This window comes from Bradyrhizobium lupini (assembly GCF_040939785.1).
GTDB lineage: Bacteria > Pseudomonadota > Alphaproteobacteria > Rhizobiales > Xanthobacteraceae > Bradyrhizobium > Bradyrhizobium canariense_D.
In genome coordinates this window covers 3,352,768-3,468,110 of the sequence record NZ_CP162553.1, presented here as the reverse complement: position 1 = coordinate 3,468,110, position 115,343 = coordinate 3,352,768, and the positions used below count along the sequence as shown (strand labels likewise).

Sequence of the window (115,343 nt, the reverse complement as noted above, 5' to 3'; positions counted from 1 at the left end):
CGATGATGGCGCAGGCCGAGGTCGAGGACGGCGCGAAACTGTTCTATCGCAAGGCCGACGCCAACACTTGGGGCATCCTCAATGTGCGCGAGCAGTTTTTGAAAGACTATCCGGACGCCGCCCGCCGCGTGCTCGCGGTGTACGAAGAAGCGCGCAAATATTCGCTCGCGAATTACGACGAGCTCAAGAAGACCTTCATCGCCGTGACCAAGCTGCCGGAGCCTGTCGTCGATAAGCAACTCAAGGAGCGCACCGAGCTGACCCACAGCCGCATCGGCGCGCCCCAGCGCGAATCGATCCTCGCCGCGGGCCTCGCCCTGCAACAGGCCGGCGTCGTCGACGCCAAGGTCGACGTGAAGGCGACGCTGGATGGGCTGATCGACGATCAGGTGCCGCTGCCGACGAATTAAAGGCAGGCGGGCGGCAAACTCGGTCGTCGTCCCGGGGCGCGAAGCGAGCCCGGGACCCATAACCACAGGAAGTGGTTTGGCGCCAAAGGGGCAACTCCAAGCCCCCGTAGCCACGCCTTCCCGTGGTTATGGGTCCCGGATCTGCGCTCGGCTTCGCTGCGCTTGTCCGGGACGACGCCGAGAATGCCGCGCGCCCTTGCAATCCCGCACAAGACGCGCTTCCTACCGGCCATGATCTCTGACGCGCCAGTGCTGCAACAGACTACGGAACCGGCCGAGAGCGCCGCGCCCTCGCGGCTGTCGCGCTATGCGGGGCCGACGCTGGGATTGCTGTTGCCACTGACCCTCGCGCTTGGCTGGGAACTCGTGGTCTGGTCCGGCTGGTCCAACGGCCGGCTGGTGCCGCCGCCCTCGCGCGTGTTCGCCACCGTCGTTGATCTTGCACGCTCCGGCGAACTGTTCCGTCACATCGCCGCAACGCTGTGGCGTGTCGGCCTCGGCTTCGCGTTCGGGGTGGTCGCGGGCACCTTGCTCGGCGCCATATCCGGCTATTGGTCGCTGGCGCGGCGGCTGCTCGACCCGACCGTGCAAGCGCTGCGCGCGATCCCGTCGCTGGCCTGGGTGCCGCTGTTCATCCTCTGGCTCGGCATTTTCGAGACCTCGAAGATCGCGCTGATCGCGGTCGGCGTGTTCTTTCCGGTCTATCTCGGCGTGATGGGCGCGATCCTCATCGTCGATCGCAAGATCGTCGAGGTCGGTCGCACATTCCGTCTCTCCGGGCCTGCCATGATCCGCCGTATCCTGCTGCCCGCGGTGCTGCCGGCCTATGTCGTGTCCTTGCGCGTCGGTCTTGGTCTGGGCTGGATGTTCGTGGTGGCGGCCGAGCTGATCGGCGCGTCCGAAGGCCTCGGCTATCTCCTGCTCGACGGCCAGCAGCTCGGCAAGCCCGCGCAGATCCTCGCCGCCATCGTGATCTTCGCGATCCTCGGCAAGCTCACGGATTGGCTGATCGAGATCGCGGCTGCGCCCTTCCTGCGCTGGCAGGACGCCTTCGGGCGTACGACGGGAGCATAAGGCGATGCTGGCGCTCGACCGGGTCAGCAAGACCTATCCCAACGGCGTGCAGGCGCTGGCGCGCTTTTCGGCCGAGATCAGGCAAGGCGAGATCGTCGCCATCATTGGCGGCTCGGGCTGCGGCAAGTCCACGCTGCTGCGCGCCATCGCGGGCCTCGACCGCGCAAGCTCGGGCACGGTGACGCTCGACAACGAGGCGATCGCCTCGCCGCATGCCAAGATCGGCATCATCTTCCAGGAGCCGCGGCTGCTGCCCTGGCTCAGCGTCGCCGACAATATCGGCTTTGGTCTTGCCGATGGGCCCGCCACCGAGCGGCGTGAAAAGGTGGCGCGTGCGCTCGAGCGTGTCGGGCTCGCCGAGAAAGCGCAGGCCTGGCCGCGCGAGCTCTCGGGCGGGCAGGCACAGCGCGTCGCGATTGCCCGCGCACTGGTGCCGCAGCCCGAGGTGCTCTTGCTCGACGAACCGTTCTCGGCGCTCGATGCCTTCACCCGCAGGGACCTCCAGGATCATCTGCTCGATCTCTGGGCCGACACGCGGCCGACGCTCATCCTCGTCACCCATGACGTCGACGAGGCCGTGGTGCTGGCTGACCGCGTGCTGGTGATGCGGCCGCGGCCGGGCCGGCTGTTCGACCAGATCGAGATCAACCTGGGCAGGCCACGCGACCGCAATTCGCCGCTGTTCGAGAATTTCAAGCGAAGTGTGCTGACGTCACTCGACCGTTCGCTCGACCGCAACGTGCCCGACCGTGACGCAACCCAGGGTCCCGGTCAGGCCATGTGGTGGTGACAATTTCGCTCCGAGCCGGTACATCGCAAGCCGGTACTTCGTAGAGACGATTTTCCCGGGAGAGACAAAATGGACGCCGCAGCACTGCGCCAGATGCAGGCCCCGATCAAGGAGCGCTACAAGACCGACCCCAAGACCGCGATGATCACGTTGAAGGCCAAGGGCTCGACCGACAGCGAGGGCATCGCCTGCAAGGTCGAGACCGGCCGCGCCATCGCGATGGCCGGCCTGCATCCCGCGACTGGCGGCTCCGGCCTGGAGCTCTGCTCGGGCGACATGCTGCTCGAGGCGCTGGTCGCCTGCGCCGGCGTCACGCTGAAATCGGTCGCGACCGCGATCGAGGTGCCCTTGAAGACCGGCAACGTCTACGCCGAGGGCGATCTCGATTTCCGCGGCACGCTCGGCGTCGACAAGGAGACGCCGGTCGGCTTCGCCGAGATACGTCTGCGCTTCGACGTCGATACTGATGCGCCGCAAGACAAGCTCGACCTGCTGCTCAAGCTCACCGAGCGCTACTGCGTGGTCTATCAGACCATCAAGAACGGCCCGAAGGTCTCGGTGTCGATGCAGCGGATGTAGCGAGCGAAGGCCGCTCGCCCAACAATTCGTGTCGTCTCGGCGAAGCCCGGGACGACAAAAGAAAAAAATGTCCCCCGAGCTCCACTTCATCCTCATCCTCGTTCTGCGCATGATGGTTGCGGCGGCGTTCGTCGTGACGGCGTCGATCATCACCGAGCGCTCAGGGCCGGTGATCGGCGCGCTGGTCGCGACCTTGCCGGTTTCGGCCGGGCCATCCTACGTCTTCCTCGCGCTCGACCACGATGCCGCCTTCATCGCGCAGGGCGCGCTGTCGAGCTTGCCGGTCAATGCCGCGACGATCTTCATGTGTCTCACCTATGTGGTGCTGGCGCAGCGGCGCAGCCTTCTGGTGAGTTGCGGAAGCGCGGTCGCGGTCTGGATCGTGTTCGCCTCGATCATCAAGCAGTTCGACTGGCCGCTCACCGCCGGGCTCGCCGCCAATCTGATCGCGTTCGGCATCTGTATTCCGCTGCTCGCGGGCTATCGCCACGTGAAGATGCCGCTGGTGACGCGGCGCTGGTACGACGTTCTGATGCGGGCGGCGCTGGTCGCGACCCTGGTTGCCATCGTCGTCTCGACGTCGGGCTGGGTCGGCCCCCGGATTAGCGGCATCATCGCGCTGTACCCGGTGGTGTTCTCCAGCATCATGGTGATCCTGCATCCGCGCATCGGCGGTCCGCCGACCGCCGCGGTGCTGGCCAATTCGGCCTGGGGCCTACTCGGATTCGGAATGGCGATCGCGGTGTTGCACGGGGCGGTGGCGTGGTTCGACTCCGCCGTCGGTCTTGGGCTTGCTCTCGCCACGTGCATCGTTTGGAATCTGACGCTGTGGGGGATCGGGCGGCGTACGCAGCACAAGGCGCGACAAGTACCGTGACACTACGGCCATGCGGCACGGCGTCGGATACTTCCGTAGCAAACTCGCCATGACCGGTCACGAGACGCTTTCCTTCAAACTCCTGAAGGACCAAGGCCATTTCAAGTCGCAGCGCCGACCGAGCAGCGTGTAAGGCGCGCCGTCGTGCAGCTTTAGGCTGCTTTGTCGGCCATCGCCTTTCGCAGAATTCGTTAGCACTTTATTCGAGTCTTATGGGTACTGAATTATTCTGCATACCCGCCTCGGTCTTCGCAATGCGAGTTTTACCGGCGGAAGTTTCGATTGGAATTCGGCGCGTGTGCCGCGCCGTCACGTCCCCTGATCCCGTCACGCAATTTCATGATTTCGGAGATTCACTGATGTTTGGTCGCAAGTCCCGCAACGACGCGGATGCTCAGCTCGCAGCCATCGGCCGCTCGCAGGCCATGATCGAGTTTGCCATGGACGGCACGATCCTGACCGCCAACCAAAATTTCTTGAACGCCCTCGGCTATTCCCTCGACGAAATCAAGGGAAAGAAGCACGCCATGTTCATGCCGGCCGACCAGCGCGACGGCGCCGAGTACAAGGCGTTCTGGGCTGAATTGAACCGCGGCGAGTATCAGGCAAGCGAGTTCAAGCGGATCGCGAAGGGCGGCCGTGAGATCTGGATCGAGGCATCCTACAATCCGGTGCTCGACGGCAACGGCAAGACGGTGATGGTCGCCAAGATTGCGACCGAAATCACCGAGAAGAAGATCCGGAGCATGACGGACTCTTCGAAGATCGCCGCTATCGGCCGCGCCCAGGCCGTGATCGAGTTCAAGCTCGACGGCACCATCGTCACGGCCAACGAGAATTTCTGCAACGCGCTTGGCTATTCGCTGACCGAGATCCAGGGCAAGCATCACAGCCTCTTCATGCCCCAGGCCGAGCGCGACGGCGCGGCCTATCGCGAGTTCTGGGCCAAGCTCAACCGCGGCGAATACCAGGCTGGCGACTTCAAGCGCATCGGCAAGGGCGGCCGCGAGGTCTGGATTCTCGCCTCCTACAATCCGCTACTCGATGAGAACGGCAAGCCCTCCGGCGTCGCCAAGTTCGCGACCGACGTCACGGCGGAGAAGCTGAAGAATGCCGACCTTGCGGGCCAGATCTCGGCGATCGAGAAGGCGCAGGCGGTGATCGAGTTCAACATGGACGGCACGATCATCGCCGCCAACGCCAATTTCCTCGGCGCCCTCGGCTATTCGCTGGCTGAGATCAAGGGCAAGCACCACAGCATGTTTGTCGAGCCCTCGGAGCGCGATGGCAATGGCTATCGCGAGTTCTGGGCGGCGCTCAACCGCGGCCAGTATCAGGCGGCCGAATACAAGCGCATCGGCAAGGGCGGCAGGGAGGTCTATATCCAGGCCTCCTACAATCCGATCATGGATCTCAACGGCAAGCCGTTCAAGGTCATGAAATATGCGACCGACGTCACGAAACAGGTGCTGGTCCGCATGGGCAACGAGCGCGTCCGCGGCATGATGGAATCGGTCGCCGCCGGATCGGAAGAGCTGAACGCCTCGGTGCGGGAGATTTCCGAGGCCATGACCAAATCGCGCGAGACGGCGATGAGCGCGGTGGAGCAGGTCGCGTCCGCTGATGCCCAGGCCCAGCGCCTCACTGAAGCGGCGCTGGCGATGAGCGGGATCGTCGAGCTCATCAACAACATCACCGGGCAGATCAACCTCCTGGCACTTAACGCCACCATCGAATCCGCCCGCGCCGGCGAAGCCGGTCGGGGCTTTGCGGTGGTGGCCTCGGAGGTCAAGAGCCTCGCCAACCAAGCCAAGCAGGCCACTGACAAGATCGGCGCTGAGATCGGTAGCCTCAACGGCATCTCTGGAGACGTCGTCACCGCCCTGGCTTCGATCAAGACGGCCATCAGCAACGTCAGCGAATATGTGACGTCGACGGCCGCGGCGATCGAAGAGCAGAGCACGGTGACCAACGAGATGTCGACCAGCATGCAGCGCGCCGCAGCGGAAGCGGCGGCGATCGCGGCGAGGGCGTAGCGTTCAGAAGCATAGGGTGGGTTAGCGAAGCGTAACCCGCCACTTCTCGCGCGCTGACAAAGGTGGCGGGTTACGCCTTCGGCTAACCCACCCTGCGGCACCGTCACTGCTTCGGCAGCTTGGCCTTCAACGCATACAGCGCATCGAGCGCTTCGCGTGGCGACATCTCGTCCGGATGCAGCGCCTTCACCGCGTCCATCAGCAGTTCGGCCTCGCTCGGCGGTGTGACTTCTGCGGCGGCGCGCGAGGGCACTGCGAACAGCGGCAGATCGTCAGCAAGCGCGCGCGCGGTCTGGCCGCGGTCCTGGGCTTCCAGCTTCGCCAGCACCGATTTGGCGCGCGTGATCACGGCCGGCGGCAGGCCCGCGAGCTTGGCGACCTGGATGCCGTAAGAGCGGTCGGCCGAACCCGGCAATACCTCGTGCAGGAACACGACATTGCCCTGCCATTCCTTCACCCGCACGGTCGCGTTGAACATCCGCGGCAGCTTGGCGGAGAGCGCCGTCAGCTCGTGGTAATGCGTCGCGAACAGCGTGCGGCAGCGGTTGCTCTCGTGCAGGTGCTCGATTGCGGCCCAGGCGATCGAGAGGCCGTCGAAGGTCGCAGTGCCGCGGCCGATTTCATCAAGGATCACGAGCGCACGCTCGCCGGCCTGGTTTAGGATCGCGGCGGTCTCGACCATCTCGACCATGAAGGTGGAACGGCCGCGGGCGAGATCGTCGGCGGCGCCGACACGCGAGAACAGGCGGTCGATGATGCCGATCCGCGCGCGTGTCGCCGGCACGAAACTTCCGATCTGGGCGAGCAACGCAATCAGCGCGTTCTGGCGCAGGAAGGTCGACTTACCCGCCATGTTCGGACCGGTCAGCAACCAGAGCTGGCCGGATTTTTGCGCAGGGCCCGGCGAGAGATCGCAGGCATTGGCGATGAACGGCTGGCCATTGCGCTTCAAGGCCTGCTCGACCACCGGATGGCGGCCCGCCTCGATCGCGAAGCCGAGAGACGAGTCCACCTCGGGCCGCACATAGTTCTCGTCGATCGCCAGCTTGGCAAGCGACGTCGCGACGTCGAGCAGCGCAAAGGCGTGAGCGGCGGCGCGCAGTTCCTCGCTGATGGCCAAAGCCTTGGCGCAGAGCCGCTCGAAAATCTCGAGCTCGAGCCCGAGTGCGCGGTCGCCGGCATTGGCGATCTTGGCTTCGATCTCCCCGAGCTCCGAGGTGGTGAAGCGGACCTGGCCGGCCAGCGTCTGGCGGTGGATGAAGGTTGCGTTCAGCGGCGCCGACATCAGCTTGTCGCCGTGCTGCGCGGTGACCTCGACAAAATAGCCGAGCACGTTGTTGTGCCGGATCTTGAGCCCCTTCACACCCGTGTTGTCGGCGTAGCGCGCCTGCATCGAGGCCACCACCAGGCGCGAGGCGTCGCGCAGATTTCGCGTTTCGTCCAGCGCAGGCTCATAGCCCTGGCGAACGAACCCGCCGTCGCGCTTGATCAGCGGCAGTTGATCGTCGAGCGCCCTGGCGAATTCCGCCGCGAGCTCGCGCGATGGCTTTTGCAGCGCCGCCATCACGACGGCGATCTCCTGCGGCGGCTGGTCGAGTTCGTCAAGCCGCGTCAGCACCTGGTCGGCGGCGATGATGCCATCGCGCAGGCCGGCGAGGTCACGCGGACCGCCGCGGCCGACGGATATACGGGCCAGCGCCCGCGACATGTCCGGGGCGCCGCGCAGGATGCTGCGGATGTCCTCGCGCGCGGCCGAGTCGGCAACGAAGCTGCCGACGGCATCGAGCCGCCGCGCAATCGCCGCCGCATCGGTCAGCGGCGCGGCAAGCCGCTGCGCCAGCAGGCGCGAGCCGGCCGAGGTCACCGTGCAGTCGATCGCGTCGAGCAGCGAGCCGCGGCGTTCGCCGGCGAGTGTCCGCGTCAGTTCGAGATTGGCGCGGGTGGCGGGATCGATCGCCATGGTCGCGCCCGAGGCTTCGCGCGCGGGCGGCGACAGCGGCGGATGTTTGCCGACCTGGGTGCGGTCAACATAGGTGACGGCGCCGGCGGCGGCAGTGGCTTCCAGCCGCGTGAGCTGGGACAGTCCGTCCATGGTCGCGACGGCAAAATAGTCGCACAGCCGCTTCTCGGCAGTGGCGCCGTCGAAGACGTCGCGGGTCAGCGGCGTCACCGCCGGCAGCTCGCGCAGGGTCTGTCCGAGCTCGCTGTCGTTATAGAGCGCGTCGGTGACGATCACCTCGTTCGGATTGATCCGCGCCAGCGTGGCGGCGAGTTCGCCGCCCGAACATTCCGTCACCGTGAACTCGGCGGTCGAGATGTCGATCCAGGCGAGGCCAAAGCGGTCACCGCCCGCCGATGAGCGCGCGCGCGCGAGCGCCAGCAGGTAATTGTTGGCGCGCGCGTCGAGCAGCGTGTCCTCGGTCAGCGTGCCCGGCGTGACCAGGCGCACCACGCCGCGGCGCACGACGCTCTTGTTGCCGCGTGCTTTCGCCGCCGCGGGATCCTCGGTCTGCTCGCACACCGCGACCCGGTGCCCGGCGGTGATCAGCCGGTGCAAATAGTCCTCGGAGCGCTCGACTGGCACGCCGCACATCGGGATATCGGCGCCTTGATGCTTGCCGCGCTTGGTCAGGACGATGCCGAGTGTCCTGGAGGCGATCTCGGCGTCCTCGAAGAACAGCTCGTAAAAGTCGCCCATCCGGTAGAACAGCAGAAGGCCCTGATGTGCCGCCTTGATTTCAAGGTACTGTTCCATCATCGGCGTGACGCGCGCGGCAGCTTCCGCCTGCGGCGCGGGCGTATCGTCGGGAGGCGGTGCAGGGATCGGTTGTTGCATTGTCATGGGCGGCGCAACCTACAAAATTTCGCCCCGCGCTCCTATCGCTTTGGCCGGAGAGGGGAGGTTTTCCACGTTGTCCGCACCGCGGCATGCGCAACTCGCGTGCACACCCCTCGGAACACGCGCGTATCGGTCAATTGACCTGCCGCGGGCGCCCTCCTAAAACTCCGTCGACATTGAAGAATTTAGGCCGGATCGCGGCATTCAGGGAGAACAACCATGCGTGACGTCTTTATCTGCGATGCCGTGCGGACCCCGATCGGCCGTTTTGGCGGGTCGCTCGCCAAGGTGCGTGCCGACGACCTGGCGGCGGCCCCGATCAAGGCACTGATGGCCAAGCACCCCAATCTCGATTGGGCACAGGTTGACGAGGTCTTCTTCGGCTGTGCCAACCAGGCCGGCGAGGACAACCGCAACGTGGCACGCATGGCGCTCCTGCTTGCGGGCCTGCCGGATTCCGTTCCGGGCCAGACCCTGAACCGGCTCTGTGCCTCCGGTCTCGATGCGGTCGGTGCCGCCGGCCGCGCCATCCGCTCCGGCGAGATGGAGCTTGCGATTGCGGGCGGCGTCGAATCCATGACGCGCGCGCCCTTCGTGATGGGCAAGGCGCAGGAAGCGTTCTCGCGCTCGGCTGAGATCTTCGACACCACGATCGGCTGGCGCTTCATCAATCCGCTGCTGAAGGCGCAGTATGGCGTCGACGCGATGCCCGAGACCGGCGAGAACGTCGCCGAGGAATTCCAGGTCTCGCGCGCGGATCAGGACGCCTTCGCGATCCGCTCGCAGCAGCGCGCGGGCGCCGCGATTGCGGCCGGCTATTTCGCCGAAGAAATCACCCCGATCACCATTCCCGGCGGCAAGGCCGGCCCTGTCACCGTCGACAAGGACGAGCATCCGCGTCCCGAGACCACGCTGGAAGCCCTGACGAAGCTCAGGCCGATCGTGCGCAATCCCGGCACGGTGACCGCGGGCAACGCCTCCGGCGTCAATGACGGCGCCGCCGCGATGATCCTGGCGTCCGAGGCTGCCGTGAAGAAGCACGGCCTGACGCCGCGCGCGCGCATCCTCGGCCTCGCCTCGGCCGGCGTGCCGCCGCGCATCATGGGCATTGGACCTGTGCCGGCCACCCGCAAGCTGATGGAACGTCTCGGCAAGAAAATCAGCGATTTCGACCTGATCGAGCTCAACGAAGCCTTTGCCTCGCAGGGTATCGCCTGCATACGCCAGCTCGGCGTTGCCGACGATGCCGACTTCGTCAATCCGCATGGCGGTGCGATCGCACTCGGTCATCCCCTCGGCATGAGCGGCGCGCGCCTTGCGCTCACCGCGGTGCACGGCATGGAGAAGCGCGGCGGCAAGCTCGCGCTCGCCACCATGTGCGTCGGCGTCGGTCAGGGCGTCGCGGTCGCGATCGAGAAGCTGAACTGACGGGACGCGCAGCGTGCCGTCATCCCGGAGCCGGGTGCCCCAGACTCGTCATGCCCGGGCTTGTCCCGCCTGCGAGGCCGAAGCCTCTTCGGCGAGGCGAAGGCCCGGGCATCCACGGTTCTTGGTGCCGCGAGAAGAAGGTCGTGGATGGCCGGGACAAGCCCGGCCATGACGCAAGGTGAGGGAGCATCCCATGATCATCGGGCGCGAGCAGGACGTCACGGCCGCGGCCTTGGCGGTGATGGAGCAGACATCCGATCCACGGCTACGCCAGATCATGGTCTCCCTGGTCAAGCATCTGCACGGTTTTGTTCGCGACGTTCGCCTGACCGAGAAGGAATTCCGCGACGCCACGGCTGTTATCGCCGAACTCGGCAAGCTCTCGACCGACACGCATAATGAGGTCGTGCTGATGGCAGGCTCGCTCGGCGTCTCGCCGCTGGTGTGCCTGCTGAATAATGGCGATGAGGGCAACACGGAGACCGACCAGTCGCTGCTCGGACCATTCTGGCGGCTGAACTCGCCGCGGGTGGAAAATGGCGGATCGATCGTCCGCTCCGAGACCCCAGGCGCGCCGCTGTTCGTCAACGGCCGCGTCGTGGACAAGGACGGCCGTCCCGTCGCCGGCGCCGAGGTCGACGTCTGGCACGCGTCGCCGGTTGGTCTTTATGAAAACCAGGACCCCGAGCAGGCCGACATGAACCTGCGCGGCAAGTTTACGACCGACCAGGACGGAGCCTTCTCGTTCCGCTCCGTGATGATGGTCGGCTATCCCATTCCGACCGACGGCGTGGTCGGCCGCCTCCTGGAGGCGCAGAACCGGCATCCCTATCGTCCCGCGCACCTGCACGCGTTGGTCTTCAAGCCCGGATTCAAGGTGCTGATCTCGCAGGTCTACGACCCCGCCGACCCGCATATCGATAGTGACGTGCAGTTCGGCGTGACCAAAGCGCTGATCGGCAAGTTCCTGCGCCATGACACGCCACATCCGACCGAGCGCGACGTCGCGACGCCCTGGTATTCGCTGGACCATGTCTATCGGCTCGAAGCCGGCGAGGCCGTCCTGCCGCGTCCGCCGATCAAATAGGGCTCAAAGCCGCTTCCCCCAATTAGTTATATCCTATAATGATTGGCGGAAGCGTTGACCGGTCGGAAAAGGGCCGGGGAGGAGTTCGCCAATGACATTCATCTATCCCGTCGACAGCAACACGGCGCATCCGCTGCCGCTGTCGCCCGAGTACAAAAGCTCGATCAAGCGGGCGCCGAACAAGCCCTTGATCCCGATGCGCCATACACTGTCGGAGCTGACCGGCCCGGTCTACGGCCACGAGACCGTTCGCGAGGGCGACAATGATCTCACCACCCAACACACCGGCGAGCCGCTCGGGGAACGCATTATTGTGCACGGCCATGTGTGCGACGAGGACGGCCGCGGCGTGCCGAACTCGCTGGTCGAGATCTGGCAGGCCAATTCCTGCGGCCGTTACGTTCACGTCCGCGACCAGCATCCGGCGCCGCTCGATCCGAACTTTACGGGCGCCGGCCGCACCGTGAGCGACGTCTCCGGTTACTACCGCTTTGTCACCATCAAGCCTGGCGCCTATCCCTGGGGCAACCATCATAACGCCTGGCGTCCCGCACACATCCATCTCTCTGTGTTCGGCCATTCCTTCGTCACGCGTCTCGTGACGCAGATGTACTTCCCGGCCGATCCGCTGTTCCCGTTCGATCCGATCTTCAATTCGGTGCCGGACGAGAAGGCGCGGGCGCGGATGGTGTCATCGTTTGATCTCGAGAACACCCAGCCCGAATGGGCGCTGTGTTACCGCTTTGACATCGTGCTGCGCGGCAAGAACGCCACGCCTATGGAGAACCATTAAGTGCAGGACAATGGGATCACGCCGTCGCAGACCGTCGGCCCGTTCTTCAAATACGGCCTGACGCCGACCGGTGAGTACGCCTGGAACGATGCGTTCACCAACTCGACCCTGACGCCCGACGTCACCGGCGACCGCGTCCGGATCGAGGGCCGCGTGTTCGACGGCGATGGCGTCGCCGTGCCCGATGTCATGCTGGAGATATGGCAGGCCGATGGGCAGGGGCGCTTCGCGGATCCGCAGGACAAGCGCGGGCTGTCGAATGCGAGCTTCCGTGGCTTTGCCCGTTGCGGCACCGACAAGGACGGCAATTATTCCTTTGAAACCATCAAGCCGGGCGTGGTGCCCGATCCCGACGGCAAGCCGCAGGCACCGCATGTCCTGCTTGCGGTGTTTGGTCGCGGCATGCTGCGGCATCTCTATACCCGCATCTATTTCAGTGACGAGGCCGGCAATGCCGCCGATCCCGTGCTGGCGGTGGTGCCTGCCGACCGTCGCGCCACGCTGACGGCCGTGCGCGAGGCCGGCAAGCCGGTGTACCGGCTCGACCTGCGGCTCCAGGGCGACAACGAAACGGTATTTTTCGACGTGTGACCCCAGCGCCGTCCCGGACAGGCGGAGCCCCGATCCGGGACGACAGCGGAGGACGGGCCCAAGCTTCGCTGCCCGAAACCGTTGACCTGACGCCATTTCCCGTATTTTTCCGGAGTTCGCGCGATGCAATTTCCGCGCGATGCAATCCCGTGTTTACCGTATTCCTTTAGGGTCCGTGGGATTCAGCGCGGCCCATTGGATTTTTCCATGAAAATTCGTCTTTCGCTTTCTTCCGCAATCATTGCTTTCGGCATCGTTCTGGCCATCGGCTTTACCGCCGTGGTCTCGACCAGCCTCTACGCCTTGAAAGAGCTCAAGGTCGGCGGTCCGCTCTATTCTGATATCAAGCTCGGAAACGATCTCATCGCCGACATCCTGCCGCCGCCGGAATATGTGATCGAGGCCTACCTCGAGGCCACGCTCGCCATGCGCGAGCCCGACCAGCTGGCGGCCCATGCCGAACGCCTGGCCCAGCTCCGCAAGGATTACGACGAGCGCAAGGCATTCTGGGTCACCTCCAGCCTCTCGGCCGACCTGAAGACGACCCTGGTATCGAAATCCGACGCCGAGGTGCAGAAGTTCTGGAAGCTGTTGTCCGACCAGCTCCTCCCCGCCCTCAAGGCCAAGGATACGGCCGTCTCCGAGCGGGCCTACGCGCAGCTCAGGGAGGCCTATACCGCGCATCGCGCCGTCATCGACAGCATCGTCGAGAGCGCCAACAAGCAGAATGCCGACATGGAGAAGCTGGCCGCGGACCGCGACAGCTCGATGCTTTACATCCTCCTCGGCGTCTCCGCCGCCGTCCTCGCCTTCATTGCGGCGGGCCTGCTCGGCGTCGCCTTCGGCGTGATGCGCCCGATCGTGCGCATGACCAGCGCGATGCAAAAGCTCGCGACCGGCGATCTCGCCGCCGACATTCCTTTCGCGCACCGGCAGGACGAGGTCGGCTCGATGGCGGGTGCGCTCTTGGTGTTCAAGCAGTCCGCGGTCGAGAATTTCCGCCTGCGCGAGGAGCAGTTGCAGAAGGAGCAGGAGGCGGCGCTCGCCAAGCGTGAGGCCCTGCATCAGATGGCCGAAACCGTCGAGCGCGAGACCGGCCGCTCGGTCGACACCGCGAGCGCGGCGACGCAAGGCGTGGAGCGTGCCGCCTCCAGTCTGTCCGAGATCGCAAGGTCGCTCTCGACACAATCGCAGGCGGTCGCAGCCGCCTCCACCCAGGCCCTCGGCAGCTCGCAGACCGTCTCGGCCGCAGCTGAAGAACTCAGTGCTTCGATCCGCGAGATCGCAACCCAGGTCGCGCGGACCAGCACGGTTACAAAATCGGCGGTCGCCGGTCGGGAACAGGCGCGCTCGACCATCCAGACGCTGGCTGGATCGGTGAAGAAGATCGCCGAGGTCTCCGACCTCATCGGCGGCATCGCCGGCCAGACCAATCTGCTGGCACTCAACGCCACGATCGAGGCGGCGCGCGCCGGGGAGGCCGGCCGTGGCTTCGCGGTGGTCGCCGCCGAAGTGAAATCCCTCTCCGACCAGACCGCCAAATCCACCGAGGAGATCGCGCGGCTGATCGCCGAGATCCAGGCCTCGACGCAAGCCGCCGTCGACGCCGTCGAAACCATGGGAGGCCACATCGTCGAGATCGACGGCGTCGCCACCTCGGTTGCCGCCGCGATGGAAGAGCAGGACGCCGCGACGCGCGAGATCACGCGGTCGATTTCCGAATCGACTTCCGCGGCGAAGGAGGTCTCGGCCAAGATCGGTGATGTCAGCCGCGACGCCGCCTCCGTGAACGAGCGCGCCGCGGAGGTCAGGCAGGCGATCGCCGGCATGGCGGCCAATCTCGAACAGCTCCGGTCGGTTGTCGTGCGTACGGTGCGCGACTCGACGGCGGCGGCCTGAGCCCGGCGCGATGCCTATTGCTGGTGCCGGGGGTGTGATCGTGCAGTATGGTCCGGGACGAGGACATCGTGGCGTCCATGACACCTCCACAACTGCCGGCGGTCGTTGAGCCGGCTCTACTGACCGCTGCGCTACGCAGGGGCGGCGTGCTGGATGCGGGCGCGGTGCGCGAGGTGAAGGTGCTGCACCAATACCCTGCCATGGTGTCGCACGTTATCCGACTTGGGCTGCGCTATGTCGGGGAAGCAGCCGGGTCCCCGCACTCTGTCATCCTGAAGATCCCGAATCCGGCCTACGCCAAGTCGCTGGCGAATTCTGGTCGGCAGGAAGTGGCCTTCTACACCCGCCTTGCGCCAAATATGCCGTCGCACATCGTGCCGCGCTGCTACGATGGCCATTACGACGAAGTGAGTCAGGCTTGGCATCTCCTGCTTGAGGATCTCACCGACAGCCATGACGTTGCAGCTGACTGGCCATTGCCGCCGTCACGCGATCAGGCGATGGCGATCGTAACGGCGCTCGCCCGCTGGCATGCATCTTGGTGGGACCATGCGGGTCTCGGCGACACCATCGGCACCTGGATGAGCCTTGATGATACGGCGAGTCTGATAGAGACATTCGCCGGCCATTACGACCGCTTCGCCGATTTGCTTGGTGATCGCCTCAGTGAGGAGCGGCGGACCCTGTATCGGCGCTTCATCGACAAGGCCGAGCAACTGTTGCAACGCTACCATTCGCATCGCCATGTGACCATCGCTCACGGCGATGCCCATACCTGGAATTTCCTGCTGCCACGCGCGGGCATCGCTGACGCTGTGCGCATTTTCGATTTCGATCATTGGCGCATCAACGTTCCTACCCACGACCTTGCCTATATGATGGCGACGCAATGGTATCCAGAGCGCCGGCAGGCGCTCGAACGCCCGCTGCTCAATCGCTATCACGAGATGCTGATGGCGCACGGTGTCAGCGGCTATACGCGCGGCGCGCTCGACCAGGACTATCGGCGGTCGGTGCTGTGGCACATCACCAAGCCAGTCTGGCAGTGGAGCATCAACATCCCACCGGTGATCTGGTGGAATAATCTGGAGCGGGTGATGATGGCGGTCGAGGATCTGGGCTGCGAGGAGATTTTGGGGTAGAGGCGCGCAACATCATCAGTGTCGTCCCGGCGAAGGCATCACTCCATCACCGCGTGCTCCGGCCCGGCCGCCTGCTTGCGCAGGGTGGCCTTGGTCGAGCCGATCAGCAGGGCGAGCGGGATGGTGCAGAGGATGAAGAACATCACCAGTTCGTAGTCGTGCGCGAAGGCGATGATCTGCGCCTGCACGCTGACCATGCGATCGGCCATGGCGCGGCCGGCGTCGGTGGAGAGATTGATCATGCCGCTGACGCTGGGCATCTGGAGCGCATGGTTGAACGGGTTGATGTGCTCGGACAGGATCGCGTAGGTCCGCCGCGTGCCTTGTGTCAGCTGGGCGATGACGACGGAAATGCCCACCGAGCTCGCGACGTTGCGCATCAGGGTCAACATCGCGGTGCCGTCGGTGCGCAGCTCGTTAGACAAGGTCAGGAACGCCACCGTCGATAGCGGCACGAAGACGAGGCCGAAGCCGAAGCCCTGGATGACGCTGACGGTCACGATCTCCGGCACCTGGGTCAAATCGGTCCAGCCGGTCATCTGGAACAGCGAGCCCGCGGTCAGCGTCAGGCCCGTGATGATCAGCGTGCGGGCCTCGACATAACGCATCATGCGGCCGACCAGCATCATGGCGAAGAAAGTGCCGAAGCCGCGGCTCGCCAGCAGCAGGCCCGCGGTGATGATGGGATAGCCGATCACGTTCTGCATATAGGGGGAGGCCAGCGCCATGGTCGAGAACAGCACGAGGCCCATCACGACCATGAACACGCAGCCGGTGACGAAATTGCGGTCCTTGAAGAGCCCGAAGCGGATGAACGGTGTCGAGGTCGTGAAGGAATGCGCGATGAAGAAGTAGAAGGCGACGGCCGAGACGATGAACTCCGCAAGGATCTCACCCGATTCGAGCCAGCCCAATTGCTCGCCGCGGTCGAGCGCGAGCTGAAGCGAGCCGATCGCGACCGCCAGCGCCGCGAAGCCGAACCAGTCGAACTTGAGACTGAGATCCTTCCGGGTCTCGTCCATGAAGATGATCAGCCCGATCACGGTGATGGCGCCGAACGGCAAATTGACGAAGAACACCCAGTGCCAGGAATAAGTCTCGGTCAGCCAGGCGCCGAGCGAGGGACCCATGATCGGCCCCATCATCACGCCCATGCCCCAGATCGACATCGCCTTGGCGCGTTCCTGGAGCGTGTAATAGTCGAGCATCACCGATTGCGACAACGGCACCAGGGCCGCGCCGAACACGCCCTGCAGCAGGCGGAAAATCACCATCTGGTTGATGTCCTGCGCAAGCCCGCACAGCACCGATGCCATGGTGAAGCCGGCCGAGCAGATGATGAAGATGCGCTTGCGGCCGAAGCGGTTGGCGATCCAGCCCACCGGTGCCGTCATGATCGCGGCGGCGACGATGTAGGAGGTCAGCACCCAGTTGATCTGGTCCTGCGAAGCCGACAGCGTGCCCTGCATGTAGGGCAGGGCGACGTTGGCGATGGTGGTGTCCAGCGCCTGCATGATGGTTGCCGTCATGGCGCAGATCGTCACCATGTTCCGGCGCAGGCCGGGGACCATAAGGGCGGGATTGGACTCCGCCATAGGATTAGTCCTTGTCCTGATCTTTGTCTTGGCTCGCGGTCGCCGATAGGCCGAGCAGACCGGCGAGCGAGCGCTGGTGGCCGGTGTCGATGGTGGCGTAAACGCTCATGCCGGCCTTCAGCTTGCGTACGTATTTGTCGGTCTCGTCGAAATAGATGCGGATCGGCACGCGCTGCACCACCTTGACGAAATTGCCGCTGGCGTTCTGCGGCGGCAGGATCGCGAATTGCGCGCCGGTGCCGGGCGAGAGCGAGCCGATCTTGCCCTTGAAGGTATGGTTCGGGAACGCGTCGACCTCGAGCGTGACCGGCTGTCCTTCGGTGACGTAGGTGAGGTCGCTCTCCTTCGGATTGGCGTCGACCCAGGGATGGGCCACGTCGATGATGGAGAACACCGGCGTGCCGGCGGCGACGTAGCGGCCGAGCTGGATCTGCTCGACCTGTGTTGCCACGCCATCCATCGGCGCGCGCAGCACGGTGTGGTCGAGGTTGCGCTGGGCATCGTCCAGCTTGGCTTTCGCTTGCGCATACGCGGGGAATTGCTCCAGCGGCAATTCGGGATTGCCGAGCAATTGCGTCCTGGCGTTGGAGAGTTGCTGCTTGATGTATTGCGCCTGCGCGCCGGCGGTCACCAGTGCATTCGATGCGTTGTCGAGATCGAGCTGCGAGCCGTAATTGTTCTTCACCAGCGCCTGCTTGCGCTCGACGTCGCGCTGCTTCAGGTCGACGCCCTGCTGGGCAAGATTGAGCATGTCACCGTAGATCTTGATGTTGGCAACAAGATTGTCATAGGTGATGCGGGCTTGGGCGAGTTGCGCTTTGGCTTCTTCCAACGCATGACGGAACGGAGCGGGGTCGATCTCGAACAACTCGTCGCCGTGCTTGACGACCTGACCTTCCTTGACGACGACCTTCTGGATTTTGCCGGAGATATCAGGGGTCACCAGCACTTTCTGCGCGCCGACATAGGCGTCATCAGTGCCGACGTAACGGCCGCCATTGAGATAGAAGGTGAAGCCGGCAACCGCGACGACGAGCGGCAGCACAACCAGGAGCAGCACGCGGCGATAGCGGCGCAGGCCCGCCACCAGGCGGCGGCGCGGATCGGTGCCGGCTTTCTTGGTGGGCTTGCCGCCGTCGATTTTCTGCTCGGGCTGGAACTTGAGAACCTGATCAGCCATAGCGTTGCTCCTTACGCGCTTGTTCCGCTCCGCTGCTCTGGATCGCGGACCGCACGTTTTCCTTGATTGTTTCGAGTTGGGTGAGGAGGCGATGGGCGTCCGCCGGAGTGATGCCGTCGAGCGCGTTGGCCGTGAGCTCGGACTTCAGCCCGCTCATCCGCCCGAGCAACTGCCGCCCGGCCTTCTTCAGGTACAGCCGCTTGACGCGGCGATCCGAAGGATCGTTGCGTCGCTCGATCCAGTCGCTGTCACAGAGTTTGTCGATCAGGCGCGTCAGCGTGATCGGCTGCACCTCGAGAAGCTCGGCGAGTTCCGACTGCTTCATGCCTTCGCTGCGCTCGACCTTGGCCAGCACCGCCCATTGCGCGCGGGTGATGCCGAAGCGCGAGGCTTCCTTGTCGGCATAGACCCGGAGCAGGCGATAGAGCTCGGCGAGCGTAAACAGGAAGTTCTGGTCCACGGGCCCTGCGCTCATGAGCTTGGTCTCCAATAAGCTTGCAATATAATAAGCAAGCTTATGATTATTTCATGGCGGGTTTGCGGGACGCTGTCCCGCAGGCCGAGCATGGCTGCTGGCCGCATCGCCGGTCCTGCTTTGGGTTCCCCTTTCGAAATGCTAGAACGCCGGTCGCATGACCCTCGCAAAACCGGCATTTCCCGCGCCCGATCACGATCACGGCCGCTGCACCGCGGATGCGCTGGCGCATGCCGAGGCCGTTTGCGGAGAGCGCGCGCAGAAATTCACGCCTATACGCCGCCATGTATTGGGGGCGCTGCTCTCGAGCCACCGGCCGCTCGGCGCCTATGAGGTCATCGACGAACTGGCGAAGTCGATGTCGCGGCCGGCGCCGATCACGGTCTATCGTGCTCTCGATTTCCTGATGGCCAACGGCCTCGTGCACCGGATCGAAAGCCGCAACGCCTATCTCGCCTGCGCCGCTCACGACCACGACGCGATCTCGGCGGTGACGTTCCTGATCTGCGAGCGCTGCGGCCTGGTCGGTGAGATTCCGTCGGCATCCTTCGCCAAGGACCTCAACGTCGCCGCGCGCAGCTCAGGCTTCGCTCCCAAATTGTCGGTGGTGGAAATCACGGGCGTTTGTGCGCATTGTCAGAAAGCCGCATAGAGCAACAACGGCGCAAAGCCGGTTTTTAGGAAGAAATGTCCTCACCTCAAGCCATACCGTCCGCCGGTCGTCCCCTCAGTGCCGGCGCCATCGCCCTGATGCTCATGCTGTGCCTGACCTGGGGGTTCAACCAGATCGCCGTGAAGCTGGTGCTGCCGGACATTCCGCCGATGCTTCAGGCCACGTTCCGCTCGATGGGCGCGCTGCCGGTGCTGTTCATCATCGGCAGCTTGCGCGGCGTTAAATTCTTCGAGCGCGACGGCACCTGGAAGCCCGGCGTGATCGCCGGACTGATGTTCGGCATCGAGTTCGTGCTGATCTTCCAGGGCCTGCGCTTCACGCCGGCGTCGCGGGCGGTCGTGTTCCTCTACACCGCGCCGTTCTTCGTCGCGCTCGGCTCCTACCAAGTGCTCGGCGAGCGACTTGGTGGGACGCAATGGCTGGGGCTCGCCATCAGCTTTGCTGGTGTCGCGCTCGCGATCGGCGTGCCGCAGCCCAACGTCGATCTGCATGTTCTGCTCGGCGATCTCATGATCGTCGGCGGCGCGGCGCTGTGGGCGGCGACCACGCTGGTTGCCAAGGGCACGCGGCTGCGCTTCGCGGCGCCCGAGAAGGCGCTGGGCTATCAGGTCGCGACCTCGATCCCGATCCTGGGGCTGGCCGCCTGGCTGTTCGGGGAGACCATCCCCCACACCCCGTCGCCGCTGTCGCTGGGCCTGATGGCCTTCCAGGCGATCTGGGTCGTGGGAACCACGTTCACGCTTTGGTTCGCGCTGGTGAAGACCTATTCGGCCAGCAAATTGTCGGCTTTTACCTTCATCACCCCTTTGTTTGGCGTGGTGGGTAGCTATTTCATCATGCACGACACGCTGAACCTGACATTCGGGGCTGCCGCCGTCCTTGTCATTGCTGGGCTTTTTCTGGTTAACCGTCCCAGTCAATCCGCTGCGGCGCCGCGCGATGCATTGCTGAACGTCACCAAAACCTGATATTTGGACGCCATGAACAAGCTCGAAAAAACCATCGATTCCGACGTCGCGGGCCCCGCGCCCCGGCACAAGACCACCCAGGTCAAGGTCGGCGACGTTGCCGTCGGCGGCGGCGCGCCGATCGTCGTGCAGTCGATGACCAACACCGACACCGCCGATATCGACGGCACCATTGCCCAGGTCGCAGCGCTCGCCCGCGCCGGCTCCGAAATGGTCCGCATCACCGTGGACCGTGAGGAGGCCGCCGCCGCCGTCCCGCACATCCGCGACGGCCTGCTCAAGCGCGGCATCACCACGCCGCTGATCGGCGACTTTCACTATATCGGCCACAAGCTGCTCGCGGCCTATCCGGCCTGCGCCGAGGCGCTCGCCAAATATCGCATCAATCCCGGCAATGTCGGCTTCAAGGACAAGCGCGACACCCAGTTCGCCGACATCATCGAGATTGCCAACAAGAACAACAAGCCGGTGCGCATCGGCGCCAATTGGGGCTCGCTCGACCAGGAGCTGCTGACCAAGCTGATGGACGAGAACGCCGCGTCCGCCGATCCGCGCGACGTGCGCGCGGTGACGCGCGAGGCCATGGTGCAGTCCGCACTGCTCTCGGCCGCGCGCGCCGAAGAGCTCGGCATGCCGAAGAATCGCATCATCCTCTCGGCCAAAGTCTCGGCCGTGCAGGATCTGATCGCGGTCTATCAGGATCTCGCCAGCCGTTCCGATTACGCGATCCATCTCGGCCTGACCGAGGCCGGCATGGGCACCAAGGGCATCGTGGCGTCCTCGGCCGCGCTCGGCATCCTGTTGCAGCAGGGCATCGGCGACACCATCCGCATCTCGCTGACGCCGGAGCCCGGCGGCGACCGCACCCGCGAAGTGCAGGTCGGCCAGGAGCTCTTGCAGACCATGGGCTTCCGCACCTTCGTGCCGCTGGTTGCGGCGTGCCCCGGCTGCGGCCGCACCACCTCGACCACCTTCCAGGAGCTGGCCAGCTCGATCCAGGGGTTCATCCGCGACGAGATGCCGACCTGGAAGACGAAATATCCCGGCGTGGAAGAACTCAACGTCGCGGTGATGGGCTGCATCGTCAACGGCCCCGGCGAATCCAAGCACGCCAATATCGGCATCTCGCTGCCGGGCACGGGCGAGGCGCCGGCTGCCCCGGTGTTCGTCGACGGCAAGAAGTTCCGCACCCTGCGCGGCCCGACCATCTCCGCCGACTTCAAAGCACTCGTGATCGACTACATCGAGCAGCGCTACGGCCAGGGCGCCAAGGTGCCGGTGACCGCGGCGGAATAGTTCTGCTCCAGATCAGGAATCGTAGGGCGGGTTAGCGAAAGCGTAACCCGCCTTATTTTTGCGGGCGCGAAGTGGCGGGTTACGCTTCGCTAAGCCGTCCTACATTGCTACGATGCTCCCAAGCAAGAATGCATCGGGAGACACGCCATGAGCTCACTCGCCGGCAAGCAGGGCCCGCGCTATCGCCACGCGACGGACGACGGCGCGCCTTACGAGACCATCGCGGTCGAAAAGCTGACCCCGATCATCGGCGCGGAAATCTCGGGCGTCGACATCGGCAAGCTCGTCTCCGACGATGCGCGCTCCAACCGGCAGATGGACGAGGTCCACCGCGCGCTTGCCGAAAACCTCGTCATCTTCTTCCGCGACCAGCACATCACGCCTCAACAGCATCTCGCCTTCGGCCGCAAGTTCGGTGAGCTGCATTTCCATCCCGCCGCGCCGCATGAGGATGAAGACCCGGCCCTGATGAAGATCTATGCGGATGCGAATTCGCCGCGGGCCAATGGCGAGGGCTGGCATTCCGACGTGTCCTGCGATCACGAGCCGCCGATGGGCTCGATCCTCTACATCAAGCAGTGCCCGCCGCGCGGCGGCGACACGCTGTTCGCCAACATGTATGCGGCCTACGAGGCGCTGTCGGACCGGATGAAGGCCTATCTCGACGGGCTGACTGCGTTGCATGACGGCGAGCCGATCTATCGCGGGCTCTACGCCAATTACGGCGTCGCCGACCGCCCGTCCTATCCGAGTGCCGAGCATCCCGTGGTGCGCACGCATCCGGTCACCGGCAAGAAGGCGCTCTATGTCAACCGCGGCTTCACCCGGCACATCAACGGCATCCCGCGCGACGAGAGCGAGGCGATGCTTGCCTATCTCTACCAGCACGCCGAGAATCCGCTGTTCCAGTGCCGCTTTCGCTGGACAGAGAATGCCATCGCCTTCTGGGACAACCGCTGCACCCAGCACCGCGCGATGTGGGATTACTGGCCGCACACGCGCTCCGGCACGCGCGTGACGGTGAAGGGGGAGCGGCCGGTTTAACCGGCCTGCGCGCCGCGTTCCGCGTTGACGTCTTCCCGCGTCCGCGCCAATCTTGCCGGCAACAACGACCGTCGGGAGGATTTTCCATGCTCCGCGCCGAGGACAACAAATTCCTGACCGAGTCGGGCTCTGGTACGGGCATGGGCGAATTGTTGCGCCGGTTCTGGATTCCTGTGCTGCTGTCCGAAGAACTCCCTGAACCCGACGGCGAGCCGAAGAAGATCATCGTTCTCAGCGAGGAGCTGCTCGCCTTCCGCGATACGCGCGGCGTTGTCGGAATCATCGATCAGTACTGCCCGCATCGCGGCGCCAATCTCTGGCTCGGGCGCAACGAGGAATGCGGCATCCGCTGCGTCTATCACGGCTGGAAGTTCGACACCGACGGCCGCTGCGTCGACATGCCGACGTCCTATCCCGACCTCAATGCCAAAGACCTCATCCGTATCAAATCCTATCCGGCGCGCGAATGGGGCGAGATGATCTGGGCCTATATGGGTCCCGCGGATGCGATGCCCGAGCTGCCCGATCTCGAAATGGCACTGCTGCCGGCCTCGCACCGCTATGTCAGCAAGAAATGGCAGGACTGCAACTGGGTGCAGGCGCTGGAAGGCTCGATCGACACCGCGCATTTCACCTTCGCCCATCTCTCCTTCGACAAGGAGGAGAACGAGATCCTGGACATCAAGAAGCATTTCGTGAATCCGATCGCGCGGATGTCGAGCGATCACATGCGCTGGATCGCGGAGGATCCGCGTCCCGTGATCAAGATCGCCGCGCACGCGGCGGGCCTCACCATCGCCGGCGGGCGGCTCACCGGCGGCGACAACATCTACTGGCGCATTGCGCAATTTCTGATGCCGTTCCACGCCTATGCCCCGAGCGCGATGCCGGGTGAGAACATCTTTGGCCAGACTTTCGTGCCCGTCACCGACACCAATTGCTGGATCTACACCTATGCCTGGAATCCGGAGCGGCCGCTGACGCAAGCCGAGCGCGACGTCTTTGACCGCGGCAACGGCGTGATCGCGGAGGTTGGCGACAATTACGTGCCGCTGCGCCACAAGGGCAACGACTATCTGATCGACCGCAAGCTGCAGAAGACCAGGAGCTACACCGGCATCAAGGGCGTCTCCGAACAGGATGCGGCCGTGCAGGACAGCCAGGGCCCGATCGCCGACCGCACCCGCGAGCATCTCGGTCCGACCGATCTCGGTATCATGCATTTCCGGAAAGTCGTGATGGAGCTGGCGCGGGCGCTTCAGCAGGGCGAGCCGCCGCCGCACGCCGCGCATCAGGATCGCTACGCCGTGCGCTCGGGCGCCTGCGTCACCAGTAAGGCCAAGGACCTTTCCGCGGTGATGCTGGAGCGATTCGGTGACGTCACGGGCTTTGTCGGCCGACCGCGAATCGCGGCAGCGGAGTAGCGCTTGCGGCAGCCGCGCAGCATCATCGCAAGTCTCGTCTCGACGCTGGTCGCGTCGATCTTGCTATGGTCGCTGGCGCCTGCAGGCTCTGGTCATGCTGCTATCGCGCGGAAAATCGCGAAACCCAAGCCGCAGCACGCGCCGGTCAAGTGTGAGATGTCGAAATTCCGGATCGTCGTGGATGTCGGGCACACCGCGGACTCCTACGGCGCGTTGAGCGCGCGCAACGACACGGAGTTCGGCTTCAACTTCCGGCTTGCAAGTCTGATTGCGGCGAGGCTCAGGGCCGAAGGCTTTGCCGCGACCCGGCTGCTCGTCACCGACGGCAAGGCGCGACCGAGCCTGTTCAAGCGCGTCAGCACCGCGAACGATGCCCGGGCCGATCTCTTCCTGTCGATCCATCACGATTCTGTGCCGGACAAGCTGCTCGGGAATTGGGAGTTCGACGGCGCGAACAGCTATTTCAGCGACCGCTTTTCGGGCCACTCTCTGTTCGTGTCGCAGCGGAATCCGCACTTCGCCGCCAGCCTGATGCTGGCCCGGATGATCGGCAGGCAGCTGAAGGAGCAGGACCTGCACTATGCCAGCCAATACACCCTGCCGGTGATGGGCCGCTACCGGCGCCAATTGCTCGACAAGGATGTCGGCGTCTATCGCTATGACGGGCTCGTTGTGCTCTCGCAAACCCGCAGCGCCGCAGTGCTGCTCGAAGCGGGCTCCATCATCAACCGCGACGAGGAGATGGCGATGAACTCCCCGGAGCGGCAGGAGATCATTGCGGGCGCCGTGGCGGTGGCGATGAGGGAATTTTGCGAGAGGCGGTAGTTCGCGCCCCTAGCAATGACGGGAATCTATAGCGGCCCTCCCCGGTACTCCCGGTTTGCCAAGCTTGCCTCCTCCAGGTCCAGATCGCGCTCGATCCGCCGCCGCGTCTCGTCGGTGATCTGGCCGTCGCGCAGCAGCTCGTGGATGAACTTGCGCTCGGCGGCGATCAGACCGCGGGTCAGTGCGGTGCCGGCGGCGGAGACGTCGTGGTGGGTGGGATCGAGCGAGTCCGGCAGCTGGTTGACCCGGATCTCGTGGCGGGCGCGCAGGAGCCGCATCACCTCGTCGGACACGTCCTTTTCCTCGGTCAGCGCGTCGAGCGACTTTAGCGCCGCGTCGAGGGCCTGGCGCCGTGCCGCGATCTCGGCCTCGTGCTCGGCGGCATGCTCGTTGCGACCGGCTTCCGCGACACCGAGCCAACGAACCACGGGGGCAGCGTGAGGCCGACGCCGATCAGTGTGATGAAGATGACGCCGAACGCGACGAACAGGATCAGGTCGCGAAACGGAAAGGCCTCGCCGCCCGGCAGCGTGAACGGCAGCGCCAGTGCTGCCGCCAGCGACACCGCGCCGCGCACGCCGGTGAACGCAAGCACGAACGGCCATTGCCATGGTGGTGACGGATCGCGCGCACGCAGCGACTTGCTGAGCATTCGTGGCAGATAGGTCGCGGGATAGAGCCAGGCGAAGCGCGCGATCACGACCACCGCCAGCACCACGGCAGTCGCAATCATGATGTCGTCGAGCGGGAACGCCTTCGATTTCTCGTAGAGTGCGCGCATCTGGAATCCGGTGAGCAGGAACAGCAAGCCCTCGATCAGATAAATCACGAGGTCCCAGAAGAAGATGCCTTGCAGGCGCGTCGATGCCGAGATCAGCAGCGGGCCATTCCAGCTCACATAGAGGCCACAGGCGACGGTGGCGATCACGCCGGAGCCGCCGAGATGCTCGGGCAGCCAGTAGGACACGTAGGGCGTGATCAGCGACAGTGTCAGCTCGACCTGCGGGTCTCCCGACCATTTGCGGAACCGCAGGGAGAGCCAACCGACGCCGATGCCGAAGGCGATCTCGCCGGCGACGATGAGCAAGAACTCGCCGCCTGCCAGAGGCAGCGAGAATTGCCCGACCATGATTGCGGCGAGCGCGAAGCGGTAGAGGATCAGAGCGGTGGCATCATTCGCGAGCCCTTCGCCTTCGAGGATGACCATCAGCCTGCGCGGCAGATGCAGCCGGCGCGCGATCGCGAGCGGCGCCACCACGTCGGGCGGCGCGACGATGGCGCCGAGCAGGAAGCCGATCGTCCAGGGCAGGCCGATGAAATAATGCGTGGCGGTTGCGACCAACGCCGCGGTGAAGATCACCGCACCGACCGCCAGCAGCACGATCGGGCGAAGATTCTTTTTGAACTCGCGCCAGCTCATCGCGACGCTCGCCGAGTAGATCAGCGGCGGCAGCACCATCAGCAGCACCAGTTCCGGCGGCAGTTCGACCGCTGGCATGCCCGGCACGAAGGCAAGGCCGACACCTGAGAGCATCAGCAGAATGGCGGGCGCGATGTTGAAGCGGCGCGCGACAAGCGCGGTGCCCGCCAGCACGGCGAGCAGGATGAGAAAGGTCTGAAATTTCGCTTCCATGATGGTCTGTCTTCACCCGGAAGCGGTCGCAAGGTCAATGCGTGCGGCTTTACGCCAGCCGTTCGGCCACCATGCGGCCGATGCGTGCGAACACGGTTTCGATCTGCGCCGCGCTCGGCGTGCCGCCCTGGGTATAGGCCGCGATCAGGATCGGTGCATCGGGCTTCGTATCGGGCTTGGGCCAGGCCACCGCGATGTCGCCGGATGCGTCCTTGCCGTTGTTGCCGGTCTTGTCGCCGATCTTCCAGCTTGCGGGGAGCCCGCCACGCAGCCGGTTCGCACCGGTCTTGCAGCCCACTAGCCACTCCGTGAGCTGCGCGCGCGAGGTGGCCGACAGCGCCTCGCCCGTGAGCAGCCGGCGCAGATTGCCTGCCATCGCCGCCGGCGTCGTGGTGTCGCGGGGATCGCCGGGCGGTGAGCGGTTGAGCTCGGGCTCGTTGTGGTCGAGCCGCGAGGCGGTGTCGCCGAGCGACCGCCAGAACGCGGTGAGTGCGGCGGGACCGCCGATCCGCGCCAGCAATAAATTGGCGCAGGTGTTGTCGCTGAGCTCGACGATCGCCTTGCACATCTCGGTGACCGACATTGCGCCGGCGGCAATGTTCTGCTTGGCGACCGGTGCGTACTCCAGCAGGTCGGCCTTGCCGTACGGGATCATGGCCGCAAGCTGATCCTCGCCACGATCGACCCGCGCCAGGACGCATGCCGCCAGCGAAGCCTTGAATGTCGAGCACATGACGAACCGTTCGTCGGCGCGCCAGGCGAGCCTTGCGCCGGTCGCGAGGTTCTCGGCATAGACCCCGATCCGGCCGCCACTCTCGCGCTCATAGGTTTCGAGCTCAGGCTGCGCGTCTGCGGCGAGCGCGGGGGAGGCGGCGATCCAGTACAGCGAGGCGAGCAGCGAACGGCGGTCGAGAAGCATGGGGGACCTTTTGAGCGAGACGGGGCGGGGGAGAGATGCGGCATGCACTCCATCCGCATCGTCATTGCGAGCGCAGCGAAGCAATCCAGTCTTCCTCCGCGGAAAGACTCTGGATTACTTTGCTTCGCTCGCAATGACGGAGGATGTGGGACGAGTGTGCCCGATTTCGGGCAGCGGAAGCCCTCACTCTCGCAGATCATACCGGTAAGACTTCGATACGATCTGCCAGCCGTCGGCGAGCTTCATAGCCACCAGATAGTCCGTGAAAAAACGCGGCGGCAGTTGGCATCGGACCTTGATGAAGGCGGTCTTGTCGTCCGAACGGTCAATCGTGACGATGAAATCCTCGCGCGGCTTGCCTTCGGCCTTGCCGGAGGGGCGCTTGCGCACGCGGTCGAGCCAGTCCGGCACGGTCAGCACCTGCAGCTCGCCCTTCTCGACCCAGCGCAAATCGGCGGAGGGATGGAAGATGGCGCCGAGCTTTTCGGCATCACCCTCGTAAAGTCCGTCGAAGTAAGATTGCACGACGGCTTCGACGCTCGAACGGTTCTGGCTCATGGGTCATCCCTTTGAATGATGGCTCAGGGCGAACTTAGTCGTACACGTCAAAATGCGCTATGGTGTCCGTACCATTTGCTGGGACGCTGTGATGACCGGATCAGAGAATTCGAACGCTCCCTTCCTGATCGGCGAATGCTGCTGCCGCGCCGTGCGCTACGAGGTAGCGGACGCGTTCTCCTATGCGATGAACTGCCATTGCTCGAATTGCCGCCGCACCACCGGCGCTGCCTTCAAGCCGTTCGCCGGCATCGAGCAGGGCAAGCTCCGCATCGTCAGAGGCGAGAACCAGCTCACCATCTACGGTGACGAAACCACCCACGACGCCCACTGCGCCCGCTGCGGCTCGTTGCTTTATTCCCGGGTGCGCGACGGAAAATGGGTCCACGTCGCCATGGGAACCCTGGTCGATGCCCCCTCGATCCGACCGAGCGCCCACATTTTCGTGGGGTCGAAGGCGCCCTGGCACGAGATTACGGATAATCTGCCGCAATATCGGGGCCACATCGGGGATGTCTGAGGGAACCTGCTGCGCACCTGTTTGGCGGCGAACCGCGGCCGGACTGGCGCGACGAACAAAGGGGACCTTTCGGCTTGCCGCCGGCGCCATCTTCGTGACCTCCGTTACAAGCGTCCGCGACGGACCCTGCTAAAGCCGTCCCAAAGGGCGCGAACCGCCCCGAAATCGGAAGTCGTGTCATGCGCAAATTGCTCAGACTTTGCCCAGTCCTCCTCGCCGTCGCGCTGCTATTCGGCGCCGGGCCTGCTTTCGCCGGAAAGCGCGTCGCGCTCGTGATCGCCAACTCCGCCTATCAGCATGCGCCGTCGCTGACGAACCCCGTCAATGACGGTTCGGTGATGGCCCGGACGCTGAAGGAGGCCGGGTTCGACATCGTCGATTCCCGGCACGACCTGACGGCGCAGGAAACCCGGCGTGTGCTGCGCGAATTCGCCGACCGGACCCGCGATGCCGATATCGCCGTGGTCTATTATGCCGGCCACGGCCTCGAGGTCGAAGGCTCGAACTATCTGATCCCTGTCGACGCCAAGCTGGAGCGTGACACCGACGTCTTTGACGAGGCGCTCTCCCTCGACCGCGTCCTGGTCGCGGTCGAACCGGCTAAGCAGCTTCGCCTGGTGATCCTGGATGCCTGCCGTGACAATCCGTTCGGCAAGACCATGAAGCGCACGATCGCCTCGCGCGGCGTCGGCCGCGGCCTCGCCCAGGTCGAGCCGACCAGCTCGAACACGCTGATCGCCTATTCGGCCAAGGCCGGTTTCACGGCGCAGGATGGCGACGGTGCGAACAGCCCCTTTACGGTGGCGCTGTCGAAGCATCTGACGAGGCCCGGCCTCGACGTCCGCCGTGCCTTCGGCTTCGTGCGCGACGACGTGCTCAAGTCGACAGGTAATAAGCAGGAGCCGTTCGTCTATGGCTCGCTCGGCGGCGAGGACGTGCCGCTGGTGCCGGTCAAGGTGACCGCTGCGGCTGCCGCTGCGCCCGCGCCCAACCCTCAGGCCGACATCCGCCGCGATTACGAGCTCGCGCTCCAGGTCGGCAACCGGCCGGCGTGGGAGGTCTTTCTCGCCCAACATCCCGACGGCTTCTATGCGAGCCTTGCCAAGCTGCAACTCGAGAAAATCGGCGCCGAGCAGGCTCATGCGGCGGCCACCGAGAAGGCGAAACAGGCCGAGGCCGAGCGCGATCGTCTTGCCGCACTTGGCGCGCAGAAGGATACGCAGGCCAAGGCAGCCGCCGATGCGGAGGCCGCCGAGCAGATACAGCTTGCGGCGCAAAAGGCCAAGGAGCAGGCGCAGCAGCAGGCGGCCGCTGCCGAGCAGCAGCGCGTCAATCTCGCCGCCGCGGCGCCGAGTGCAGCGCCCGCCAGCACGGCGGGCCCCGCCGGCACCAACGTCGCCTCGCTGACGCCGGCCATCGCGCCGGCCGATCTCAGCCGCTCGGTACAGACCGAGCTCGGCCGCGTCGGCTGCTTCTCCGGCGCCGCCGACGGCAACTGGACGACATCCGCGCAGCGGTCGTTATCGCAGTTCAACCGTTATGCCGGCACCAAGCTCGACGTGAAGGTGGCGAGCACCGATGCACTCGACACGGTCAAGTCGAAACAGTCGCGCGTCTGTCCGCTGGTTTGCGAGCACGGCTTCAAGACCGACGGCGACAAATGCACCAAGATCGTCTGCCGTGATGGCTATGCGCTCAACGACGACAACGAGTGCGAGAAGCAGCGCGCCGCCAAGCCTGCGACCGCCAAGCCTGCGACCGCCAAGCGGGACGACGGCGACGAGCGTCCCGCACGGCAGCGTCGTCAGGCCGGCGGTGAGGCTGCCGGAGCGGCCGGCGGCTTTGGTGGCGCTGCGGGCATCGCTGCTGCCGCTGGCGCCAGCCGCCGCTCGAGTGGGCAACAACAGTGGCTGTCGTGCGGTCAACCGCGGCTGCCATCTCGAATATCGCGGCGGCGGCGGCCCGGGCAACGATGGCAATGCCGAGGTCTGTAACTAGGATTGCGGAAATGAGTTCAGGTCGAGATCGCGCTCGCCGCGATGTTGACCGTCAGCGCCAGCAAGGCCGTGTTGTAGATGAATGAGACGATGCCGTGCGCGCTGGCGGTGCGGCGGATGGTCTTGTCGGAGATGCCGACATCGGAGACCTGCGCGGTCATGCCGATCACGAACGAGAAATAGACGAAGTCCCAGTAATCTGCGTGGTCTTCCTTGTCGCCGCTGGGAAACTGAAGGCCGCCCGGCGTGGCGTGCCGGTAATAATCATGCGCGTAATGCAGAGCGAAGATTGTGTGCACGGCGGCCCATGACAATACGATGGTGGTGATTGCGATGCTCAGCTCCAGGCCGCCGCGATGCGGCGTTCCAAGCTCGGAGACGATCGCGGCGATGCTGGCGAAGGCGCCGATCGCCGTCACCAGCAGGATCACGAAGCGACCGTCGTCCTGCATCGCTGCGGCGCGGCGGATGTGCTGGTGGTCGTTGCACAGCATCATCGCGTAGACCAGCACCAGATAAACGGCGATCAACGCATCCCAGCCGAACAGAAGCCGCGTGACCAGCCGGTGCGAACCCGGGATGAGCAGGCAGACGAGAATACCAACGGCAAGCGACATGAACGTCCGCGGACGCGCATAAATCAGCCGCATCGGCCGCGACATCTTGCGAAAGCGGGCGAGGGCGGGGTCTTCCTTGCTGCCGCCCGCCATCGCGCTATCAGCTCTTCCGTTCGGCCACGAACCGCGCAGCCGCTTGCAGCACGGCGGCCCGTTCGCCGAAGATCGACACGGCGCTGTCGGCGCGCGCGAGCAGATCGCGCACGCGCTGCTTGGCGCCTTCGATGCCGAGCTGGGTGACGAAGGTGGTCTTGCCGAGCGCTGCATCAGCGCCGGCAGGCTTGCCGAGCGCGGCGGCATCGCCTTCGACGTCGAGCAGGTCGTCGGCGATCTGGAAGGCTTCGCCGAGCGCGCGGCCGTAATCGTCGAGCGCCTGATATTCCTTTTGCGAGGCCTGGCCGAGGATCGCGCCGGCGATGCAGCCGTAGCGCAGCAGCGCGCCGGTCTTCATCTGCTGAATGCGGGCGACGTCGATCGGCTCGTTGCCGCCAAAGCGGCCTTCGCCGGCGAGGTCGAGAATCTGGCCGCCGACCATGCCGCCGATGCCGGCGCAGCGCGCGAGTGCGCGGGTCAGCAAAAGCCTCACATTGGCGTCGCGATGAATCTCGTCGCGGGTGATGATGTCGAAGGCGAGTGTCAGGAGGCCGTCGCCGGCGAGGATCGCGGTCGCGTCGTCGGTCTTCTTGTGCAGGGTCGGGCGGCCGCGGCGCAGGTCCGAATTGTCCATCGCCGGCAGATCGTCATGGATCAGCGAATAGCAGTGGATGCATTCGAGCGCCGCACCGACGAGCAGCGCGGCTTCGCGGGACACGCCGAACACGGCCGCGCTCTCGACCACCAGGAAGGGCCGGAGGCGCTTGCCACCGTTGAGGCTCGAATAGCGCATTGCGTCCATCAGTCGCTTGGGCCGGGCGATCTCATCGGGCAGGATGTCGTCCGACAGCAGGCGCCCGAGCAGGGCCTCGGTGTCATCAGCGGTCTTGTCCAGACGTTTGGCGAAATCGGACGGGGACGTGCCGGTCATCAAGAAGGGCTCCAGAACTAAAATTCGGCGGGACAATCCTTTATGCGCCCGCCTCAGTCAATCGTTTGGAAGGCCTAAAAAGTGCTGGAAAAGGCCCGAATTATCACAGACTTAATGCCGGGCCCGTGGCCGCGTTTCGTTCTGCGCCGGAAAGGTTGATTTGCGCGTCGTCAAAACCCTTCTCCTGGTGCTCGCGGTCGCGGCTCTCGCGCCCTATGTCGTCGCGCCGTTCTACCGTGCCGGCCATCCCGTTTCGACGCTGATGATCTGGCGCTCGCTGCGGGGTGCGCCGATGCAGCGGGAATGGATCGATCTGGCGGCGATGTCGCCCTCGCTGCCACGCTCGGTGGTGGCGGCCGAGGACGCCCATTTCTGCAAGCATCACGGCATTGACTGGGGTGCGCTGCGTGAGGCGATCGACGATGCGAAGGAGGACGGCACCCCGTTCCGGGGCGCTTCCACCATCACCCAGCAGGTGGCGAAAAACCTGTTCCTCTGGCAGGGGCGGGACTTCGTCCGGAAGGCGCTGGAATTCCCGTTGGCGCTGTGGATCGATCTCGTCCTGCCCAAGGCACGGATCCTGGAGATTTACCTCAACATCGCCGAGCTCGGCCCGCAGAGCCAGTTTGGGGCCGAGGCCGCCAGCGCCTATGCCTTCGGCAAGTCGGCGGCGAACCTCTCCCCCGGGAGGCCGCGCTTCTAGCCTCTATCCTGCCGAATCCGGTCAAACGCAGCGCCAGGACGCCGGGACCGGGTGTCCGGCGGCTGGCCGGGACCTATGTGGCGCGAGCGCAGGCGAGTTCACTTTCGACCTGCTGGCGGGAGAATCGCTGATTTCCGGTCCTTTTCGGGCGCATTTTCCGGCCCAGAGCCCTAGATTTAAGGCAGGCCTTCCTCTATAAGCCCGGCCTTGACCGGCATTCAGCTCGCCTCGGTTTGCGGGTGCTGAGCCGTCCCCTCGCGGACGATGCCCCAAAACACCAATCCCTAGAGGATATTGAAATGGCCGTTCCGAGAAGAAAAACCTCGCCGTCCCGTCGTGGCATGCGCCGCTCGGCAGACGCCATCAAGAAGCCGACCTATGTGGAAGACAAGGATTCCGGCGAACTGCGTCGTCCGCACCATCTCGACCTCAAGACCGGCATGTACAAGGGCCGTCAGGTCCTGAAGAAGAAAGAGTCCTGAGTTCGGGACCTTTCTGTGGGCAGGACGATCGGGCCTGCCTGATTTCGGTCCACCCATGAGATATGACAGTGACGGCGGCGGAGCGAATGCATCGCCGCCGCATTGTCCTGTCTGGATATCTTGATCGAGAAGGCATTTCGCCGATGGTCGGTTTCCCGCTGCTCCTGATCCCGCTCGCGGTCTACAACATCATCGCATTCCTGATGCCGAGCGTGTCCTTTGCGGACGTGCTGTTCAAGGTGCCGATGATCACGGGCGAGGCCTGGCCGGTCACGCTCGCCGACGTGATGCTCGCGCTAGGTATCGTGCTGCTGCTGCTCGAAGTGGTCAAGGGCGCGCGGCCCGGCTCGAAATTCCTGATGGATCATCTGCTGTCGCTGATCGTGTTCGGCGCGGCTGCGGCCGAATTCGTGATGTGGCCGAAATTCGGCAACTCCACCTATTTCCTTCTGGTGCTGCTCGCGATGGCCGATTTCCTCGGCGGCATCGCCCAGCGCACCCGCCGCCGCGTCGCTTATGTCGCTGAAACGACGGTGCCGGCGCCCCGCAAGACCAAGCGCCAGGCCGAGACGCCGGCGGATGAGTTCGAGCCCAAGTTCGAGCCAGTGTCCGCTCCGCGACCAGCTCCGGCGGAGCCGCCCGCGCCCACGGCACAATCGGTCGCCGAATCCGTGCTGATGGATCACCCGGCGCCGAAGCCTGTGAGTGCGCCCTCGCCGGAAATTCCCTCGCCGCATTTGCAGCCGGGCAACGGCACCCAGCCGTCTCCCGACGCGCCGCGCTGATTCAAGCCACCTGCCGCGTGCGCGCGCTAACGCTCGGAAGCGGGCGCTTGCTGCCATAGGCGACCTGCGCATCCTCGGAAGACGCGCGGCGGAGCCGGCTCGCCTGGGGCAGATGCTCGGCATTGGCGATGAGCTGGGCGACGAAGCTGGGATCGGGGCGTGGCAGCGGGGCCTTGTGGACCCACTGCAAAACCGGCATCAGCGGCACCAGGGCCGAGCCTGTGCCGTTGTCCGCCACGTCCAGTTGACCAGTACTCAACATCGCAATCACCGTTGACCGGCCTAGATTGTCGCGTTTCGAGACGCTGGCGCCGGTGCGTGTCATGTACTCGCAAGGCCTATGCCGGGTGAGCCGCTTCGGTTCCTGCGAGCGAGGAAACGTGGTTTCCAAATTGTTTATCAACTTTGCCTAGGGTCAATGGCGAATCTGGCTTTATCCTGTGCCGGCTCAGGACTCCCCGCTGTCCCGAAACGAGGCGATTTTGACCCCCGCATTGCCGCAAGCCTCCGACATCCTGGCTGCCCTCGGCCAGGCCGTGTTCGCCTGGGACATCGCCAGCGATGCCATCGTCTGGGGTGAGCAGGTCAGCGCCATCTTTCCCGGAATTCCCGCCGAACGGCTGGCCACCGGCGCCGAATTCGCCAGGCTGATCGAGCCCGCGCAATCAATGCGGACTGCCGCGCTGGCACAGACCTCAGCCGTGCATGGCGCCGACGGCACGCCCTACCGGGTCGAGTACGGCGTGCGCATGAGCGCCGCCGATCCCATGGTCTGGATCGAGGAGACCGGCCGCTGGTTCGCCGGCCCCGACGGCCGCCCGGTGCGTGCGATCGGCTCCGTCCGCATCAACAATGAACGCCATGCCCGCGACGAGGAACTGACGAAGCTGGCCCGGCTCGATCCGCTGACCGGCGAGCTCAATCGCTCGCATCTGATCGCCGCGCTGGCCGAGGCCATCGAGGAGACGACCCGTTTCCGCTCGACCGCGGCCTTCATGCTGGTCGGCATCGATCATCTCGCGCGTGTCAACGAGGCCTTCGGCTTCGACGTTGCCGACGCCGTGATCCTCGACGTCGCCACGCGCATTCGCGCGCGCTTGCGCGGCGGCGACGTGCTCGGCCGCTTCTCCGGCAACAAGTTCGGCCTGATCCTGAAGAACTGCACCGTCGATGACATGAACGTGGCTGCCGAACGTTTCCTCGCCGGCATTCGCGACGAGGTGGTGCCGACCAAATCCGGACCGGTGTCGGTCACCGCCTCGATCGGCGCGGTCAGCCTGCCGCGCTATGCCCGCAACGCCGATGAAGCCGTCAATCGCGCCCACGAGACCCTGGACACCGCGAAACAACGCCGCGTCGGCTCGTTCGCAGCCTGGCGCCCGGATGCCGCGCGCGACGCCCAGCGCCGCGTCAACATCCGCGTCACCGACGAGATCGTCACCGCACTGAATGAGCGCCGCATCAAGCTTGCCTATGAGCCGGTAGTTGCCGCCCTTTCGCGCGACTGCGCCTTTCACGAATGCCTGGTGCGGATGGACCAGGGCGACGGCCAGGTGCTGCTCGCGCCCGACATCGTGCCGGTTGCGGAACGCCTCGGCCTGATCCGCCTGGTCGATCACCGGGTGCTCGAGCTCGTGGTCGCCGAGCTCGCGGCCGCGCCGGACATCTGCCTCAGCCTCAACATCTCGCCCGACACCACCATGGATCCGGATTGGTGGGCGGGAATCGAATCGCTGATGCGTGCCCATCCCGGCGTCGCCGAGCGGCTGATCGTCGAGATCACCGAAACCGTCGCGATCCAGGACATCGACGATGTGCGCGGCTTCGTCACCCGGCTGAAGAATTTCGGCAGCCGCATCGCCATCGACGATTTCGGCGCCGGCTACACCTCGTTCCGCAATCTGCGCAAGCTGGGCGTGGACATCGTGAAGATCGACGGTGCCTTCGTGCAGAACATCACCCGTTCCGCCGACGACCGCGCCTTCGTGCAGACCCTGATCGACCTCGCCCGCCGCCTCGACATCAAGACGGTGGCCGAATGGGTGCAGGACGAAGAAGCTGCGAACATGCTGCGCGACTGGGGCTGCGACTACATCCAGGGCCGCCTGATCGGGCTCGCCTCAGCCGACCGCCCCTGGGGTGCGCCGCCACCGGACAGCGTGCTGCCCGCGGCAGGCTGAGACACCTGCCGATCCCTCACGCGCCCTCATCCAGCGCCACGAGCTCGCGCTTCTTGCGCAGCGCGGGTAATAGCGGCGCCATCAGCAGCACCAGCGCGAGCGCAAGACACGCTGCCGAGATCGGCCGCTGCACGAAGGTCCAGAGGTCGCCTTGCGACAGGATCAGCGACTTGCGCAGATTGTTCTCCATCATCGGTCCCAGCACGAACGCCAGCACCAGCGGCGCGGGCTCGAAGCCGAGCTTGCGCATGAAATAGCCGATGATCCCGAACGCGATCATCACGTAGACGTCGAACACATTGTTGCTCGAGCAGTAAACGCCCAGGATCGTGAACAGGATAATCAGCGGGAACAGGATGTTGTAGGGCAACTTGAGCAGCTGCACCCACATGCCGATCAGCGGCAGATTGAGGATCAGCAGCATGACGTTGCCGATATACATGCTGGCGACGATGCCCCAGAACAGGCCGGGGTTTTGCGTGATCAGTAGCGGCCCCGGTTGCAGGCCGTGGATGACGAAGGCGCCGAGCAGCAGTGCCATCACCACATTCGGCGGGATGCCCAAGGTCATCAGCGGAATGAACGCGCCGCCGGCCGCCGCGTTGTTGGCGGATTCGGGACCCGCTACGCCCTCGATTGCGCCATGGCCGAAGCGCTCCGGCGTCTTCGACAGCCGCTTCTCCAGCGCATAGGACGCGAACGAGGCCACCACCGCGCCGCCGCCCGGGAGAATGCCGAGCAGGAAGCCAAGTAACGTGCCGCGCGCCACCGGGCCGGCGCTCGCCTGCCAATCGGCCTTGTTGGGCAGCAGCTGCGTGATTTTGGCGTTGATGATGTCGCGTTTGATCACCTGCTCGGTATTGAACAGCACCTCGGCGACGCCGAACAGGCCCATCACGACGGGGACCAGTCCTATGCCGTCGATCAGCTCCATGCGGCCGAATGTCAGCCGCGGCTGCGCGGTGATGCTGTCGAGCCCGATCAGTCCGAGCACGACGCCGATACATGCCATCAGAAGCGCTTTCGGCATCGATCCCTGCGTGAGGAAGGTGAGCACGACGAGGCCGAGCACCATCAGGCTGAAATATTCGGCAGGGCCGAACGCGATGGCGATGTTGGCGAGCCGAGGCGCCACCAGCATCAGTGCAACGAGTGAAAATGTGCCGGCGATGAACGAGCCGAAGGCTGAGATGCCCAGCGCGGGGCCGGCACGACCCTGCTTCGCCATCTGGTGGCCGTCAATACAGGTCACGACGGAAGCCGCCTCGCCGGGAATGTTGACCAGGATTGAGGTCGTCGAGCCGCCATACATCGAGCCGTAATAGATTCCCGCCATCATGATGATGCCGGATTCCGGCGTTCCTGACAGTGTCACCGGAAGCAACAGAGACATCGCCGAGATCGGCCCGATGCCCGGCAGCACGCCGACCAGCGTGCCGATGAAGACGCCGATGAAGCAGTAGAGCAGGTTGATCGGCAGGAGAGCGACGCCAAACCCATGCGCGACGTTGAGAAGCGTATCCATGCGATCAGCCGATCCCGAACAGGCCGGAGGGTAACTGGATCAGCAGCAGTCGCTTGAGCATCCACCACATGCCGAGCGGTGCCAGAACGGCGATCGGCATCGCCAATGTCCACCGCAAGGGATCGATCAAGCGCAACAAAAGCAGCATGAGCGGGATCGATGACAGCAGGAATCCCAGCGGCTCAAGGGCAAAGGAAAACGCGGTAAGGCAGACGATGACGAGTAACGGCTTGCTCCAGCTCACGTTCTGCCAACGCGAAGCCAGCGTTGGTCCGCCCTCGGTGATGGCCGAGATGATAATGCTGGCCGCGAACACGCACATCAGGATGCCCGTGTAGAAAAGCACGTAGCCGGAGCCAGGGTCGTTGATGGTGCCGAGCTTGAGCTTTAAGCCTTGCCAGATCACGAAGCCGCCGAGCGCGAGCCCGATCAACCCACCCCAGAGTTCGGAGTTGTTGAGGCGGAGTTTGACGGTGGTTTGGTCGTTCATCAATACCTCTCGGCCGTGCCGGGACGCTACGCGGCGCGAAGCGGTGCGCTGCAGATCCGGGATCGATAGGTGCGTGGCAAAGGTAGGTCCCGGCTCTGTGGTGCAGCGCTGGAGAAGCGCTGCACCACGCCCGGAACACGAAAGTGGCTCAATACTACTTCTTCGCAAGCCCGAGCGTATCGATCACCTTGCGCTCCGATTCCGTGACCTCGACGACGAACTTCTTGTAGTCCTCGGTATTCTTGTAGCTCGGCACCATGTCGTATTTGGCGAGCGTGGCGATCACTGCGGGATCCTCGACTGCCTTCTTGAAGGCGTCGTGCAGCTTGGCGACGATCTTGGGATCCATGCCCTTGGGGCCGGCGATGCCGAACGGGGAATCATAGACCATGGGATAGCCGAGTTCCTTCAGCGTCGGCACGTCAGGATAGTTCGGTGATCGCGCGCCGGTCCACACCATGAGAAGCTTCAGCTTGCCGGCGTCGACCAAGGGTCGCCAACCGGTGGAGTCGGCCTGCAGCATGGTGTGCTGGCCGAGTACCGCGGCGTTGGTCTCTGCCCCGCCCTTGAACGGCACCTGCGTGAGCTTGATGCCGGACATCGCGGCGATCTGCTCCATGCCGATATGAAGCGAGGTGCCGGTGCCGGGCGTCGCGTAGGTCACCTTGCCCGGATTTGCCTTCGCGAACTCGACCACGTCTTTCCAGGACTTGAATTGCGACTCCGCGCTGGTGGTTACGCCGAAGGTGTAGCCGGTGAGATGTATGATGTAGGTAAAATCCTTTGCCGGATCCCACGACACCTCCTGCATCAGGGGCAGGCGGAAGACGGTGATCGGAAGCTGTGAGATGGTGTAGCCGTCCGGCTTCGCAGCCGCGGCCATGGTGGCCGGTCCGACCGTACCGCCGCCACCGGCTTTGTTGTCGATCACGATGGGCTGCCCCAGGACCTTGGACGCGCTGTCGGCGATCGCGCGCATCGAGATGTCGGTCGATCCGCCGGCCGGCCATGGAACGATCAGCGTCACCGGTTTGGTGGGATAATCCTGTGCACCCGCGGCGGTTGCGAGCAGCGCGCTCACGACGGCATGCATGGCGGCAATGGCAAAGGTCTTCAGCCCGTATCGCGACATCGAAACTCCTCCCTCGCGGTGGCCTCGTTCGGACCGCGGTTTCTCATTGTTATGACGGGATTGTCCCCGAAATCATGGGAGAAGAAAAGCGCATTGCGCGGCGGCCCCGCAGGGGCGATACGGTGATCCCGCCGAAAAGCGCACATGCGACAATTGGTCGTTTGGAGGCGTGCCGAGATACGGAATTTGGCTCTCGGCTGAGCCCTTACGCCACACGGCGGACTGCGCTCAGCGTCTCGATCATGCGTCCGACCTCCGCGGCCGGCGAGGGCTTGCCGAAATAATATCCCTGCACGGCGGTGCAGCCGCATTCGCGGACGAAGTCGAGTTGTTCGATCGTCTCGACGCCTTCCGCCGTGGTCTCGACGCCGAGCACCGAGCCGAGGCTGGCGATGGTGCGGACGATCGCCACGCTCTCCGGGCTTTCGCCGAGCGTGCCGACGAAGGAGCGGTCGATCTTGATGCGATCGAACGGAAACTTGCGCAAATAGCTCAGAGAAGAATAGCCGACCCCGAAATCGTCGAGGCTGACGCGCACCCCCAACGCGCGCAGCTGGTGCAGGATCTCGATCGTCGCCTCGCTGTCGTCGAGCAGCGCCGTCTCGGTGACCTCGAGCTCGAGCCGATGCGGCGGCAGGCCGGCCTCCGCAAGCGCGCTCGTCACCATCGTCACCAGCCCGCGCGATCGGAACTGCACCGGCGACAGGTTCACCGCGACCGTGAGATCGGGCCAGGTCGCGGCGGTCGCGCAGGCTGTGCGCAGCACCACTCTCCGATCGGAACGATCAGCCCGTTCTCTTCCGCAATCGGAATGAATTCGGCCGGCGGGACGAGGCCGCGCGAGGGATGTTTCCAGCGCAGCAGCGCCTCGAAGCCGGTAAGTTCGGTGGTGTCGAGCCGCACCTGCGGTTGGAACGCCAGGTGGAATTCACGGGCCTCCAGCGCGCCGCGCAGATCGTGCTCGAGCGCGTGCCGGCTGCGCGCCTCTTCCTCCATTTTGGGCTCGAACAGCTGATAGGCGCCGCGCCCCTTGGCCTTGGCCTCGTACAGCGCGAGGTCGGCGCATTTCATCAGCTCGTCGGCATCGAGCCCGTGATCGGGAGCGATTGCGATGCCGACGGAGACGCCGACATGGATCGACTGGTTCTCCAGCGGCGGCGGGTGACCGATGATCTCCACCAGGCGGCGTGCGAGCCTTTCCGCCGATTGCGGCTGCGGTCCGCGCTGGAGAACCGCGAACTCGTCGCCACCGAGCCGCGCGACGGTGTCGTGCTCGCCGACATTCTCCTGCAGCCGCGCCGCGACCCAGCGCAACAGCCGGTCGCCGGCCGCGTGTCCGAGGCGGTCGTTGACGGTCTTGAAATTGTCGAGATCGAAGCACAGCACGGCCATCGCGCCACCTGCGATTGCGACCTGGTTCAGCCCCTCGCCCATCTTCTCGCGGAACAGCGTGCGGTTGGGCAGGTCGGTGAGCGAATCGTGCCGCGCCATATGCGCAACGCGGGCCTGGGCCTTGTGGCGCTCGGTAACGTCCTCATAGGTGACGACCCAGCCGCCATGCTCCATTCGCTTGTGATTGAGCTTGATGATGCGGCCGTCGCCCAAATAGCGGTGCAGTGTGTGCTCGCCCTCGCGCAGCCTCTCGACATAGTCGGCATAGAGCCGCGCGGCGGTGGTGTTTGGATGGATGCCGAGCTCGCAGCTGTGCTCCATGATCTCGCGCATCGACACACCCGGCTTCACCAATTCGGGTGACAGTCCGTACATCTCGATGTAGCGCCGATTGCAGACAATGACGCGCAAGCTCGAATCGAGCATGCACAGGCCCTGGCTCATGTTGTTCAGGGCCGCGTCGAAGCGCCGATACTGCTCGCTCAGCTCCTCGACTGCGTGCTCGCGCTCGGTGATGTCCTCGTAGGTGGCCACAAAACCACCCTCGGCCAGGGCGCAATAGCGCACGGAGATCGTGGTGCCGTTCGACATCCGTCGGCGTATCGGCGAGGAGTTGCGGTCGGCGATCCTTGCGCTGGCGGCCTCCAGGAGGTGTCGCGGGCTATACTCGGAAGAGAACGCGCCGTTTGCCATCGAGCGTTCGATCAGTTCGCCGAGATGCGTGCCCGGCTTGGCTTCCTCCGGCGAGAGCCGATAGATCTTCCGGTAGGTGGTGTTGCAGACGCGCAGGCGCATCTCGCTGTCGTAGAAGGCGAGTCCGTGCGCCATGTTCTCCAACGCCGCATCGAGCATGAAGTTCTGCTGCCTCAGCATCTCCTCGTATTGCAGCCGCTCGGTGACGTCTTCGTGCACCGTCACCCAGCCGCCGTCGGGCAGAAAACGGGAAACCACCTGCACCATCCGTCCGTCATAGCGCATCACCAGCAGGGTTTTCTCCTTCCTGGTGCGCACGTCCTCCAGCCTGGTGTCGTGGAATTCCTCGCCCGGCATGCCCGGCAGGTTGCCGCGCGACATCCAATGCTCGATGACCGTACAATGCGAGACGCCCGGCTTCACGATTTCCGGGTCGAGGTTATAGAGATTCAGGAAACGTTCGTTGCAGACGACGACGCGGCTGTCGGCATCGTACATGATCAAGCCGTGCGCCATGTTGGCGAGCGCGTGCTGGCTGCGCTCGGTCTGCACGCGCAGCTCCGCCTCGAGCCGGGCGAGGCGGCTGACGTCGTCGCAGATCGTCATCCAGCCGCCGCCGGGAAGCGGCTTCAGCTCGAGCGCCATGACGAGGCCGCTCGCGAGTGTCTGTTGAGTCCGGAACGGCTGGCCGGCTGCGATCCGCGCCATGCGCGCGGCATAGAGTGCGTCGACTTCCCCCGCGGGGATGTTGCCGAGGGCCACACTGTGGGCGAGCACGTCGCGGTAGCTCGTGCCGACCCGCACGATTTCGGCCGACATGTTGAACAGGCTGAGATAGCGCTGATTGACCAGCACGATCCGGTTGCCGGCATCGTAGACGCAGACACCCTGTTCCATGTGGTCGAGTGCAAGCTGGCTCAGCCCGACCAGGGCCTTCGGGCCCTGCTCGCGGCGTGCATCAAGCTCGTTGTCGCGGATCGACGTCATGGGGCGGCGGGGTCTCGGCGGGCAATAGACTTAACGCAGGGCAATTCAGCCGCCGAGGCTAGCGAACAGGCGGGAAAATTCCCTTAAGCGCCGTAGTTTACGGAGGGTGACCGTGATGCAGAGATGCTGCCAATGTGGAGGGGGGTGCAAGGTAGCGTCGCGCCGGTCGGCCTGCGCAATTGCGCCTTAGGCCCGGATGGACATCGAATGTCTGGTCCAAACGGGCCTACGGCCCGTACAGCACGAGTTCCGTATCCGTGAGATCGGCGAGCTGCGGCCGGTGCGGGCCCTTGAAATATTGCGGCCGCGACGCTCGGTGTAGATGCCGACGAGGCCGGGAACGGAGCCGTTGGAATCGACGGCGACCGCGATCTTGCCGAGCCGCAGCAGCAGCCGGCCGATGCGGCCCGCGCATTCGGTGTACTCGGCCGCGTTGCGGCAGTAGATCAGCTTCATCGCGGGCGGCGCAATGATGCCACGGCGGATGCGCACCGGTTGCAGGATGAAGGGGAACGCTCCCTTCGGCGTGCGGCAGACGAGGCTGAGGCAATTGTAGCGCGCATGCCGCGTCAAGAGCTCGGTCTCGGCATCGGAAAGCCCGTCGATCGTTTTGGCGTGCTGCGAGATGACCTCGATCTTGCTCCAGCGTGGGACGCGCGCCAGCGCAGGCACGGAGAAGAATATACCCCTGCAATAGGCGCGAAAGCCCTGCGTCTCGATGATCGGCCAGGTCCACGGCGCCGGGCTGATGTTGAGATAGGTGACGTCCTTGTGCCGCTGCGCGATCTTGGTCAGGAGCGGGGCGTAGTTGCGGTAGGCCGGATCGACGTACCAGCTCGACAAATTGCACTGGATGGCGGTCTCATCGCCGTCCCTCCGCGCCGTGTAGATCAGCAGCAGCACGCCGACCGGCGTGCCGTCATTGTCGAGCATGTAGCCGAAGCGCGGGTAGCCATCCGGTACCGGTCGGAAGGCTTGCCGGCGCAGGCCTTGGATCCAATAGCCGCGCGAGCGCCCGACGAAGCCGCGCGTCAGCAAGTCCGCGACCGCATCGACGTCGGACTCGGTGATCTCGCGGCATCGGACCTTGGTGTGGATCACGCTCGTCTTTCCCGTGGAAATGACCGGCCTCGTTCCGTTAGCGCCAGCCTTCGCCGTGGGCATCGGCCGCGATCTGCGGCTGCAGGCCCATGATCTCCCGCACCTTGGCGGGCCAGGCGGAAGGGTCGGTGCCGTGGGTGTGGAACATGGCGACCGCCAGCCGGTCCATGCCGAAAGCGACGCAGCCGGTGTGGGCCGGCTCGCCATTGGCGTCCTTGATGTCCCACGTCGTGCCGAAATGCTCGCGGTGATAATTGAAGCTCATGCAGGCGGTCGGCTGCTCTTCCGAGCGCAGCGGGATCAGCAGTTCGAACTTGAGCTGCTGCTGCTTCTGGCTCACGGCCTTCATCTGACCGACGCGGCCGAAGAACGGATCGCTGGCATAGTCGACGCGGAAGGTGAGACCGAGATCGGTCGCAATCGCCTGCGCGCGCACCATCCAGCGCTCGCGGAAATCGGCCACGTCATCGGGGCTTCCGATGCAGACATATTCCCGCATCCGGAACGATTGCAGCCGGTCGAGATGTTTTGACGGTTCACGGCGGAAGCAGTCGGCGGCGACGTCGAAGCGCAGGCCACCCTTCGGCAACTGGCCGCGGCTCGCCGCGATCGGATAGACGGGATAGCAGGCCGCCGGCGACAGCACGAGGTCTGCCGGCGAGAGCGAGCTGGTCCAGTCACCGCCGGCGTCGAAGCGGCTTACCGCGGCGTTGATCTCGCGCTCGGTGCCGTGCAGGCTGCAGACGCAGCCGAGCAGGTTCGGAAAGCTCTTCAGGTAGCCGGATTTTTCCAGCTGGGACCGGCTCATCACCGGCGGGAAGCGCATCACCTCGGTGCCGGCCTCGCGATGGCTCGTGATCAGCGCGGCGAGCTTTTCGACGATGCCTTCATAAAGAGCGGTGCGGGCATAGACGCCGTCCGAGCCCATCGGATGAAAGAGCTTGTCGGCGAGATGATCCAGCGGATCCGCGATCTGCGGCACGGTCTCGGGCGAGTTGGGGAGAACAGCAATGTTCATGTCGGCTTCCTGCTATCTGAAATTGTTCTTATTGAACGAAGGCACGTCAGTCTCGAAAGCTCGTCAGTCCCGAAGGCTTGTCGGCACGCCGCTCATCAGGGTCGACGTCGCGGCATTGGCCAGAATGCGGTCGTTGTTGATCATGATCGGCGACGACAGCACGTCGCGCAGGTGGCGGCCCATCGTGAACTCGCCGTCGTTGCGGTAGCCGGAAAGGCCTGCGGTGCGCATCGCATGCATCACGGTCTCGACCGCGAGCTCCGAGGCCTGCACCTTCAGAAGCGTGATCGAAGACTGGAAGTCGAGCGAGCCGAGCGCGCGTTCATCGTGCTCGGCGCGAGCAAAGGCGTCGATATTGGCCGATATCAGCGCCCGCAGCTTGGCCAGCGACATCTTGGCGGCGGTGAAATGTGCGGCTGCCGGGGGCATCTGGCCCCCTGAGGTGCGGGCCGCCTTACGGACGAAGGCCTGCGCACGGGTGACGGCGGCTGCAGCGATACCAGCCCAGGCCGAGGACCAGCACAGATGCGCGAACGGCGTCATGGTCTGGGCGTGGATCTTGTCGTAGGATTCCGGGAAGACGCGATCGGTCGGGCAGTCGACCTTCAGCTCGAAACCGGTCGAGCAGGTGCCGCGCATGCCGAGCGTTTCCCAGCCCAGCGTCCGCTTCAGCGAATAATCGTCCCTGGCGAGCGCCAGCAGCACCTGGTCGGACGCAGAAGCGTCGGTGGCGCGGCGGGCGATGGTCACGAGGCCGTCGGCCTCGGCGCCGTAGGAGATCACGGTGGCGTCGCGCAGCAGCGAGACGGTGTCGCCTGCGACGTCGACGGCGGCGGCGCTGGCGCGGATGTTGCCGCCGTTCTGGCCTTCGGTGGTGGAGGAGGCGAGCAGCCACTGGTCGCGTGCGACCCGGCGCATCATGGTTTCCATCCAGGGGATGCCGTGGCCGTGCCTGACGACGCAGGCGACCTTCGTGGTGTGCATGGCGTAGATCATCGCCGTGGAGGCGCAGGCGCGTCCGAGCGTGTAGCAGACGTCGGTGACGTCGTGGATCGAGGCACCGAAGCCGCCGAACTCGGCCGGGATCATGACGCCGAGCAGCTTCTGCTCACGCGCAACCTCGAAAGCCTTGTGGGGGAAGCGGGCATCGCGATCGACCCCGTCTGCGTCGGCAGCCGCCACGGTGGCGGTCCGGGCGGCGCGCTCAATGAGAGAGGGACCATGCTCGAGAAAGCTCGTCTGCGTCTCGTCGACAGTGAGGACTGCTTCACGCACGTTCATACTCGTCCGCCTCCGGTTTGCCGTTCAGGATCGCCGGCATCATTCGCGATGCCGCTTGAGCGATTCCTTCGACCATCTTTGCTTATGAGATGAGGCTACGGATTTAATTCAAATTCGTCGATGAAATAGAGGGTAAACAAAGCCCAATTCCGAACGAACAGTTAAGTTCGGGTTGTTTGCCTCGTCCGGATTTCCGCGGTCGCGTTAGGGATCTGTAAGAAGCCGGAAATCCAGACAATCTGAGTCATCGTTTACTAAGAAAAGCGAAGTAATGGTGGCGTCCATTGCGGGATCGGCCCGCCGTGCCCATCGTAGCCGGCAACCGGTCCGACCTTTGTCGACAGATGGGAATTTACCGATGCAGGCTTTCGATACCGAGTTGCGCAATCGCATCATCAAGCTGGTGAAGGGCATCCTCGCCCAGAACTCGCTCTCCGCTGAGGTCACGCCGCAGGCCAAGCTCGTCGACGTCGGCCTGACCTCGATGGACATGGTCAATCTGATGCTGGGCGTCGAAGCCGAGTTCGACTTCACGATTCCCCAGGCCGAGATCACACCGGAGAACTTCCAGTCCGTCGAGACGCTGGAGCGCATGGTCGCGACCCAGCTGCAGTCGGCCGCCGCAGCATAATCAGGCGCGCTGGCGCGCATCCTCCTGACGGCACTTCTTGCCCCCATCACCCGTTCCAAAACCGACGTAAAACTGGCATAGCTTCTCCACGGAATCGCGATGGCGCGAACGGGGTGGAGCAGGCATGACGCAGGCCGTATTGGGCATCATCGGCGGCTCCGGCATTTACGATCTGCCGGGGCTGGAGGGCGCTCGCGAAGAGGTGATCAGGAGCCCCTGGGGCGAACCGTCGGCGCCCCTGCGGCGCGGCTCGATTGCCGGCCTGCAGATCGTGTTCCTGCCGCGCCACGACAAGGGCCACCGACTGTCGCCCTCCGACATCAATTATCGCGCCAATATCGACGTCCTCAAGCGCGCCGGCGTCACCGACCTGATCTCGCTGTCGGCCTGCGGCTCGTTCAGAGAGGAACTGCCACCGGGAACCTTCGTTCTCGTCGACCAGTTCGTCGATCGCACCCACAAACGCGAGAGCTCGTTCTTCGGCCGGGGATGCGTCGCGCATGTCTCAATGGCGCACCCGGTCTCGCCGCGGCTGCGCATCCATCTTGCCACGGCGGCCGAAGCCGAGGGCATCGCGTTTGCGCGCGGCGGCACCTATGTCTGCATGGAAGGACCGCAATTCTCGACCTATGCGGAAAGCATGACCTACAAGACGCTTGGCTATTCCGTCATCGGCATGACCAACATGCCCGAGGCGAAACTCGCGCGCGAGGCGGAGCTTTGCTACGCCACCGTCGCGATGGTGACGGATTTCGATTGCTGGCATCCTGATCACGACGCCGTCACCGTGCAGGACATCATCCGCGTTCTGAGCTCGAACGCCGACAAGGCAAAAGCGCTGGTGGCGCGGCTGGCGAAAGACTTCCCGCGCGAGCATGAGCCGTGCCCGATCGGCTCGGACCGCGCGCTCGATACCGCGCTGATCACCGCGCCCGAGGCGCGCGATCCCGAGCTCTTGAAGAAGCTCGACGCGGTGGCCGGGCGCATCCTGCGAACGTGATACGAAAGGCAGAATCCCATGAAGGTCGACGGCAAGCATTTCCGCAGCATCTGGCGTGAGCGCGACGGCTGGTCGGTCGGAGCGATCGACCAGCGCCGGCTGCCGCATGAGTTCATCGTTGCGAAGCTGACCTCATGCGAGGACGCGGCCCTCGCCATCCGCGACATGCTGGTGCGCGGTGCGCCACTGATCGGCGCGACCGCAGCTTACGGCATGGCGCTGGCGATGCGCGAGGACGCTTCCGACGCCGGCCTGAAGCGCGCCTACGACACGCTCGTGGTGGCGCGGCCGACCGCGATCAATCTGAAATGGGCCCTGGACGAGATGCGCGCGAGCCTCGCGCCGATCGATGCACTGGAGCGCGCGGAGGCCGCCTATGCGCGCGCCGACGAGATCGTCGAGCAGGACGTCGAGATCAACCGCGGCATCGCCGGCAACGGCCTGAAACTCATCGAGGCGATCGTCGCAAGGAAGAAGCCGGGCGAGACCGTCAATGTGCTGACCCATTGCAATGCCGGCTGGCTTGCGACCGTCGACTGGGGCACGGCGACGGCGCCGATCTATCTGGCGCACGAGCGCGGCATCAAGATCCATGTCTGGGTCGACGAGACGCGGCCGCGCAACCAGGGCGCCTCGCTCACGGCCTGGGAGCTTGGCCATCACGGCGTTGCGCATACGGTGATTCCGGACAACACCGGCGGGCATCTGATGCAGCACGGCATGGTCGATCTCGCCATCGTCGGCACCGATCGCGTTGCCGCCAATGGCGATGTCTGCAACAAGATCGGCACATATTTGAAGGCGCTCGCCGCTCACGACAATAACGTGCCGTTCTATGTCGCGCTGCCGTCGCCGACGATCGATTTCGCCGTTGATGACGGCATCCGCGACATCCCGATCGAGCAGCGCAGCGGCACCGAAGTCACCGACATGACCGGCCGCACCGCGGACGGAAGGCTTGAGACCGTGCGCATCGTGCCGGAGGGCTCGCCGGTCGCGAACTATGCCTTCGACGTGACCCCGGCACGGCTCATCACCGGCCTCATCACCGAGCGCGGCGTGCTGAAGCCCGATCGCGCCTCACTTGCCGCGGCGTTTCCGGAGAGGATCGCAGCCGCGGCGGAGTAGTTCTGGCTCGGCGATAGCTCGCAATGACGGAGAATGACGCTCTAGCTCAGCTTCAATCCCGTCGCGGCCTCGAGCCCGGCGATCGCCTGGGCGCCGCTGGTGACCTTGATCGTCGTCATGCCCATCTCGCGTGCCGGCTTCAGATTGACGCCGAGATCGTCGAGATAGACGCAATTCTTCGGATCGACCTTCAGCGTTTCGACCATCAGCTGATAGATGCGCGGGTCGGGCTTGCGCAGGCCGATTTTGGCGGACTCGATGACATGGTCGAACAGCACCATCACCTCGGCGACATAGAGTGAGCGCCCGGTCATGCTGCCGATCGCATTGGCCGGCAGATTGTTGGTAATGCAGCCGGTCTTGAATTGCGCCTTGATGCGCTTCAACGCTTCGACCATCTCGGGGCGCAGATCGCCCTGAAGCAGCGGCAGCACGTCGCGGCCGCGCACCTCCGCGCCGAGCGCCAGCGATTCCGTCGCGAACAGTCTGTCGAACGTGTCGATATCGACCTCGGCGCGCTCGAACTTGGCCCAGGCATTTTCCAGATGATTGGCGGCATTGGTGCGCCGGATGATGTCGATGGGCAGGCCACGCTCTGTCTCGAATCGCGTGAACGCTTCAAACGGCGAACTCGTCAGCACGCCACCAAAATCAAAGATCACAGCCTCGATCGTCAAGATCCCGCCCTCGTCAATTCCTTTCCAAGAGCGCTAGCATGCGCTATCGGCAAGGGCCAGTCCGAAGCCATCCTAATGCTGTCACCGACGCCAACACCAAAGCGTGTTCCCATGAAGAAGCTCGTAACCCTCATTGCGACCGCGCTGCCGCTCGCCACGCCCGCTTATGCCATCGTTGGTGGCGGCACGCCCCAGGCCGATGGCGTCGCGCGCGCCGTCGTCACGATCGTCGGCTCGCGCGGCAATTTCTGTACCGGCACCCTCGTTGCGCCAAAGCTGGTGCTTACCGTCGCCCACTGCGTGCAACCCGGCGCGGACTACAAGATCGTCGATCGCGGCACCGACGGGCAGCCGCAACTGCTGAATGTCCGCACCGTCGCGATCCATCCGAATTTCAACATGCAGGCAATGCAAGCGCATCGCGCTACCGCCGACGTGGCGCTGCTGCAGCTGGAAATTCCACTCAAGGGAAAATCGACGGTGCCCGTCGGCGCGCCGAATATTCCGATCCAAGTCGGCAGCCGCTTCGTCATCGCCGGTATCGGCGTCACCGTGCGTGGCGAGGGCAAGAGTGGCGGCGCGACGCGTGTTGCCGGCCTCGTCGCGACGGGTCAGCCCGGCACGCTCCAGATCCGGCTGGTCGACCCCGTAACCAACGGTGTTCGCGACGGAATTGGCGCCTGCACCGGCGATTCCGGCGGTCCCGTGTTCGAGGACAAGCCGACCGGATCCGTGCTCGTCGGCGTCATCAGCTGGTCCACGGGGCCGAACGGAGCCGCCGGCTGCGGCGGGCTGACCGGTGTTACGCCGCTCACGCTCTATCGCGACTGGATCTTGCAGACCGCGCGGAGCTGGGGTGCGGCGCTGTGATTTGACCGCGACCCGATCTATGTCATCTTGAAGCGGAAGCGCGATGGGCGACCATGTCCGTCGCGGAGGAAACGCGCCGCCCAACCAAGGGCGGCCAAAAACAAGCAAGGCATAGAAGCAACAATGAATGTCGCTGTTCGCAGTCACGCCACGGCCAAACAGGCTTCTGAACATTTCGACGTGCTGATCGTCGGCGCCGGCATCTCGGGCATCGGCAGCGCCTATCACATGACCAAGCAGCTTCCGGGTGCGAGCTTCGTCATCCTGGAAACGCAGGCGACGTTCGGCGGCACGTGGACCACGCATCGCTATCCCGGCATCCGCTCCGACAGCGATCTCCACACCTTCGGGTATAGCTTCAAGCCCTGGGTCGGGCCACCGATCGCGACTGCCGAGGAAATCCTCGCCTACATGAACGAGGTGATTGACGAAAACGACATCGCGCGGCATATCCGCTACAAGCACAAGATCAATTCGGCGAGCTGGTCGAGCGAGCAAAACCTCTGGACCATCGAGGCGGTGACGACCGACACTGGCGAAGCGAAAACCTTCACGGCGAACTTCCTCTGGATGTGCCAGGGCTATTACCGCCATTCGGAAGGCTATACGCCGGAATGGAAGGGTACGGATCGCTTCAAGGGCCGCATCGTTCATCCACAGACATGGCCTGATGACATCGAGCTCGCGAACAAGAAGGTCGTCGTGATCGGCTCCGGCGCGACGGCGGCGACGCTGGTGCCGAACATCGCCGACAAATGCGCGCATGTCACGATGCTGCAGCGGTCGCCGACCTATTTCCGTCTCGGCCGCAACGCCATCGAGATCGCGGAGGAGCTGCGCCGGCTGCAGGTTGACGAGGCCTGGATCCACGAGATCGTCCGCCGCAAGATCCTGTTCGAGCAGGACGCCTTCACGAAACTGTGCATCTCCAAGCCCGAGCAGGTGAAGCAAGAGCTGATCGGCCAGATCAGCGCAGTGCTCGGTCCGGAGTACGATGTTGACACCCATTTCACGCCGAGCTACCGGCCGTGGCGGCAGCGCATCGCCTTCGTTCCCGATGCCGATCTGTTCAAGGGGATCGCCAGCGGCAAGGCGTCCGTCGTCACCGACGAGATCGAATGTTTCGTCGAGAACGGCATCCAGCTCAAATCCGGCAAGCTGCTCGAGGCCGACGTCATCGTCACCGCAACCGGCTTCAATCTCGCGGCGCTCGGCGACATCGCCTTCGAGGTCGACGGCAAGCCGCTCGCCTTCGGCGACACCGTCACCTATCGCGGCATGATGTTCACGGGCGTGCCGAACATGGTCTGGGTGTTCGGCTATTTCCGCGCCAGCTGGACGCTGCGCGTCGACCTCGTGGCCGACTTCGTCTGCCGCCTGCTCGGCCACATGAAGGCCAAAGGCAGGAAAAAGGTCGAGGTGAAGTTGCGGGCCGAAGACCACAACATGCCGATCCTGCCCTGGATCGATCCGGAAAACTTCAACCCCGGCTACATGATGCGCAACATGGACCTGCTGCCCAAGCGCGGCGACAAGCCGGAATGGCAGCACAGCCAGGATTACTGGACCGAAAAGGACGAGATCCCGAAGACGGATCTGGAAGGCGGGGAGTTTGTGTACGGGTGAGGAGAGGCAGGCGGCGCTACAAACTTCTCCGTCGTCCTGGCGTAAGCCAGGACCCATTACCCATGGGGAAGTTGCGGCGCGAGCTTGTCATCAAGAGTCTTCGCCAAACCACCTGTGATAATGGGTCCTGGATCGGCGCTCCGCTTCGCTGCGCTTGTCCAGGACGACGGCGGTGGAGGCGTCAGGAATTCCTTCTGGTCGCATTCGTTGCAATCGCCGCAGCCGCAGTCCGGTTCTCGACCCCAAGCTTGGAGTAGATCTGCTCGAGATGCTTGTCGACCGTGCGCGGGCTCAAGCCCAAGATCTGCGCGATGTCGCGGTTGGTCTTGCCCTTGCTGAGCCAGGCCAGCACCTCGCCTTCGCGGGTGGTGAGGCCAAGCTCGCTGGTGAATTCGGGTGGCGGCGCGGTGCCGGACTCCTAGAAAGCCGCAGCAGGAACTCGTTCGGAGCGGTCTCGCCCATGTAGTACAATCGGAGCTGAGGATTGTCGGGCAAGGAAGCCGCCTGCGACTTCGAGCTGCCCTTGCCCTTCGCCTGCTCCAGCCATTGCAGCAATGATACCGGCAGGACGAAATCGTCGTCGGCCTGCGCGCCGTGGTGGTCCGCCAGCAGCTTCTGCGCCTGCGGGGTCGCCCACAACAATTTGCCCTGGCGGTTGACCGCGAACAGGAATCGGCCGGAGACATCGAGCGCGGCGCGTGCGCTTTGCGTCAGCCGCGCATTGCCGAGATGAACGCGGATCCGCGCCAGCATCTCCTCGATCACGATCGGCTTGGTCACGTAGTCGACGCCGCCGGCCTCCAGCCCGCGCACGATGTGCTCGGTCTCGGCGAGCCCCGTCATGAATATCACCGGGACATTGGCAAGGCCCGCATCGCGCTTGAGGCGGCGGCAGGTCTCGAACCCGTCCATGCCCGGCATCACAGCGTCGAGCAGCACGATGTCGGGCGTGATTTGGTCGACGATACGCATCGCGGCCGCGCCATCGAGCGCCACCATCACCGTCATCCCGGCGCTGTCGAGCGCGTCGGTGAGCAGCCGCAGCGTCTCCGGGGAGTCGTCGACAACGAGCGCGACGTCGCGCTTTTTCGACTCAGTGCTCATACGCATGCAACGTCTTCAATGTGGCCATGTACTGGCCGAGATCGAAGCGGTCGATCAGCGACCGCATTTCCGCGACGAAGTCGGCATGTTCAGGGTGCTCACTGCCGATCTCGTCCAGCTTCAACTGGATAGCCTTGACGTAGCCGATCTGACCGAGCCCGATCAGAGCCTCGATGTGTCGTACGGGCGGCCGCGAGCCGCTCTCCGGCCGCCACAGCGGCACCGCGATCTCCTCCGAGCCGTGTTGCCATTCGACCTTGAGAAGCTGGCGGATACTTTCCAAAAGCCTGGGAATATCGATCGGCTTCATCAGGTAGCCGTCGTGGAAAGGCTGTGCCAGCGGTGTGCCGTGCGCCTCGAGCGCGCTGGCAGACACCATCAGGATGCGCGCCTGATGGTGGCCGCTGGCGCGCAGCGTCTCCGCCACCGTCCAGCCGTCCATGCCAGGCATGGAGATATCGAGCAGGAACAGATCAGGCCGGCAGTGCTGGGCTAGCGCCAGGCAGCCAGGCCCGTCGGGCGCGCTGAGCAGGATGAAGCCGAGTGGGGTCAACACCTCGCGCAGGAGGTCGCGATGCACGGGATCGTCGTCGGTGATGAGGATGGTCTTGCGCGCGCCGTGATAGCCCGAGATCGGGGCCTCCACCGGCGCAATGCGCTGCGGATTGGTGACTTCGGATAGCAGCATCTTGACCTTGAACGTGCTGCCGCTGCCGACCGTGCTCAAGACCTTGATGTCGCCGCCCATGACGCCGGCGAGCAACCGGCTGATGGTGAGGCCCAGCCCCGTGCCGGTCTGCGGCTGCGAGACACCGAACGCGCCACGTTCGAAAGGTGCGAAGATGCGTTCGAGATCGTCGCCCTGGATGCCGGGGCCGGTGTCGATCACCTCGAACTCCGCGACCGGGCTGCGATAGTGCACCACGAACTGCACACTGCCGACCTGGGTGAATTTGATCGCGTTGGACAGCAGATTGATCAGCACCTGGCGCAGCCGCTTCTCGTCGGCATAGACCACGACCGGCAAATGCGCCGGCCGCCTGAACACGAAGTCGATGCTCTTGGCCGCGGCCTGAAGGCGGAACATGCCGACGAGCTGGTCGAGGAATTCGGTCAGGCGCACCTCGTCGCGCGACAGGTACAGCCGCCCCGCCTCGATCTTGGAGATGTCCAGAATGCCGTCGATCAGGCCGGAGAGGTGATCGGCGCTGCGGCGGACGACGCGGACCTGGTCGCGCGGCTTGGTGTTGAGCGTGGTGTCCTGCTCCAGGAGTTGGGCATAGCCGCTGATCGCATTCAGCGGCGAGCGCAGCTCGTGGCTCAGGCCCACCACGTAGCGGCTCTTGGCGAGGTTGGCGGATTCTGCGATTTCCTTGGCGCGCTGGAGCTCGGCATCGGTGCGCTTGTGGGCGTCGATCTCCTGAATCAGCAGCGTGGTCTGGCGTCGGGTCTCGGCCTCGGCGGCCCGTCGGCTCTGCTGCGCCAGCACGAACAGCCAGGCCACGACGCCGATGATGATGCTGAGCGAGAAGAACACCTTCCAGAGCACGTTGGAGACGAGCATGTTCTCGCCGGGCACGCTGACCGAGGACTGGAGGTAGATCAGCCCCAGCACCAGCGCGACGAGGCCCGCGGAGACCACGAACACACCGATGTAGTGGCCAAACTGCGAATTGATTCGCTGATAGATGGCCTGCGGCAAGATCCTGGCGAGTGCGTCGGCGAACTGCACCTGCGCGCGCGCATGCGGTTTGCACAAATCGTGGCAGCGCGCATCGAGCGAGCAGCATAGCGAGCAGATCGGGCCGGCATAGGCAGGACAGGAGGTCATGTCCTCCGGCTCGAAATGGTGCTCGCAGATGCAGCACTGGATCGATTCTGATGTTGGCCCAACTCCTCTTCGGCTTGCGCGCGATGTAATATTTTCCGTCGGTGAGCCAGGCGATGACGGGCGCGGTGACGAAGGCGACCGTCAGCGCGACGAAGGCCGCGAGCGCTTTCATGGTCGAGCCGAACAGGCCGTAGAATGCCGCGATCGAGACGATGGTCGCGATCGTCATCGCGCCGACGCCGACCGGGTTGATGTCGTAGAGATGGGCGCGCTTGAACTCCATCTGCGGCGGGCGCAGGCCGAGGGGCTTGTTGACCACGAGATCAGAGACCAGCGCACCGACCCAGGCGATCGCGACATTGGAGTAGAGCGCGAGCGTCTGCTCCAGCGCCTTGTAGACGCCGATCTCCATCAGCAGCAAGGCCACCATCACGTTGAACACCAGCCAGACGACCCGGCCCGGATGGCTATGAGTGAGACGCGAGAAGAAGTTCGACCAGGCGATCGAGCCTGCATAGGCGTTGGTGACGTTGATCTTGAGCTGCGACAGGATCACGAACGCGCCGGTGAGTGCCAGAGCCATGTCCGGCTGCGACAACACGTAGCGAAACGCCTCGAGATACATGTGCGCAGGCTCGGCCGCCAGCTCGCTGGAGAGGCCGTGGCTCAGCGCGAAGAAGGCGAGAAACGAGCCCAGCAGCAATTTCAGCGCGCCGAAGATGATCCAGCCGGGCCCCGCGATCAGCAGGGCGGCCCACCACGACGTTCGCGAGGTGCGGCGGTCGCGCGGCAGAAACCTGAGGAAGTCGACCTGCTCGCCGATCTGAGCCACCAGCGAAAACACCACGGAGGATGCTACGCCGAACAGCAGCAGATCGAAATGTCCGCTGGGGTCGCCGTGCTCGCCGGCGAATTTGCGCCACTCCGTGAACGAGTAAGGGTTGGCCCAGGCGATGGCGGCAAAGGGCAGGATGTGCAGGATGATCCAGATCGGCTGCGTCCAGAGCTGGAAGCGGCTGATCAGCGTGATGCCGTAGGTGACAAGCGGGATAATCGCGACCGCGCTGATGAGATAGCCGATCGGGCGCGGAATGCCGAAGCACATCTCGAGCGCCGTGGCCAGGATCACCGCTTCGATCGCGAAGAAGATGAAGGTGAAGGAGGCGTAGATCAGCGACGTGACGGTCGAGCCGATATAACCGAAGCCGGCGCCGCGGGTGAGCAGGTCAATGTCGATGCCGCATTTGGCGGCATAATAGGCAATCGGGACGCCGCAGCAGAAGATGATGATGGAGACGACGAGGATCGCGGCGGTGGCGTTGGTAACCCCATAATTCAGGGTGATGGTGCCGCCGATCGCCTCAAGCGCGAGAAAGGAGATGGCGCCCAGGGCAGTGTTGGCGACGCGGGCAGCGGACCACCGGCGCGCGCTCTTGGCGGTGAAGCGCAGCGCGTAGTCTTCCAGCGTCTGGTTGGCGACCCATTGGTTGTACTGGCGCCTGACGCGATCTATTCGCTGCCGCCCTGCCACTTCAGCCCCACTCCTACTCCCGAACGCGCCGGACCCCCTCGCAAAATCCGTACCAAAAGCCTACGTCGTCATTTTGCGGTGCAGTATACGCGATCTTGCGTATGCTTGCAGTGCACAAATTCGAGCCATCCTCACGGCACCAATCGCGTGTCCTCGAACAACAGTGGGGTGCTCATGTCAGACGAAGCGAACAAGGGCCTGTTATCGCCGCTCCGGCGCAAATTATTGATGGGAATGGCGGCCGTGCCGGCCATCACCATGCTACCGCGAGCATCTTTTGCGCAGGCCCCAGCGACCTCGGCAGTCAACACCACGGGTCTCGCGGTCACCGACACCGAGGTGACGGTCGGCATCCTGCATTCGGCGACCGGCACCATGGCCATCTCCGAGACCGGCTCGATCGAAGCCGAAAAGCTTGCCATCGAGCAGATCAATGCCATGGGCGGCGTGCTCGGTCGCAAGATCAAGTTCATCCAGGAAGACGGCGCCAGCGACTGGCCGACCTTTGCCGAGAAGGCCAAGAAGCTGCTGGTCAACGACAAGGTCGCGGCGATCATGGGCTGCTGGACCTCGGCGTCCCGCAAGGCCGTGCTGCCCGTCATGGAGCAGTACAACGGCATGCTCTATTACCCGACCTTCTACGAAGGTCTCGAGCAGTCCAAGAACGTGATCTACACAGGTCAGGAAGCCACTCAGCAGATCCTCGCCGGCCTGAACTGGATCGCCAAGGAGAAGGGCGCCAAGTCGTTCTTCTTCATCGGCTCCGACTACATCTGGCCGCGCACCTCGAACAAGATTGCGCGCAAGCATGTCGAGAACGTGCTGAAGGGCAAGGTGGTCGGCGAAGAGTATTATCCGCTCGGCAATACGCAGTTCAATTCGGTCATCAACAAGATCAAGCTGACCAAGCCCGACGTGATCTTCACCGACGTCGTCGGCGGTTCGAACGTCGCGTTCTACAAGCAGCTCAAGGCGGCCGGCATCGACCTCTCCAAGCAGGCGCTGCTCACGATCTCGGTGACCGAAGACGAGATCGACGGCATTGGCGGCGAGAACATCGCGGGCGCCTATGCCTGCATGAAGTACTTCCAGTCGCTCGACAATCCGAACAACAAGACCTTCGTTCCGGCGTTCAAGAAGATGTGGGGCGAGAAGACCGTGATCGGAGACGTCACCCAGGCTGCCTATCTCGGCCCGTGGCTGTGGAAGTTGACGGTGGAGAAGGCGGGCTCCTTCGACATCGACAAGATCGCGGCGGCGTCGCCGGGCATCGAGTTCAAGGGCGCTCCGGAAGGCTATGTGCGCATCCACGAAAATCATCACCTCTGGTCGAAGACCCGGGTGGGACGCGCCAAGCTCGATGGCCAGTTCGAACTGATCTACGAGACCGCCGATCTGGTCGAGCCGGATCCGTTCCCCAAGGGCTACCAGTAAGACGAGAGCTATCAGTAAGTCACGGCGTTCGTCGCCGTTTCCCTCTCAGGCAAAACCTCTCCCTGGCGTGGATCGCAAGTCTACGCCCAAGACCCCCGCGTCGCGAACCTGCTCGCGACGCGGGACCCTTTCCCGACGGAGGACATCGATGTTCGGCGACTACTCGCTTGGTGACCTTGGCTCCATCTTCGTCATGCAGGGCTTTGCAGGACTGATCCTGTTCTCCGTCTACGTCCTGATGGCGCTGGGTCTTGCGATCATCTTCGGCCAGATGGGCGTCATCAACATGGCCCATGGCGAGTTCATGATCCTTGGGGCTTACGTCACCTGGATGACCTCGAATTTCTTCCAATCCTATTTGCCGAGCCTGTTCAGCGGCTACTTCTTCCTGGCGATGATCCTGGCCTTTGTCGCATCCGGTGCGTTGGGGATGCTGGTGGAATGGGTGCTGATACGGCATCTCTACAAGCGCCCGCTCGACACGCTGCTCGCGACTTGGGGCCTCAGCCTGGTCCTGCAACAGGCCTATCGCTCCGTGTTCGGCGCGCGCGAGGTCGGCGTCGAGCTGCCGCAATGGATGCTCGGCTCGCTGCACGTGACCGACAGCATCGAAGTGCCGATCAACGGCGTCTTCGTGATGTGCCTCACCGTCCTGATCACTGTCGGCGTCGCCTACGTGATGTACAAATCGCGCTGGGGTCGACAGGTGCGCGCCGTCGTGCAGAACCGCATCATGGCCGGTGCCGTCGGCATCAACACCGAAAAGGTGGATCGCTACACTTTCGGCCTCGGCTGCGGCATTGCCGGTGTCGCTGGGAGCGCCTTCACCATGATCGGCTCGACCGGGCCGACCTCCGGACAGCTCTACATCGTCGATACGTTCCTGGTGGTCGTGTTCGGCGGCGCGGCAAGCCTGCTCGGCACCATCGCATCGGCCTTCTCAATCTCGCAGACCCAATCCACCCTCGAGTTCTTCCTGTCGGGCTCGATGGCTAAGGTGCTGACGCTGCTTGCCGTTGTCGGAATCCTGATGCTGCGGCCGCAGGGTCTCTTCGCCCTCAAGGTCCGCAAATAACAAGAAGCAGGCAAGTCATGGTCATCAACTCACGCTTCTTCAATCGATCCGAGCTCATGGGCTTCCTCGTGCTGGCCGCCGTGCTGTTCGTGATCCTGCCGCTCTCGCTGGATGTGTTCCGTCTCAACCTCGTCGCGAAGTATCTGACCTACGCCTTCGTCGCGCTCGGTCTCGTGCTGTGCTGGGGCTACGGCGGCATTCTCAGTCTGGGGCAGGGCGTGTTCTTCGGCCTCGGCGGCTATTGCATGGCGATGTTCCTCAAGCTGGAGGCCTCCAGCGTCGAAAATACCAAAATCCAGTCGACGCCAGGCATCCCGGACTTCATGGACTGGAATCAGATCACGTCACTGCCACTGTTCTGGCAGCCGTTTCACAGTCTCGCCTTCACCATCCTCGCCATCATCTTGGTCCCCGGCATCTTCGCGCTGATCATCGGCACTGCGATGTTCAAGCGGCGCGTGGGCGGCACCTACTTTGCCATCATCACCCAGGCGGTGGCGGCCATCCTCACCATCCTGATCGTGGGCCAGCAGGGCTACACCGGCGGCATCAACGGCATGACCGACCTGCGCACCCTCAAGGGATGGGACATCCGGCCCGACCACGCCAAGGTCATCTTGTACTTCGTCGAAGTGGTGCTGCTGTTCGCCTGCATCGGCATCGCGCAGTTCATCCGCCTGACCAAGCTCGGCCGCATCCTGGTGGCTATGCGCGAACAGGAGGACCGCGTCCGCTTCTCCGGCTACAGCGTCGCCAACTTCAAGATCTTTGCGTTCTGTATGGCCGCGGTTTTCGCCGCGATCGGCGGGGCCATGTTCGCGCTCAATGTCGGTTTCATGTCGCCGTCCTTTGTCGGCATCGTGCCGTCGATCGAGATGGTGATCTACACCGCGGTCGGCGGACGGATGTCGATCTTTGGCGCGATATGGGGGGCCATTCTGGTGAACTTCGCCAAGACCAGCCTGTCGGAATCCTTTCCGCAACTCTGGCTGTTTGGTCTCGGCGCGCTGTTCATCGCGGTCGTGCTCGCTTTCCCGAACGGCCTGTCGGGGCTCTGGGCCGACTATGTGCAGCCGCGCGTCGACCGCCTTTTCGCCTCGCGCAAGAAGCCGGGCTGGAGCGACAATTCGGTTGCCGACGGCGCACCAGCAGAGTGAGGAGACCATCATGCTCGTTGGTCATCGCGAGCCGATGCCATGCTGGCAGTGAGGAGATAGTCATGCTCGTCGGTCATCGCGATGCCGATGCCACGCTGGCAGTGAGGAGATAGATCATGCTCGTCGGTCATCAGCCCAAGGAATTCCTGCTCGCGGTCTCCGGGCTGACGGTTTCCTTCGACGGCTTCAAGGCCGTCAACGATCTCTCGTTTTACGTCGAGGAGAACGAGATCCGCGTCATCATCGGCCCCAATGGGGCCGGCAAGACCACGGTGCTCGACCTGATTTGCGGCAAGACCAAGGCGACCGAAGGCTCGATCCAGTTTCGCGGGACCGAGCTGACCAAGCTGAAGGAGAACGAGATCGTCAAGGCCGGCGTCGGCCGCAAGTTCCAGACGCCGTCGGTGTTCGAAGACCTCACCGTGTTCGAGAATCTCGAGATCTCGTTTCCGCGCGGCCGCACCGTATTCGGCTCACTCACGTTCCAGCGTGACCAGCTGGTGAGGTCACGCGTCGGAGAGGTTGCCGAGATGATCTTCCTCAAGGACAAGCTCAACACCTATGCCTCCGAGCTCAGTCATGGCCAGAAGCAATGGCTCGAGATCGGCATGCTGCTGATTCAGGATCCTGACCTACTGATGCTGGACGAGCCCGTCGCCGGCATGAGCGTGTCCGAACGCACCAAGACCGCCGAGCTGCTCAACCGCATCATCAAAAATCGCTCGGTGCTCGTGATCGAGCACGACATGAAGTTCGTCGAGGACATCGCGCACAAGGTCACCGTGCTTCACCAGGGCCAGATCCTCTCGGAAGGCACCATGGAAAAGGTGAAGAACGATCCCAAGGTCGTCGAAGTTTATCTCGGTCACTAAGGAGCGCGACGATGCTGGCTATTTCTGATCTTCACGTCGCCTACGGCCAGAGCGAGGTGCTGCACGGGCTCAACGTCAAAGTCGCGCCCAACGAGATCGTGGCGATCATGGGTCGCAACGGCATGGGCAAAACCACGCTGATGAAATCGCTGATGGGGATCCTGCCGGCCAAGAGTGGCTCGGTGACCATGGACGGCGCCGAGCTCGGCAGCCTGCCGAGCTACGAGCGGGTGGCCAAGGGGCTCGCCTATGTGCCGCAAGGCCGCATGATCTTTTCTGCCATGACGGTGAAGGAGAACATCGAGACCGGCCTCGTGGTCTCCGGCGGAACCGAAGTACCCGGTGACATCTACGAACTGTTTCCGGTGCTGCTGGAGATGAAGGACCGCCGTGGCGGCAATCTCTCCGGCGGCCAGCAGCAACAACTCGCGATCGCTCGTGCGCTGGCGACCAAGCCAAAAGTGCTGCTGCTCGACGAGCCGACTGAAGGTATCCAGCCGTCGATCATCAAGGAGATGGCGCGCACGCTCAAGCGCATCCGCGACGAGAAGGGGCTTTCAATCGTCGTGTCCGAGCAGGTCCTGAGCTTCGCGCTCGATATCGCCGACCGTGTGCTGGTGATCGAGAACGGCGAGATCGTCCGTGATGATCCGCGCGACGCCGTCGATGCCGCGCAGGTCTCGAAATATCTGTCCGTCTAACCAACCGTGTAAAAGGGGAGCTTCTCGATGCCAGAGACACTGATCAAGGTCGATCTCACCAAGTCGGCCTATGAAAATGACATGGTGCATAACCGCTGGCACCCCGACATTCCGATCGTGGCCTGGGTCAATCCCGGCGACGACTTCATCATCGAGACTTATGACTGGACCGGCGGTTTCATCAAGAACAACGATTCCGCCGACGACGTGCGCGACATCGATCTGTCGATCGTGCACTTCCTCTCCGGCCCGATCGGCGTCAAGGGCGCCGAGCCCGGTGACCTCCTCGTCGTCGACCTGCTCGACGTTGGCCCGATGAAGGAGAGCATGTGGGGCTTCAACGGCTTCTTCTCCAAGCAGAACGGCGGCGGATTTCTTACGGATCATTTCCCGCTGGCGCAGAAGTCGATCTGGGACATCAAGGGTCTCTACACCTCGTCGCGGCATATTCCGGGCGTCAACTTCGCCGGCCTGATCCATCCCGGCCTGATCGGCTGTCTCCCCGATCCGAAGATGCTGGACACCTGGAACAAGCGCGAGGCCGAGCTGATCGCAACCAATCCGACCCGTGTGCCCGGCCTCGCCAATCCGCCGTTCGCGCCGACCGCTCATGGCGGCCGCGCCAAGGGCGAGGTCAAGGACAAGATCGGAGCCGAAGGCGCGCGCACCGTGCCGCCGCGGGAGCATGGCGGCAATTGCGACATCAAGGACCTTTCGCGCGGCTCGAAGATCTACTTCCCGGTCTACGTGCCCGGCGCCGGTCTCTCGATGGGCGATCTCCACTTCAGTCAGGGCGACGGCGAGATCACCTTCTGCGGTGCGATCGAGATGGCCGGCTGGCTGCATCTGAAGGTCGAGGTGATCAAGGACGGCATGGCGAAGTACGGCGTCAAGAATCCGATCTTCAAGCCGTCGCCGATCACACCGAACTACAAGGACTATCTGATCTTCGAAGGCATCTCGGTCGACGAGGCCGGCAAGCAGCACTATCTCGACGTCACCATCGCCTACCGCCAGGCCTGCCTGAATGCGATCGAATATCTGAAGAAGTTCGGCTACTCCGGCGCCCAGGCCTATTCGATCCTTGGTACGGCACCGGTTCAGGGGCACATCTCCGGCGTCGTCGACGTGCCCAATGCCTGTGCCACATTATGGCTGCCGACGGAAATCTTCGACTTCGACGTGATGCCGTCCTCGGCAGGTCCGATCAAGCACATCAAGGGCGATATCCAGATGCCGATATCGCCGGACAAGTAATCCCTGCGCGACCGGATGCGAGACGGCGTATCTGCCGCCCCGCATCCGCCGCGACAGTTCTCTCACAGACAACAGCGTAGGGATGGTGCGATGCCGGTCTATGAATATCTCTGTGACGATTGCGGTCCGTTCAAGGATATGCGCCCGATGGCCGAATGCGACGATCCGCAAGCCTGTCCGCAATGTGAAATCATGGCGCCCCGCGTGATTCTGACCGCCCCGAACTTCTTCTGCATGCCGTCGGAGACGCGCAAGGCTCACGCCGCCAACGAGCGCAGCACGCACGCGCCGCAGACGCTGGCGCAATACAAGGCCTCGCATGGCCCCGGTTGCGGCTGCTGCTCCACGGGCAAGAATTCGTCAAAGAACGCGCCGGATAAGAACAAGCCGGCGCGGCTGGTGACCAAGACCAGGAGCGGTGCCAAGGGTTTTCCCACCGCGCGGCCCTGGATGATCAGTCACTGATTCACGCGGCAATCTCAAACAGAGTAGAGGAGCAATTCAAATGCTTCACGGTGACATCTCCAGCAGCAACGACACCGTCGGCGTCGCGGTGGTCAACTATAAGATGCCGCGCCTGCACACCAAGGCCGAGGTGCTCGACAACGCCCGCAAGATCGCCGACATGGTGGTGGGCATGAAGACCGGCCTTCCCGGCATGGACCTGGTGATTTTCCCGGAATACTCCACCCAGGGCATCATGTACGACTCCAAGGAGATGTATGAGACCGCTTGCGCGGTGCCCGGTGAAGAGACCGCGATTTTTGCGGAGGCCTGCCGCAAGGCCAAGGTGTGGGGCGTGTTCTCGCTCACCGGCGAGCGCCACGAGGAGCATCCGCACAAGGCGCCCTACAACACCCTGATCCTGATGAACGACAAGGGTGACATCGTGCAGAAGTACCGCAAGATCATGCCGTGGGTGCCGATCGAGGGGCTGGTATCCCGGCAATTGCACCTATGTCTCCGACGGCCCGAAAGGGATGAAGGTCAGCCTGATCATTTGCGACGACGGCAACTTCCCGGAGATCTGGCGCGACTGCGCCATGAAGGGGGCCGAGCTGATCGTGCGCTGCCAGGGCTACATGTATCCGGCCAAGGAGCAGCAGATCCTGATTTCAAAAGCGATGGCATGGGCCAACAATGTCTATGTCGCGGTCGCCAACGCTGCCGGCTTCGACGGCGTCTATTCTTACTTCGGTCACTCCGCGATCATCGGTTTCGACGGCCGCACCCTCGGCGAGTGCGGCGAGGAGGACTACGGCATCCAATATGCCCAGCTGTCGAAGCATCTGATCCGCGATGCGCGCCGCAACGGCCAGTCGCAGAACCATCTCTACAAGCTGGTCCACCGCGGCTACACCGGCATGATCAATTCCGGCGAAAGCCCGCGCGGCCTCGCCGTCTGCCCCTATGATTTCTACAAGAACTGGATCGCCGATCCCGAAGGCACCCGGGACATGGTCGAGGCGATGACGCGCGCGACGCCCGGTACCGCCGAATGCCCGATCGACGGCATCCCGAATGAAGCGGCGCCCACCAATTACTAAGCCGTTGCCCAAATCAGTGTGTGTGAAGGCGTGCCGCTCGCTCCCGTTGGGACGCGGCGCCGCCCCAGATGATCAGTCATTGATGTGAACGACGGTCAATATTGCGACCGAACCGAACACGCAAACGTCGTGGATCGACCAGGCTGCGCCGGAAAAGCGTGCCTCTGGTGCAACATGGTCCGCTGAATCAGTCCGGTTTTGCTGTCCCCCAGCGATTCCGCCGATTCCGTAGTTCCACGGAGGGGCCCGGCGGCCTAGTTTGCCGGCGGCGCCGCTGGGGAGCGCTGGACTGAGGGCATCAAAGTGGAATTTGGGCCGCCGAGGGCTGGTCGGATTGGGCTGCGCCTTGCCGCGGTCGCTTCGTCTGTCGTGGCGGTCGTTCTCAGCCTCGGCCTATCGGCGACACCTGCGCAGGCGGACTGCGCGCCCGACCCGGCGGCAAGCGGGCAGACCGTCACCTGTAGCGGCACCGATGCCGACGGCTTTGCGGCAAGCGGCGGCGTCACCAATCTGACCGTAAATGTGCTGACTGGCGCCAGCGTCAACGATAACGGCACGGCGGCGATCAACGTCAATGACACCAACGTCATCACTAACAATGGCACGGTGGCGGCGGGCTCGGGCCTCACCGGCATCAATGGCGGCAATTCGAACACCGTGACCAACAACGGCGCCATCACGGTGCTTGATAACGGCCTCGGTATCTCCGCGCTCGATCACAACATCATCATCAATGCCGGGACCGTCACCACCGGCGACCACGGCAGCGCGATCTCGGTAGGAAACAACAATAGCGTTAGCAACAGCGGTGCGCTGTCCATCGGCGCGTCGGGCGCGGGCATCTTCGCGGTCCAGAGCAACACGATCACCAACGCCGCGACGGGCACGATCACCGGACTCGATGATTCAATCGGGATTTTCGCTTCGTTCGGTGGCACGACCGTGACCAATGCAGGCGCGATCAAGGTCGGCGATTCCTCCGGCTTCTCCGGCGGCATCGTTGCGACCATGGATAACAACACGGTCACCAACACCGCCACCGGCACGATTTCGGTCGGGCAGGGTGCCGCTGGCATCTTTATGCAGGGTAGTTTTCAAATCGTCAGCAATTTCGGCGCAATCACGGCCGGCGACTTTGGTGTCGGCATCGCCTTGTTCGGTGATGACGCCAAGGTCACCAATAGTGGCTCGATCAAGTCGGGCGATGGCACGTCCGCCGGCATTGCGGTGCAGGGCAATCGGGTCGCGATCAACCAAAACGGGACGATCAGCGTGGGTCTGGGCGGTGCGGGCATCGCGTTTACGGGCCTGTCCTCCAGGATCAGCAACAATGGACGGATCACAGGGGCCGATTTCGCCGAAGGCATCGTAGCTCTCGGTGATTCCAACACCATCATCAACAGAGGTACGATCACGGTCGGCGATTCCGGCTTCGGCATCGACGTGAGCTCGTTCACAACGACAAACCACGTTGTCAATACCGGAACCATCACCGTCGGTGCTGGCGGCGTCGGCATCAGCGTGAGCGGCGGGGCCAACGTCTTCAACTCCGGGAACATCAACGCTGCGGCCGGAATCGCTGCAATCGAGTTTTGTGTCTGCGGCCCCAACACGCTGACGCTAGGACCCGGCAGCATCATCAACGGCCTGGTGCTCGGCACTGGCGTCGACACGTTCCAGCTCGGAGGCATCGGCAAGGATACGTTCAACCTCGACCTGATCGGTCCCCTTCTTCAGTATGACGGCTTCTCGACCTTCAACAAGGTCGACAATTCGACCTGGACGGTGACCGGCACGGGTAATCAGGACTGGAACGTGCTGGGCGGCACGCTCACGCTGGCCGGCACCATCAATGGCAATGTGAGTGTCGCGGCCGGCGGCACGTTCGGTGGCGTCGGCACGGTCGGAAGCTCCATCTCCGTCAACGGCGGCACGCTAGCACCGGGCAGTCCCACTGGGATGCTCAACGTGTCCGGTGATCTCTCGTTTACGTCGGCGTCGCACTACATGGTGCAGGTCTCGGGCACCAGCAACGGCGTCGCGGTCGTCACGGGAACGGCGACGCTCGCCGGCGCCACGGTCGTCGTCGTACCGACCGACTCGATCGCGAAGCACTACACGATCCTGAACGCGGGCACGCTGCCCGACAGCTTCAATCCGGTCGTCGCGGGTTTGTCGTCGAACCTGCATGCGACCCTGAGCTACGACCCCAACAACGTCTTCCTGGATCTCGCGCTGGGCTATGGCGGCGGCCTCAATATCAACCAGCAGAATGTCGCCAACATTCTGACGCACTACTTCGACAACACCGGCAGCCTTCCCGTGGTGCTGGCGATCTCTCGCCGACGGGACTGACGCAAGCCTCCGGCGAATCAGGGACGGGATCGCAGCAGACGACGTTCAATGCGATGAACCAATTTATCGGCTTGTTGACCGACGTCTTCAGCGCGGGACGCGGCGGCGCACCGGGCGCGACGCCCTATGCCGACGAGACGAACGCGACTGCCTATGCCGCGACCCGCAAGAACGCCAGCGACGCCCTTGCTTCGATCTACCGCAAGGCACCGCCGCTGACATTCGAGCAGCGCTGGGACGTCTGGGCCGCCGGCTATGGCGGCTCGCAGGCCACTGGCGGCAATGCGGCGCTTGGCTCGAACAACGCCACCAGCAGCGTGTACGGCACGGCGGTTGGTCTGGATTATCGCTTCTCGCCGTCGACGATCGTAGGTTTTGCGCTCGCCGGCGGCGGCACCGGCTTCAATGTCACCGGGCTCGGCTGGGGCCGCTCGGATTTGTTCCAGGCCGGCGCCTTCGTGCGTCACAACGCAGGACCAGCCTATGTCACGGCCGCGCTGGCCTATGGCTGGCAGGACGTCACGACCAATCGCATCGTCACCGCCGCCGGCCTGGATCAGTTGCGTGCGCAGTTCAACGCCAACGCGCTCTCGGGCCGTGTCGAGGGCGGCTATCGCTATGCCTCGCAGTGGATCGGCCTCACCCCCTATGCGGCGCTCCAGGCCACCGTGTTCAGCCTTCCGAGCTATTCGGAGTTCGCTGTGGTCGGCAGCAACGTCTTCGCGCTGAATTATGCCGCCAAGGACGTGACCAGCACCCGCACCGAACTCGGCCTGCGCGCGGACAAGTCCTTTGCCGCAGCCGGCGGCCTGATGACCCTGCGCGGCCGCGTCGCCTGGGCGCATGACTACAATCCGGATCGCACCGTCGGTGCGGTCTTCCAGACGTTGCCGGGATCCGCGTTCGTGGTGAATGGCGCCGCCCAGGCGCACGATTCCGCGCTGACCACAGCGGCGGTGCAGATGAGCTGGATGAACGGCTGGTCTGCGTCGACGACCTTCGAGGGCGAGTTCTCGAACGTCACCCGCTCTTACGCCGGCAAGGGCGTCGTCCGCTACGCGTGGTAGAGGCTAGCGTTTCTGCTGCGCCGGCTTGCGCGGCGGTCGCGGAGCGGCAGCCGGTGTGGGTGTCCCGCTCATCTTGTTGGCGGCCTCGCTGACGTCGAGCAGCGAGCGACGGATGTCTTCGAGGAAGTTCGCCGATTTCTTCCTCATGGTGTCGGCGAGCTCGTGCAATCCGTGGATCTTTTCGAACAGCTCATCCGCCTTGCCGTCGGCAAAGCCGGGCACTACGCCTTCGATCTTTGTGACCGCCTTGTCGAAGCCCGCGAAGGCGCTATCGACCTTGGCCATGACGGAATCGATTTCGCCGCCCTTGCTCCGGAGATCGGCGGTGTAGGTCTCGAACGTGCGCAGGCCTTCCCTGATCGCCGGCGCGTTGCTGACGATCGTGCGGTCGACACTATGCAGGGTGTCGACGATCGATTCGGCGTCGCTAAGATCGGCGGTCAGCACGGGTATGCCGTCCGAGTCCAGCGGCACTGGGGGCGCCGAGGGCGCGCCGCCGATCAGCGAGACCGCGGCGACGCCGGTGAGACCCTGGAACTCGATACCCGCGACGGTGTCCTTACGGATTGGCGCGGAGTTGTCGAGCATCACCAGGGCCACGACCTTGCGGGGATTGTCCAGCTTGATCGACAGGATCTGGCCGGCGGGAACACCGTCGAAATTGACCGGCCCGCCGCGGCGCAATCCGCTGGCCGAGCCGCCCTCGAAAACCACGCGCAACTGGCTGCGGCTCTGGAGGGTGCGCCATTTCTGCACGCCGAGGACGCCGCCGAACGCCACGGCAATCACCGCCAGCGTCGCCGTTCCGATCACCAGATTGCTCGCGCGTGCCATGCTGGGTGATTTTACGGCCAAACGAGGGAAGTTGGAAGGAGCTGCAATGGTACGTAGGGCGGGTTAGCGAAGCGTAACCCGCCAACGCCTCGTGTGGCCATGGACTAATTGGCGGATTACGCTGCGCTAATCCGCCCTACGCGACATCAATGCCCAGCCGCGCGTTTGGCCGCAGCATTGTTCAGCACGATGAGGGCATCGACGGCGACGCCTGTTTTGGCATTGATCAGGAACGGATTGACATCAATCGAGGCGATCCGGTCGCCGGCATCCGCGATCAGATTGGACAGGCCGACCAGCGCCCTCACCGCGGAGGCCTCGTGCAAGGCCGGCTTGCCCCGATAGCCGCGCATCTTGATACCGGCCTTGGTGCGGCCGATCAGGAGCCGGGCCTCGGCATCGTCCAGCGGCGCACCGGCGAGCGCCACGTCTTTCATCAGCTCGATGTCGATGCCGCCGGTGCCGAACAGCACGACCGGACCCATCTCGGCATCGAGGGAGGCGCCGATCACGAGCTCCAGATCGGCCTTCACCTGTTGCGCGATCAGGATGCCGTCGAGCTTCGGCTTGCCCTTCAGCTTGCTCACCCGCGCGGTGATGTCGGCGAACGCCTTCTTCACCGCGGCCGGGTTGTTGAGATTCAGCACCACGCCGCCGATATCTGATTTGTGCAGGATCTCGGCGCTGACGACTTTGGCCACGACCGGGAAGCCGATCTGCTTGGCGATCTTCACGGCCTCGGCTGCTGTCTGTGCGATTGCCTCCTTCGAGATCGGGATGCCATAGGCCTTCAGCAGCTTCTTGGAGGCGACCTCGTCGAGTGCGGCGCCGGTTGCCGATTTCAGCGCCTTCTCAAGCACGGCACGCGCTGCAGGCTTCGAGCTGGAGACGATATCAGGCACTTCCTTGCGCAGCTTGGCGTAGTCGAGCAGCGACTTGATCGCAATCACCGCGCGATCCATGCCCTGCATGACCGCCAGATGCGGCAGCGACTTGCGCAAGGTCTTGGTGAACTCGGTGAAGCCGATCGACATCGCGCTGATATAGATCACCGGCTTGCCGGCCCGGCCGGCCATCTCGTCGACGATGCGCAGATTGCGCTCGCGCAACTCGTGCGGCGCTTTCGGCAGCTCGGCATCGATGATGACGATGTCGATATCGGGGTCGTCGATCATCAGCCCGATCGATTTCATGTAGACGGAGGGATCGACCACCGCGGCAAAGCCGGCGTCGAGCGGGTTGCCGACGATCGAGCCCGGCCCGAGCATCTTTGCCAGCTCCGAGCCGACATGCGAGCTGAGTGGTGCAAAATTCAGGCCTTCTGCATCGAAGGCGTCGATCAGCATGCCGCGCTTGCCGCCGGATAGCGTCACTGCGGCGAGCCGGTCGCCCCTGGGCACTGCGGCGTGGACGAAACATTCGGTGGTCTCGATCAGCTCGTCGAGCCCGCCGACCCTGATGACCCCTTCGCGCGTTGCAATGGCGTCGAAGGTCTCGATCGAGCCCGCGAGCGCGCCGGTATGTGCCATCGCCGCCGCGCGGCCGCCCTCGGACGCTCCGAGCTTGAGCGCGATCACCGGTTTGCTCGCGGCGCGCGCCGCCTTGCAGGCGTCCCGGAATGCCTTGGTGTTGCGCACGCCTTCGAGGTAGACCACGATCACCTTGATGCTAGGATCCTCGGCGAAATAGCGCATCAGGTCCGGCGTCTCGAGCCCGGCCTCGTTGCCGGTCGTCACCATGTAGCCGACCCCGACGCCGCGATCTTCCAGGGCCTGGCGGATCGCCATGACGATGGCGCCGGATTGCCCGGCAATCGCCACCGCGCCCTGTTCCATGGTGACGATACGGTCGTCGATATTGGTGAAGAGCTTTTCGCCCGCGCTCAAATTGCCGAGGCAGTTCGGGCCGGTGACCGCCAATCCCGTCTCGCGCACGGCCGCTTGCAGTTCGGCGGCGAGCTTCTGGCTTTCCTCGTCCTGCAACTCGCTGAAGCCCGAGGTGACGATGGTGGCCGAGCGCGCGCCGGCCGCGGCGGCATCGCGGATCACCTGCACGGCAAAGCGCGCCGGCACCAGCACCAGCACGTGGTCGGGCTTCTCCGGGAGGCTTGCAAAGTCCTTGTAGCAGGGGACACCCCAGATGGTGTCGCGCTTGGAATTGACGGGATAGAGCCCGCCCTCGTAGCCGTATTTGACCAAATTGTTCCAGATGCGCTCGGCATAGTTGCCGGGCTTGTCGGTCGCGCCCACCAGCACGATGTTGCGCGGATGCAGCATGGCGTGGATGCCCTTGACGATGTCGCTGGCATCGGGCGGCGGAGACCATGGGCGCGATGAAGCTGAGGCGGCAGATACGCGAGCTTCCATGGTGTGACCTCACCTGTTGTTCTTGTTGGCGGTGCGTCACTCTGTTCTATGGCGAGTTCTTCGGACTGGCAACCACGTGGGCGGGTATGCCGTGCGGTGGAATGAGCGCGCGCCAAGCCCTGGTGATCGACATTTTGGGATCACTGCTCGCGCCGTGGTTCAGTATCGCAGGATGCCGAGCTTGTAGGCGTAGTGATAGGCCAGCTGCTTCGCCAGATAAGGAGCGATGGCGCGCCGGATCTGCATCTGTGTCGGTTCGAAGCCGAGAATGCGTCGCCGCAGGATGCCCATCTCCCTGACGCCGACCGCATAGGTCGATGCCGTCTTTTGTGCGTCATGGATTCGGAAGCAGGCGAGAAATCGCGGCAAGCGTGCAAATTTGAATCCTGCGGCTTGCGCCCGCAGGATGAAGTCCCAGTCCATCGCGTAGTGTAAGCTCTCGTCGATCGGCCCGATCCTGTCCCACACGCGCTTGCGCCAGAACATCGTCTCTTGCGGAATGTAGTCGGCATATCGCAACGCCTTGCCGTCATGAGGCGGGAGCACGGCGCGGCCGACCTCGAGTCCCTCGCGATCGATGAAGACGCGATGGCCGTAGACGACGTCGACACGCGGATGTGCGATGAAGTAATTTGCGACATACGCAAGTGTCCCGGGCAGCAGCACGTCGTCGCTGTTGAGATAGGCCATGATCTCGCTCTCGGCGCCGACGAAGCCGAGATTGATGGCGCTGGATTGCCCCTTGTCCGGTTCGCTGCTCCAGCTCAGGCTATCGCCGCGCCTCTTCAGGAGATCGAGCGTGCCGTCGATCGAGGCGCCGTCCTGCACGTGATAATACAGGTCCGGATAGTTCTGGCTGACGATGCTGTCGATCGTGGCGCCGAGATATTGCGCATGGTTGTAGCTCGGAGTGACCATCGCGATTCTGGGCGCGCCCGGATGGATCGCAGGAGTTCGCGGGAAAGCCGTCAGGTTGAGCAGGCGCGGCGGATATTGCTCGAAGGTCCACATCGGCGGGCGGCGCCAGAGGCTCCGAAGCGAGGAGCGTCTTTGCCCGGCGGCGATAAGATCCTGGTTCCTCTCCAGGAGCGCGACGCGGCTTTCCAGCTGTTCGAGACGCTGCCTGAATTCCTCATCCATCACCGTCTTCTCGCAAATTACAGCGGAAATGCTCAATGGGCCATTCTGATGGGTCTGCGGTCGACGGCGCCGGTTCAGGGGTTCCATCGAGCGGCATTGTCCCTACAGGTCGGGCGGATTCAAGAGGGGGTGCGGATCGATTGCGAACCGCTATTCATCAGTGCCGATCAGGGTAGCATGCAGGATGTAGCGCTCGGGGCCGGACGCGACGGCGTCGAACGGCCAGCAGGTCGCGAGCACGAGTTCGGCTGCTCGTGCCGCAGGATCGATCCCCGAGGCATCGAAGCGAACCACAGCGGAGGAATCCGCGCGAAAACGAAAGTGCTTGCCATCACTGCGTGTGACGTCGATCAGGTCACCAATGGCGACATTCCGCAGGAAACGGAAATGAGTGTCGCGGTGCGCTGCATATACGGCAACGCCCCGCTCGCCCGCGTCAGCCGTTTGGCGGATATGGCCGGGCCCGAAAGCGAGCGCCTGGCCGCTCGCGCCTTCCAGTACGATCGCGCGGGCGCCGATCCGCCTCACCTCGATTCGCGCAACCGGCCAAGTATCGGCCCATGACCATGGCCTGACCACCTCGCCGGTCGCAACGCTCTGGTCGAATGCGCGCTCCAGCAGCACCTGCGCGAGCCATGCTTTGGCATGGATGTAGGCGCCGTCGCCGAACAGGATGATGCCGATCAGGGCGAGAGCGAGGGGAGAGATGATGCGCGGCATTGTACTAATTCCCGTCATTGCGGGGAGCGAAGCGACGAAGCAATCCAGACTGTCTCCGTGGATGAGTTTCTGGATGCTTCGCTTGCAATGACGAAGGTGAGAGGGCGAGTTCAAAAAGGCGCGCGCGGCCGTTGGTGTGTGGGACGGGCAGCCGCGCGCGCTAACAGAGGAGTTCGGGGGGCTCCTCTCTCAAGCGGCGTCAGTGAGCAAGGACTGACGCCGCTTGAACACGAACAGGATCAGGGCGAGCACGACCAAGATCAGGCCTGCGGTCATTTTCAGCTCGGCCGAGGTCGCGGTCTTGGGCAGGCGGATCGCATCCGGTGCAGCGGGCGTCGGTCGCCTCGTGGCCGGCTGGTTGCGTGCATCGGCGTGACGCTCGCGGAGCTGCGCTGGGACCTGCTGTCGTTCGCCAAAGACCTTCGCGAAATCCCAACCGGCCGGCAGGTTGATCGGCAATTCGCTGGGCTTGAGCGGCTCGCCTTCGGGACGGCTCGGCGTCTTGTCGACCGCGACGAGGCTGGTGAGCCGCGTGACGATCTGATGGTCGAGCGCCAGTGCCAGGATTGCCTTGTCCGAGTCTTCGGGCGTCATTTCGCGCAGGGTGCGCGCCACTTCGGCATCGGCGATCTTGCGCTTGGCCCAAAGCTTCGACAGGCCGTTGCCTTCGGCCGTATTTTGCAGCGGCAGCGTCACCGACCATGGGCGGTCACCGACGCGGCCCTTGATTTCGACCGAGCCCGCAAGCGTGTCGAGCTTTGCCGCCAGCACCAGCGGCTCGTCGCGATAGACGTCGGGAATGATCGTCGGTGTGACGTCGGCCTTCGCTTCGGAGAACTTTACGCTCAGCCCGGTCACGGCCGGGTTCTCGAGCTTGGCAAACAGGCCGCGCATGCGCTCCTCGACCTGCTCGACGGAGCCGATATGGGTGAAGGCACCGCGGCCGAGCTCGGCGGCGCGCGTCATCAGATAGGTGTTGGGCGCCGATCCGATGCCGACCATGAACACGCGCGAGCGGCCGCGCATCGCCGTGATCGTTTCGAACAATTGCTGCTCGTTGCCGATCGCACCGTCGGTCAGGAATACGACCTGGCGAACCATGCCGGCGTCGCCAAGCTTGTCGGTCAGCGCGGCCCGCATCGCCGGCACCATCTCGGTGCCGCCACGCGCCTGCAGCGCGCTGACGAACGAGGTGGCTTCACCGACACGCTCGGCATCCGCCGCGACGGAGACCGGAAACAGCACGTCCATGGTATCGTCGAAACGGATGACGTTGAAACGGTCGGTCGGCTGGAGACGGGAGAGCGCGTAGGTGAGGCTCGCCTTGGCCTGAACGATCGACGTGCCGCCCATCGAGCCGGAATTGTCGATCACGAATATCACCTCGCGCGGCCGCGGCTTCTGCGTCGCCTGCTCGGCGGCGGGCGGGGTGACAAAGGCAAGCAAATAATCGGCGTCGCCGACGCGCTCGCGAAATAAGCCGACCGACGGCGCCTTCACGGCCGCTGGCTTCCAGGTCAGTTCGAAATCGCGGTCGGCAGCCACGGCACCGTCGGCAAGCGAGACGATTCGCATCGTATTGTCCGGGCTCGCGACCTTGACGTTATGATGGGGGCTCGTGACCTCGCCGAGCGCAAAGCCGGCGTTCAGACGCACCGTGATGCTGGTCGGATTGACCGGTGCATTCCTGGCGGGATCCAGCACGGGCGGCGAGATGCGGTCGCGGTCCGGCACCGGGTCCGAGTTGGTCGCGCCCCAGCCGGAGCCATCGTTGCGGAAATCGGCGCTCTGGACGATCGGCGCCGGATTGTAGCGCGGCCCGACCACCAGCGGCAGGCGCAGTGAATATTCGTTGCCGGATTGATGCACCGGCTCCTGATATTCGATCTGCACCAGCACGGTTTCGCCGGGGCCGATATTGGCGACCGAGTTGGTGAAGATGTTCGGCCGCTCCTGTTCGGTGAGCGCGGCCTTCTGGCCGGCGCGGCGCGCCTCTTCGTAGATCATGCGCGCCTGTTGCCGCTCCTTGATGTCCCCGACGATGACGCGGTTGCCGACCACCATCTTCAGCGAATCGACGGCGCCGCCCGCGGGGAGCGGATAGACATAGGTGGCCTCGACCCAGTCCTTGGTCGGGTTGCGAAAGATTTGGGTGACTCGTGCTCGCAGCGTCGGGCCCGACACCGTGATGTCGACGTCGATGCCGAGGCGGATCGCTTCCGTGTAGGCGCCATCCTCCTTGAGGAGGAGAGACCCGGATTTGGCATCGCCGGGCTGGAGCAGGCTGGCCTGCTCCGTCGTCGCCGACCAGCCCGGCTCGAAGCTCACCAGCAGGGCCACGAAGGCGACCAGCATCACCGCGATGCCCTGCGCCAGAAGGAACAGTCCGACCACGATCAGTCTGCCCAGCCAAGGGTGTTCGTTGCTGTCCGTCGTGTCATAGATATCCATTTGGCCTGCTCCCGAGCATTTTTGCTGGCCCCGAGCATCCGCCGGGACGGCCCGATTTCGCGAGCAGAATGATCGGCAATGTTCCGCCACGGCCGGCCCGGCCCGCCGCCTCCGAGATGGCGAAGTGCGGTTTTGTGCTGGTTTGTCCGTCCTGCTAGGATGTCGTCCTGGAGCAGGGCCACGATGCAGACGCAGGACAAATTCACCGACAAGCAGCTGTCGGACGAGCAGAGCCGCGAGATCGCGGAGACCATTCGCGAGGAGCTCGCCAGGCGCCGGATCTCCCGGCAGGCGCTGGCCGAGCAGGCCAAGCTCAGCCTGTCGACGCTGGAGAAGGTGCTCGGCGGCCGACGGCCGTTCACGCTGGCGACCACGGTGCGGGTGGAGCAGGCGCTGGGCGTCTCCCTGCGTAGAAGCGCCGCCGTGGTGACGGCTCCGGCCGCAAACGATGTCGCGCCCGACAGCCTCGGCTCCTATGCGCATCGCGCGGTGACGTGGCTCGAGGACGTCTACATCACGCTGCGACCGTCGTTCGGCGACAAGGACGCGATCTTCGCCTACCGCACCGAGATCGTCTGGGAGCCGAAGGTCTCTTCACTGGTGTTCCGCGAGGGCGAGCGGACCGATGCCGCCTATGAACACACCGGCGAGGTCGCCGTGCCGCATCAGTCCGGCTTCATCTATCTCGTCATCATCAAGCACGGCCAGCATCGCGTGATCACTGTGTCGCGGCCGACGGTCGCCGGCGAGATGTACGGGATCATCTCGACGCTCCGCGCCGGTCCCGGCTCGCAGCTGACGCCGATCGCAGCGCCGATCGCTTATGTGCCGCTCGAAACTTCGCGAAGCCCTCGCTGGGTCGGGTCGCGCCCGGCGATGCTAACCACGAATTGTACCAAAAGCATCTGCGCCGAACGGTGGAAGAATCGTTCGCGCTGTTTCTGTCGGTATAGCCCGCAAGAAATTATCCGGAATGACGAGCATGCGTCTATAAGGGGACATGCAGGACGCGTCCGCACTCTACGACGGCAGAATCTCCGCTGTTCTCAATCATTATCCCGCTCGAATCTCACCGCGGGCAGTGGGAGATGTCCTGGCTCGGCTGGACGTCGCAAACTGCCGACACATCGCTCTACGAGATCATTCTGGTCGTGCCTCCGGATTTCACGGCACGCGAGCAGTTGAAGGCGCTGGCCGGCAACAGGGCTCGCCTCGAATTCACCGATTCCGAACACGACATCGGGCTCTGCGCATTCGGCGCGACGAAGGCGCGCGGCAGCTATCTGTTCTTCACGGAATCGCACTGCCGGCCCGAACCCGACGTGATCGAACTCTGCATTCGCGCGATCGATACTCATCCCGATTGGGCCGGCTTTTCCTGCCGTTCGATCCCGATCTGCCATAACCGGTTATCCGTGGCAGAGGCCGCCATGTACCAGGCCGACATCGAGTTCGGTATGAAGCAGCATCCCTGGCGCAAGGTCCTGGATCAGTGTTTCGTGACGCGGCACGACGTCTACCGGGAATGCGGCGGCCTGCGCGAGGAGCTCGGTCATTTCGCCGAATGGGTGCTCGCCGCCGCCTATCACGCGAGAGGTCATTCCATCGGCTATCTCGAGGAGGCGCGCTTCCATCACTACTATGTCGGTGAGATCGGCGAGCTGAAGCAATTCACGCTCGACTTCGTGCAAGGCGAGATTCGCTATCTGAGCGAGGCCCGCAACGATGCCGGCAGCGAGCTGCTCGACATTCCGGTCGAGTGGAGCTCGCGGAGCGAGGCCGGCGCGTCGCTCGCCCGCAATGCACTGAACGCGCTCCTGCGCTCCAGCCTCGGTGACGGCGGGGGAGGGCCTGGCGAGAAATGGGTGGCGGTATGGCGTTGGGCCGTGCCGGCGCTGCTCGGCGGTCTCGGCGCGCGCGGTTTCGCGCGGCTGGCGGCATGGCACGCGCGGGCCGTGCTGGTCGCTGTGACGGCCGCCGGATCGAGCGATGCGATCGCGCGATGGATGCGGCGATACATCGCCGCGCTGATCCGGCATCAGAGGCTCGATTGCATTCACCGTCTCGGACGAGATGCGGGACCTGTTGACGGGCTCCTTGGTGAGCGCGTTGTCGCGCAGATCGGATTCCATGCCGAAGAGTTCTCTGCCGGTCACACTTTCCGCTGGAGCGAACCAGAGGCAGCCGTGCGCATCAAGGGGAAGCCGGGCCGCACCATTGTCCGCGTTCGAAGCCCCGCACTTCGCGCACCGCTAGATACGATAGACACGCGATTCTATGTCGATGGCACGGCCATCCGCCCCGAAGCGGTCGTGACCGGTTGTGACAGCTACAGGCTGAGCCTCGATCTGCCGCCGTCAGGCATCGCCACCCTCGCCTGGGCATGCCCCATGTTCAGGGGCGTCGGCGATTCGCGTCGTCTCGGCCTGCCGATCGCGGGCATCGACGTCGGCGACGACATGATCGAGGTTGAAAGCGCGGGAACAGCGCCGTCGCTTGCTGGAAAAGAATAGCGGCCCTTCGGCCGCTATTCGGTCGATTCAGGCTGTTGCTCTCAGTCGAACTAGCCGCCCGTTTCGGCGCTGATGATATCGCCGAACAGTTCCCACTGGCCCTTCTTGAACCGCCACATCTTGAGCTGCTCGATCGGCGCGAAGTCCGTGGCGGAGGTGTTGATCTTGATGCCCGGGATCAGTGTGTCGGGCACGAAGCCCTTCAGGCTCGCTGCCTGCTTCATCACATTCTCACGGGTCAGATTGTCCCCCGCCTGCTTCAGCACCTGCACCATCGTCTGGGCTGCGGCATAGGCGTAAACCAGATTGGCGTCCGAAATATTTGCACCGGGTATGTATTTGTCGACGAAGACCATGAACTTCTTCATGCCCTCATCATCCTTCCACTGCGGATCCGACGCATCCTTCAGATAACCAGCCGACAGCACCCCTTCGGATGCCTCGAGGCCGGCAGGCTTCATCACCGCGCCGATGGACACCGAGACATCGGTCATGAGATGCATCGGCTTCCACTCCAGCTCCGCGATCTTCTTGATCGCCTGCGCCGCGAATTTCGGCGTGGCGATGTTTACGAAGACATCGGCGCCGGTGCCCTTGAGCTTGACGATATGAGCATCGATCGAGGGTTCCGACGTCTCGTAGCTCTCTTCGGCCACGATCAGTTTCGATGCCTTGTCACCGAACACGTCCTTGATGCCGGCGAGGTAGTCCTTGCCGAAATCGTCGTTGGCATAAAAAATCGCGACCTTCGCGTCCGGCTTCTCCTTCAGAATATACTTCGCGAAGATCTGTGCCTCGACGCGGTAGCTGGGCTGGAAGCCCATCGTCCAGGGAAAGTTCTTCGGGTCATTCCACTTGCTGGCGCCTGTGGCGAGGAACAGCTGCGGCACCTTCTTGGAATTATGATATTTCTGCACGGCGGTCTGGGTCGGCGTGCCCAGCGCGTTGAACACCAGGAAGACCTCGTCGCTCTCGATCAGCTTGCGGATCTGCTCAACGGTCTTCGGCGGCGAGTAGCCGTCGTCGTAGGAGATCCAATTGATCTTTCGGCCGTTGATGCCACCCTGGTCGTTGATCATCTTGAAATAGGCTTCCTCGGTCTTGCCGATGACCCCGTAGGCGGAAGCCGGGCCGGAATAGGCCTCGACATTGCCGATCTTGATCTCGGTGTCGGTGACGCCGGTGTCGTACGCCTTTTGCGCATACGCGGTTTGGGCTGTCAGCAGCACCAACGCCGTTGCTGCGGCGAGCAGGGAGAGTTTCTTTTTCATGAAAATTCCTTGGCTTTTCTGGGTTGGAACACGCACGTCAAAAAGAAAAGTGCCCGCGAGAGGGGCGCTTTGATCAGGCGTTGGCGGCTTTCTTGTCGACTTCCGAGGCGCCCGAGAATTCCTTGCGCAAGGTCGGCTTGTGGATCTTGCCGGTGGCGTTGCGGGGTAACGCATCGACGAAGCGGACCTGGCGTGGACATTTGAAGCGCGCGAGATTCGCCGCGCAGTGCGCGAAGACATCTGTCTCGGTCAACCGCTGGCCGGGCTTGGCCGCGACGATGGCGAGGCCAACCTCGCCCCATTGCGGATCGGGAATGCCGATCACGGCGGCTTCCGCGATAGCGTCGAGTTGGTGCAGGACGTTCTCGACCTCGGCCGGATAGACGTTCTCGCCACCGGAAATGTACATGTCCTTCCAGCGGTCGACGATGTAATAAAAACCTTCCTCATCGACGCGTGTCGCGTCGCCCGTGTGCAGCCAGCCATCGGTGAACGACGTCTTGTTCGCCTCCGGCCTGTTCCAGTAGCCGGGCGTAATGTTCGGTCCCTTGACCCAGAGCTCGCCGAGTTCGCCGACATCGGCGTCGCCGCCGTCAGGACGCACGATGCGCACTTCAGTGTGCAGCACCGGCTTGCCGGCGGAGCCGGCTTTCCGTGCCGCATCCTCGCGGTCGAGCACCAGCACGGCCGGCGAGGTCTCGGTCATGCCGTAGCCCTGCTGGAGTGCGACGCCACGCGCCTCCCACACCTTGAGCAGCGGCACCGGCATTGGTGCGCCGCCGACACCTCCCACGATCAACCGGCCGAGGTCGGTGGTCGCGAACGCCGGATGCTGGGCCATGAACTGGTAGATCGCGGGCACGCCGAAGAACACGTTGATGCCCTGTGCGGGATCGTTGATCAGGCCGAGCGCCGTGCCGGGATCGAAGGCGCGCATGATCATCACGGTGCCGCCGGCGTGCAGCACCGGATTGGTGTAGCAATTCAGGCCGCCGGTGTGGAACAGCGGCAGCACGGTGAGCAGCACCGAGGACGGCCCGATGCAGGCTGGGCCGCCGAGATTGACGCAATTCCAGAAGGTCATGCCATGGGTGATGGTGGCGCCCTTGGGATGACCCGTTGTGCCCGAGGTGTACATGATGGTCGAGACGTCATCGAGGGTCACCTCCTCGATTTTCTCGAGTGGCTTTGCGGCGGCGATGCCGGCCTCATAAGTCCCGCTGGGGCCAAGCAGCAGGCTCGTCGCAATGCCGCAGAGCCTTGCCACGGCCAGCGCCGTTTCGGCGAGATCGGTGTCGTGGATCATCACCTTCGGCGCGCAATCTGCGGTGATGAACTGGAGTTCGGGAACGGTGAGGCGGGTGTTCAGCGGCACGAAGATCGCACCTAACCGCCCGCAGGCGAATTGCACCTCCAGCGTATCGGTCGTGTTCAGCGCCAGCACCGCGACCCGCTCGCCGCGCGAGACTTTCAGCGCATGGCGCAGAAATGACGCGAGACGCGAGATGCGCGCGTCGAGCTGCGCATAGGTAAAGCGGCGCTCGCTCGCGAGGTCTATCACCGCAATCTTGTTCGGTGTGCGGCGGCCATGGTGGGCGATCCAGTCGTAGTAACGAACGGCCAAGAATTCCTCCCTCGGCGGACTTGTGCCGCCCGCGTCCCTATTGCCATGCACCATGCCCGGCATGGCCCAAGGGCCAGCCGGAGTTTGTGCACCATCCTTTTTTTGATCCGGAGTTGGCGCGCGAGCGATGAAAATCGTCTTGCGTTGAGTTGCTAGAGCGAGCTTGCTTGGAGCGGGGCTCGGCCAGCCACTCCGCGCAAGTGAGCCGCCAAGGTTCCGGCCATGGTGGACGAGACGAATCCGCCAGCAAGGCGAGAGTGCGATGATGAGCCCGTTCTATACCGCCGAGCATGACGCCTTTCGCGAGGTGATGCGCCGCTTCGTCGACAAGGAGATTGCGCCCTTCGCCCACGAGTGGGATGAGGCCGGTGAATTCCCCCGCGCGCTCTATCGCAAGGCGGCCGAGATCGGGCTCTTGGGACTCGGTTTCCCCGAGGAATATGGCGGGATCGCCGCCGACCAGTTCATGAGGATCGTCGCCAGCCAGGAGCTGGCGCGGGCTGGCGCCGGCGGTGTCAGCGCCAGCTTGATGAGCCATACGATCGGTTCGCCGCCGGTCGCGCGGGCCGCGCGCCCCGAGGTGAAGGCGCGCGTGCTGCCTCAGGTGCTCGCGGGTGAGAAAATCTCCGCGCTCGCGATCACCGAGCCGGGCGGCGGCTCTGATGTCGCGGGCCTCCGCACCAAGGCGCGGCGCGACGGAGATCACTACGTCGTGAGCGGCGAGAAGACCTTCATCACATCCGGGATGCGTGCCGACTATTTGACCGTTGCGGTGCGCACCGGCGGCGAGGGCGCCGGCGGCGTCAGCCTGCTCCTGATCGAGGGGGATACGCCCGGCCTGTCCCGGACAAAGCTGAAGAAGATGGGCTGGTGGGCCTCCGACACCGCGACCCTGCATTTCGACGAGTGCCGCGTACCGGCGGAAAACCTGATCGGCGAGGAAGGCCAGGGGTTCAAGATCATCATGCGGAATTTCAACAGCGAGCGCATGGGCATGGCGGCGGGCTGCACCGCGTTCGCGCGCGTCTGCCTCGACGAGGCCATTGCCTACGCCAAGGAGCGCAAGACCTTCGGCAAGCCGCTCGCGCAGCACCAGGTGATCCGCCACAAGATCGTCGACATGGCGCAGAAGGTCGCCGCATCGCAAGCGATGCTGGAGATGCTGGCCTGGCGGCTGGAGCAGGGCGAAAGCCCGGTCGCCGAAATCTGCATGATGAAGAACCAGGCGACCCAGACCATGGCGTTCTGCGCCTCGGAAGCGGTGCAGATTTTTGGCGGCGCCGGCTTCATGCGCGGCATCAAGGCCGAGCGCATCTACCGTGAGGTCAAGGTCAACGCGATCGGCGGCGGCACCGAGGAGATCATGAAGGATCTCGCGTCGCGGCAGATGGGGTTGTGACCTCTTTCTCCGTCATGGCCGGGACGAGCCCGGCCATGACGAGCACCTCAGAGATACCAAGAACTGGGCTAACAAGATGCTGTTCACCGCCGACCACGACGAGATCCGCCGTTCCTTGCAAAAATTCATTGCCAACGAGATCAATCCGCATGTCGATGAATGGGAGAAGGCCGACATCTTCCCGGCGCACGAGCTGTTCAGGAAGATGGGCAGGCTCGGCTTTCTCGGGCTGAACAAGCCGGTCGAATTCGGCGGCTCCGGCCTCGACTATTCCTATGCGCTGATGATGGCGGAGGAACTCGGCGCGATCAATTGCGGCGGCGTGCCGATGGCGATCGGGGTGCAGACCGACATGGCGACTCCTGCGCTGGCGCGGTTCGGCTCCGATGAAGTGCGGCGCGAATTCCTGGCGCCCTCGATCTCTGGCGACTATGTGGCCTGCATCGGCGTCTCGGAGCCCGGCGCGGGTTCTGACGTGGCCTCGATCAAGACCAATGCGCGCGGGGACGGCGACGATTACGTCATCGATGGTGGCAAGATGTGGATCACCAACGGCACCCAGGCCGACTGGATCTGTCTGCTCGCCAATACGGGCGACGGGTCCGTTCACCGCAACAAATCGCTGATCTGTGTGCCCATGAAGACCAAGGGCGTCACGGTCGCGCGCAAGCTCGACAAGATGGGCATGCGTTCCTCCGACACCGCGCAGATCTTCTTCGACAATGTCCGCGTGCCCAAGCGCAACCGGATCGGCGAGGAGGGCAAGGGCTTTACCTACCAGATGATCCAGTTCCAGGAGGAGCGGCTCTGGGGTGCGGCCGCCTGCCTGAAGGCGCATGAATACATTATCAACGAGACCATCGAATACACCCGCAATCGCAAGGCCTTTGGGAAGTCGATCCTCGACAACCAGGTCGTTCATTTCAAGCTCGCGGAGATGCAGACCGAGGTCGAGCTGTTGCGCGCGCTGATCTACCGTGCCGGAGAGGCGCTTGTGGCGGGCGAGGATGTCACGAAACTTGCGACCATGGCCAAGCTGAAGGCCGGGCGACTCGGCCGCGAGCTTACCGACGCCTGCTTGCAATATTGGGGTGGAATGGGCTTTACCAACGAGACGCCGGTCAGCCGTGCCTATCGCGACAGCCGTCTGACATCGATCGGCGGCGGCGCCGACGAGGTCATGCTGATGGTCCTGTGCAAGATGATGGGGACGCTGCCCGGCAGCAAAGGAAGTTCCTGATGATCACGCTCTATCACTGCGACGCCGCGCGCTCATTCCGTCCGCTCTGGATGCTGGAGGAGATGGGGCTGCCCTACGAGCTCAAGATGCTGCCGTTCCCGCCGCGGGTCTTCGCCAAGGAGTATCTCGCGCTCAATCCGCTGGGCACGATTCCCTTCATGGTCGACGGCGAGACGAAAATGACCGAGTCCTCCGGCATCTGCCACTATCTCGGCATCAAGCATGGACCGACGCCACTGATGGTCGGACCCGAAGATCCCGCCTATGGCGCGTTCGTGAACTGGATGTATTTCAGCGACGCCACGTTAACCTTCCCGCAGACGCTGGTGCTCCGATACACCCAGCTCGAGCCGGAAGAGCGCCGCAATCCGCAGGTCGCCGGCGACTATGCCAAATGGTTTTTGGGCCGCCTGCGCGCCGTCGAGGCAGCCACCGCAAATACCGAGGCCTTGTGCGCGGGCCGCTTCACTGCCGCCGACATCGTGATCGGTTACGCGCTCCGCCTCGCCGATACTATCGGGCTTGCCAAGGATTTTGGGCCAAATGTCGCAGCCTATTGGGCGCGCTTGCAGCAACGGGATGGTTTCAAGCGCGCGGTTGCTGCGGAGCAACAGGCCGGCGTCGAGCAGAACGTGGCGCCAAGGGTGAGGGCCTGATTATCGTTCTGGCGAAAGCCGGGACGGCCATGTTGCCGGGAGTTCCGGGTCGTCGGGACTGCCGCTGTTTTGCGCTTCATGATAGCGCTATCCCGCCGTGACAGCGCCCAGATTTCCGCTAAGGTGACCTCCGTCCGCAGCGGCCAAAGAGCCGCGCGAGGAGGATCCCAATGGAAGATAACGGTCGCGAATCCGACCATTTGATGCTGATCACGCCGGAGCGGGTATTCTATGCCGGCCTGCTCGGCCGCCCCCGCAAGCGGACGCCCGGCTGCTGCCATGTCTATGTCGCGGTGAAGGGCAGTCTGCATCTGACGATCGATGATGCGCTCGCCACCGGCGAGCTGTTCGTTACCCTACCGAACCAGCGGCATTCCATTGCGAGCGACTACCGCACCGCGATCAGCGTGACGCTGGAGCCGGAGAGCATGCCCGATGGCGTGATCGAGGTCCTGGCCGAGCGGCTCACCGGACCCGACAGGGCCGTCTATGCCCGCAAGATCCTCGCCGCCTACACGCTGCTGCGCCAGCGTCGCTACGGCGACATCACCACCGCCGAATTCGACCAGATGTGTTTTGGCGAGGCGCTGCCGCGCCGCGTGCTCGACCCCCGCGTGACGCGTGCGGTCGCCCGTATCGGCCGCTTCACGGGCGAACCCGTGACGGCGGACACATGCGCGGCGGAGGCCGGACTTTCCGCTTCGCGCTTCCTGCATCTGTTCAAGGAAGAGACCGGCATCTCGTTCCGCTCCTTCCGCGCCTGGAAGCGGGCGCGTCACCTGCTGCACTTCGCCAACCAGGACCTCAACCTCGCCCATCTCGCGCAGGACATCGGCTATCCCGACTCCACCCATTTCAGCCACTCGATCCGCCGCTTCTACGGCCTGAAGCCGCGCGCGATCTTCGTCGGCTCGCGCGATCTCGCGATCTATCGCAGCAGCGAGACCGTGAGGCTGGCGGAGGCGAGCTAGCGTCGTCTCGTAGGGTGGGCAAAGCGAAAGCGTGCCCACCATCTTCGCGAGGTATTGAGAGATGGTGGGAACGGCGCAAGAGCGCCTTTGCCCACCCTACGGTTTATCGCCTTTTTCCAGCTTCTCCGCGCAAGAAGCCGCCTGCCGCCCATCACATGATCGCAAACGTTGAATTATCAACGTGCGAGACATTCAAGGCATGAGCGACAAGGCCGTCATCACCTGCGCGCTGAACGGCGTGCTCACCGACCCGAAGCAGCACAACGTGCCTGTCACGCCCGAGCAGATGGCGCGCGAGGCCAAGGCTGCGTTCGATGCCGGCGCGTCCATCATGCACATCCATCTGCGTCAGCAGGCGCCGGACAAGGGGCATCTGCCGTCCTGGGAGGTCAGCGTCAGCAAGGAGATCCAGCAGGCGATTCGCGAAGCCTGCCCTGGCGTGATCATCAATCACACCTCCGGCGTCTCCGGGCCGAACTACAACGGTGCGCTGGATTGTATCCGCGAGACCAGGCCGGAGATCGCGGCCTGCAATGCCGGCTCGCTAAATTACCTGAAGGTGAAGGCCGACAACAGCTGGGCCTGGCCGCCGATGATGTTCGACAATGCGGTCGAGAAGGTGAAGGACTATCTCGACGTCATGAACGCGGTCGGTACCATCCCCGAATTCGAATGTTTTGACGTCGGCATCGTCCGCTGCGTCGGCATGTACCGCCAGGTCGGCATGTACAAGGGCCCGCTCGAGTATAACTTTGTGATGGGCGTCGCCTCCGGCATGCCGTCGGATCCCGATCTGCTGCCGATCCTGATCAAGCTGAAGCGTCCCGAGGCGCAATTTCAGGTCACCGCGATAGGCCGCGAAGAAATCTGGCCGCTGCACCAGCGCTGTGCGGAGCTCGGCGGTCATCTGCGCACCGGTCTCGAAGATGCCTTCTATCTCGCCGACGGCAAGAAGGTAACGTCGAACGGCCAGCTGATCGACGCCATCGCCGCCTGCGCCCGCCGTGCCGGCCGCGAGATCGCGAGCCCGGCGGAAGCGCGAAAGATTTTTGGGACGAATAGGTAAATTATCGCCTCAACCGTCATTGCGAGCGAAGCGAAGCAATCCAGAATCTTTCCATGGATGCGCCTGGATTGCTTCGTCGCTTTGCTCCTCGCAATGACGAGCAGGATTGAGTTATGTCCATTCTCGAAAACACGATTTCTCCCGGCAGTGCCGCCTATCGCGCCAACCGCGACGGCATGCTTGGCCTGATCGACCGCATGCGCGCGCTGGAAGAGCGCACGCGTGCGGCATCAGCCGCGGCGAAAGACCGCTTCCACAAGCGCGGCCAGCTGTTGCCGCGCGAGCGCGTCGCGCTGGTGCTCGATCCCGGCGCGCCCTTCATCGAGCTGTCCACGCTCGCCGGCTACATGTTCGACGTATCTGATCCGGACAAGAGCGTCCCCGGCGGCGGCGTCATCGCCGGCATCGGTTTCGTCTCGGGCATCCGTTGCATGGTCAGCGCCAACGATTCCGGCATCGATGCCGGCGCGCTTCAGCCCTACGGCCTCGACAAGACGATACGCGTGCAGGAGCTCGCGCTGGAGAACAAGCTGCCTTACGTCCAGCTGGTCGAAAGCGCCGGCGCCAATCTCCTGCGCTACCGCGTCGAAGACTTTGTCCGCGGCGGCAACATCTTCCGCAATCTCGCGCGACTCTCCGCAGCGGGCCTGCCCGTCGTGACCGTAACCCATGGCTCCTCGACCGCCGGCGGCGCCTATCAGACCGGCCTGTCCGACTACATCGTCATGGTCCGTGGCCGCACCCGCGCCTTCCTCGCCGGGCCGCCGCTGCTGAAGGCCGCCACCGGCGAGATCGCGACCGAAGAGGAGCTTGGCGGCGCCGAGATGCACACGCAGGTGTCGGGACTTGGCGACTACCTCGCCGAGGATGACCGCGACGCCCTGCGCATCGCGCGCGAGATCATGGCGGCGCTGGAATGGGAACGGCCGGGCAGGGCGAGCGCGGAATATAAGCCGCCGCGCTACGATCAAGACGAACTGCTCGGCATTATGCCGATGGACCACAAGCGCTCCGTGGACATGAAGCAGGTGATCGCACGTATCGTCGATGATTCCGACTTCACCGAGATGGCGCCGAACTACGGCCCGGCCACCGTCTGCGGCCATGCCCGCATCGAGGGCCAGACCATCGGCATCATCACCAACAACGGTCCGCTCGATCCGGCCGGTGCCAACAAGGCGACGCATTTCATCCAGGCGTGCTGCCAAACCCGAACGCCGCTGCTCTATCTGAACAACACCACCGGCTACATGGTCGGCAAAGCTTACGAAGAAGCCGGCATGATCAAGCATGGCTCCAAGATGATCCAGGCGGTGACGTCGGCGACAGTGCCGCAGATCACCATCTATTGCGGCGCCTCGTTCGGCGCCGGCAATTACGGCATGTGCGGGCGCGGCTTCCATCCGCGCTTCTGCTTCTCCTGGCCCAACGCCAAGACTGCCGTGATGGGCGGTGAGCAGGCCGCCGAGACCATGGCGATCGTCACCGAAGCCGCAGCCGCGCGTCGCGGCAAGCCGGTCGAAAAAGAAAAGCTCGATGGCATGAAGGCGCAGATCGTCGGCGTGTTCGACGGCCAGATGGACGTGTTCTCGACCAGCGCGCGCGTGCTCGACGACGGCGTGATCGATCCGCGCGACACCCGCGCGGTGCTGTCCGAAGTGCTCGCGATCTGTCGTGAAGGTGACGCGCGGAGCCCACAGCGCATGCAATTCTCGGTGGCCCGCCCATGAGGAACGGATCAGTGCAGCACCGGCCGTTCTTCAAGGTCCTGATCGCCAATCGCGGCGAGATCGCACTGCGGGTGATGCGCAGCGCGCGGAAGCTCGGCCTCGGCGTCGTCGCGGTCTATTCGGATGCGGATAGGGATGCGCTTCATGTGCAACAGGCCGACCAGGCCGTGCGAGTCGGCGAAGCGCTGCCGGCGCAGTCCTATCTCAACATCGCCGCGATCATAGCGGCCGCAAAGGCCAGCGGCGCGGATGCCGTTCATCCCGGCTATGGCTTCCTCGCCGAGAACGAGGAGTTTGCGCAAGCCTGCAAGGATGCCGGCCTCGTCTTCATCGGCCCGTCGCCGCAGGCGATCGAGACAATGGGCAACAAGGCCGGTGCCAAGGAGATCATGAAAAAGGCCGGCGTGCCCGTCGTGCCCGGCTATCAGGGCGCCGATCAGGGCGATGAAGTCATGCTCGCGGAGGCGAGAGAGATCGGCTTTCCCGTGATGATCAAGGCGGTCGCCGGCGGCGGTGGACGCGGGATGCGGCTCGTTGCGGATGCCAATTCGTTCCCCGAGGCACTGCGTAGCGCGCGGTCCGAGGCGAAGGCGGCGTTTGGCGATCCGACGGTGATCCTCGAACGCGCCATCCAGAATCCCCGTCACATCGAAATTCAGGTGTTCGGCGACAGCCATGGCAACGCCATCCATCTTGGCGAGCGCGACTGCTCGGTGCAGCGGCGGCACCAGAAACTAATCGAGGAGGCGCCGTCGACCGCAGTCACGCCCGACCTGCGTGCGAAGATGGGCGAGGTCGCGGTCGCCGCGGTGAAGGCGTTGCGTTACGAGGGCGCCGGCACGCTCGAATTTCTGCTCGATGCGAGCGGCGGATTCTACTTCATGGAGATGAATACGCGTCTCCAGGTCGAGCATCCCGTCACCGAGGCCATCACCGGGCTCGATCTCGTCGAATTGCAGCTGCGCGTCGCGCGCGGCGAGTCGCTGCCGGTCAAGCAGCAGGACATTCGCTTCACAGGCCACGCCATCGAGGTGCGGCTGTGCTCGGAGGACGCCGCGCAGGATTTCATGCCGCAGTCCGGGCGCATGGCGCGCTGGCAGGTGCCGGATGGCATCCGCGTCGAACATGCGCTGCAATCGGGCTCCGAGATTCCGCCGTTCTACGATTCCATGATCGCGAAGGTGATCGGCCATGGCGCGACCCGCGAGGAGGCGAGGGGGCGGCTGATCGTCGGCCTGGAGCAACTGACCGGATTTGGTGTGACTACCAATCAGACTTTCCTGATGTCATGCCTGCGTCATCCCGGCTTCGCCAAAGGCGAGGCGACCACGGCGTTCATTGGTGCCCATCGCGACGAGCTGCTGGCGCCGCGCGCGGACGCCGCATTCGACATGGCCTTGGCCGGCCTGCTGCTCTACGTCACGAACCCCCAGGCACCGTCGTGGCGCCGCGGACGGAGCCTCGCGGCAACGTTCCCGCTGCCGGCGAAAATCGAGATCGCAGGCCAGGCGCTTGAGCTAGAAGTCTGGCGCGAGCGCGATGGCAGCTACATTGTTGCCAGGGACGGCCGGCAAGACAAGTTCGAGATCGACCAACTCGATCTCGACGTGATCTGCTTCCGCCATGACGGCGTGATGGACAGTGCCAAATTCCTGCGCGACGGCGACCGGCTCCACCTCCAGCGCCGCGGCATCCCGCTCGCGGCGACCGATCTCACCCTCGCCGCGCCGAAGGCGGCCGCAAGCAACGGAGACGGCAAGGTTCGCGCTGCCATGAACGGCCGCGTCGTTGCCGTCCTGGTCAAGCCGGGCGACCGCGTCACTGCCGGCCAGCCGGTGATGACGCTGGAAGCGATGAAGATGGAGCATGTCCACAAGGCCGGCATCGACGGCGTCGTCGCCGCGATCGACGTCGCCGAGGGCGAGCAGGTGACAACGGGCCGGATCGTGGCGGAGATCGGGGCTGAGTAGGGCGGCAAGCTCAACTCGTCGCCCCGGCGAAGGCCGGGACGACAGCGGAGCTACTGGCTCCGCCCCGTTCCGCCATTGAGCAAGCACGCCACCTGGTGCCCGTCCCCCGCGTCCACCAACGCCGGTCGTTCCGTCCTGCATCGCTCCATCGCATACCGGCAGCGGGTGTGAAACGCACACCCCGGCGGCGGATTGACCGGGCTTGGCACGTCGCCGTCGACCAGCGGCACGAGCTTTTTGGCGAGCGGGTTGGCGATCGGTACCGAGGCGAGCAGGGCCTGCGTGTAGGGATGGCGCGGATTGCGGAACAGCTCGTCCTTGTCCGCGATCTCGACGATGCGGCCGAGATACATCACGGCGACGCGGTGACTGATATGGGCGACCACGGCGAGGTCATGCGCGATGAAGAGGTAGGAGAAGCCGTGCTGCCGTTGCAGATCGATCAGGAGATTGATCACCTGCGCCTGGATCGAGACATCGAGCGCGGAGACCGGCTCGTCGCAGACGATCAGGCGGGGCCCGAGCGCCAGCGCGCGGGCGATGCAGATGCGCTGGCGCTGGCCGCCGGAGAATTGATGCGGGAAGTTGCGCATCTGGTCGGGCCGCAAGCCAACCTGCTCGAACAGCTGTGCGGTACGTGCCTCCAGCGCTTTGCCGGTCGCGAGCCCGTGCACGAACAGCGGCTCGCCCACGATGTCTCCGGCAGTCATGCGCGGGTTGAGCGAGGCGAAAGGATCCTGGAATACGATCTGCATCGAACGACGGTGTGGCCGCAGCGCGGACTTGGAGAGATGCGTGATGTCCTCGCCTTCGAGGCGAATCTGGCCCGAGGTCGGCTCGACCAGCCGCAGCACGCTGCGCGCCACCGTCGACTTGCCGCAGCCGGATTCGCCGACAAGGCCCAGCGTCTCCCCGACCCCAACCGAAAACGAGACGCCGTCGACCGCATGCACTGTGCCGATTTGTCGGCGCAACACGCCGGCGCGCACCGGATAGTGCTTCTTGAGTTCGGTGACTTCGAGCAGTGCCTCGGTCATGCCACCTCCGCAACCTCGGCCGCCCGCCAGCATGCGGCGAGATGGCCGCCGCCCCAATCGATGAGCGGCGGATATTCGGCCTCGCAGCGCTTGATCGCGAGCTTGCAGCGTGGCGCGAACGCGCAACCTTTGGGCAGCCCCACCAGCGACGGCACGGTGCCGGGAATTTCGTTCAACCGTGCCGGCGCGGCAACGCCGGGCGCCGGCACCGCCGGGATCGAGGCCATCAATCCGCGCGTGTAGGGGTGCTTTGGCGCGGCGAACAGCGCCTCGACGCTCGCTTCCTCGACCTTGCGTCCCGCATACATCACGATGACGCGTTGCGCGGTCTGCGCGACGACGCCGAGATCATGCGTGATCAGCACGAGCCCGGTGCCGAGCTCTTTCTGAAGGTCTAGGATCAGCGCCAGAATCTGCGCCTGGATCGTGACGTCGAGCGCGGTCGTGGGCTCGTCCGCGATCAGCAGCACCGGCCGGCACGCCAGCGCCATCGCGATCATGGCGCGCTGGCGCATGCCGCCGGACAGCTGATGCGGATATTCCCGCGCGCGCCGAGCCGGCTCGGGGATGCGCACCAGGCGCAGCATCTCGATTGCGATGCCCCGGGCCTCTTTGCTCGACATGTTCCGGTGCAGCCGCACGGCCTCGACGATCTGGTCGCCGATCCGCATCACCGGATTGAGCGAGGTCATCGGCTCCTGGAAGATCATCGAGATGCGGTTGCCCCTGACGGCACGCATCTCTGCTTCGTCCAGCGTCAGAAGGTCGGTGCCTTCGAGCGTGACGGAGCCGCCGACGATGCGGCCGGGTGGATCCGGCACCAGCCGCATCAGCGATAGTGCAGTGACGCTCTTGCCGCAGCCGGATTCGCCGACGATCGCCAGCGTCTCGCCGCGCTTCACCGTGAAGGAAACATCATCGACGGCCTTGAACAGACCGGAGTTGGTGAAGAACACCGTCTTCAGGTTCTTCACCTCGATCACGAGATCGGAGTTCTCAGCCATCAGCCGCGCTGCCGGGGATCGAGGATGTCGCGCAAGGCGTCACCGAACAGATTGGCGCCGAACACCGCGAGGCTGATGGCGATGCCCGGGAAGATCACCAGCCATGGCGCCGTGCGGACATATTCGGCGGCGGATTCAGAGAGCATGCGCCCCCACGACGGGTACGGCTCGGGAATGCCGAGGCCGAGGAAGGAGAGCGAGGCTTCCGTGAGGATAGTCGAGCCGAGCTGGGCCGTCGCAAGCACGATCAGCGGCGCCAGCGTATTCGGCAGCACGTGACGGAGCGCAATGCGTACCTCGCTCATGCCGATCGACTTGGCGGCCTCGATGAATGGCAGCTCGCGCAGCGCCAGCGTGTTGGCGCGGATGACGCGCGAGACGGTCGGGATCAGCGGAATGGCGATCGCAATGATGACGTTCGGCAAGGACGGCCCAAGCGCCGCGGTCATGATGAGGGCCAGCACCAGCAGCGGCAGCGCCTGGAGGACATCGGAGACGCGCTGGAACACGAGATCGACCCAGCCGGAGAGATAGCCGGAGGTGAGGCCGACGATCACGCCGATGCTGCCGCCGAGCGCCGTCGAGCCGATGCCGACCGCGAGCGAGATCCGCGCGCCATGAATGATGCGGCTGAAGACATCGCGGCCGAAGGAATCCGTGCCCATCCAGTGTGCCAGGCTTGGACGCGCCAGTGCCCGAGCGGCATCGATCGTCAGCGGATCGTAACGCGCGATGAAGTCGGCGAAGATCGCGGTGAACACGAACAGGGTCATGATGACGAGCCCGGCCGCGCCCAGCACATGCCGCTGCGCCAAAAACAGCACGCGCCGCCAGCCGACGGTCGCGTGCGCCCCGGCGCGCCTCAGTTCAACGTCATAGTCGATCGCAGCCAACAGGTTCTCCTAATCCGTGTACCGGATACGCGGGTCGAACACCGCGTACAGCATGTCCACGATGAAATTCGCGCTCACCACGACGATGGCAATCAGCATCACCAGGTTCTGCACGATCGGATAATCGCGCCAGCGAATCGCTTCGACCAGGAAGCGCGCGACGCCGGGGATGTTGAACACCGTCTCCGTCACGATGAGGCCGCCGATCAGGAACGCCGCTTCGATGCCAATCACGGTGATGACGGGCAGAATCGCATTCTTCAGCGCATGCTGATAGTTCACAGCGGCGTCCGATGCGCCCTTGGCACGCGCGGTGCGGATATAGTCCTGCCGCAGCACCTCCAGCATCGAGGATCGCGTGATGCGCATGGTCAGTGCCGCGCTGCGGAAGCCGACGGCTGCGGCGGGCACGGCATAGGTCGCAAACGCTTCCAGCCAAGTCGCTGGATTCGGGTTGAAGATCGGCATCTGGTTGAACATCGCCACCGAGGCGGTGAGGATGAGCAGGCCAAGCCAGAACGAAGGCAGCGACAATCCGCTGAGGCTCACCACACGCAATGCGTAGTCGAGCCTCGTTCCCTGCTTCACCGCGCTGATCACGCCAAGGGGGATGCCGATCGAGGTCGAGAACAACAGCGCCAGGCCAGCGAGCCGTGCGGTGATCGGGATCCGTGGCAGGATCTCCTGGAGCGCCGGCTTCTCGGAGACGTAGGAGTAGCCAAAATCGCCGCGCAGGAAGCCGCTGATCCAGTGCCAATATTGCACCACCAGCGGCTGGTCGATGCCGAGCTCCTTCTCCAGATTGGCCTTGTCGGCGGGGTCCACATAGCCCGCGGCGGCGAACAGGATGTCGACGATATTCCCGGGGACGATGCGCAGCAGGAAGAAGATGACGATCGAGATCCCGAACAGGGTCAGGAGCATCAGCAACAGGCGCCGCACCAGATAGGCAAACATGCATCGCCTCCCGTCGAACCCATCAGCCGCCCGCGCTACTTGTCCATCCAGACGTCCTCGTAGCGATAGCCATTGTAGGAGCTGTTCGACATCACCGTCACGCCCTTGACGTAAGGTTGCCAGCAGCTGCCGGTACGTGCGTGGAAGATGATCGGGCGGGCGACGTCCTCCTGCAGCTTCTTGTCGATGTCCCACACCAGCTTCTTGCGCTTGTTAATGTCGGTCTCCTGGGACTGCACGTCGAACAGCTTTTCGATCTCCTTGTTGCAGTAATTGGTGTAGTTGCGCTCGGAGCCGCAGGAATAGTTCTCGTAGAAAGACTGGTCGGGGTCGTCGACGGCATTGCCGGTCAAATTGAGCCCGAGCATGTAATCCTTCCGCGCGATCTTCGGGAACCAGTTTGCGGTCTCGACCACGTCGAGCTCGCCGTCGATATAGATGCTCTTGAGCTGATCGATCAGGATCACCGCAGGATCGCGGTAGACCGGAATGTTGCGGGTCGAGACCTTGACGGCGAGATGCTTATCCGGCCCATAGCCGGCCTTCTGCATCAGCTTTTTTGCTTCCTCACGGTTGGCGTTGATGTCGGGGCCGTAGCCCGGAATGGTCTCGAGCATCTCCTTCGGCATCCCCCACAGCCCATTCGGCGGCGGCAGCAGGGTGCCGCCGATGTCACCCTGGCCCTCGAACAAGATCGAGATGAAGGCCTTTCGGTCGAGCGACAGCGCCATGGCGCGACGGATGTCGATATTGTCGAACGGCGGCGCGGACGAATTGACGATGATGTTGGTGGCGACATTGTTGGGCTCGACCACGCAGACCGCGTTCGGCGCCTGCGATTTGACGTCCTTGAGCAGCGGGATGCTCACCTCGGTCGGGAAGGTCATGTCGAACTTGCCGGCGACGAACGCGAGGATCGCGGTGGAGCGGTTCGGGATGATGGTGAACTCGATGCCGTCGAGATAGGGCCGGCCCTTGCGCCAATAGTCGGGATTGCGGGTCAGCTTGATCGATTCATTGGCCTTGAACTCGACGAACTTGAACGGCCCGGTGCCGATCGGGTGCGTGCGCATGTCGCCGGGCGAGACGTGGCAGGGATAGACCGGCGTGTAGCCCGAGGCGAGCAGCGCCAGCAGCGAAGGCTGTGGCCGCTTCAGGTTGAAGGAGACCTCGAGATCGCCGTTGGTGGAGACGTCGTTGACCTGTTCGTACCAGCTCTTGCGCGGGTTCTGCCGGAACTTCTGCTGCGACTTGCCCATCAGCATGTCGAAGGTGCATTTGACGTCCGCCGAGGTGAACGGCTTGCCGTCGTGCCACTTCACGCCCTGGCGTAGCTTGAAGGTCAGCGTCTTGTTGTCGTTGACCCAGGCCCAGCTCTCGGCGAGCTCGGGCACGATGGTGTCCATGCTGTTCTGCGCCACGTCCTGCTTGTAGATGACGAGGTTGTTGAACACCGGCATGAAGGGAACGTTGAGCGAGTAGGTCGCGCCTTCGTGGATCGAGGCATTGCCGGGACTGTCGCGGTGGTACATCCGCAAAATGCCGCCCTGCTTGGGCTCGCTGGCGAGTGCAACGCTCGAAAACGCAAGCAAAGATAGCGCCGCCGTCGCGGCGAGCGCCCGTACGCTCCGCATCCTCGTCCTCCCTGGACATCGGCCTTTTGCGGCCTGTTTGTCCCGACGATAGCGGCGCGTGCGCGGTGAGGCAACCGTCAAGGTCCGCTACTCTCTCGGCAATTCGGACGACGGAAAGCCGCAGGGGTGTCTCTCACGATGAGAGGGAAGTTTCTCCGGCGACAGCGGCCCTTCACACAATCCTTGACGCCTTGTTCCCCCAATACCGGTCCCGCAGCAGCCGCTTGTACAGCTTCCCCGTCGGCAGCCGCGGCAACTCCTTCTCGAAATCGACCGAGCGCGGCACCTTTTGCCGCGACAGCGACGCCCCGCAGAACGCGATCAGCTCCTCGGCGAGCGCCTCGCCCGGCACGGCCCCGGGCATCGGCTGCACCACCGCCTTCACCTCTTCGCCGAGATCGGAATTGGGCACGCCGAACACCGCGGCGTCCGCAACCTTCGGATGGGTGATCAACAGATTCTCGCACTCCTGCGGATAAATGTTCACGCCGCCGGAGATGATCATGAAGGTCGCGCGGTCCGTTAAATAGAGGAAGCGATCCTCGTCGACATAGCCGACGTCGCCGACCGTGCTCATGCTGCCGTCGGTCGAGCGCGCTTCCTTGGTCTTCTCGGGATCGTTGAAATATTCGAACGGTGAGGCCGTCTTGAACCAGACCTGTCCTGGCGTGCCGGTGGGGCATGGCTTCATGGTCTCATCGAGAATATGGAGGTCGCCGAGCAGCACCTTGCCGACGGTGCCGCGGTGGGCGAGCCATTCCGCGCTGTCGCAGGCGGTGAAGCCAAGGCCTTCGGTGGCGCCGTAGTATTCGTGGATGATCGGTCCCCACCATTTGATCATGTCATCCTTGACCTGCGCCGGGCAGGGCGCGGCGGCATGGATCGCGATCTCGAGCGAGGAGAGGTCGTAGCGCGCGCGCACCTCCTCCGGCAGCTTGAGCATGCGCGAGAACATCGTCGGCACGAGCTGGGTGTGGGTGATACCCCATTGCTCGACGAGCTGGAGGTAACGCTCGGGATCGAAATTCTCCATGATGATCGCGGTGCCGCCCATGCGGATCGTGAGGTTCACGGCGGCCTGCGGCGCCGAATGATAGAGCGGCGCCGGCGACAGGTAGACCATGCCCTCGCGGTAGTGCCAAAGCTTTGTCAGGAAATCGAACAACGGCAGATTGTGTTTCGGCGGCTCCTCCGGAAGCGGCCGCAGAATCCCTTTTGGCCGTCCCGTCGTGCCCGATGAATACAGCATGGCGGTGCCGAGCCATTCATCCGGGATCGGCGTCTTCGGCAGGTCGGCGGTTACCTCAGTGAGGCCGACGATGCGCTCGCTCTCGCCCGGGCCGTCGGCGACGATGCACAGCTTGATGTCGGGGCAGACCTTGATCGCCTCGCGGGCGATATCGAGCTTAGCAACCGACGTGATCAGGATTTTCGACTGGCTATTGACCAGGAGATAGGCGAGCTCGCCCGGCGTCAGGAACGAGTTGATGCAGGTGTAGTAGAGGCCGGAGCGCTCGCCCGCGCCGCAGGCTTCGAGGTAGCGGGAATTGTTTTCCATGAAGATCGAGTAGTGGTCGAGCCGCTTCAGGCCATACTTGCGGAACAGGTGCGCCAGCCGATTGCTGCGCGCATCGAGCTCGCGATAGGTGACGGCCTCGCCGGTCGTCGCCATGATGAAGGCGGGCTGGAGTGGGCGCAGGCGGGCATGCTGACCTGGGTACATCAGTCCTCCGGCTTTGGATCATGCGGCAAGAAGCAGGATTTCGCGCACTTGAGCGGGGCTGTCGATCTTGCGCGGGTTGCGCGGGATCCAGTTCGTGCGCATCGCAGCGTCCGCGATGGCGTCGAAATGCTCCGGCGAGACGCGCACATCGGCGAGGCTGCGCGGCATGCCGAGCGAGCGGATGAAGGCATCGAGCACATCGGCTGCCGCGTGGCCGGGAAAGCCCATTGCGGCCGCGACGATCATCTGGCGCTCGGCATTGTCGCGCGCATTCCAGCGCATCACGGCCGGCAGCATGACGCAGGAGGTGTAGCCATGCGGTACGTCGAAGGCTGCGCCCAGCACGTAACCGATGCCGTGGCTCGCGCCCATCGGCACGCCAGCGGCGAGCGCGCCCATCGACAGCCAGGTGCCGATCTGCGCATCCATTCGCGCGTCGAGGTCAGCAGGGTCAGCCTTCACCCGTGGCAGCGCGTCGGCGAGCATGGCGAGGCCCTTCACCGATTGCGCGTCGGCATAGGGGTGCGTCTCGCGCGAGCAGATCGCCTCGACGCAATGATCGATGGCGCGGATGCCGGTCGAGAGGAATAGCCATTCCGGCGTGTGCACGGTGATGGCGGGATCGAGGATGGTCGCGCGCGGAACGCTGAGCGGATGCCGTAGCATCTGTTTCACATGGGCGGTGCGGTCGGTGACGCCTGCGATCGAGCTGAACTCGCCGCCGGCGATCGTGGTCGGCACGCTGATCTGACGCACGGTCGGCGCCGTCATCTCGGGCGCGACGCCCTTGTGCACGCGGATACGCTCGATGCCGTCGACATCGTCGATGCCGTTGGCGAGGCAGAGCTGCACCGCCTTGGCGCCGTCGGTGATCGAGCCGCCGCCCACGGTGACGATCAGGTCGGCGCCCGCTTCGCGCGCCGCATTGGTGGCGGCGATCACCGCCTCGCGCGGGGTGTGCGCCGGCATGGCATCGAAGACGCCCGCGCAATTTGTGCCCAGGGCTTGTTTGATCTTGGCGATTTCGTCGGTCTGCCGGTTGAGCGTGCCCGAGACTATCAGGAAGGCGCGGCGCGTCCCCAGCCGGTCCATCTGGGCGACCACGGCCTCGGCCGCGGGGTGGCCGAACACGACTTCCTCGATCGCGCCGTAAACGACACGTCCCTGGTGCACGCCTGTCCTCCCTGGACAATTCGTCTTGTTTTATGAGGAGCAATCTAGCCGAGCCGGCTCCGCCCGTCATGTGCGAAGACGCTAACGCACTCTCCGCTTGCTCTCCCGGCTTACGGGGAGAGGCCAACAAGCCCTGTCAACCCGTCATCCGGCCAGGGCATTCCTCCGAGCATTGCCTGCGCTTTGGTCTTGAAGAGTTCATCATTGCCACCCATCTTGTGGCGCCCGCGGGTACAGGCGTACCCTGCTTTTTCCGCGGCTTTGATGCGAGGACCTGGGATGACTGGACCGGACGGAAGCGAGCAATTTGTCAAAACGCACGATTTCGTTTCGCCTCGGCCTTACGCCATCGTCGGCCTTCTCGCCGCGGCGTTCGTGCTCACCGGTTGCGGCCAGCCGGCCTCGCAAGCGAGCGCTCCCCCGCCGGCGCCGGTAACCGTCGCCCAACCGGTCAAGCGCACCGTCACCGATTGGGACGAGTTCACCGGCCGCTTCGAGGCGATGGAGGAGGTGCAGGTCCGCCCGCGCGTCGGCGGGTTCGTCAACTCTGTCGAATTCCAGGATGGCGCCATCGTGCGTCAGGGCGATCTGCTCTACGTCATCGACCCACGTCCGTTCGAGGCGGTGGCCACGCAGGCCGAGGGGCAGCTTTCCGATGCCCGTGCCAAGGTGGAGCTTGCAAAGCGGGAGCTCGATCGCGGTTTGAGCCTGGTGCAGACCAGCGCCGTCTCCGAGCAGGTGGTCGATCAGCGCCGTCAGGCCTTGCAGGCCGCGCACGCTGCCGAAACACAGGCCGAGGGTGCGCTCAAAGTCGCCAAGCTCAATATCGAATTCACGCATGTGACGGCGCCGCTGACCGGCCGCGTCAGCCGCCACCTTGTCAGCCCTGGCAATCTCGTGCAGGGCAGCGATACCGGAACGTCGACGCTGCTCACCTCGATCGTGACGCTCGACCCGATCTATATCTATTTCGACATGGATGAGGCGACCTTCATCAAATACAGCAAGCTGTGGTTCGAAGGCCGCCGCCCGAGTTCGCGCGATACGGCGAACCCGGTGCAGGTGACGCTCGCCGGCGAGACGAAACCATCCCGTGAAGGCAGCATCAATTTCCTCGACAACCGCCTCGATGTCTCCACCGGCACGCTGCGCAGCCGCGCCGTGGTCAAGAACACCGATCTTTCGATCCTGCCCGGTCAGTTCGGGCGTATCAGACTGATCGGCAGCGCGCCCTATGAAGCGCTGCTGATCCCCGACGTTGCGGTCGCAACTGACCAGTCCCGCAAGATCGTGTTCGTGGTCAAGCCGGACGACACCGTCGAGGCGCGTCCCGTGACGCTCGGACCGCTCGACGAGGGCCTGCGCGTGATCCGCGAGGGATTGAAGGCGGACGACCGCGTCATCGTCAACGGCATCCAGCGCGCCCGCGTCGGTGCCAAGGTCGCACCGCAGACGGCACCAGCGCCCGCCGGTGGCAAATCATGAATCTTGGCCGTCTCTCCATCAACCAGCCCATCCTGGCGATGGTGCTGTCGATCGTGCTGCTGATCGTCGGCGCGCTGGCCTATACCACGCTGCCGGTCTCCGAATATCCGCAAGTGGTGCCGCCGACCGTCGTCGTCACCACGCAATATCCCGGCGCCTCCGCGCAGACCGTGTCCGACACGGTTGCCGCACCCATCGAGCAGGAGATCAACGGCGTCGAGGACATGCTGTATCTCTACAGCCAGGCGACCTCGAACGGCCAGCTCACCATCACCGTCACTTTCAAGCTCGGCACCGATCTCGACAAAGCCCAGGTGCTGGTGCAGAACCGCGTTGCGATCGCGCAGCCGCGTTTGCCTGAAGAGGTTCAGCGCAACGGCGTCACCACGCGCAAGAACTCGCCCGACATCCTGATGGTCGTGTTCATGCTGTCGCCCGACGACACGTTCGACCAGCTCTACATCTCCAACTATGCGCTGCTCCAGGTCCGCGATCAGCTGCTGCGGATCGACGGCGTCGGCGACATCCAGATCTTCGGCGCGCGCGATTATTCGATGCGGCTATGGCTCGATCCTGACCGAATCGCCAATCTCGGCTTGACCGCAACCGAGGTGCTCGCCGCGATCCGCGCGCAGAACGTGCAGATCGCGGGCGGCCAGATCGCCGAACCGCCGATCGCCGACCGCGCCTTCCAGCCGAACCTCACCTTCACCGGGCGATTGAAAGACCAGAAGCAGTTCGAGGACATCCTGATCAAGGCCGGCTCTGACGGCCGCACGGTGCGCCTGCGCGACGTCGCCCGTATCGAGCTTGGTGCTCTCGCCTACTCCACCAACAGCTTCCTGCTGCGCAAATCGGCGGTCGCCATGCTGGTGACGCAGCGGCCGGGATCGAACGCGCTCGCGACCGCGAAGAACATTTCGGACACCATGACGAAGCTGAAGGAGACCTTTCCGAAAGGCCTCGACTTCAATATCGGCTACAACCCGACCGAGTTCATCGCGCAGTCCGTCCACGAGCTGATCAAGACCATCTACGAGGCCATGTTGCTCGTGGTCGTCGTCGTGCTGGTGTTCCTGCAGGGATGGCGTCCCGCGATCATTCCGATCATCGCGATTCCGGTTTCGCTGGTCGGCACCTTCGCGGTGATGGCGGCGCTCGGCTTCTCGATCAACAATCTCACGCTGTTCGGGCTCGTTCTCGCCGTCGGTATCGTGGTCGACGACGCCATCGTGGTGGTCGAGAATGTCGAGCGGCATCTCGAGCATGGCATGAGCCGGCGCGATGCCGCGCTGAAGACCATGGAGGAGGTCGGCGGCGCATTGGTGTCGATCGCGCTGGTGCTGTGCGCGGTGTTCGTCCCGACCGCATTTCTGGGCGGAATTTCGGGTCAGTTCTTCCAGCAATTCGCCGTCACCATTGCGGTCGCGACCGCAATCTCCTGCTTCTGCTCGTTGACGCTATCGCCGGCGCTGGCCTCGCTTCTCCTCGTCCCCCACGAGGAGAAACGGCCGCCCGCGCGCTGGAATCTTGTTGCACGCGGCTGGAACGCTTTCACTGGCGTGTTTAACCGCGTGTTCGACCGTCTCGCGCATGGCTACGCCGGCCTCGCCAATTTCGTGATCCGGCATTCGGCGGTGATGATCCTGATCTACGTCGTGCTGATCGGCAGCGCCGGCTGGCTGATCGCCACCACGTCGCAAGGCTTTATTCCGGCGCAGGACCGCGGCTACGTCATCATCTCCGTGCAATTGCCGGGCGCCGCTTCGCTGGCGCGCACCACCGAGGTCGTGCGCGAGATCGAGCGGATCGCGCTGGATACGCCGGGTATCATCCGCGTGGCCGCTTTCGCCGGCTTCTCCGGCGCGACGCGGACGCAGGCCGGCAACGCGGCGGCGCTCTTCCCAGTGTTCGACGAGCCCGAGGCGCGGATCAAGAAAGGATTGTCTGCGAACGCCATCACGGTCGAGCTGCGCAAACGCCTGGCCGCGATTCAGGGTGCCTTCATCATCGTGATTCCGCCGCCGGCCGTGCCCGGCATCGGCACCGGTGGCGGCTTCACCATCCGCATCCAGGACCGCCAGGGCCGTGGGCCGGAGATGCTCGCCGCGGCTACTGACGAGCTTGTCGCCGCGGCGCGCAAATCGACCTCGCTGCTCGCTCCCTCCGTGTTCTCGCCGTTCTCGGCCAATACGCCGCAGCTCTTCGTCGACATCGACCGCACCAAGGCGCAGAAGCTCGGCGTTCCCATCGCCGGCATCAACGACACGATCCAGACCTATTTCGGATCGACCTATGTCAACGACTTCAACCTGTTCGGCCGCACCTACCACGTCACCGCGCAGGCCGACTTCCCGTTCCGGAAAGAGCCGAGCGATCTCTCGCGGTTGCGCACGCGCAACGCCTCCGGCGACATGGTGATGCTCGGCAGCGTGGTCGAGTTCAAGGACGTTTCCGGCCCTGACCGCGTCGCGCGCTACAATCTCTACGCGGCCTCCGAGCTGCAGGGCGAGCCGGCGCCGGGCACCAGCTCGACCACCGCGCTCAACGCGATCAAGAAGCTCGCCGACGACACCCTCCCGAGCGGCTTCAGCTTCGAGTGGACCGATCTGTCCTACCAGCAGATCACGGGCGGCAATGCGGGTCTCTACGTATTCCCGATCTGCGTGCTGTTCGTCTATCTGGTGCTCGCCGCGCAATACGGCAGCTGGACCCTGCCGTTCGCGGTGATCCTGATCGTGCCGATGTGCCTGTTGGCGGCCACCATCGGCGTGCGCATCATGGGGCAGGACGTCAACATCCTCACCCAGATCGGTTTCGTCGTGCTGGTGGGGCTGGCGGCAAAGAACGCGATCCTGATCGTCGAGTTCGCGCGCGACATCGAGAAAGAAGGCAAGCCGCGGCTGGAGGCCGTGATAGACGCCTGCCGCCTGCGCCTGCGGCCGATCCTGATGACGTCCTTCGCCTTCATCCTCGGCGTCTTGCCGCTGGTGATCTCGTCCGGCTCGGGCTCGGAGATGCGGCAAGCCGTCGGCGTGGCCGTGTTCTTCGGCATGATCGGTGTCACCCTGTTTGGGCTTCTGTTCACGCCGATCTTCTATGTGGTGGTGCGGAACCTGGCCGAGGGGAAGAACGAGGGGAAGCCGAAGGCGGTGGGCTGATAAGTATCAAATGGCGCGCCACCGACCCTTCAATATTCACGCTGTCGTCCCGGCGAAGGCCGGGACCCATAACCCTCGAACGTGGTTTAGTGAAGATTCGTCGTTCGGTACTCCTACCGACCGCAACCGAGGGATTCCGCGGTATGGGTCCCGGCCCCCGTGCGCAATTGCGCACTAGGCCGGGACGACGCCGTTTGCTTGGCACGCCCTTCATACTAACGACCAACATGCAATGGATGGGCACCGCCGGGGTTCTTCACTAGTATCCGCGCGATTTCAAAACAGAAAACTGCTGGGAGCTAAGAGATGAAATCAGCACTTTTGGCCGCTGTCGCATTTTCTGCTTTGCTGCTGGCCGCGCCGGCCTCTGCGCAAGGCGTCAAGATCGGCATCCTCAACGACCAGTCCGGCGTCTACGCCGATTACGGCGGCAAATGGTCGGTCGAGGCCGCCCGGATGGCGATCGAGGATTTCGGCGGCGAGGTGCTGGGCCAGAAGGTGGAGCTCGTCACCGCCGACCACCAGAACAAGCCGGATCTCGCGACCTCGATCGCGCGCCGCTGGTACGATGTCGAGAACGTCGACATGATCACGGAGCTGACGACCTCATCGGTCGCGCTCGCGATCCACGAGCTTTCCAAGGAAAAGAAGAAGATCGACATCGTCGTCGGCGCTGCGACCTCGCGCCTCACCGGCGATGCCTGCCAGCCCTATGGCTTCCACTGGGCTTATGACACCCGCGCGCTCGGTGTCGGCACCGGCGGCTCGCTGACCAAGGCCGGCGGCGACAGCTGGTTCTTCCTCACCGCGGACTACGCCTTCGGCTACGCGCTGGAGAAGGACACCAGCGAGATCGTCACCGCCAATGGCGGCAAGGTGCTCGGTTCGGTGCGCGTGCCGCTCAACTCCTCGGACTTCTCCTCCTTCCTGCTCCAGGCGCAGAGCTCGAAGGCGAAGATCGTCGGCCTTGCCAATGCCGGCCTCGACACCACCAATTCGATCAAGCAGGCGTCCGAGTTCGGCATCGTCTCCGGTGGCCAGAAGCTCGCGGGCCTCTTGATGACGCTCGCCGAAGTGAACGGCCTCGGCTTGCAGGCCGCGCAAGGCCTGGTGCTGACCGAGGGCTATTACTGGGATATCAACGACCGCACGCGCCATCTCGGCGAACGCTTTCTCAAGCGCACCGGCCGGATGCCGAACATGATCCAGGCCGGCACCTATTCGGCGACGCTGAGCTATCTCAAGGCGGTCAAGGCCGCCGGGTCCAAGGATCCGGATGCGGTCGCCAAGAAGCTGAAGGAGCTGCCGGTCGACGACGACTTCGCGCAAGGCGGCAAGGTGCTCGAGAACGGCCGCATGGTCCACGACATGTATCTGTTCGAGGTCAAGAAGCCCGCGGAATCGAAGAAGCCCTGGGACTATTACAAGCAGCTCGCGGTCGTTCCCGGCGAGAAGGCGTTCTTCACTGCCAAGGAGAGCGGCTGCCCGCTGACGAAGTGAGGATCTCTATGTCGTCCTGGCGAAAGCCAGGAGGTGGATTCACACTCGAAGTGCAACAGTTGAGAGGAGAAGGCCTCTGCCGGGGTTCTGAAGTCAAGGCATTTGCGCGGGGTGTTGTTGTAGGCGGCAATGGACTGACGGAAGCGCCTGGTTGGGAGCTTTTCGAGGTCGGTCTTTCGGGGGATGAAGCGGCGCAAGCGGCCGATGGCGTTCTCGATGCCGCCCTTTTGCCACGGCGCGTGCGGGTCGCAGAAGAAGGTCTTCATCAAGAGGCTCTGCAGGAAAGGTGGGCGGCGAACTCGGTGCCGTTGTCGAAGGTGACGGTACGGCGCAGTGCCTCCGGTACGGCTTTGAACAGGCGTACGAGATGGCTAGCGATACCGGCGGCGAACTTGCGTTCGATGGGAACGGCGAGCAGCAGGCGCGAGGTTCGCTCGTGGACGGCCAGGATGGCCTGCCGGTATTTGGAGAACATCATCAGATCGGCTTCCCAGTGGCCCGGGACTTTGCGATCGGCGACCTCGGCAGGCCGTTCTGCCAGCGAAACACGGCCTTCGATGAAGCTTGCGGGGCTCCCGCCTCGTTTGCCGCGGTGGCCTCGCTTGCTCTTGCCTCGAGGCAGATAGCGCCGCCAGGTGAAGTCCGTCGTGCGTGTGATCTGGGCGTAGATGAAGCGGTAGATGCTCTCGCAGGAGATCACCCTACGGCCACGTTCCCGGGCCAGCCTGCCTGCGACCTGTTCGGGTGACCAACCGCGGCTCAAGCCTGCCAAGACCTCGCGGCGCAAGCTGGCGTCCCGCTCGAGGCGAGAGCCCTTCCAGCGCCGCGCCCGGGTCTGCTGCTGAGCATAGCTTGGCTTGTAGCCGACTTGCCTGCCACGGTTCCGCCTCAGCTCCCGAGAGATCGTTGATGGCGGCCGATCCAAAGCTGCCGCGATTTGCCCGACCGAGCCGCCATTGGCCGAAAAGGCGGGCAATCTCGCATCGATCGTCAAGGGAGAGCTGTTTGTAAGTCCGCCCCATGGCAACACCTCCAGATGGAAGTGTTGCACTTCGCTTGTGAACTCAGGGGACCCATTACCCCGACAGCCGCTTGTTGAAACAAGCTGTCGCCGCCATCGTGCCCATAACCGTGTCCTGTCGTTATGGGTCCAGGCCTCCGCCAGGACGACGGCGGGGCAAGTGGCCGTATGTCGGCTGCCTCACACCAGCCGCAGCACCGCCGCTCCCAGCGCCCCCGCCCACAGCGCAATGGCCGCGATACCCTGAATAAAAAATCCCGGGCCGCGTTTTGCGGCGGCCTTCGAATAGCCGATGAAGTAAACGATGCGGCCGACGATCCAGACCGCGCCGATCGCCGCTGCGCCAGAATCGCTGATGTAAATCGCGAAAAGCCAGAGCGACGGCAGGAAGATCGGCATCCATTCCAGCGTGTTCATCTGGATCCGGAACGCGCGCTCGAAATCCGGATGGCCCGACATTGCCGGCACCTTGACGCCCGTTTTGGTGCGCGAGCGCGACACGTTGATGGAGGTGAAGAAGTAGAACAGGATCGCCAGCAGCGTGACGAGGGCGGTGAGGTGATGCATCGCTAGTCCCTTCGAAGAGGTCCCGGTTCAATACCCGGTCAGCTCGAGATAGCCAACGCCGTCATGCGTACCGGCAAAGCTGATCGGCCCTTCCCAATAGGAAAAACCGGTCCCCATCCACGCCTGTGGATTGAGCGGCTTGCACTGGATCGAGAACGACCGCGAGGGGATCGCGATCTGCCATTCCACCGGGAGCTTGTGTCCCGCGACCTCAGCCGTCGCTTTCGGCATCATCTGGATATCGTCGCCCGCGATCATCTGCGTCTCGCCCGCCGCGCTGATCCAGTTGCCGAACGGATAATCTTTGCCGTCCTTCTGCCGGAGCCGGTACAGCATCAGCTTGTCACCGGATGACAGGTGCAGCGACAGCCAGTCCCAGCCGGTCTGGTCGGCATCGAGTGGCTGGCTGCTCCATTCGCGGTCCATCCAGGCCTGGCCGGAAACATCGACCGTCCTATCGTCGATGGTGAGCGTGCCGCGGGCGCGATAGAACGGCTGGCTGTAATAATAGGAGGCCTGACCGCGCTCCGATTTACGGCTGTAGCCGCCGGCGCCCTGCAACACCACCGGACGATCGGCCTCGAGCGTCAGCACGTAACTGAAGTCGGCGCCCGAGGCCTTCAGCGTCAGCGGCGCTAAAGCGCGATCTTCGGTGCGCTCGGATCCGTTCATCTCCCAATCGTCGATCCAGGCCGAGAACGGTTTCGCCGTGACGCCGGCCTGTCCCACACCACCGCGGGAAAACAGCTCGTTGAAGCGGTGGGTGTCGGCGCGCGTTACCGCGGCATGCGCCATCCACACCTGTTGATTGGCCCAGCCCTCGCCCTGCGGCCCCGGCTGCGTCGCCTGCCGGAACAGCGTCCATTGCAGGCCGCAAGCCGCGCCGCTGCCATCGACGAGATTCGCCGTGAGATACCACCACTCGATGCGAAACTCCGGATGCGGCCCGTGATCGCCGGGAAAGGCGAACGTCTTCCCCGGTGTGACCTTCGCAAAGCCGTCGGCCGTTTCGCCGAGCCCGGCATAACCTTGCGCGCCCGCGCGGCTGACAGCCGCGAGCGCGGCGATCCCGCCCGCGAAGGTGCGCCGGGAGATCCTGTCAGCGCTCATTGGCAAACACCTTGACGAGGCCCGCCGGCTGCATCCGGGCCAGTCGGATCATCGGCGGCAGCGCGGCAAGCAACGAGGCGGACAGCGCGATCGCGACCAGTTCGACCAGTTGCAGCGGAAACACATGGAACGGCAGCCGCCAGCCGAACGCCTTCACGTTCACGATCGCGATCAGGCACCACGCCACCAGCAGCCCGAGCGGCACGGCCAGGAGCGAGGTGAACAGCGCGACCGACAGCGTCTTGGTCAATTCGATCGCGGCAAGGCGCGGCCGCGTGATGCCGATCGCCCAGAGCGGCGCGAGCTGCGGCAGGCGGGAGTTCTCCAATGTCAGCAAGCTGGTCAGAAGCGCGATCCCGGCGACGCCGAGCGTGAACGCGTTCAGCGCCGAAGTCACCGCAAAGGTGCGGTTGAAGATCCGGATCGACTCCGCCTTCACCGTCGCCTGGTCGGCGACGCTGCGGTCGTCGAGCGCAAACTGCTTCTGCAGCGCCGTGATCAGGCTGGGGATATTCTCCTTCGCGACGATGAGACCGATGCGCGTCTGCGGCGTCTGCGGAAAATGCCGGATCAGCGCCGCGACATTCACCGCCAGCTGTCCCTTGGGGTTGCCGTAGTCGGCATAGATGCCGACGATGTCGAGCTCCCAGGTCCCGCCCGGCGCCGGGACGTCTACGACGTCGCCGACGCGGACGTTGAGGCGGCGGCTCAGCTGCTCGCTGATGAAAGCGGCATTGCCGGGTATGAGTTGTGTCCAGGCACGGGGTGCGGCTTCGAGCAGCGGCCAGCGCTCGCGATAGAGCGCGTGATCGGGCAGGCCAAGCAATTCCACCGGCTGGCCCTGCACCTGCGCCTCGGCGCGTCCGCCCGACAAGATCGCCTGGACATCGCTGCGCTCCTTCAGCCAGTTGCGGATCGCGACACCTTTGGCGTTGTCGGAGGCGCTGATGTAGACGTCGGCTGCGAGCCGCCCGTTGAGCCAGCCGATGAAGGTGCGGCTGAACGTTCCCACCATGGTGGACACCCCGACATTGACGGCGAGCGCGAGCAGCAGCGCCATCAGCGCCAGCGACAAACCCGAGAGCTGCTGCCGACTGTCCGCCCAGAACCACAGCGCAAGCGGCCTCCGCGCGAAACGCTGCCCGGTCCGCAGGATGATGTCGAGGAAGGCCGGCAGGATCAACGCCGCGCCGAGCATCAGCGCTGCCAGCACGCCAAAGCCCGCGATCAGCGATTGCCCGTACTGGAGCAGCAACAGCGCGACCACCAACACAGCGCAGGCAGCCCCGCTTTGCAGGATCAGCCAACGGCGCTGCCGCTGTTGCCAGGCGCGCGGCTGCGCGGTCGCCAGCACCGGCATCCTGACAGCCTTGATCAGGCTGGTCGCCGCGGCCACCAGCGCGCCCACAATGCTGATGCCGATCCCGGCGAGCCACCATTCAGGTCGCAAGCTGAGCTGCCCCGGGATCTGCGCGCCATAGAGTCCACGCAGGGATGCTGCGACGTCGGGCAAGAGCGCGGCCGCAATGAAATAGCCGCAGGCAAGCCCGATCAGGCCTGCGATCAGCGACAGCGCCACGAGCTCGACCACCAGCACGGTGTTGACCAGTCGGGCCGAGGCACCGCAGGCCCGCAGCGTACGCAGCATCGGCAGCCGCTGCTCGAAGGCGAGACCGACGGCTGAATTGACGATGAAAAGACCGACGAAGAACGACAGCAGGCCGAACGCGGTGAGGTTGAGGTGAAAGCTGTCGGTGAGACGCTCCAGCTCGGTCTCCGCATCCGGCTCAACCCGCTGTAAGCGGTCGCCGACGACGCTCGCTAAGGGCGCGGGCTTGCCCTTGGGCTTGCCGATCAGAAGCCGCGAGATCTGGTCCGGCTTGTTCAGCAGCCGCTGCGCAACGCCGATATCGACCACGAGCACGTCGGGCACGAGCTGCGGCAGCACGCGCAGCGGCGGCAGTATTGCGCCGTTGCTGATCGGCGGCGCTGCGCCTTCCCGCTCCTGCAAGTCGGTCAACGTTTCCTTTGCCACCAGCGTCTGGCCCGGCGGCGCGACGAAGCTGCTCAGATCGGCGGCGCCGAGGCGCGGTGCGTTGCCGACATCGACCGGTAGCGTCACCGGCTCGATGCCGAGCAGCCGGACCGAGCGCCCGTTGACCTGGACCCGTCCCTCCAGCATCGGCGAGACCGGCCAGCCGGCGCGGCGCAGCTTGACGAACAGCTCCTGCGGAAAGGTCGCGGCATCAGGCGCGACCAGCATCGGCGTGCGCGCGCCGCCGAAGGTTGCCGCGGCGCGGTCATAGGCGTTGCGGGCCTGCTGGTTGATCGCCTGCACGCCGCTCCACAGCGCGGTCGCCGCGATCAGCCCGATCAGGAGCGTCGCGAACTGCATCTTGTGGCGCCGCCAATGGCTGAGCAGCACGGCGAGGACCCAGAGCGCGCGCCTCATGCGATCCGCCCGGCATGCAGGTTGACGTGGCGATCGAGTGTCGCGGCCAGATGCAGGCTGTGCGTCACCATCAGAAAGCCGCAGCCGGTGCGCGTGACGAGGTCGCGCGTCAAGGCCAGCACGTCCTCGGCGGTGGCCTCGTCGAGATTGCCGGTCGGCTCGTCCGCCAGCAGCAACGACGGCTTCGTCGCCAGGGCCCGGCCAATCGCGACCCGTTGCTGCTGTCCGCCCGACAATTGTTCTGGATAACGCTTGAGCAGGCCGCCAAGCCCGAGACGCTCGATCAGCTCCTTGTACCAAGCCTCGTCGTACCGGCCGGCGATCCGTGCCTGAAACACCAGATTATCCCCGACCGACAGACTCGGGATCAGATTGTATTGTTGAAACACCAGGCCGATCCGGTCGCGCCGCAGGCCCGCGCGTCCCGCATCGGACAATTTGGTGACCTCCGTGTCTTCCAGTCGGATCGTGCCGCCATCGGCGGCATCGAGCCCTGCGATCAGGTGCAGCAGTGTGCTCTTGCCGCTGCCGGACTCGCCGGTCAGTGCGACGCGTTCGCCGGCCTTGAGATCGAGATCGACGCCGCGCAGGACATGGACCGGCTCACCGGCCGAAGAGAACGTCTTGGAGAGGTTTTGGATGCTCAGCACGATGAATGGCGCCGGACGGAATTAGCGGAATTGCTGCGTAGCACACTTGCTGCGGAAATGCCGGGTTGCGTTGGTATTGAAGCCGTTGTTAGCTCCTAAGAGGACCACATCAAAAAAGTGCCAAAAAGGGACGACGGGGAGAACGATGAGCGCTCAGGCAACGCAGCCCGCGGCGGGCAAGATGACGGGGATGTCCAAGGAAACGTCGAAGGAAACGCAAAAGCAAACGCCAAAGGGCGCCTGGACCGTTACATTTCTCCTGTTTCTTTTCATGCTGGTGAACTTCGCCGACAAGATCGTCGTCGGTCTCGCGGGCGTTCCGATCATGACTGAGCTGAAGCTCGAGCCCGAGCAGTTCGGTCTGCTCGGCTCGTCGTTCTTCTTCCTGTTCTCGATCTCGGCGATCGTGGTCGGCTTCATCGTCAACAAGGTACCGACCCGCTGGGTGCTGTTGACGCTCGCGGTGATCTGGGCGCTGACGCAGTTTCCGATGGTCGGCACCGTCTCTTTCACCACACTCCTGATTTGCCGCATCGTGCTCGGCGCCGGCGAAGGCCCGGCGGCCTCGGTGGCGATGCACGCGATCTACAAGTGGTTCCCCGACGAGAAGCGCACGATGCCGACCGCAATCCTGTCGCAGGGTTCGGCCTTCGGCGTGATCCTGGCGGTCCCGGCGCTGAACTGGATCATCGTCAACCATTCCTGGCACTATGCGTTCGGTGCCCTCGGAATCGTCGGCCTGATCTGGGTCGCCGCCTGGCTCGCACTCGGCAAGGAAGGCCCGCTGGACACCCACGCATCGGCCGTGATCGAACCGAAAATACCCTATCTCCAGCTTCTGACATCGCGCACTTTCATCGGCTGTGTGACCGCGACCTTCGGCGCCTATTGGGCGCTGTCGCTCGGGCTCACCTGGTTCACGCCCTTCATCGTCAAGGGCCTCGGCTTCTCGCAGTCTCAGGCGGGCTTCGTCTCGATCCTGCCCTGGGTGTTCGGGGCGACCATCGTCATTCTCACGGGCTGGATCTCGCAGGTGATGCTGGCACGCGGCTACACGTCGCGGATCTCCCGCGGCGTGCTCGGCTCTGTGCCGCTGATCGTCGGCGGCCTGATCCTCGCGATGATGCCGCACGTCCAAGGTGCCGGCCTCCAGATCGCCCTGCTCGTGGTCGGCTCCGGCCTGTGCGGCGCGATCTACGTCGTCTGCCCGCCCATGCTCGGCGAGTTCACGCCGACGTCGCAGCGCGGCGCGGTTCTCGCGATCTACGGTGCGCTCTATACGCTTTCCGGCATCATCGCGCCGCTCGTGATGGGCAGCGTAATCCAGCGCGCCGGCAGCATGCTCGACGGCTACATGACCGGCTTCACCATCAACGCCGCGATCATGGTCGGCTCCGGTGCGCTCGGGCTGCTCCTGCTCTGGCCCAACACGGAAAAGGCCAGGCTGACCGGTGGAGCTGCTCCGCAGGCAGCGCCGCTGAAGAGCGCGGTGTCGCCGACGTAAGGGGCCACTTCAGCCAACCCAATCACAACTGTCATCCCGGCGAAGGCCGGGATCCATAACCACGATTTTTAGTTTGGCGAAGACTTGGAGTTGGCAGCTTTGCGCCACAACTCCGATCGTGGTTATGGGCCCCCGGCCCCTATGCGCAATTGCGCACTAGGCCGGGACGACAATTGAGTTTGTTGCTCAAGCCGCGATTTGCCGCTTCCGCTCCGTGAACGGCGACAGCACCACCGTCGCGACCATGAAGATCACGGATGCGCCGAACACCCAATGCGGCGCGCTCTGGTCCATAATCCAGCCGAACAACAGCGGGCTGACGATGCCGCCGAGATTGAAGCCGGTGGAGACGATGCCGAAGGCGCGCCCCGCCGCGCCGGGAGGTGCTGCATTGCGCACCAGCATGTCGCGCGAAGGCGCGATCACGCCGGAGAGGAATCCCGCGGCCGCCATCGTGGCGGTCAGCGCCCAGCCCGGCAGCGTGACCAGCGCGATCAGCAGCACGATCGCCGCGTTCGCGGCGAAGCAGGCGGCGGCGACATAGCCGTGGCGCTCGGTGTGGTCGGCAAGAAAGCCGCCCGCGAGCACGCCGGCGGCGCTTGCACCGAGGAAGGCGGTGAGCGCGACATTGGCCGCGGAATAGGTCACGCCATAGCCACTCATCAGCGCCACCACGCCGAAATTGTTGATGCCGGCGACCGACAGGCTGAGCAGCATGAACAGTGCCGTCAGCGTGATCAGCGCCGGCGTGATCACGGCCTGTTTGGGTGCGTTCTCGGTGCCTGGCTTGGTCTTGTGCGCGCCGGCATCGGGAATGTTCATGGTCACCAGCAACACCGCGACCAGAACGCCGATCACGCCCGATGCGATCAGCGCACCGACACCGCCTGACACGATGACCATCGCGGCGACGATCGCCGGCGCCACCGCGCCGCCGAAATAGCCGGCAAAGGTATGGATCGAGAAGGCGCGGCCCATCCGCGCTTCGTCCATGTGCTCGGCGAGGATGGCGTAATCGGCGGGATGGTAGACGCTGTTGGCGAGCCCGAGCAGCACGGCGCAGGCGATCAGCGAGGTGTAGCTGAGATGCAGGCCAAGCAGGATCAGCGCGAGGCCGCCGAGGGTGAGGCCGCCCAGCAAAATCTTTCGCGCGCCAAAATGGTCGACGAGATAGCCGGTCGGCGCCTGCGTCAGCCCCGACACCACGGCCGACACGGTCAGCGCGAAGCCGAGCTCGACGTAGCCGACGCCGAGTTGATTTTTGAGGAAGGGAAACAGCATCGGCAGGACCAGCAGATGAAAATGGCTGACCCAATGCGCGATCGAAATTCCCGTCAGCGTGCGTAGCGCGCTGTCCGCCTTGCCTTGCTGCGGTGCGGCGAGAACGTCGACCATTGCAGTTCCGTTTCACGTCCTTTGGAGACGCGCAAACTATCGGGCAGAGCGGTTATTTGTCCATGAACGCAGGCGCATGGCAGTAGCGCGGGGCAGGACGACAGTTGAGAGCGTGGCAAGAGACGAGCCCCTCAAAACGGCTCGTCGTCCGGCCCGTAGCGGTCGCGCTTTGGTGTCGCGATGTCGCCGTCTTCGTAATCATCGTCTTCGGTGTCGCGCGGAGGCTGAGGCTTCTTCGCCTTGTCTTTTGCTGGCGCGTCGTCCGCAATTTTGGGCGGCGCGCTCGGCTTGCCGATCTTGGCCATGGCTGGTCCCGGACAGTGATGCTGCGCCCAAACCTATCCGGAAGATATGTGCAGTTCCTGACTTATCTCAAGGCGGTCAGTGCACCACCGGCCCGCCGGCCTTTTTCCAGGCATCGATGCCGCCGGCGATGTGGGCGGTGTTGGTGAGCCCGGCCTCCTTGGCGGCGGCGACAGCCATCGCAGAGCGTTCGCCGAAGGCGCAGAAGAACACGACGCGGCGACCGGTGGCGGCCGCGACCTCGCGCAGCATGCCGCCGGGCTTGAGGCTGTCCTCAACGGACGGATAGGGTGTATGCAGCGCGCCTTCGAGCATGCCGTGCTTCATCCGCTCATTGGTCTCGCGCAAATCGACCAGCAGGATATCGGGACGGCCGAGGCTGCGGATCGCCTCGACGGCGCGGAGCACGCGGCCCTCTTTCTCCAGCTCCTCCTGGTGCAGGCCGACATGCATGTTGGCGGGCACCGCGACGTCCATCATCTTCGGATTGGGCAGCTTCAGATTGGCCATCAGCTCGATATAGTCGTCGACCGAGCGCACCTGGAGCCGCGGATTGTAGCGTTTCTCCTCGCCGATGGTGGAGACGGTGTCGCCCTTGTAGTCATGCGCCGGGAACACCATGGTCTCGTCGGGCAGCTTGAGCAGGCGGTTGAAGATCGAATCGTACTGCGCGCGCGACGAACCGTTCTGGAAATCGGTGCGGCCGGTGCCGCGGATCAGCAGCGTGTCGCCGGTGAAGACGCGGTCGCCCATCAAGTAGGAGTAGGAGTCGTCGGTGTGGCCGGGCGTGTACATCACGTCGAGCGACAGGCCCTCGATCGTCACCTTGTCGCCGTCGGCAACCCGCATCGCCACCACGTCGGCCTTGGTCTGGTCGCCCATCACGGTCATGCAATGGGTGCGGTCGCGCAGCTCGCCGAGGCCGGTGACGTGGTCGGCGTGCAGATGGGTGTCCACGGCCTTGACCAGCTTGAGATCGAGCTCGCGCAGGAGCTGGCAGTAGCGGTCGACCTTCTCCAGCACGGGATCGAGGATCAGCGCCTCGCCGCCGGCGCGGCTCGCCAGGAGATAGCTGTAGGTGCCCGAAACACTGTCGAAGAGCTGGCGGAAGATCATGGCAAGACCCGGCGTGAACTACCCCGAGATTCTACTACATTTCGAGCTTACAAGAGAAGCAATTCACTGTGTAAGCAAGAAAATTTGGAAGATTTTTATTCCTGTGACGGGCGGGTGGGCGTCACCTAGCCACCGCTGCCATTCCCCGCGAAGGCGGGGAATCCAGTACGCCGCGCCCTCCCGTACCCCTCGCGGTCTCGGAGTACTGGATCGCCCGCCTTCGCCGGCGATGACACCGAGTATGCCGCGACGCTTCGCCCCGGCAAAAGGCTCAGGGCCTCACCACCGTGTATCCGTTCTCGCTGAGGAACAGGATCTGCCCGACCCCGACCTGCACCGGCGTAGCGGCAGGGATGAACTCCGGCCGCTTGCCGGTCTCCCGCTCGATCGTGTCGACAGTGTTGAGGCAGATGTCGAAGCGTACGCCTTGCGCGATCAGGCTCTCGACCTGCTTGCGGCGCTCGCTGCCGGTGAACAGGAGGTCGATGCCGGGACCGAACGCCACCACCTCGATTGCGACCTTGTCGGGGTCGTAGGCCTTCAGCAAATTGTTAGCGACGCTGAGCACCAGAGCTTGCTTCCTGGCATCGCCATCGGAGAGCTGCAGCACGATCTTGTGCTCGGCGAACGGCTTGTCCTGGAGCGGCACCTGCTGCGCGAAAGCCGGTGGCATCGCCGCCCAGGCGAACAGCGCCAGCAGCATCGCGGATAGGGTTTGCGACCGCATCATCCCTGTCCTGCGATGCCCGGATTACCCTCGACGCCCTTTAGCGTGACGCCGG

87 protein-coding genes and 9 pseudogenes (2 of these 96 only partly in view) are annotated in these 115,343 nt (G+C 64.2%); 52 read left to right on the top strand and 44 right to left on the bottom strand.

Annotation, left to right across the window (positions count from 1 at the left end; all coding sequences use genetic code 11):
- From AB3L03_RS16340 to AB3L03_RS16315, 6 genes are all read left to right on the top strand, one after another.
- A protein-coding gene (locus AB3L03_RS16340) for an aliphatic sulfonate ABC transporter substrate-binding protein (protein ID WP_204513094.1) crosses the window boundary here: on the top strand, positions 1 to 410 show its 3' portion. It extends 562 nt beyond the left edge of the window; 410 of the gene's 972 nt are visible here — the last part of the coding sequence; its start codon lies off the left edge, out of view; the stop codon is at positions 408 to 410.
- Between the two features lie 231 nt (positions 411 to 641).
- Positions 642 to 1,484, top strand: coding sequence for an ABC transporter permease (locus tag AB3L03_RS16335; protein WP_204514043.1), 843 nt, complete (start codon positions 642 to 644; stop codon positions 1,482 to 1,484).
- A 4-nt stretch (positions 1,485 to 1,488) separates the two neighbouring features.
- Positions 1,489 to 2,274, top strand: coding sequence for an ABC transporter ATP-binding protein (locus tag AB3L03_RS16330; protein WP_368508913.1), 786 nt, complete (start codon positions 1,489 to 1,491; stop codon positions 2,272 to 2,274).
- 69 nt (positions 2,275 to 2,343) lie between these two features.
- Positions 2,344 to 2,853, top strand: coding sequence for an OsmC family protein (locus tag AB3L03_RS16325; RefSeq protein ID WP_027566043.1), 510 nt, complete (start codon positions 2,344 to 2,346; stop codon positions 2,851 to 2,853).
- Positions 2,854 to 2,920: 67 nt separating this feature from the next.
- A complete protein-coding gene (locus AB3L03_RS16320; RefSeq protein WP_368508912.1) occupies positions 2,921 to 3,730 on the top strand; it encodes a hypothetical protein in 810 nt (269 codons plus the stop codon).
- Between the two features lie 359 nt (positions 3,731 to 4,089).
- Complete coding sequence (locus AB3L03_RS16315; protein WP_368508911.1) at positions 4,090 to 5,766, top strand: PAS domain S-box protein; 1,677 nt, start codon at positions 4,090 to 4,092, stop codon at positions 5,764 to 5,766.
- 103 nt (positions 5,767 to 5,869) lie between these two features.
- Here AB3L03_RS16315 and mutS read toward each other — a convergent pair whose 3' ends face one another.
- A complete protein-coding gene (gene mutS, locus AB3L03_RS16310) occupies positions 5,870 to 8,608 on the bottom strand; it encodes a DNA mismatch repair protein MutS (RefSeq protein WP_368508910.1) in 2,739 nt (912 codons plus the stop codon).
- Positions 8,609 to 8,824: 216 nt separating this feature from the next.
- On the opposite strand from mutS, the gene pcaF reads away from it, so the two are divergent.
- The 6 genes from pcaF (at position 8,825) to AB3L03_RS16280 (ending at position 15,545) form a co-directional block, all read left to right on the top strand.
- Complete coding sequence (gene pcaF, locus AB3L03_RS16305; protein ID WP_368508909.1) at positions 8,825 to 10,033, top strand: 3-oxoadipyl-CoA thiolase; 1,209 nt, start codon at positions 8,825 to 8,827, stop codon at positions 10,031 to 10,033.
- A gap of 193 nt (positions 10,034 to 10,226) precedes the next feature.
- Positions 10,227 to 11,120, top strand: a complete 894-nt coding sequence (locus tag AB3L03_RS16300) for a dioxygenase (RefSeq protein WP_085349769.1) — start codon at positions 10,227 to 10,229, stop codon at positions 11,118 to 11,120.
- Between the two features lie 91 nt (positions 11,121 to 11,211).
- A complete protein-coding gene (gene pcaH / locus AB3L03_RS16295) occupies positions 11,212 to 11,913 on the top strand; it encodes a protocatechuate 3,4-dioxygenase subunit beta (protein ID WP_085361940.1) in 702 nt (233 codons plus the stop codon).
- The gene (pcaG, locus tag AB3L03_RS16290) at positions 11,914 to 12,504 is read left to right on the top strand and encodes a protocatechuate 3,4-dioxygenase subunit alpha (RefSeq protein ID WP_085349771.1); all 591 of its coding nucleotides are present in this window, start codon (positions 11,914 to 11,916) and stop codon (positions 12,502 to 12,504) included.
- A gap of 207 nt (positions 12,505 to 12,711) precedes the next feature.
- Positions 12,712 to 14,403, top strand: coding sequence for a methyl-accepting chemotaxis protein (locus AB3L03_RS16285; RefSeq protein ID WP_368508908.1), 1,692 nt, complete (start codon positions 12,712 to 12,714; stop codon positions 14,401 to 14,403).
- A gap of 47 nt (positions 14,404 to 14,450) precedes the next feature.
- Entirely contained in the window at positions 14,451 to 15,545 is a 1,095-nt protein-coding gene (locus AB3L03_RS16280) for a phosphotransferase (RefSeq protein ID WP_368508907.1), read from the top strand.
- 38 nt (positions 15,546 to 15,583) lie between these two features.
- On the opposite strand, the gene AB3L03_RS16275 is transcribed toward AB3L03_RS16280, so the two are convergent.
- The 3 genes from AB3L03_RS16275 to AB3L03_RS16265 are packed head-to-tail and all read right to left on the bottom strand — an operon-like array spanning position 15,584 to position 18,795.
- A complete protein-coding gene (locus AB3L03_RS16275; protein ID WP_368508906.1) occupies positions 15,584 to 17,140 on the bottom strand; it encodes an MDR family MFS transporter in 1,557 nt (518 codons plus the stop codon).
- A 4-nt stretch (positions 17,141 to 17,144) separates the two neighbouring features.
- Positions 17,145 to 18,320, bottom strand: a complete 1,176-nt coding sequence (locus tag AB3L03_RS16270) for an HlyD family secretion protein (RefSeq protein WP_368508905.1) — start codon at positions 18,318 to 18,320, stop codon at positions 17,145 to 17,147.
- Positions 18,313 to 18,795 (bottom strand): MarR family winged helix-turn-helix transcriptional regulator, encoded by a 483-nt coding sequence (locus AB3L03_RS16265; protein ID WP_368508904.1) that lies wholly within the window; start codon positions 18,793 to 18,795, stop codon positions 18,313 to 18,315. Before AB3L03_RS16265 ends, AB3L03_RS16270 begins: the two co-directional genes overlap by 8 nt.
- A 157-nt stretch (positions 18,796 to 18,952) precedes the next feature.
- Between AB3L03_RS16265 and AB3L03_RS16260 the strand changes: the two genes are divergently transcribed.
- The 6 genes from AB3L03_RS16260 to AB3L03_RS16235 all read left to right on the top strand — a co-directional run bounded on the left by AB3L03_RS16260 (position 18,953) and on the right by AB3L03_RS16235 (position 25,025).
- Positions 18,953 to 19,447, top strand: a complete 495-nt coding sequence (locus AB3L03_RS16260; RefSeq protein WP_368508903.1) for a Fur family transcriptional regulator — start codon at positions 18,953 to 18,955, stop codon at positions 19,445 to 19,447.
- A gap of 35 nt (positions 19,448 to 19,482) precedes the next feature.
- Complete coding sequence (locus AB3L03_RS16255; RefSeq protein ID WP_368508902.1) at positions 19,483 to 20,436, top strand: DMT family transporter; 954 nt, start codon at positions 19,483 to 19,485, stop codon at positions 20,434 to 20,436.
- A gap of 12 nt (positions 20,437 to 20,448) precedes the next feature.
- On the top strand, positions 20,449 to 21,732 hold the full coding sequence (gene ispG / locus AB3L03_RS16250) for a flavodoxin-dependent (E)-4-hydroxy-3-methylbut-2-enyl-diphosphate synthase (RefSeq protein ID WP_231189567.1): 1,284 nt from the start codon (positions 20,449 to 20,451) through the stop codon (positions 21,730 to 21,732).
- A gap of 147 nt (positions 21,733 to 21,879) precedes the next feature.
- Positions 21,880 to 22,776: a TauD/TfdA family dioxygenase gene (locus AB3L03_RS16245; RefSeq protein ID WP_204513101.1), complete on the top strand. Its 897-nt coding sequence runs from the start codon at positions 21,880 to 21,882 to the stop codon at positions 22,774 to 22,776.
- A gap of 86 nt (positions 22,777 to 22,862) precedes the next feature.
- Positions 22,863 to 24,200, top strand: coding sequence for a Rieske 2Fe-2S domain-containing protein (locus AB3L03_RS16240; RefSeq protein ID WP_204513102.1), 1,338 nt, complete (start codon positions 22,863 to 22,865; stop codon positions 24,198 to 24,200).
- A gap of 3 nt (positions 24,201 to 24,203) precedes the next feature.
- A complete protein-coding gene (locus AB3L03_RS16235) occupies positions 24,204 to 25,025 on the top strand; it encodes an N-acetylmuramoyl-L-alanine amidase (RefSeq protein WP_204513103.1) in 822 nt (273 codons plus the stop codon).
- A 26-nt stretch (positions 25,026 to 25,051) separates the two neighbouring features.
- Here AB3L03_RS16235 and AB3L03_RS16230 read toward each other — a convergent pair.
- The 3 genes and pseudogenes from AB3L03_RS16230 to AB3L03_RS16220 form a co-directional block, all read right to left on the bottom strand.
- Positions 25,052 to 26,658: pseudogene (locus AB3L03_RS16230) on the bottom strand (Na+/H+ antiporter).
- Between the two features lie 49 nt (positions 26,659 to 26,707).
- The gene (gene bla, locus AB3L03_RS16225; protein WP_026233052.1) at positions 26,708 to 27,577 is read right to left on the bottom strand and encodes a class A beta-lactamase; all 870 of its coding nucleotides are present in this window, start codon (positions 27,575 to 27,577) and stop codon (positions 26,708 to 26,710) included.
- 183 nt (positions 27,578 to 27,760) lie between these two features.
- Complete coding sequence (locus AB3L03_RS16220; protein WP_007598116.1) at positions 27,761 to 28,135, bottom strand: nuclear transport factor 2 family protein; 375 nt, start codon at positions 28,133 to 28,135, stop codon at positions 27,761 to 27,763.
- 91 nt (positions 28,136 to 28,226) lie between these two features.
- Between AB3L03_RS16220 and AB3L03_RS16215 the strand changes: the two genes are divergently transcribed.
- Together AB3L03_RS16215 and AB3L03_RS16210 are read left to right on the top strand one after the other, a co-directional pair.
- Positions 28,227 to 28,655: a GFA family protein gene (locus AB3L03_RS16215; RefSeq protein ID WP_018455918.1), complete on the top strand. Its 429-nt coding sequence runs from the start codon at positions 28,227 to 28,229 to the stop codon at positions 28,653 to 28,655.
- A gap of 179 nt (positions 28,656 to 28,834) precedes the next feature.
- A pseudogene (locus AB3L03_RS16210) lies at positions 28,835 to 30,653 on the top strand (caspase domain-containing protein).
- Positions 30,654 to 30,669: 16 nt separating this feature from the next.
- Here AB3L03_RS16210 and AB3L03_RS16205 read toward each other — a convergent pair.
- On the bottom strand, positions 30,670 to 31,362 hold the full coding sequence (locus AB3L03_RS16205; protein ID WP_368508901.1) for a DUF1345 domain-containing protein: 693 nt from the start codon (positions 31,360 to 31,362) through the stop codon (positions 30,670 to 30,672).
- A 7-nt stretch (positions 31,363 to 31,369) separates the two neighbouring features.
- Positions 31,370 to 32,293, bottom strand: a complete 924-nt coding sequence (locus tag AB3L03_RS16200) for a polyprenyl synthetase family protein (protein WP_085361935.1) — start codon at positions 32,291 to 32,293, stop codon at positions 31,370 to 31,372.
- Between the two features lie 160 nt (positions 32,294 to 32,453).
- Here AB3L03_RS16200 and mtgA point away from each other — a divergent pair.
- The 3 genes and pseudogenes from mtgA to AB3L03_RS16185 all read left to right on the top strand — a co-directional run bounded on the left by mtgA (position 32,454) and on the right by AB3L03_RS16185 (position 34,263).
- Positions 32,454 to 33,127 (top strand): annotated as a pseudogene (mtgA, locus tag AB3L03_RS16195) (monofunctional biosynthetic peptidoglycan transglycosylase).
- Between the two features lie 168 nt (positions 33,128 to 33,295).
- Positions 33,296 to 33,478 carry a 50S ribosomal protein L32 gene (gene rpmF / locus AB3L03_RS16190; RefSeq protein ID WP_007598106.1) on the top strand — a complete coding sequence of 61 codons (183 nt, stop codon included), beginning with the start codon at positions 33,296 to 33,298 and terminating at the stop codon, positions 33,476 to 33,478.
- Between the two features lie 143 nt (positions 33,479 to 33,621).
- Positions 33,622 to 34,263, top strand: a complete 642-nt coding sequence (locus AB3L03_RS16185; RefSeq protein ID WP_026233053.1) for a hypothetical protein — start codon at positions 33,622 to 33,624, stop codon at positions 34,261 to 34,263.
- A 1-nt stretch (position 34,264) separates the two neighbouring features.
- Here AB3L03_RS16185 and AB3L03_RS16180 read toward each other — a convergent pair whose 3' ends face one another.
- Complete coding sequence (locus AB3L03_RS16180) at positions 34,265 to 34,525, bottom strand: hypothetical protein (protein ID WP_026233054.1); 261 nt, start codon at positions 34,523 to 34,525, stop codon at positions 34,265 to 34,267.
- A gap of 220 nt (positions 34,526 to 34,745) precedes the next feature.
- Between AB3L03_RS16180 and AB3L03_RS16175 the strand changes: the two genes are divergently transcribed.
- Positions 34,746 to 36,443, top strand: coding sequence for an EAL domain-containing protein (locus AB3L03_RS16175; protein ID WP_368508900.1), 1,698 nt, complete (start codon positions 34,746 to 34,748; stop codon positions 36,441 to 36,443).
- 16 nt (positions 36,444 to 36,459) lie between these two features.
- Here AB3L03_RS16175 and AB3L03_RS16170 read toward each other — a convergent pair whose 3' ends face one another.
- From AB3L03_RS16170 to AB3L03_RS16140, 7 genes and pseudogenes are all read right to left on the bottom strand, one after another.
- Positions 36,460 to 37,968, bottom strand: a complete 1,509-nt coding sequence (locus AB3L03_RS16170; protein ID WP_204513107.1) for a tripartite tricarboxylate transporter permease — start codon at positions 37,966 to 37,968, stop codon at positions 36,460 to 36,462.
- A gap of 4 nt (positions 37,969 to 37,972) precedes the next feature.
- A complete protein-coding gene (locus AB3L03_RS16165; protein ID WP_204513108.1) occupies positions 37,973 to 38,458 on the bottom strand; it encodes a tripartite tricarboxylate transporter TctB family protein in 486 nt (161 codons plus the stop codon).
- A gap of 154 nt (positions 38,459 to 38,612) precedes the next feature.
- On the bottom strand, positions 38,613 to 39,590 hold the full coding sequence (locus tag AB3L03_RS16160) for a tripartite tricarboxylate transporter substrate binding protein (protein ID WP_085349787.1): 978 nt from the start codon (positions 39,588 to 39,590) through the stop codon (positions 38,613 to 38,615).
- 205 nt (positions 39,591 to 39,795) lie between these two features.
- Positions 39,796 to 42,572, bottom strand: a pseudogene (locus AB3L03_RS16155) (PAS-domain containing protein).
- A gap of 316 nt (positions 42,573 to 42,888) precedes the next feature.
- Positions 42,889 to 43,763: pseudogene (locus AB3L03_RS16150) on the bottom strand (acyl-CoA acyltransferase).
- Between the two features lie 37 nt (positions 43,764 to 43,800).
- On the bottom strand, positions 43,801 to 44,781 hold the full coding sequence (locus AB3L03_RS16145; protein ID WP_368508899.1) for an amino acid--[acyl-carrier-protein] ligase: 981 nt from the start codon (positions 44,779 to 44,781) through the stop codon (positions 43,801 to 43,803).
- A 63-nt stretch (positions 44,782 to 44,844) separates the two neighbouring features.
- Complete coding sequence (locus AB3L03_RS16140) at positions 44,845 to 46,062, bottom strand: acyl-CoA dehydrogenase family protein (RefSeq protein ID WP_085349789.1); 1,218 nt, start codon at positions 46,060 to 46,062, stop codon at positions 44,845 to 44,847.
- Positions 46,063 to 46,420: 358 nt separating this feature from the next.
- Here AB3L03_RS16140 and AB3L03_RS16135 point away from each other — a divergent pair, with 358 nt between their 5' ends.
- The 3 genes from AB3L03_RS16135 (at position 46,421) to mtnA (ending at position 48,821) form a co-directional block, all read left to right on the top strand.
- Positions 46,421 to 46,693 carry a phosphopantetheine-binding protein gene (locus AB3L03_RS16135; protein ID WP_368508898.1) on the top strand — a complete coding sequence of 91 codons (273 nt, stop codon included), beginning with the start codon at positions 46,421 to 46,423 and terminating at the stop codon, positions 46,691 to 46,693.
- 124 nt (positions 46,694 to 46,817) lie between these two features.
- Positions 46,818 to 47,693: an S-methyl-5'-thioadenosine phosphorylase gene (locus AB3L03_RS16130; RefSeq protein ID WP_368508897.1), complete on the top strand. Its 876-nt coding sequence runs from the start codon at positions 46,818 to 46,820 to the stop codon at positions 47,691 to 47,693.
- An 18-nt stretch (positions 47,694 to 47,711) separates the two neighbouring features.
- Entirely contained in the window at positions 47,712 to 48,821 is a 1,110-nt protein-coding gene (gene mtnA / locus AB3L03_RS16125) for an S-methyl-5-thioribose-1-phosphate isomerase (protein ID WP_018455935.1), read from the top strand.
- Between the two features lie 41 nt (positions 48,822 to 48,862).
- Here the strand turns inward: mtnA and AB3L03_RS16120 are convergent, their stop codons facing one another.
- The gene (locus tag AB3L03_RS16120; RefSeq protein WP_018455936.1) at positions 48,863 to 49,498 is read right to left on the bottom strand and encodes an HAD-IA family hydrolase; all 636 of its coding nucleotides are present in this window, start codon (positions 49,496 to 49,498) and stop codon (positions 48,863 to 48,865) included.
- 111 nt (positions 49,499 to 49,609) lie between these two features.
- Here AB3L03_RS16120 and AB3L03_RS16115 point away from each other — a divergent pair, with 111 nt between their 5' ends.
- Together AB3L03_RS16115 and AB3L03_RS16110 are read left to right on the top strand one after the other, a co-directional pair.
- The gene (locus tag AB3L03_RS16115; RefSeq protein WP_085349790.1) at positions 49,610 to 50,368 is read left to right on the top strand and encodes a trypsin-like serine protease; all 759 of its coding nucleotides are present in this window, start codon (positions 49,610 to 49,612) and stop codon (positions 50,366 to 50,368) included.
- Between the two features lie 123 nt (positions 50,369 to 50,491).
- Complete coding sequence (locus tag AB3L03_RS16110; RefSeq protein ID WP_368508896.1) at positions 50,492 to 51,994, top strand: flavin-containing monooxygenase; 1,503 nt, start codon at positions 50,492 to 50,494, stop codon at positions 51,992 to 51,994.
- 181 nt (positions 51,995 to 52,175) lie between these two features.
- On the opposite strand, the pseudogene AB3L03_RS16105 reads toward AB3L03_RS16110, so the two are convergent.
- Positions 52,176 to 53,098, bottom strand: a pseudogene (locus AB3L03_RS16105) (response regulator).
- Positions 53,088 to 56,460, bottom strand: a pseudogene (locus AB3L03_RS16100) (ATP-binding protein). The pseudogenes AB3L03_RS16105 and AB3L03_RS16100 overlap by 11 nt, the downstream one beginning before the upstream one ends.
- A 174-nt stretch (positions 56,461 to 56,634) precedes the next feature.
- Between AB3L03_RS16100 and urtA the strand changes: the two are divergent.
- The 10 genes and pseudogenes from urtA to AB3L03_RS16050 all read left to right on the top strand — a co-directional run bounded on the left by urtA (position 56,635) and on the right by AB3L03_RS16050 (position 67,925).
- Complete coding sequence (gene urtA, locus AB3L03_RS16095; protein WP_018455941.1) at positions 56,635 to 57,894, top strand: urea ABC transporter substrate-binding protein; 1,260 nt, start codon at positions 56,635 to 56,637, stop codon at positions 57,892 to 57,894.
- Positions 57,895 to 58,042: 148 nt separating this feature from the next.
- On the top strand, positions 58,043 to 58,969 hold the full coding sequence (gene urtB, locus AB3L03_RS16090) for an urea ABC transporter permease subunit UrtB (RefSeq protein WP_368508895.1): 927 nt from the start codon (positions 58,043 to 58,045) through the stop codon (positions 58,967 to 58,969).
- Positions 58,970 to 58,986: 17 nt separating this feature from the next.
- Positions 58,987 to 60,126 carry an urea ABC transporter permease subunit UrtC gene (gene urtC, locus AB3L03_RS16085; RefSeq protein WP_018455943.1) on the top strand — a complete coding sequence of 380 codons (1,140 nt, stop codon included), beginning with the start codon at positions 58,987 to 58,989 and terminating at the stop codon, positions 60,124 to 60,126.
- Positions 60,127 to 60,242: 116 nt separating this feature from the next.
- Entirely contained in the window at positions 60,243 to 60,998 is a 756-nt protein-coding gene (gene urtD, locus AB3L03_RS16080; protein WP_018455944.1) for an urea ABC transporter ATP-binding protein UrtD, read from the top strand.
- An 11-nt stretch (positions 60,999 to 61,009) separates the two neighbouring features.
- Entirely contained in the window at positions 61,010 to 61,699 is a 690-nt protein-coding gene (gene urtE / locus AB3L03_RS16075) for an urea ABC transporter ATP-binding subunit UrtE (protein WP_204513112.1), read from the top strand.
- A 27-nt stretch (positions 61,700 to 61,726) separates the two neighbouring features.
- Entirely contained in the window at positions 61,727 to 62,956 is a 1,230-nt protein-coding gene (fmdA, locus tag AB3L03_RS16070; RefSeq protein ID WP_007598072.1) for a formamidase, read from the top strand.
- Positions 62,957 to 63,046: 90 nt separating this feature from the next.
- Entirely contained in the window at positions 63,047 to 63,421 is a 375-nt protein-coding gene (locus AB3L03_RS16065; RefSeq protein WP_018455946.1) for a zinc ribbon domain-containing protein, read from the top strand.
- Positions 63,422 to 63,461: 40 nt separating this feature from the next.
- Positions 63,462 to 64,503 (top strand): annotated as a pseudogene (locus AB3L03_RS16060) (aliphatic amidase).
- A 369-nt stretch (positions 64,504 to 64,872) separates the two neighbouring features.
- Positions 64,873 to 66,858 carry a hypothetical protein gene (locus AB3L03_RS16055; RefSeq protein WP_368508894.1) on the top strand — a complete coding sequence of 662 codons (1,986 nt, stop codon included), beginning with the start codon at positions 64,873 to 64,875 and terminating at the stop codon, positions 66,856 to 66,858.
- 53 nt (positions 66,859 to 66,911) lie between these two features.
- Positions 66,912 to 67,925, top strand: coding sequence for an autotransporter outer membrane beta-barrel domain-containing protein (locus tag AB3L03_RS16050; protein ID WP_368508893.1), 1,014 nt, complete (start codon positions 66,912 to 66,914; stop codon positions 67,923 to 67,925).
- A 3-nt stretch (positions 67,926 to 67,928) separates the two neighbouring features.
- On the opposite strand, the gene AB3L03_RS16045 is transcribed toward AB3L03_RS16050, so the two are convergent.
- The 5 genes from AB3L03_RS16045 to AB3L03_RS16025 all read right to left on the bottom strand — a co-directional run bounded on the left by AB3L03_RS16045 (position 67,929) and on the right by AB3L03_RS16025 (position 75,436).
- Complete coding sequence (locus AB3L03_RS16045; protein WP_204513115.1) at positions 67,929 to 68,759, bottom strand: MlaD family protein; 831 nt, start codon at positions 68,757 to 68,759, stop codon at positions 67,929 to 67,931.
- A gap of 146 nt (positions 68,760 to 68,905) precedes the next feature.
- A complete protein-coding gene (locus AB3L03_RS16040; protein ID WP_204513116.1) occupies positions 68,906 to 71,125 on the bottom strand; it encodes an acetate--CoA ligase family protein in 2,220 nt (739 codons plus the stop codon).
- Between the two features lie 159 nt (positions 71,126 to 71,284).
- Positions 71,285 to 72,265: a glycosyltransferase family 2 protein gene (locus tag AB3L03_RS16035; RefSeq protein WP_204513117.1), complete on the bottom strand. Its 981-nt coding sequence runs from the start codon at positions 72,263 to 72,265 to the stop codon at positions 71,285 to 71,287.
- Positions 72,266 to 72,415: 150 nt separating this feature from the next.
- Entirely contained in the window at positions 72,416 to 72,985 is a 570-nt protein-coding gene (locus tag AB3L03_RS16030) for a class GN sortase (RefSeq protein ID WP_085348665.1), read from the bottom strand.
- A 189-nt stretch (positions 72,986 to 73,174) separates the two neighbouring features.
- Positions 73,175 to 75,436, bottom strand: a complete 2,262-nt coding sequence (locus AB3L03_RS16025; RefSeq protein WP_204513118.1) for a marine proteobacterial sortase target protein — start codon at positions 75,434 to 75,436, stop codon at positions 73,175 to 73,177.
- 183 nt (positions 75,437 to 75,619) lie between these two features.
- Here AB3L03_RS16025 and AB3L03_RS16020 point away from each other — a divergent pair.
- A pseudogene (locus tag AB3L03_RS16020) lies at positions 75,620 to 76,389 on the top strand (multiprotein-bridging factor 1 family protein).
- Positions 76,390 to 76,524: 135 nt separating this feature from the next.
- Positions 76,525 to 77,949 (top strand): glycosyltransferase family 2 protein, encoded by a 1,425-nt coding sequence (locus AB3L03_RS16015; RefSeq protein ID WP_368508892.1) that lies wholly within the window; start codon positions 76,525 to 76,527, stop codon positions 77,947 to 77,949.
- Between the two features lie 50 nt (positions 77,950 to 77,999).
- On the opposite strand, the gene AB3L03_RS16010 is transcribed toward AB3L03_RS16015, so the two are convergent.
- Positions 78,000 to 79,220: an ABC transporter substrate-binding protein gene (locus AB3L03_RS16010; protein ID WP_204513120.1), complete on the bottom strand. Its 1,221-nt coding sequence runs from the start codon at positions 79,218 to 79,220 to the stop codon at positions 78,000 to 78,002.
- Positions 79,221 to 79,293: 73 nt separating this feature from the next.
- On the bottom strand, positions 79,294 to 80,844 hold the full coding sequence (locus AB3L03_RS16005) for a long-chain fatty acid--CoA ligase (protein WP_026233060.1): 1,551 nt from the start codon (positions 80,842 to 80,844) through the stop codon (positions 79,294 to 79,296).
- A 262-nt stretch (positions 80,845 to 81,106) separates the two neighbouring features.
- Between AB3L03_RS16005 and AB3L03_RS16000 the strand changes: the two genes are divergently transcribed.
- The 7 genes from AB3L03_RS16000 (at position 81,107) to AB3L03_RS15970 (ending at position 89,876) form a co-directional block, all read left to right on the top strand.
- Positions 81,107 to 82,243, top strand: a complete 1,137-nt coding sequence (locus AB3L03_RS16000; protein WP_018455957.1) for an acyl-CoA dehydrogenase family protein — start codon at positions 81,107 to 81,109, stop codon at positions 82,241 to 82,243.
- A gap of 76 nt (positions 82,244 to 82,319) precedes the next feature.
- Positions 82,320 to 83,483 (top strand): acyl-CoA dehydrogenase family protein, encoded by a 1,164-nt coding sequence (locus AB3L03_RS15995; RefSeq protein WP_247295935.1) that lies wholly within the window; start codon positions 82,320 to 82,322, stop codon positions 83,481 to 83,483.
- On the top strand, positions 83,483 to 84,139 hold the full coding sequence (locus AB3L03_RS15990; protein WP_018455959.1) for a glutathione S-transferase family protein: 657 nt from the start codon (positions 83,483 to 83,485) through the stop codon (positions 84,137 to 84,139). Before AB3L03_RS15995 ends, AB3L03_RS15990 begins: the two co-directional genes overlap by 1 nt.
- 170 nt (positions 84,140 to 84,309) lie before the next feature.
- Complete coding sequence (locus AB3L03_RS15985) at positions 84,310 to 85,110, top strand: AraC family transcriptional regulator (RefSeq protein ID WP_018455960.1); 801 nt, start codon at positions 84,310 to 84,312, stop codon at positions 85,108 to 85,110.
- A gap of 199 nt (positions 85,111 to 85,309) precedes the next feature.
- Positions 85,310 to 86,176, top strand: coding sequence for a 3-keto-5-aminohexanoate cleavage protein (locus AB3L03_RS15980; RefSeq protein WP_018455961.1), 867 nt, complete (start codon positions 85,310 to 85,312; stop codon positions 86,174 to 86,176).
- A gap of 113 nt (positions 86,177 to 86,289) precedes the next feature.
- Positions 86,290 to 87,906, top strand: a complete 1,617-nt coding sequence (locus AB3L03_RS15975; RefSeq protein WP_018455962.1) for an acyl-CoA carboxylase subunit beta — start codon at positions 86,290 to 86,292, stop codon at positions 87,904 to 87,906.
- The gene (locus AB3L03_RS15970) at positions 87,903 to 89,876 is read left to right on the top strand and encodes an acetyl-CoA carboxylase biotin carboxylase subunit (protein ID WP_368508891.1); all 1,974 of its coding nucleotides are present in this window, start codon (positions 87,903 to 87,905) and stop codon (positions 89,874 to 89,876) included. The genes AB3L03_RS15975 and AB3L03_RS15970 overlap by 4 nt, the downstream gene beginning before the upstream one ends.
- Positions 89,877 to 89,926: 50 nt before the next feature.
- Here the strand turns inward: AB3L03_RS15970 and AB3L03_RS15965 are convergent, their stop codons facing one another.
- The 7 genes from AB3L03_RS15965 to AB3L03_RS15935 form a co-directional block, all read right to left on the bottom strand.
- Complete coding sequence (locus AB3L03_RS15965) at positions 89,927 to 90,913, bottom strand: ABC transporter ATP-binding protein (RefSeq protein WP_085348659.1); 987 nt, start codon at positions 90,911 to 90,913, stop codon at positions 89,927 to 89,929.
- Positions 90,910 to 91,917: an ABC transporter ATP-binding protein gene (locus tag AB3L03_RS15960; RefSeq protein WP_231189560.1), complete on the bottom strand. Its 1,008-nt coding sequence runs from the start codon at positions 91,915 to 91,917 to the stop codon at positions 90,910 to 90,912. Before AB3L03_RS15960 ends, AB3L03_RS15965 begins: the two co-directional genes overlap by 4 nt.
- Entirely contained in the window at positions 91,917 to 92,810 is an 894-nt protein-coding gene (locus tag AB3L03_RS15955) for an ABC transporter permease (RefSeq protein WP_018455966.1), read from the bottom strand. Before AB3L03_RS15955 ends, AB3L03_RS15960 begins: the two co-directional genes overlap by 1 nt.
- A 9-nt stretch (positions 92,811 to 92,819) precedes the next feature.
- Positions 92,820 to 93,767, bottom strand: a complete 948-nt coding sequence (locus AB3L03_RS15950) for an ABC transporter permease (RefSeq protein ID WP_018455967.1) — start codon at positions 93,765 to 93,767, stop codon at positions 92,820 to 92,822.
- Between the two features lie 35 nt (positions 93,768 to 93,802).
- On the bottom strand, positions 93,803 to 95,401 hold the full coding sequence (locus tag AB3L03_RS15945; RefSeq protein ID WP_085361917.1) for an ABC transporter substrate-binding protein: 1,599 nt from the start codon (positions 95,399 to 95,401) through the stop codon (positions 93,803 to 93,805).
- A 172-nt stretch (positions 95,402 to 95,573) separates the two neighbouring features.
- Complete coding sequence (locus AB3L03_RS15940; protein ID WP_204513126.1) at positions 95,574 to 97,124, bottom strand: AMP-binding protein; 1,551 nt, start codon at positions 97,122 to 97,124, stop codon at positions 95,574 to 95,576.
- A gap of 18 nt (positions 97,125 to 97,142) precedes the next feature.
- Complete coding sequence (locus AB3L03_RS15935; protein WP_368508890.1) at positions 97,143 to 98,297, bottom strand: iron-containing alcohol dehydrogenase; 1,155 nt, start codon at positions 98,295 to 98,297, stop codon at positions 97,143 to 97,145.
- 279 nt (positions 98,298 to 98,576) lie between these two features.
- Between AB3L03_RS15935 and AB3L03_RS15930 the strand changes: the two genes are divergently transcribed.
- From AB3L03_RS15930 to AB3L03_RS15920, 3 genes are all read left to right on the top strand, one after another.
- The gene (locus tag AB3L03_RS15930; RefSeq protein WP_018455971.1) at positions 98,577 to 99,782 is read left to right on the top strand and encodes an efflux RND transporter periplasmic adaptor subunit; all 1,206 of its coding nucleotides are present in this window, start codon (positions 98,577 to 98,579) and stop codon (positions 99,780 to 99,782) included.
- A complete protein-coding gene (locus AB3L03_RS15925; protein WP_368508889.1) occupies positions 99,779 to 102,943 on the top strand; it encodes an efflux RND transporter permease subunit in 3,165 nt (1,054 codons plus the stop codon). Before AB3L03_RS15930 ends, AB3L03_RS15925 begins: the two co-directional genes overlap by 4 nt.
- 306 nt (positions 102,944 to 103,249) lie before the next feature.
- Positions 103,250 to 104,443, top strand: coding sequence for an ABC transporter substrate-binding protein (locus tag AB3L03_RS15920; RefSeq protein WP_368508888.1), 1,194 nt, complete (start codon positions 103,250 to 103,252; stop codon positions 104,441 to 104,443).
- Positions 104,444 to 104,708: 265 nt separating this feature from the next.
- Here the strand turns inward: AB3L03_RS15920 and AB3L03_RS15915 are convergent, their stop codons facing one another.
- From AB3L03_RS15915 to AB3L03_RS15895, 5 genes are all read right to left on the bottom strand, one after another.
- Positions 104,709 to 105,437 (bottom strand): IS30 family transposase, encoded by a 729-nt coding sequence (locus AB3L03_RS15915; RefSeq protein ID WP_368508887.1) that lies wholly within the window; start codon positions 105,435 to 105,437, stop codon positions 104,709 to 104,711.
- A gap of 207 nt (positions 105,438 to 105,644) precedes the next feature.
- Positions 105,645 to 106,031: an MAPEG family protein gene (locus AB3L03_RS15910; RefSeq protein ID WP_018455974.1), complete on the bottom strand. Its 387-nt coding sequence runs from the start codon at positions 106,029 to 106,031 to the stop codon at positions 105,645 to 105,647.
- A 27-nt stretch (positions 106,032 to 106,058) separates the two neighbouring features.
- Positions 106,059 to 107,141, bottom strand: a complete 1,083-nt coding sequence (locus tag AB3L03_RS15905) for a lipocalin-like domain-containing protein (protein WP_204513130.1) — start codon at positions 107,139 to 107,141, stop codon at positions 106,059 to 106,061.
- Entirely contained in the window at positions 107,131 to 109,593 is a 2,463-nt protein-coding gene (locus AB3L03_RS15900; RefSeq protein ID WP_368508886.1) for an ABC transporter permease, read from the bottom strand. Before AB3L03_RS15900 ends, AB3L03_RS15905 begins: the two co-directional genes overlap by 11 nt.
- Entirely contained in the window at positions 109,590 to 110,243 is a 654-nt protein-coding gene (locus AB3L03_RS15895) for an ABC transporter ATP-binding protein (RefSeq protein ID WP_204513132.1), read from the bottom strand. Before AB3L03_RS15895 ends, AB3L03_RS15900 begins: the two co-directional genes overlap by 4 nt.
- A 145-nt stretch (positions 110,244 to 110,388) precedes the next feature.
- Between AB3L03_RS15895 and AB3L03_RS15890 the strand changes: the two genes are divergently transcribed.
- Positions 110,389 to 111,747 (top strand): MFS transporter, encoded by a 1,359-nt coding sequence (locus tag AB3L03_RS15890; RefSeq protein WP_085349635.1) that lies wholly within the window; start codon positions 110,389 to 110,391, stop codon positions 111,745 to 111,747.
- Positions 111,748 to 111,933: 186 nt separating this feature from the next.
- On the opposite strand, the gene AB3L03_RS15885 is transcribed toward AB3L03_RS15890, so the two are convergent.
- The 5 genes from AB3L03_RS15885 to soxB form a co-directional block, all read right to left on the bottom strand.
- Positions 111,934 to 113,142, bottom strand: coding sequence for an MFS transporter (locus AB3L03_RS15885; protein WP_018455979.1), 1,209 nt, complete (start codon positions 113,140 to 113,142; stop codon positions 111,934 to 111,936).
- A 131-nt stretch (positions 113,143 to 113,273) separates the two neighbouring features.
- Positions 113,274 to 113,447 (bottom strand): hypothetical protein, encoded by a 174-nt coding sequence (locus AB3L03_RS15880; RefSeq protein ID WP_018455980.1) that lies wholly within the window; start codon positions 113,445 to 113,447, stop codon positions 113,274 to 113,276.
- A 76-nt stretch (positions 113,448 to 113,523) separates the two neighbouring features.
- Positions 113,524 to 114,561 (bottom strand): MBL fold metallo-hydrolase, encoded by a 1,038-nt coding sequence (locus tag AB3L03_RS15875; protein ID WP_018455981.1) that lies wholly within the window; start codon positions 114,559 to 114,561, stop codon positions 113,524 to 113,526.
- A gap of 271 nt (positions 114,562 to 114,832) precedes the next feature.
- Positions 114,833 to 115,291 (bottom strand): hypothetical protein, encoded by a 459-nt coding sequence (locus AB3L03_RS15870; protein ID WP_018455982.1) that lies wholly within the window; start codon positions 115,289 to 115,291, stop codon positions 114,833 to 114,835.
- A protein-coding gene (gene soxB, locus AB3L03_RS15865) for a thiosulfohydrolase SoxB (RefSeq protein WP_018455983.1) crosses the window boundary here: on the bottom strand, positions 115,288 to 115,343 show its 3' portion. 1,696 nt of this gene lie beyond the right edge of the window; the window shows 56 of its 1,752 coding nt (coding positions 1,697–1,752); the start codon falls outside the window, past its right edge; it ends in the stop codon at positions 115,288 to 115,290. The genes AB3L03_RS15870 and soxB overlap by 4 nt, the downstream gene beginning before the upstream one ends.

Excerpts from the sequence above, each read along its gene's own strand:
- AB3L03_RS16335 (WP_204514043.1), top strand. The coding sequence starts at position 642 with ATGATCTCTGACGCGCCAGTGCTGCAACAGACTACGGAACCGGCCGAG.
- AB3L03_RS16330 (WP_368508913.1), top strand. The coding sequence starts at position 1,489 with ATGCTGGCGCTCGACCGGGTCAGCAAGACCTATCCCAACGGCGTGCAG.
- AB3L03_RS16325 (WP_027566043.1), top strand. The coding sequence starts at position 2,344 with ATGGACGCCGCAGCACTGCGCCAGATGCAGGCCCCGATCAAGGAGCGC.
- AB3L03_RS16320 (WP_368508912.1), top strand. The coding sequence starts at position 2,921 with ATGTCCCCCGAGCTCCACTTCATCCTCATCCTCGTTCTGCGCATGATG.
- AB3L03_RS16315 (WP_368508911.1), top strand. The coding sequence starts at position 4,090 with ATGTTTGGTCGCAAGTCCCGCAACGACGCGGATGCTCAGCTCGCAGCC.
- mutS (WP_368508910.1), bottom strand. The coding sequence starts at position 8,608 with ATGACAATGCAACAACCGATCCCTGCACCGCCTCCCGACGATACGCCC.
- pcaF (WP_368508909.1), top strand. The coding sequence starts at position 8,825 with ATGCGTGACGTCTTTATCTGCGATGCCGTGCGGACCCCGATCGGCCGT.
- AB3L03_RS16300 (WP_085349769.1), top strand. The coding sequence starts at position 10,227 with ATGATCATCGGGCGCGAGCAGGACGTCACGGCCGCGGCCTTGGCGGTG.
- pcaH (WP_085361940.1), top strand. The coding sequence starts at position 11,212 with ATGACATTCATCTATCCCGTCGACAGCAACACGGCGCATCCGCTGCCG.
- AB3L03_RS16285 (WP_368508908.1), top strand. The coding sequence starts at position 12,712 with ATGAAAATTCGTCTTTCGCTTTCTTCCGCAATCATTGCTTTCGGCATC.
- AB3L03_RS16280 (WP_368508907.1), top strand. The coding sequence starts at position 14,451 with ATGGTCCGGGACGAGGACATCGTGGCGTCCATGACACCTCCACAACTG.
- AB3L03_RS16275 (WP_368508906.1), bottom strand. The coding sequence starts at position 17,140 with ATGGCGGAGTCCAATCCCGCCCTTATGGTCCCCGGCCTGCGCCGGAAC.
- AB3L03_RS16270 (WP_368508905.1), bottom strand. The coding sequence starts at position 18,320 with ATGGCTGATCAGGTTCTCAAGTTCCAGCCCGAGCAGAAAATCGACGGC.
- AB3L03_RS16265 (WP_368508904.1), bottom strand. The coding sequence starts at position 18,795 with ATGAGCGCAGGGCCCGTGGACCAGAACTTCCTGTTTACGCTCGCCGAG.
- AB3L03_RS16260 (WP_368508903.1), top strand. The coding sequence starts at position 18,953 with ATGACCCTCGCAAAACCGGCATTTCCCGCGCCCGATCACGATCACGGC.
- AB3L03_RS16255 (WP_368508902.1), top strand. The coding sequence starts at position 19,483 with ATGTCCTCACCTCAAGCCATACCGTCCGCCGGTCGTCCCCTCAGTGCC.
- ispG (WP_231189567.1), top strand. The coding sequence starts at position 20,449 with ATGAACAAGCTCGAAAAAACCATCGATTCCGACGTCGCGGGCCCCGCG.
- AB3L03_RS16245 (WP_204513101.1), top strand. The coding sequence starts at position 21,880 with ATGAGCTCACTCGCCGGCAAGCAGGGCCCGCGCTATCGCCACGCGACG.
- AB3L03_RS16240 (WP_204513102.1), top strand. The coding sequence starts at position 22,863 with ATGCTCCGCGCCGAGGACAACAAATTCCTGACCGAGTCGGGCTCTGGT.
- bla (WP_026233052.1), bottom strand. The coding sequence starts at position 27,577 with ATGCTTCTCGACCGCCGTTCGCTGCTCGCCTCGCTGTACTGGATCGCC.
- AB3L03_RS16220 (WP_007598116.1), bottom strand. The coding sequence starts at position 28,135 with ATGAGCCAGAACCGTTCGAGCGTCGAAGCCGTCGTGCAATCTTACTTC.
- AB3L03_RS16215 (WP_018455918.1), top strand. The coding sequence starts at position 28,227 with ATGACCGGATCAGAGAATTCGAACGCTCCCTTCCTGATCGGCGAATGC.
- AB3L03_RS16205 (WP_368508901.1), bottom strand. The coding sequence starts at position 31,362 with ATGGCGGGCGGCAGCAAGGAAGACCCCGCCCTCGCCCGCTTTCGCAAG.
- AB3L03_RS16200 (WP_085361935.1), bottom strand. The coding sequence starts at position 32,293 with ATGACCGGCACGTCCCCGTCCGATTTCGCCAAACGTCTGGACAAGACC.
- rpmF (WP_007598106.1), top strand. The coding sequence starts at position 33,296 with ATGGCCGTTCCGAGAAGAAAAACCTCGCCGTCCCGTCGTGGCATGCGC.
- AB3L03_RS16185 (WP_026233053.1), top strand. The coding sequence starts at position 33,622 with ATGGTCGGTTTCCCGCTGCTCCTGATCCCGCTCGCGGTCTACAACATC.
- AB3L03_RS16180 (WP_026233054.1), bottom strand. The coding sequence starts at position 34,525 with ATGTTGAGTACTGGTCAACTGGACGTGGCGGACAACGGCACAGGCTCG.
- AB3L03_RS16170 (WP_204513107.1), bottom strand. The coding sequence starts at position 37,968 with ATGGATACGCTTCTCAACGTCGCGCATGGGTTTGGCGTCGCTCTCCTG.
- AB3L03_RS16165 (WP_204513108.1), bottom strand. The coding sequence starts at position 38,458 with ATGAACGACCAAACCACCGTCAAACTCCGCCTCAACAACTCCGAACTC.
- AB3L03_RS16160 (WP_085349787.1), bottom strand. The coding sequence starts at position 39,590 with ATGTCGCGATACGGGCTGAAGACCTTTGCCATTGCCGCCATGCATGCC.
- AB3L03_RS16145 (WP_368508899.1), bottom strand. The coding sequence starts at position 44,781 with ATGAACATTGCTGTTCTCCCCAACTCGCCCGAGACCGTGCCGCAGATC.
- AB3L03_RS16140 (WP_085349789.1), bottom strand. The coding sequence starts at position 46,062 with ATGAACGTGCGTGAAGCAGTCCTCACTGTCGACGAGACGCAGACGAGC.
- AB3L03_RS16135 (WP_368508898.1), top strand. The coding sequence starts at position 46,421 with ATGCAGGCTTTCGATACCGAGTTGCGCAATCGCATCATCAAGCTGGTG.
- AB3L03_RS16130 (WP_368508897.1), top strand. The coding sequence starts at position 46,818 with ATGACGCAGGCCGTATTGGGCATCATCGGCGGCTCCGGCATTTACGAT.
- mtnA (WP_018455935.1), top strand. The coding sequence starts at position 47,712 with ATGAAGGTCGACGGCAAGCATTTCCGCAGCATCTGGCGTGAGCGCGAC.
- AB3L03_RS16115 (WP_085349790.1), top strand. The coding sequence starts at position 49,610 with ATGAAGAAGCTCGTAACCCTCATTGCGACCGCGCTGCCGCTCGCCACG.
- AB3L03_RS16110 (WP_368508896.1), top strand. The coding sequence starts at position 50,492 with ATGAATGTCGCTGTTCGCAGTCACGCCACGGCCAAACAGGCTTCTGAA.
- urtA (WP_018455941.1), top strand. The coding sequence starts at position 56,635 with ATGTCAGACGAAGCGAACAAGGGCCTGTTATCGCCGCTCCGGCGCAAA.
- urtB (WP_368508895.1), top strand. The coding sequence starts at position 58,043 with ATGTTCGGCGACTACTCGCTTGGTGACCTTGGCTCCATCTTCGTCATG.
- urtC (WP_018455943.1), top strand. The coding sequence starts at position 58,987 with ATGGTCATCAACTCACGCTTCTTCAATCGATCCGAGCTCATGGGCTTC.
- urtD (WP_018455944.1), top strand. The coding sequence starts at position 60,243 with ATGCTCGTCGGTCATCAGCCCAAGGAATTCCTGCTCGCGGTCTCCGGG.
- urtE (WP_204513112.1), top strand. The coding sequence starts at position 61,010 with ATGCTGGCTATTTCTGATCTTCACGTCGCCTACGGCCAGAGCGAGGTG.
- fmdA (WP_007598072.1), top strand. The coding sequence starts at position 61,727 with ATGCCAGAGACACTGATCAAGGTCGATCTCACCAAGTCGGCCTATGAA.
- AB3L03_RS16065 (WP_018455946.1), top strand. The coding sequence starts at position 63,047 with ATGCCGGTCTATGAATATCTCTGTGACGATTGCGGTCCGTTCAAGGAT.
- AB3L03_RS16050 (WP_368508893.1), top strand. The coding sequence starts at position 66,912 with ATGAACCAATTTATCGGCTTGTTGACCGACGTCTTCAGCGCGGGACGC.
- AB3L03_RS16045 (WP_204513115.1), bottom strand. The coding sequence starts at position 68,759 with ATGGCACGCGCGAGCAATCTGGTGATCGGAACGGCGACGCTGGCGGTG.
- AB3L03_RS16040 (WP_204513116.1), bottom strand. The coding sequence starts at position 71,125 with ATGGAAGCTCGCGTATCTGCCGCCTCAGCTTCATCGCGCCCATGGTCT.
- AB3L03_RS16035 (WP_204513117.1), bottom strand. The coding sequence starts at position 72,265 with ATGGATGAGGAATTCAGGCAGCGTCTCGAACAGCTGGAAAGCCGCGTC.
- AB3L03_RS16030 (WP_085348665.1), bottom strand. The coding sequence starts at position 72,985 with ATGCCGCGCATCATCTCTCCCCTCGCTCTCGCCCTGATCGGCATCATC.
- AB3L03_RS16025 (WP_204513118.1), bottom strand. The coding sequence starts at position 75,436 with ATGGATATCTATGACACGACGGACAGCAACGAACACCCTTGGCTGGGC.
- AB3L03_RS16015 (WP_368508892.1), top strand. The coding sequence starts at position 76,525 with ATGTCCTGGCTCGGCTGGACGTCGCAAACTGCCGACACATCGCTCTAC.
- AB3L03_RS16010 (WP_204513120.1), bottom strand. The coding sequence starts at position 79,220 with ATGAAAAAGAAACTCTCCCTGCTCGCCGCAGCAACGGCGTTGGTGCTG.
- AB3L03_RS16000 (WP_018455957.1), top strand. The coding sequence starts at position 81,107 with ATGATGAGCCCGTTCTATACCGCCGAGCATGACGCCTTTCGCGAGGTG.
- AB3L03_RS15995 (WP_247295935.1), top strand. The coding sequence starts at position 82,320 with ATGCTGTTCACCGCCGACCACGACGAGATCCGCCGTTCCTTGCAAAAA.
- AB3L03_RS15990 (WP_018455959.1), top strand. The coding sequence starts at position 83,483 with ATGATCACGCTCTATCACTGCGACGCCGCGCGCTCATTCCGTCCGCTC.
- AB3L03_RS15985 (WP_018455960.1), top strand. The coding sequence starts at position 84,310 with ATGGAAGATAACGGTCGCGAATCCGACCATTTGATGCTGATCACGCCG.
- AB3L03_RS15980 (WP_018455961.1), top strand. The coding sequence starts at position 85,310 with ATGAGCGACAAGGCCGTCATCACCTGCGCGCTGAACGGCGTGCTCACC.
- AB3L03_RS15975 (WP_018455962.1), top strand. The coding sequence starts at position 86,290 with ATGTCCATTCTCGAAAACACGATTTCTCCCGGCAGTGCCGCCTATCGC.
- AB3L03_RS15970 (WP_368508891.1), top strand. The coding sequence starts at position 87,903 with ATGAGGAACGGATCAGTGCAGCACCGGCCGTTCTTCAAGGTCCTGATC.
- AB3L03_RS15965 (WP_085348659.1), bottom strand. The coding sequence starts at position 90,913 with ATGACCGAGGCACTGCTCGAAGTCACCGAACTCAAGAAGCACTATCCG.
- AB3L03_RS15960 (WP_231189560.1), bottom strand. The coding sequence starts at position 91,917 with ATGGCTGAGAACTCCGATCTCGTGATCGAGGTGAAGAACCTGAAGACG.
- AB3L03_RS15950 (WP_018455967.1), bottom strand. The coding sequence starts at position 93,767 with ATGTTTGCCTATCTGGTGCGGCGCCTGTTGCTGATGCTCCTGACCCTG.
- AB3L03_RS15945 (WP_085361917.1), bottom strand. The coding sequence starts at position 95,401 with ATGCGGAGCGTACGGGCGCTCGCCGCGACGGCGGCGCTATCTTTGCTT.
- AB3L03_RS15940 (WP_204513126.1), bottom strand. The coding sequence starts at position 97,124 with ATGTACCCAGGTCAGCATGCCCGCCTGCGCCCACTCCAGCCCGCCTTC.
- AB3L03_RS15930 (WP_018455971.1), top strand. The coding sequence starts at position 98,577 with ATGACTGGACCGGACGGAAGCGAGCAATTTGTCAAAACGCACGATTTC.
- AB3L03_RS15925 (WP_368508889.1), top strand. The coding sequence starts at position 99,779 with ATGAATCTTGGCCGTCTCTCCATCAACCAGCCCATCCTGGCGATGGTG.
- AB3L03_RS15920 (WP_368508888.1), top strand. The coding sequence starts at position 103,250 with ATGAAATCAGCACTTTTGGCCGCTGTCGCATTTTCTGCTTTGCTGCTG.
- AB3L03_RS15910 (WP_018455974.1), bottom strand. The coding sequence starts at position 106,031 with ATGCATCACCTCACCGCCCTCGTCACGCTGCTGGCGATCCTGTTCTAC.
- AB3L03_RS15905 (WP_204513130.1), bottom strand. The coding sequence starts at position 107,141 with ATGAGCGCTGACAGGATCTCCCGGCGCACCTTCGCGGGCGGGATCGCC.
- AB3L03_RS15900 (WP_368508886.1), bottom strand. The coding sequence starts at position 109,593 with ATGAGGCGCGCGCTCTGGGTCCTCGCCGTGCTGCTCAGCCATTGGCGG.
- AB3L03_RS15890 (WP_085349635.1), top strand. The coding sequence starts at position 110,389 with ATGAGCGCTCAGGCAACGCAGCCCGCGGCGGGCAAGATGACGGGGATG.
- AB3L03_RS15885 (WP_018455979.1), bottom strand. The coding sequence starts at position 113,142 with ATGGTCGACGTTCTCGCCGCACCGCAGCAAGGCAAGGCGGACAGCGCG.
- AB3L03_RS15880 (WP_018455980.1), bottom strand. The coding sequence starts at position 113,447 with ATGGCCAAGATCGGCAAGCCGAGCGCGCCGCCCAAAATTGCGGACGAC.
- AB3L03_RS15875 (WP_018455981.1), bottom strand. The coding sequence starts at position 114,561 with ATGATCTTCCGCCAGCTCTTCGACAGTGTTTCGGGCACCTACAGCTAT.
- AB3L03_RS15870 (WP_018455982.1), bottom strand. The coding sequence starts at position 115,291 with ATGATGCGGTCGCAAACCCTATCCGCGATGCTGCTGGCGCTGTTCGCC.